This window comes from Candidatus Nitrosotenuis chungbukensis (genome assembly GCF_000685395.1).
Taxonomy (GTDB): Archaea; Thermoproteota; Nitrososphaeria; order Nitrososphaerales; family Nitrosopumilaceae; genus Nitrosotenuis; species Nitrosotenuis chungbukensis.
On sequence record NZ_AVSQ01000002.1, the window covers coordinates 54,433 to 145,899 of the forward strand.

At 43.4% G+C, this 91,467-nt stretch carries 115 protein-coding genes and 8 tRNA genes (1 of these 123 only partly in view); 47 read left to right on the forward strand and 76 right to left on the reverse strand.

The window, feature by feature from the left end; translation table 11 throughout:
- The 10 genes in view from NKMY2_RS00375 to NKMY2_RS00420 are tightly spaced (at most 43 nt apart) and all read right to left on the reverse strand, a layout consistent with a single transcriptional unit that may run on beyond the window.
- Window positions 1-1,272, reverse strand: the 5' portion of a protein-coding gene (locus tag NKMY2_RS00375) for an NADH-quinone oxidoreductase subunit 5 family protein (protein ID WP_042683598.1). The gene continues 801 nt to the left of window position 1, outside the view; only the first 1,272 of its 2,073 coding nucleotides appear in the window; the start codon lies at window positions 1,270-1,272; the stop codon falls past the left edge of the window.
- 1 nt (window position 1,273) lies between these two features.
- The gene (locus tag NKMY2_RS00380) at window positions 1,274-2,848 is read right to left on the reverse strand and encodes a complex I subunit 4 family protein (RefSeq protein WP_042683599.1); all 1,575 of its coding nucleotides are present in this window, start codon (window positions 2,846-2,848) and stop codon (window positions 1,274-1,276) included.
- Window positions 2,848-3,153: an NADH-quinone oxidoreductase subunit NuoK gene (nuoK, locus tag NKMY2_RS00385; RefSeq protein WP_042683600.1), complete on the reverse strand. Its 306-nt coding sequence runs from the start codon at window positions 3,151-3,153 to the stop codon at window positions 2,848-2,850. The genes NKMY2_RS00380 and nuoK overlap by 1 nt, the downstream gene beginning before the upstream one ends.
- A complete protein-coding gene (locus NKMY2_RS00390; RefSeq protein WP_042683601.1) occupies window positions 3,134-3,646 on the reverse strand; it encodes an NADH-quinone oxidoreductase subunit J family protein in 513 nt (170 codons plus the stop codon). Before NKMY2_RS00390 ends, nuoK begins: the two co-directional genes overlap by 20 nt.
- Window positions 3,639-4,136, reverse strand: a complete 498-nt coding sequence (locus NKMY2_RS00395) for an NADH-quinone oxidoreductase subunit I (RefSeq protein ID WP_042683602.1) — start codon at window positions 4,134-4,136, stop codon at window positions 3,639-3,641. Before NKMY2_RS00395 ends, NKMY2_RS00390 begins: the two co-directional genes overlap by 8 nt.
- Entirely contained in the window at window positions 4,137-5,441 is a 1,305-nt protein-coding gene (nuoH, locus tag NKMY2_RS00400; RefSeq protein ID WP_042683603.1) for an NADH-quinone oxidoreductase subunit NuoH, read from the reverse strand.
- On the reverse strand, window positions 5,442-6,575 hold the full coding sequence (locus tag NKMY2_RS00405) for an NADH-quinone oxidoreductase subunit D (protein ID WP_042683604.1): 1,134 nt from the start codon (window positions 6,573-6,575) through the stop codon (window positions 5,442-5,444).
- 2 nt (window positions 6,576-6,577) lie between these two features.
- Entirely contained in the window at window positions 6,578-7,132 is a 555-nt protein-coding gene (locus NKMY2_RS00410) for an NADH-quinone oxidoreductase subunit C (RefSeq protein WP_042683605.1), read from the reverse strand.
- A 9-nt stretch (window positions 7,133-7,141) separates the two neighbouring features.
- Window positions 7,142-7,657: an NADH-quinone oxidoreductase subunit B gene (locus tag NKMY2_RS00415; RefSeq protein ID WP_042683606.1), complete on the reverse strand. Its 516-nt coding sequence runs from the start codon at window positions 7,655-7,657 to the stop codon at window positions 7,142-7,144.
- A gap of 43 nt (window positions 7,658-7,700) precedes the next feature.
- Window positions 7,701-8,033 carry an NADH-quinone oxidoreductase subunit A gene (locus NKMY2_RS00420; RefSeq protein ID WP_042683607.1) on the reverse strand — a complete coding sequence of 111 codons (333 nt, stop codon included), beginning with the start codon at window positions 8,031-8,033 and terminating at the stop codon, window positions 7,701-7,703.
- 159 nt (window positions 8,034-8,192) lie between these two features.
- On the opposite strand from NKMY2_RS00420, the gene NKMY2_RS00425 reads away from it, so the two are divergent.
- The gene (locus NKMY2_RS00425; RefSeq protein WP_042683608.1) at window positions 8,193-8,666 is read left to right on the forward strand and encodes a redoxin domain-containing protein; all 474 of its coding nucleotides are present in this window, start codon (window positions 8,193-8,195) and stop codon (window positions 8,664-8,666) included.
- Window positions 8,667-8,678: 12 nt separating this feature from the next.
- Here NKMY2_RS00425 and NKMY2_RS00430 read toward each other — a convergent pair whose 3' ends face one another.
- The 9 genes from NKMY2_RS00430 to NKMY2_RS00470 all read right to left on the reverse strand — a co-directional run bounded on the left by NKMY2_RS00430 (window position 8,679) and on the right by NKMY2_RS00470 (window position 17,503).
- Complete coding sequence (locus NKMY2_RS00430; protein ID WP_042683609.1) at window positions 8,679-9,191, reverse strand: acyl-CoA carboxylase biotin carboxyl carrier protein subunit; 513 nt, start codon at window positions 9,189-9,191, stop codon at window positions 8,679-8,681.
- Window positions 9,192-9,195: 4 nt separating this feature from the next.
- Window positions 9,196-10,683: an acetyl-CoA carboxylase biotin carboxylase subunit gene (locus tag NKMY2_RS00435; protein WP_042683610.1), complete on the reverse strand. Its 1,488-nt coding sequence runs from the start codon at window positions 10,681-10,683 to the stop codon at window positions 9,196-9,198.
- 5 nt (window positions 10,684-10,688) lie between these two features.
- The gene (locus tag NKMY2_RS00440) at window positions 10,689-12,236 is read right to left on the reverse strand and encodes an acyl-CoA carboxylase subunit beta (protein WP_042683611.1); all 1,548 of its coding nucleotides are present in this window, start codon (window positions 12,234-12,236) and stop codon (window positions 10,689-10,691) included.
- Between the two features lie 50 nt (window positions 12,237-12,286).
- A complete protein-coding gene (locus tag NKMY2_RS00445; RefSeq protein WP_052347418.1) occupies window positions 12,287-12,592 on the reverse strand; it encodes a hypothetical protein in 306 nt (101 codons plus the stop codon).
- A 56-nt stretch (window positions 12,593-12,648) separates the two neighbouring features.
- A complete protein-coding gene (locus NKMY2_RS00450) occupies window positions 12,649-13,680 on the reverse strand; it encodes a sensor histidine kinase (protein ID WP_052347420.1) in 1,032 nt (343 codons plus the stop codon).
- A gap of 120 nt (window positions 13,681-13,800) precedes the next feature.
- Entirely contained in the window at window positions 13,801-14,868 is a 1,068-nt protein-coding gene (locus tag NKMY2_RS00455; protein ID WP_042683702.1) for a zinc-binding dehydrogenase, read from the reverse strand.
- 31 nt (window positions 14,869-14,899) lie between these two features.
- Window positions 14,900-15,223 (reverse strand): hypothetical protein, encoded by a 324-nt coding sequence (locus tag NKMY2_RS00460; protein WP_042683612.1) that lies wholly within the window; start codon window positions 15,221-15,223, stop codon window positions 14,900-14,902.
- The gene (locus tag NKMY2_RS00465; protein ID WP_042683703.1) at window positions 15,220-16,377 is read right to left on the reverse strand and encodes an AAA family ATPase; all 1,158 of its coding nucleotides are present in this window, start codon (window positions 16,375-16,377) and stop codon (window positions 15,220-15,222) included. The genes NKMY2_RS00460 and NKMY2_RS00465 overlap by 4 nt, the downstream gene beginning before the upstream one ends.
- 10 nt (window positions 16,378-16,387) lie before the next feature.
- Window positions 16,388-17,503: a hypothetical protein gene (locus NKMY2_RS00470; protein WP_042683613.1), complete on the reverse strand. Its 1,116-nt coding sequence runs from the start codon at window positions 17,501-17,503 to the stop codon at window positions 16,388-16,390.
- Between the two features lie 76 nt (window positions 17,504-17,579).
- Between NKMY2_RS00470 and NKMY2_RS00475 the strand changes: the two genes are divergently transcribed.
- Complete coding sequence (locus NKMY2_RS00475) at window positions 17,580-18,380, forward strand: inositol monophosphatase family protein (RefSeq protein ID WP_042683614.1); 801 nt, start codon at window positions 17,580-17,582, stop codon at window positions 18,378-18,380.
- A 47-nt stretch (window positions 18,381-18,427) separates the two neighbouring features.
- Here NKMY2_RS00475 and NKMY2_RS00480 read toward each other — a convergent pair.
- Window positions 18,428-18,502: transfer RNA gene (locus tag NKMY2_RS00480), tRNA-Asp, on the reverse strand.
- A 95-nt stretch (window positions 18,503-18,597) separates the two neighbouring features.
- Between NKMY2_RS00480 and NKMY2_RS00485 the strand changes: the two genes are divergently transcribed.
- A tRNA-Lys gene (locus tag NKMY2_RS00485) sits at window positions 18,598-18,671 on the forward strand.
- Between the two features lie 90 nt (window positions 18,672-18,761).
- Here the strand turns inward: NKMY2_RS00485 and argH are convergent.
- A complete protein-coding gene (gene argH, locus NKMY2_RS00490; protein WP_042683615.1) occupies window positions 18,762-20,219 on the reverse strand; it encodes an argininosuccinate lyase in 1,458 nt (485 codons plus the stop codon).
- Between the two features lie 49 nt (window positions 20,220-20,268).
- Here argH and NKMY2_RS00495 point away from each other — a divergent pair, with 49 nt between their 5' ends.
- Window positions 20,269-20,595 (forward strand): metal-sulfur cluster assembly factor, encoded by a 327-nt coding sequence (locus NKMY2_RS00495; RefSeq protein WP_042683616.1) that lies wholly within the window; start codon window positions 20,269-20,271, stop codon window positions 20,593-20,595.
- A 1-nt stretch (window position 20,596) separates the two neighbouring features.
- On the opposite strand, the gene NKMY2_RS00500 is transcribed toward NKMY2_RS00495, so the two are convergent.
- The 4 genes from NKMY2_RS00500 to NKMY2_RS00515 are packed head-to-tail and all read right to left on the reverse strand — an operon-like array spanning window position 20,597 to window position 23,856.
- Entirely contained in the window at window positions 20,597-21,361 is a 765-nt protein-coding gene (locus NKMY2_RS00500) for a succinate dehydrogenase/fumarate reductase iron-sulfur subunit (RefSeq protein ID WP_177316486.1), read from the reverse strand.
- A 1-nt stretch (window position 21,362) separates the two neighbouring features.
- Window positions 21,363-21,710: a succinate dehydrogenase/fumarate reductase transmembrane subunit gene (locus NKMY2_RS00505; protein WP_042683617.1), complete on the reverse strand. Its 348-nt coding sequence runs from the start codon at window positions 21,708-21,710 to the stop codon at window positions 21,363-21,365.
- Window positions 21,711-21,712: 2 nt separating this feature from the next.
- Window positions 21,713-22,144: a succinate dehydrogenase/fumarate reductase transmembrane subunit gene (locus tag NKMY2_RS00510; protein WP_042683618.1), complete on the reverse strand. Its 432-nt coding sequence runs from the start codon at window positions 22,142-22,144 to the stop codon at window positions 21,713-21,715.
- A complete protein-coding gene (locus tag NKMY2_RS00515; RefSeq protein WP_042683619.1) occupies window positions 22,144-23,856 on the reverse strand; it encodes a succinate dehydrogenase/fumarate reductase flavoprotein subunit in 1,713 nt (570 codons plus the stop codon). The genes NKMY2_RS00510 and NKMY2_RS00515 overlap by 1 nt, the downstream gene beginning before the upstream one ends.
- 104 nt (window positions 23,857-23,960) lie before the next feature.
- Here NKMY2_RS00515 and NKMY2_RS00520 point away from each other — a divergent pair, with 104 nt between their 5' ends.
- On the forward strand, window positions 23,961-24,467 hold the full coding sequence (locus tag NKMY2_RS00520) for a PadR family transcriptional regulator (RefSeq protein ID WP_042683620.1): 507 nt from the start codon (window positions 23,961-23,963) through the stop codon (window positions 24,465-24,467).
- Between the two features lie 42 nt (window positions 24,468-24,509).
- On the opposite strand, the gene NKMY2_RS00525 is transcribed toward NKMY2_RS00520, so the two are convergent.
- Window positions 24,510-25,304: a hypothetical protein gene (locus tag NKMY2_RS00525; protein ID WP_042683621.1), complete on the reverse strand. Its 795-nt coding sequence runs from the start codon at window positions 25,302-25,304 to the stop codon at window positions 24,510-24,512.
- 126 nt (window positions 25,305-25,430) lie between these two features.
- On the opposite strand from NKMY2_RS00525, the gene NKMY2_RS00530 reads away from it, so the two are divergent.
- Window positions 25,431-26,294: an isocitrate lyase/PEP mutase family protein gene (locus NKMY2_RS00530; RefSeq protein ID WP_042683622.1), complete on the forward strand. Its 864-nt coding sequence runs from the start codon at window positions 25,431-25,433 to the stop codon at window positions 26,292-26,294.
- Between the two features lie 26 nt (window positions 26,295-26,320).
- Here the strand turns inward: NKMY2_RS00530 and NKMY2_RS00535 are convergent, their stop codons facing one another.
- Window positions 26,321-26,608 (reverse strand): AlbA family DNA/RNA-binding protein, encoded by a 288-nt coding sequence (locus NKMY2_RS00535; protein WP_042683623.1) that lies wholly within the window; start codon window positions 26,606-26,608, stop codon window positions 26,321-26,323.
- A 93-nt stretch (window positions 26,609-26,701) separates the two neighbouring features.
- Here NKMY2_RS00535 and NKMY2_RS00540 point away from each other — a divergent pair, with 93 nt between their 5' ends.
- On the forward strand, window positions 26,702-27,250 hold the full coding sequence (locus NKMY2_RS00540; protein WP_042683624.1) for a HEAT repeat domain-containing protein: 549 nt from the start codon (window positions 26,702-26,704) through the stop codon (window positions 27,248-27,250).
- A 1-nt stretch (window position 27,251) separates the two neighbouring features.
- Here NKMY2_RS00540 and NKMY2_RS00545 read toward each other — a convergent pair.
- Window positions 27,252-27,325 (reverse strand) — tRNA-Ala (locus tag NKMY2_RS00545).
- A gap of 124 nt (window positions 27,326-27,449) precedes the next feature.
- Between NKMY2_RS00545 and NKMY2_RS00550 the strand changes: the two genes are divergently transcribed.
- From NKMY2_RS00550 to NKMY2_RS00580, 7 genes are all read left to right on the forward strand, one after another.
- Window positions 27,450-28,292 (forward strand): FAD-binding oxidoreductase, encoded by an 843-nt coding sequence (locus NKMY2_RS00550; protein ID WP_042683625.1) that lies wholly within the window; start codon window positions 27,450-27,452, stop codon window positions 28,290-28,292.
- A 40-nt stretch (window positions 28,293-28,332) separates the two neighbouring features.
- Window positions 28,333-28,406 (forward strand) — tRNA-Pro (locus tag NKMY2_RS00555).
- Window positions 28,407-28,449: 43 nt separating this feature from the next.
- Window positions 28,450-29,052, forward strand: coding sequence for a nucleotidyl transferase family protein (locus NKMY2_RS00560; protein WP_042683626.1), 603 nt, complete (start codon window positions 28,450-28,452; stop codon window positions 29,050-29,052).
- A gap of 26 nt (window positions 29,053-29,078) precedes the next feature.
- Window positions 29,079-29,996 (forward strand): branched-chain amino acid transaminase, encoded by a 918-nt coding sequence (locus NKMY2_RS00565; RefSeq protein WP_042683627.1) that lies wholly within the window; start codon window positions 29,079-29,081, stop codon window positions 29,994-29,996.
- Window position 29,997: 1 nt separating this feature from the next.
- The gene (locus tag NKMY2_RS00570) at window positions 29,998-30,933 is read left to right on the forward strand and encodes a Gfo/Idh/MocA family protein (protein ID WP_042683628.1); all 936 of its coding nucleotides are present in this window, start codon (window positions 29,998-30,000) and stop codon (window positions 30,931-30,933) included.
- Window positions 30,930-31,199 carry a Trm112 family protein gene (locus NKMY2_RS00575; RefSeq protein ID WP_042683629.1) on the forward strand — a complete coding sequence of 90 codons (270 nt, stop codon included), beginning with the start codon at window positions 30,930-30,932 and terminating at the stop codon, window positions 31,197-31,199. The genes NKMY2_RS00570 and NKMY2_RS00575 overlap by 4 nt, the downstream gene beginning before the upstream one ends.
- A 2-nt stretch (window positions 31,200-31,201) precedes the next feature.
- A complete protein-coding gene (locus NKMY2_RS00580) occupies window positions 31,202-31,675 on the forward strand; it encodes an acyltransferase (protein ID WP_042683630.1) in 474 nt (157 codons plus the stop codon).
- On the opposite strand, the gene NKMY2_RS00585 is transcribed toward NKMY2_RS00580, so the two are convergent.
- Genes NKMY2_RS00585 through NKMY2_RS00605 form a run of 5 tightly spaced genes read right to left on the reverse strand, consistent with a single transcriptional unit; the run spans window position 31,672 to window position 37,632 of the window.
- A complete protein-coding gene (locus NKMY2_RS00585) occupies window positions 31,672-31,908 on the reverse strand; it encodes a hypothetical protein (protein WP_238549722.1) in 237 nt (78 codons plus the stop codon). The two genes, NKMY2_RS00580 and NKMY2_RS00585, sit on opposite strands and share 4 nt — an antisense overlap.
- Window positions 31,905-32,924 (reverse strand): MraY family glycosyltransferase, encoded by a 1,020-nt coding sequence (locus tag NKMY2_RS00590; protein WP_042683632.1) that lies wholly within the window; start codon window positions 32,922-32,924, stop codon window positions 31,905-31,907. The genes NKMY2_RS00585 and NKMY2_RS00590 overlap by 4 nt, the downstream gene beginning before the upstream one ends.
- Window positions 32,925-35,051 (reverse strand): DEAD/DEAH box helicase, encoded by a 2,127-nt coding sequence (locus NKMY2_RS00595; RefSeq protein ID WP_042683633.1) that lies wholly within the window; start codon window positions 35,049-35,051, stop codon window positions 32,925-32,927. It lies immediately after the preceding gene.
- Window positions 35,048-37,123, reverse strand: a complete 2,076-nt coding sequence (locus tag NKMY2_RS00600; RefSeq protein ID WP_042683634.1) for a minichromosome maintenance protein MCM — start codon at window positions 37,121-37,123, stop codon at window positions 35,048-35,050. The genes NKMY2_RS00595 and NKMY2_RS00600 overlap by 4 nt, the downstream gene beginning before the upstream one ends.
- Window positions 37,120-37,632, reverse strand: coding sequence for a DNA replication complex GINS family protein (locus NKMY2_RS00605; RefSeq protein ID WP_042683635.1), 513 nt, complete (start codon window positions 37,630-37,632; stop codon window positions 37,120-37,122). The genes NKMY2_RS00600 and NKMY2_RS00605 overlap by 4 nt, the downstream gene beginning before the upstream one ends.
- A gap of 122 nt (window positions 37,633-37,754) precedes the next feature.
- Between NKMY2_RS00605 and NKMY2_RS00610 the strand changes: the two genes are divergently transcribed.
- On the forward strand, window positions 37,755-38,711 hold the full coding sequence (locus NKMY2_RS00610) for a replication factor C small subunit (protein WP_238549723.1): 957 nt from the start codon (window positions 37,755-37,757) through the stop codon (window positions 38,709-38,711).
- Window position 38,712: 1 nt separating this feature from the next.
- Here the strand turns inward: NKMY2_RS00610 and NKMY2_RS00615 are convergent.
- Together NKMY2_RS00615 and NKMY2_RS00620 are read right to left on the reverse strand one after the other, a co-directional pair.
- Window positions 38,713-38,796: transfer RNA gene (locus NKMY2_RS00615), tRNA-Ser, on the reverse strand.
- 94 nt (window positions 38,797-38,890) lie between these two features.
- The gene (locus tag NKMY2_RS00620) at window positions 38,891-39,424 is read right to left on the reverse strand and encodes a 4Fe-4S dicluster domain-containing protein (RefSeq protein ID WP_042683706.1); all 534 of its coding nucleotides are present in this window, start codon (window positions 39,422-39,424) and stop codon (window positions 38,891-38,893) included.
- A gap of 145 nt (window positions 39,425-39,569) precedes the next feature.
- Between NKMY2_RS00620 and NKMY2_RS00625 the strand changes: the two genes are divergently transcribed.
- Window positions 39,570-40,235, forward strand: a complete 666-nt coding sequence (locus tag NKMY2_RS00625) for a translation initiation factor IF-6 (protein ID WP_042683636.1) — start codon at window positions 39,570-39,572, stop codon at window positions 40,233-40,235.
- On the opposite strand, the gene hisS is transcribed toward NKMY2_RS00625, so the two are convergent.
- A complete protein-coding gene (gene hisS / locus NKMY2_RS00630; protein WP_238549724.1) occupies window positions 40,225-41,481 on the reverse strand; it encodes a histidine--tRNA ligase in 1,257 nt (418 codons plus the stop codon). The two genes, NKMY2_RS00625 and hisS, sit on opposite strands and share 11 nt — an antisense overlap.
- A gap of 98 nt (window positions 41,482-41,579) precedes the next feature.
- Between hisS and NKMY2_RS00635 the strand changes: the two genes are divergently transcribed.
- Window positions 41,580-41,996 (forward strand): archease, encoded by a 417-nt coding sequence (locus NKMY2_RS00635; protein WP_042683638.1) that lies wholly within the window; start codon window positions 41,580-41,582, stop codon window positions 41,994-41,996.
- Between the two features lie 80 nt (window positions 41,997-42,076).
- Complete coding sequence (gene trxA, locus NKMY2_RS00640) at window positions 42,077-42,430, forward strand: thioredoxin (RefSeq protein ID WP_052347431.1); 354 nt, start codon at window positions 42,077-42,079, stop codon at window positions 42,428-42,430.
- Here trxA (NKMY2_RS00640) and infB read toward each other — a convergent pair.
- From infB to NKMY2_RS00675, 7 genes are read right to left on the reverse strand one after another with little or no spacing between them, the layout of a single operon-like run.
- Window positions 42,421-44,205, reverse strand: coding sequence for a translation initiation factor IF-2 (gene infB / locus NKMY2_RS00645; RefSeq protein WP_076613353.1), 1,785 nt, complete (start codon window positions 44,203-44,205; stop codon window positions 42,421-42,423). The two genes, trxA (NKMY2_RS00640) and infB, sit on opposite strands and share 10 nt — an antisense overlap.
- Before the next feature lie 6 nt (window positions 44,206-44,211).
- On the reverse strand, window positions 44,212-44,613 hold the full coding sequence (ndk, locus tag NKMY2_RS00650) for a nucleoside-diphosphate kinase (protein ID WP_042683641.1): 402 nt from the start codon (window positions 44,611-44,613) through the stop codon (window positions 44,212-44,214).
- An 11-nt stretch (window positions 44,614-44,624) separates the two neighbouring features.
- Window positions 44,625-44,825, reverse strand: a complete 201-nt coding sequence (locus NKMY2_RS00655) for a 50S ribosomal protein L24e (RefSeq protein WP_042683642.1) — start codon at window positions 44,823-44,825, stop codon at window positions 44,625-44,627.
- A gap of 7 nt (window positions 44,826-44,832) precedes the next feature.
- Complete coding sequence (locus tag NKMY2_RS00660; RefSeq protein WP_042683643.1) at window positions 44,833-45,048, reverse strand: 30S ribosomal protein S28e; 216 nt, start codon at window positions 45,046-45,048, stop codon at window positions 44,833-44,835.
- Window positions 45,049-45,050: 2 nt separating this feature from the next.
- Window positions 45,051-45,428: a 50S ribosomal protein L7Ae gene (rpl7ae, locus tag NKMY2_RS00665; protein WP_042683644.1), complete on the reverse strand. Its 378-nt coding sequence runs from the start codon at window positions 45,426-45,428 to the stop codon at window positions 45,051-45,053.
- 60 nt (window positions 45,429-45,488) lie between these two features.
- On the reverse strand, window positions 45,489-46,838 hold the full coding sequence (gene glmM / locus NKMY2_RS00670; RefSeq protein WP_042683645.1) for a phosphoglucosamine mutase: 1,350 nt from the start codon (window positions 46,836-46,838) through the stop codon (window positions 45,489-45,491).
- A 34-nt stretch (window positions 46,839-46,872) separates the two neighbouring features.
- On the reverse strand, window positions 46,873-47,469 hold the full coding sequence (locus NKMY2_RS00675; RefSeq protein WP_042683646.1) for a hypothetical protein: 597 nt from the start codon (window positions 47,467-47,469) through the stop codon (window positions 46,873-46,875).
- 131 nt (window positions 47,470-47,600) lie between these two features.
- Between NKMY2_RS00675 and NKMY2_RS00680 the strand changes: the two genes are divergently transcribed.
- From NKMY2_RS00680 to rpiA, 7 genes are all read left to right on the forward strand, one after another.
- A tRNA-Leu gene (locus NKMY2_RS00680) sits at window positions 47,601-47,688 on the forward strand.
- Between the two features lie 71 nt (window positions 47,689-47,759).
- On the forward strand, window positions 47,760-48,602 hold the full coding sequence (locus tag NKMY2_RS00685; protein ID WP_042683647.1) for a formyltetrahydrofolate deformylase: 843 nt from the start codon (window positions 47,760-47,762) through the stop codon (window positions 48,600-48,602).
- Window positions 48,599-49,300: a creatininase family protein gene (locus NKMY2_RS00690; RefSeq protein WP_042683707.1), complete on the forward strand. Its 702-nt coding sequence runs from the start codon at window positions 48,599-48,601 to the stop codon at window positions 49,298-49,300. Before NKMY2_RS00685 ends, NKMY2_RS00690 begins: the two co-directional genes overlap by 4 nt.
- 66 nt (window positions 49,301-49,366) lie before the next feature.
- Window positions 49,367-49,597, forward strand: coding sequence for an LSm family protein (locus tag NKMY2_RS00695; RefSeq protein ID WP_042683648.1), 231 nt, complete (start codon window positions 49,367-49,369; stop codon window positions 49,595-49,597).
- A 6-nt stretch (window positions 49,598-49,603) separates the two neighbouring features.
- A complete protein-coding gene (locus tag NKMY2_RS10445) occupies window positions 49,604-49,771 on the forward strand; it encodes a 50S ribosomal protein L37e (RefSeq protein ID WP_076613354.1) in 168 nt (55 codons plus the stop codon).
- Window positions 49,772-50,722 carry a hypothetical protein gene (locus NKMY2_RS00700; RefSeq protein ID WP_042683649.1) on the forward strand — a complete coding sequence of 317 codons (951 nt, stop codon included), beginning with the start codon at window positions 49,772-49,774 and terminating at the stop codon, window positions 50,720-50,722.
- A complete protein-coding gene (gene rpiA, locus NKMY2_RS00705) occupies window positions 50,723-51,400 on the forward strand; it encodes a ribose-5-phosphate isomerase RpiA (protein ID WP_042683650.1) in 678 nt (225 codons plus the stop codon).
- Here the strand turns inward: rpiA and NKMY2_RS00710 are convergent.
- Entirely contained in the window at window positions 51,392-52,780 is a 1,389-nt protein-coding gene (locus NKMY2_RS00710) for a dihydroorotase (protein ID WP_042683651.1), read from the reverse strand. The genes rpiA and NKMY2_RS00710 overlap by 9 nt on opposite strands.
- A 43-nt stretch (window positions 52,781-52,823) precedes the next feature.
- Entirely contained in the window at window positions 52,824-54,056 is a 1,233-nt protein-coding gene (locus NKMY2_RS00715) for an adenosylhomocysteinase (protein WP_042683708.1), read from the reverse strand.
- 80 nt (window positions 54,057-54,136) lie between these two features.
- Here NKMY2_RS00715 and NKMY2_RS00720 point away from each other — a divergent pair.
- The 4 genes from NKMY2_RS00720 (at window position 54,137) to NKMY2_RS00730 (ending at window position 55,863) form a co-directional block, all read left to right on the forward strand.
- Window positions 54,137-54,211: transfer RNA gene (locus tag NKMY2_RS00720), tRNA-Ala, on the forward strand.
- Window positions 54,212-55,076: 865 nt separating this feature from the next.
- Complete coding sequence (locus tag NKMY2_RS10675; protein ID WP_157832401.1) at window positions 55,077-55,220, forward strand: hypothetical protein; 144 nt, start codon at window positions 55,077-55,079, stop codon at window positions 55,218-55,220.
- A 2-nt stretch (window positions 55,221-55,222) separates the two neighbouring features.
- A complete protein-coding gene (locus NKMY2_RS00725; protein ID WP_042683709.1) occupies window positions 55,223-55,462 on the forward strand; it encodes an Lrp/AsnC ligand binding domain-containing protein in 240 nt (79 codons plus the stop codon).
- Entirely contained in the window at window positions 55,459-55,863 is a 405-nt protein-coding gene (locus NKMY2_RS00730) for a DUF6659 family protein (RefSeq protein ID WP_052347422.1), read from the forward strand. The genes NKMY2_RS00725 and NKMY2_RS00730 overlap by 4 nt, the downstream gene beginning before the upstream one ends.
- Before the next feature lie 81 nt (window positions 55,864-55,944).
- Here the strand turns inward: NKMY2_RS00730 and NKMY2_RS00735 are convergent, their stop codons facing one another.
- On the reverse strand, window positions 55,945-58,344 hold the full coding sequence (locus NKMY2_RS00735) for a heavy metal translocating P-type ATPase (RefSeq protein ID WP_042683652.1): 2,400 nt from the start codon (window positions 58,342-58,344) through the stop codon (window positions 55,945-55,947).
- Window positions 58,345-58,428: 84 nt separating this feature from the next.
- Between NKMY2_RS00735 and NKMY2_RS00740 the strand changes: the two genes are divergently transcribed.
- Window positions 58,429-58,881 (forward strand): AsnC family transcriptional regulator, encoded by a 453-nt coding sequence (locus tag NKMY2_RS00740; RefSeq protein ID WP_042683653.1) that lies wholly within the window; start codon window positions 58,429-58,431, stop codon window positions 58,879-58,881.
- A gap of 44 nt (window positions 58,882-58,925) precedes the next feature.
- Here the strand turns inward: NKMY2_RS00740 and NKMY2_RS00745 are convergent, their stop codons facing one another.
- From NKMY2_RS00745 to trxA (NKMY2_RS00775), 6 genes are all read right to left on the reverse strand, one after another.
- The gene (locus tag NKMY2_RS00745; protein WP_042683654.1) at window positions 58,926-59,138 is read right to left on the reverse strand and encodes a hypothetical protein; all 213 of its coding nucleotides are present in this window, start codon (window positions 59,136-59,138) and stop codon (window positions 58,926-58,928) included.
- An 11-nt stretch (window positions 59,139-59,149) separates the two neighbouring features.
- Entirely contained in the window at window positions 59,150-59,464 is a 315-nt protein-coding gene (locus tag NKMY2_RS00750) for a hypothetical protein (protein WP_042683655.1), read from the reverse strand.
- 330 nt (window positions 59,465-59,794) lie between these two features.
- A complete protein-coding gene (locus NKMY2_RS00760) occupies window positions 59,795-60,157 on the reverse strand; it encodes a zinc ribbon domain-containing protein (RefSeq protein ID WP_042683657.1) in 363 nt (120 codons plus the stop codon).
- A gap of 105 nt (window positions 60,158-60,262) precedes the next feature.
- On the reverse strand, window positions 60,263-61,369 hold the full coding sequence (locus tag NKMY2_RS00765) for a PEFG-CTERM sorting domain-containing protein (protein WP_238549725.1): 1,107 nt from the start codon (window positions 61,367-61,369) through the stop codon (window positions 60,263-60,265).
- 143 nt (window positions 61,370-61,512) lie between these two features.
- Window positions 61,513-62,028 (reverse strand): zinc ribbon domain-containing protein, encoded by a 516-nt coding sequence (locus NKMY2_RS00770; protein ID WP_042683659.1) that lies wholly within the window; start codon window positions 62,026-62,028, stop codon window positions 61,513-61,515.
- A gap of 50 nt (window positions 62,029-62,078) precedes the next feature.
- Window positions 62,079-62,411: a thioredoxin gene (gene trxA, locus NKMY2_RS00775; RefSeq protein WP_042683660.1), complete on the reverse strand. Its 333-nt coding sequence runs from the start codon at window positions 62,409-62,411 to the stop codon at window positions 62,079-62,081.
- A gap of 101 nt (window positions 62,412-62,512) precedes the next feature.
- Between trxA (NKMY2_RS00775) and NKMY2_RS00780 the strand changes: the two genes are divergently transcribed.
- The 3 genes from NKMY2_RS00780 to NKMY2_RS00790 all read left to right on the forward strand — a co-directional run bounded on the left by NKMY2_RS00780 (window position 62,513) and on the right by NKMY2_RS00790 (window position 65,177).
- Complete coding sequence (locus NKMY2_RS00780) at window positions 62,513-63,253, forward strand: PRC-barrel domain-containing protein (RefSeq protein WP_042683661.1); 741 nt, start codon at window positions 62,513-62,515, stop codon at window positions 63,251-63,253.
- 1 nt (window position 63,254) lies between these two features.
- The gene (locus NKMY2_RS00785; protein ID WP_042683662.1) at window positions 63,255-63,956 is read left to right on the forward strand and encodes a signal peptidase I; all 702 of its coding nucleotides are present in this window, start codon (window positions 63,255-63,257) and stop codon (window positions 63,954-63,956) included.
- 69 nt (window positions 63,957-64,025) lie between these two features.
- Window positions 64,026-65,177, forward strand: coding sequence for an NAD(P)-dependent malic enzyme (locus tag NKMY2_RS00790; protein ID WP_042683663.1), 1,152 nt, complete (start codon window positions 64,026-64,028; stop codon window positions 65,175-65,177).
- Between the two features lie 64 nt (window positions 65,178-65,241).
- Here the strand turns inward: NKMY2_RS00790 and NKMY2_RS00795 are convergent, their stop codons facing one another.
- From NKMY2_RS00795 to arsM, 7 genes are all read right to left on the reverse strand, one after another.
- Window positions 65,242-66,747, reverse strand: a complete 1,506-nt coding sequence (locus NKMY2_RS00795) for a 4-hydroxyphenylacetate 3-hydroxylase family protein (protein WP_042683664.1) — start codon at window positions 66,745-66,747, stop codon at window positions 65,242-65,244.
- 79 nt (window positions 66,748-66,826) lie between these two features.
- The gene (locus tag NKMY2_RS00800) at window positions 66,827-67,393 is read right to left on the reverse strand and encodes a DNA-3-methyladenine glycosylase I (protein WP_042683665.1); all 567 of its coding nucleotides are present in this window, start codon (window positions 67,391-67,393) and stop codon (window positions 66,827-66,829) included.
- 45 nt (window positions 67,394-67,438) lie between these two features.
- Window positions 67,439-67,741: a P-II family nitrogen regulator gene (locus NKMY2_RS00805; protein WP_042683666.1), complete on the reverse strand. Its 303-nt coding sequence runs from the start codon at window positions 67,739-67,741 to the stop codon at window positions 67,439-67,441.
- Between the two features lie 39 nt (window positions 67,742-67,780).
- Complete coding sequence (locus NKMY2_RS00810) at window positions 67,781-68,845, reverse strand: sodium-dependent bicarbonate transport family permease (protein WP_052347425.1); 1,065 nt, start codon at window positions 68,843-68,845, stop codon at window positions 67,781-67,783.
- A 136-nt stretch (window positions 68,846-68,981) separates the two neighbouring features.
- A complete protein-coding gene (locus tag NKMY2_RS00815) occupies window positions 68,982-69,644 on the reverse strand; it encodes an MIP/aquaporin family protein (RefSeq protein WP_042683667.1) in 663 nt (220 codons plus the stop codon).
- Window positions 69,641-69,988 (reverse strand): arsenate reductase/protein-tyrosine-phosphatase family protein, encoded by a 348-nt coding sequence (locus NKMY2_RS00820; protein ID WP_042683713.1) that lies wholly within the window; start codon window positions 69,986-69,988, stop codon window positions 69,641-69,643. The genes NKMY2_RS00815 and NKMY2_RS00820 overlap by 4 nt, the downstream gene beginning before the upstream one ends.
- 64 nt (window positions 69,989-70,052) lie before the next feature.
- A complete protein-coding gene (arsM, locus tag NKMY2_RS00825) occupies window positions 70,053-70,805 on the reverse strand; it encodes an arsenite methyltransferase (RefSeq protein ID WP_042683714.1) in 753 nt (250 codons plus the stop codon).
- A gap of 63 nt (window positions 70,806-70,868) precedes the next feature.
- Between arsM and NKMY2_RS00830 the strand changes: the two genes are divergently transcribed.
- The gene (locus NKMY2_RS00830; protein ID WP_042683668.1) at window positions 70,869-71,249 is read left to right on the forward strand and encodes a winged helix-turn-helix transcriptional regulator; all 381 of its coding nucleotides are present in this window, start codon (window positions 70,869-70,871) and stop codon (window positions 71,247-71,249) included.
- A gap of 49 nt (window positions 71,250-71,298) precedes the next feature.
- On the opposite strand, the gene NKMY2_RS00835 is transcribed toward NKMY2_RS00830, so the two are convergent.
- Complete coding sequence (locus tag NKMY2_RS00835) at window positions 71,299-71,706, reverse strand: hypothetical protein (protein WP_042683715.1); 408 nt, start codon at window positions 71,704-71,706, stop codon at window positions 71,299-71,301.
- Window positions 71,707-71,741: 35 nt separating this feature from the next.
- Window positions 71,742-71,882, reverse strand: a complete 141-nt coding sequence (locus tag NKMY2_RS10680; RefSeq protein WP_157832402.1) for a hypothetical protein — start codon at window positions 71,880-71,882, stop codon at window positions 71,742-71,744.
- Window positions 71,883-71,996: 114 nt separating this feature from the next.
- Between NKMY2_RS10680 and NKMY2_RS00840 the strand changes: the two genes are divergently transcribed.
- Together NKMY2_RS00840 and NKMY2_RS10995 are read left to right on the forward strand one after the other, a co-directional pair.
- Complete coding sequence (locus NKMY2_RS00840; protein WP_042683669.1) at window positions 71,997-72,176, forward strand: hypothetical protein; 180 nt, start codon at window positions 71,997-71,999, stop codon at window positions 72,174-72,176.
- Between the two features lie 8 nt (window positions 72,177-72,184).
- The gene (locus NKMY2_RS10995) at window positions 72,185-72,307 is read left to right on the forward strand and encodes a hypothetical protein (protein ID WP_255347478.1); all 123 of its coding nucleotides are present in this window, start codon (window positions 72,185-72,187) and stop codon (window positions 72,305-72,307) included.
- Here NKMY2_RS10995 and NKMY2_RS00845 read toward each other — a convergent pair.
- The 7 genes from NKMY2_RS00845 to NKMY2_RS00875 form a co-directional block, all read right to left on the reverse strand.
- Window positions 72,304-74,400, reverse strand: a complete 2,097-nt coding sequence (locus NKMY2_RS00845) for a 4-hydroxybutyrate--CoA ligase (protein ID WP_042683670.1) — start codon at window positions 74,398-74,400, stop codon at window positions 72,304-72,306. The two genes, NKMY2_RS10995 and NKMY2_RS00845, sit on opposite strands and share 4 nt — an antisense overlap.
- 55 nt (window positions 74,401-74,455) lie before the next feature.
- Window positions 74,456-74,812 carry a reverse transcriptase-like protein gene (locus NKMY2_RS00850; protein ID WP_042683671.1) on the reverse strand — a complete coding sequence of 119 codons (357 nt, stop codon included), beginning with the start codon at window positions 74,810-74,812 and terminating at the stop codon, window positions 74,456-74,458.
- A complete protein-coding gene (locus NKMY2_RS00855) occupies window positions 74,802-75,254 on the reverse strand; it encodes a hypothetical protein (protein WP_042683672.1) in 453 nt (150 codons plus the stop codon). The genes NKMY2_RS00850 and NKMY2_RS00855 overlap by 11 nt, the downstream gene beginning before the upstream one ends.
- 30 nt (window positions 75,255-75,284) lie before the next feature.
- Entirely contained in the window at window positions 75,285-75,569 is a 285-nt protein-coding gene (locus tag NKMY2_RS00860) for a DUF8036 family membrane protein (RefSeq protein WP_042683673.1), read from the reverse strand.
- A 91-nt stretch (window positions 75,570-75,660) separates the two neighbouring features.
- The gene (locus NKMY2_RS00865) at window positions 75,661-76,599 is read right to left on the reverse strand and encodes a deoxyhypusine synthase (RefSeq protein ID WP_042683674.1); all 939 of its coding nucleotides are present in this window, start codon (window positions 76,597-76,599) and stop codon (window positions 75,661-75,663) included.
- 100 nt (window positions 76,600-76,699) lie between these two features.
- Complete coding sequence (locus tag NKMY2_RS00870; RefSeq protein WP_042683675.1) at window positions 76,700-77,770, reverse strand: homospermidine biosynthesis protein; 1,071 nt, start codon at window positions 77,768-77,770, stop codon at window positions 76,700-76,702.
- 191 nt (window positions 77,771-77,961) lie between these two features.
- On the reverse strand, window positions 77,962-78,261 hold the full coding sequence (locus tag NKMY2_RS00875) for an ArsR/SmtB family transcription factor (RefSeq protein ID WP_042683676.1): 300 nt from the start codon (window positions 78,259-78,261) through the stop codon (window positions 77,962-77,964).
- A gap of 87 nt (window positions 78,262-78,348) precedes the next feature.
- Here NKMY2_RS00875 and NKMY2_RS00880 point away from each other — a divergent pair, with 87 nt between their 5' ends.
- Entirely contained in the window at window positions 78,349-79,230 is an 882-nt protein-coding gene (locus NKMY2_RS00880; protein WP_042683677.1) for a radical SAM protein, read from the forward strand.
- Here NKMY2_RS00880 and NKMY2_RS00885 read toward each other — a convergent pair.
- Window positions 79,227-79,976: a sulfite exporter TauE/SafE family protein gene (locus tag NKMY2_RS00885; protein WP_042683678.1), complete on the reverse strand. Its 750-nt coding sequence runs from the start codon at window positions 79,974-79,976 to the stop codon at window positions 79,227-79,229. The two genes, NKMY2_RS00880 and NKMY2_RS00885, sit on opposite strands and share 4 nt — an antisense overlap.
- A 65-nt stretch (window positions 79,977-80,041) precedes the next feature.
- Entirely contained in the window at window positions 80,042-80,293 is a 252-nt protein-coding gene (locus NKMY2_RS00890; protein ID WP_042683679.1) for a hypothetical protein, read from the reverse strand.
- A gap of 123 nt (window positions 80,294-80,416) precedes the next feature.
- Between NKMY2_RS00890 and NKMY2_RS00895 the strand changes: the two genes are divergently transcribed.
- Together NKMY2_RS00895 and NKMY2_RS00900 are read left to right on the forward strand one after the other, a co-directional pair.
- A complete protein-coding gene (locus NKMY2_RS00895) occupies window positions 80,417-80,896 on the forward strand; it encodes an acyl-CoA thioesterase (protein ID WP_042683680.1) in 480 nt (159 codons plus the stop codon).
- A 101-nt stretch (window positions 80,897-80,997) separates the two neighbouring features.
- Window positions 80,998-81,444, forward strand: coding sequence for a GNAT family N-acetyltransferase (locus NKMY2_RS00900; RefSeq protein WP_420887339.1), 447 nt, complete (start codon window positions 80,998-81,000; stop codon window positions 81,442-81,444).
- Between the two features lie 13 nt (window positions 81,445-81,457).
- On the opposite strand, the gene NKMY2_RS00905 is transcribed toward NKMY2_RS00900, so the two are convergent.
- Window positions 81,458-81,850, reverse strand: coding sequence for a nuclear transport factor 2 family protein (locus NKMY2_RS00905; protein WP_042683681.1), 393 nt, complete (start codon window positions 81,848-81,850; stop codon window positions 81,458-81,460).
- Between the two features lie 91 nt (window positions 81,851-81,941).
- Entirely contained in the window at window positions 81,942-82,130 is a 189-nt protein-coding gene (locus NKMY2_RS00910; RefSeq protein WP_042683682.1) for a hypothetical protein, read from the reverse strand.
- 284 nt (window positions 82,131-82,414) lie between these two features.
- Here NKMY2_RS00910 and NKMY2_RS10835 point away from each other — a divergent pair, with 284 nt between their 5' ends.
- Window positions 82,415-82,552, forward strand: a complete 138-nt coding sequence (locus NKMY2_RS10835; protein WP_177316487.1) for a hypothetical protein — start codon at window positions 82,415-82,417, stop codon at window positions 82,550-82,552.
- 203 nt (window positions 82,553-82,755) lie between these two features.
- Entirely contained in the window at window positions 82,756-83,340 is a 585-nt protein-coding gene (locus NKMY2_RS00915; protein WP_042683683.1) for a CBS domain-containing protein, read from the forward strand.
- A 227-nt stretch (window positions 83,341-83,567) separates the two neighbouring features.
- On the opposite strand, the gene NKMY2_RS00920 is transcribed toward NKMY2_RS00915, so the two are convergent.
- Complete coding sequence (locus NKMY2_RS00920; protein ID WP_157832403.1) at window positions 83,568-83,759, reverse strand: hypothetical protein; 192 nt, start codon at window positions 83,757-83,759, stop codon at window positions 83,568-83,570.
- A 331-nt stretch (window positions 83,760-84,090) separates the two neighbouring features.
- A complete protein-coding gene (gene hsp20, locus NKMY2_RS00925) occupies window positions 84,091-84,573 on the reverse strand; it encodes an archaeal heat shock protein Hsp20 (RefSeq protein WP_042683685.1) in 483 nt (160 codons plus the stop codon).
- A 136-nt stretch (window positions 84,574-84,709) separates the two neighbouring features.
- Here hsp20 and thsB point away from each other — a divergent pair, with 136 nt between their 5' ends.
- Entirely contained in the window at window positions 84,710-86,347 is a 1,638-nt protein-coding gene (thsB, locus tag NKMY2_RS00930) for a thermosome subunit beta (protein ID WP_042683686.1), read from the forward strand.
- Window positions 86,348-86,484: 137 nt separating this feature from the next.
- Here the strand turns inward: thsB and NKMY2_RS00935 are convergent.
- Window positions 86,485-86,559: transfer RNA gene (locus NKMY2_RS00935), tRNA-Val, on the reverse strand.
- Between the two features lie 57 nt (window positions 86,560-86,616).
- Between NKMY2_RS00935 and NKMY2_RS00940 the strand changes: the two genes are divergently transcribed.
- Both NKMY2_RS00940 and NKMY2_RS00945 read left to right on the forward strand, forming a co-directional pair.
- Complete coding sequence (locus NKMY2_RS00940; protein WP_238549726.1) at window positions 86,617-87,642, forward strand: glycosyltransferase; 1,026 nt, start codon at window positions 86,617-86,619, stop codon at window positions 87,640-87,642.
- Window positions 87,643-87,686: 44 nt separating this feature from the next.
- Window positions 87,687-89,102 (forward strand): amino acid kinase family protein, encoded by a 1,416-nt coding sequence (locus tag NKMY2_RS00945; protein WP_042683687.1) that lies wholly within the window; start codon window positions 87,687-87,689, stop codon window positions 89,100-89,102.
- A 227-nt stretch (window positions 89,103-89,329) separates the two neighbouring features.
- Here NKMY2_RS00945 and NKMY2_RS00950 read toward each other — a convergent pair whose 3' ends face one another.
- Window positions 89,330-89,545 carry a hypothetical protein gene (locus NKMY2_RS00950; RefSeq protein ID WP_042683688.1) on the reverse strand — a complete coding sequence of 72 codons (216 nt, stop codon included), beginning with the start codon at window positions 89,543-89,545 and terminating at the stop codon, window positions 89,330-89,332.
- 87 nt (window positions 89,546-89,632) lie between these two features.
- On the opposite strand from NKMY2_RS00950, the gene NKMY2_RS00955 reads away from it, so the two are divergent.
- From NKMY2_RS00955 to NKMY2_RS00960, 3 genes are read left to right on the forward strand one after another with little or no spacing between them, the layout of a single operon-like run.
- The gene (locus NKMY2_RS00955) at window positions 89,633-90,547 is read left to right on the forward strand and encodes a branched-chain amino acid transaminase (RefSeq protein ID WP_042683689.1); all 915 of its coding nucleotides are present in this window, start codon (window positions 89,633-89,635) and stop codon (window positions 90,545-90,547) included.
- 37 nt (window positions 90,548-90,584) lie between these two features.
- Window positions 90,585-90,749 carry a hypothetical protein gene (locus NKMY2_RS10840; protein WP_177316488.1) on the forward strand — a complete coding sequence of 55 codons (165 nt, stop codon included), beginning with the start codon at window positions 90,585-90,587 and terminating at the stop codon, window positions 90,747-90,749.
- A 33-nt stretch (window positions 90,750-90,782) separates the two neighbouring features.
- Complete coding sequence (locus NKMY2_RS00960; RefSeq protein ID WP_042683690.1) at window positions 90,783-91,346, forward strand: class I SAM-dependent methyltransferase; 564 nt, start codon at window positions 90,783-90,785, stop codon at window positions 91,344-91,346.
- Window positions 91,347-91,467: the final 121 nt, after the last annotated feature.

A 91,467-nucleotide genomic window follows, 5' to 3' on the forward strand; every position in this document is an offset into this window, starting at 1 on the left:
GCCAAGCCCTGCTGCCCACATGAACGCGTATGTCTTTTTCATGTGCTTTCGCAGGCCGCCCATGTCAGTCATGAACCTAGATCCCACAACGTGTAGAAGAGATCCTGCTGCCATGAACAAGGAGGCCTTGAACATTGCATGTGAAATCAAGTGGAAGAATCCTGCAGTGTATCCGTCAACGAACTGCTTTGAGAGTCCTGCCACGCCAAGTGCCAGCATCATGTAGCCAATTTGAGAGCCAGTCGAATACGCAAGTACCTTTTTGATTTCAGGATTTACCATTCCCTGCGTTGCAAGCAGTATCGCAGTTATTGCTCCAACCCAGGCTATCACCATGAAGAACTGGTCCAGTGCAAATCCGGCTGCTGCCAGCGCAAAGAACAGCGGCCCGATTCTTGCAACCAGGAACACTCCTGCCTTTACCATGGTTGCTGCGTGAATGAGTGCAGATACTGCAGTCGGGCCAGTCATTGCCTCTAGCAGCCACTCGTTTAGCGGGAACTGGGCGGACTTGCCGATTGCTCCGCCAAACAGCAACACTGCTGCAGGTACAAGCAGGCCTTGGGCCTGCATTGAGGTTGCCCATGCGGTGTCATGCATTAATTCCCTAAATCCAAACGTTCCTGCAAATGCAAATATCAAAAACATGCCAGAGAGCATCATGATGTCTCCTACTTTGGTCATGATGAACGCCTTCATTCCGGCGTGTGTAGGGGAGTAGTAGTCCATCAATCCAAGCACCTTCCTTCCTTGAACGCCCACGTGGTCTTTGGCCTTGTCACGATACCAGAACCCGATGAGGGCATATGACGCAAGGCCCACTCCCTCCCATCCAAAGAACATCATTAGCAGGTTGTCTGAGAGCACGATGATTTGCATCGATCCGATAAAGAACATCATCCAGAACCAGAACCTGACAATGTCCTTGTCCCCTTTCATGTATCCTGTGCTGTACACTATAATCAAAAACGCAATCCAGCCGACAACGTTTGCCATTATCACTGCAAGAGGATCAGCTAGGACTCCGGCCTTGATGCCTATTGACGAGATCCAGTTTACCTGGTCATGCACTTCCTGCGCTTCCAGTGCCCCCGGAAGAAGTGACACTGCGCAAAGCGCGCTGGCCAGTGCAAATGCTATTGCCACCCAGCCAGTTGCCCTCTTGGAGGCCTTGCCCACTGCAGGCAGTATCAGAGCTGCGACAAAAGGAAGTATCCATATTGCCCAGGCTTGTAGTCCGAGGTCAAGTGATAATCCAGGTATCAGTTCCATGTTATGCACCCAAAACTCCCTTCATATATGGAATTATGTCGTTAAAGAAAATGTCAGGATACAGGCCAACAACTATGGTAAATCCTGCAAGCACCATCATTGGGGCAGTCATGTACCAGCTTGCCTCCTTGACGTGAGAAAGATTTTCTGGAAGCTTTCCAAAGAACACCCGCTTTAGCATCCACAGCATGTAAGACATTGTAAGTACGGTTGCCACAAGGCCGAGTCCGAACGTGACCATTCTTAGGACAGAGCCGGTTGCCGCGTGATCCTTGATTGCAGTTTCCAGTGCGCCGTAGAACAGTGTCCATTCTCCCATGAAGCCGCTAGTTGGCGGAACTCCTATGATTGTGAGTGCGCCTATAACGCCGCACACTGCGGTGATTGGCATTTTTCCTGCCAGCCCGCCAAGCTTGCTTAGGCTTCTCGATCCCACTTGGACTATCAGTACGCCGGCAGTCATGAAGAGGAGAGCCTTACCAAGTCCGTGGGTCACATACATCATCTCCGCTCCTGCAAGTCCCAAAGTAGAGTAAGAACCGATTCCAAACAAAATGTATCCCATTTGAGATATGCTAGAATATGCCAGCAGCCGCTTCATGTCGTCTTGCATGAGTGCCATCGCTCCGCCGTAAATCATGGTGGCAAGGCCCCATATGTGGAGCCAGAGGGCCATCTCAGCATATTGGTTTGGCAGAAATTCAATGATTAGTCGAAATATTCCGTATGCTCCGATTCCGATCATCGCAGGAGACAAGAGCGCACTGATTGGTGTCGGTGCGGCGCCGTGGACATACGGCAGCCAGATGTGGAAAACAAATGCGGCAAGCTTTACCCCAAGTCCGATTACTATTGCAACTGCGGCAAGCATCACGACATCTGACGGAATCTTTGATTCCTGTATCGCCGTAAAGTCAAAGCTTCCAACGTTAAGTCCGATTGTCAGAAATCCCAGCAGCAGCACCACTGCGCCCGCATGGGTCCAGAATAGGAACATCAGCGAGATTCTTCGTCTCGGCCCGTCTCCCCAGAATGCCACTAGGAAGAAACCGGGGATCAGCATTACCTCAAAAAATATGTAAAATTCTATCAGGTTTGTTGCAAGGACGGTTCCAAGCATTCCCATTGCAAATACGAGATACAGCGCAAAGTACAGTCCTGACTGGTGGTTCACATAGCTTGTCATGGCAGATGATTCCACTAGTGCAGTGGACTGGCCGGCTCCAGATTCGCTGGAATGGTCGTGCGCGTGCTCCTCGAAGAACTCTTTGAACTTGTGTATCATGTATGGCTTTGAGTACAGTGCGAGAATTGTGCTTAGCACGTAGATTATTACTGCAAACGGAATCGCAAGACCATCCAGTTTGAAGCCGAACTCTCCGAAAAGCTTAGTCCAGGTATAGTGTTCCTCGTAGTTTCCGCTCAGTGCGACGCTTATCACAAGGAACGTGCAGTAGAGGAGCAGTCCGAATGTAAACCAGGTTGCCGCAGTCGGGCCTACCTTTCTTCCAAGGATGTATGCTACTGGTGCCAATAACAATGGCAGGAAGACTGCCTGAAGTAATGCAAATTCCATTAGCCCTTCAAGCTCCTAAATTCTGCAATGTCCACGTTCTTGTACATTCTGTATGCTACTATGATCAGTGCGAGCCCGACTGCCACTTCGGCTGCGGCGATCGCGATTGAGAATAATGCAAACGTCTGTCCCTGGCTGTTTGGGATGAATCGTGCAAATGCAACCAAGTTAAGGTTTGCTGCGTTGATTATGATTTCAATTGCAAATAGCATGCGGATTGCATTTCGCTTTACCGACACGCCGTAGATTCCAATTGCAAGCAGTGCAATTGATATAATTACAAAGTCAATTAGTTCGTTGGTCATCTTCCATGTCCTCCCTTCTTGCAAGTGTCAGCGCGCCAACTACAGACGACGCCAGAATTAATGCCATCAGTATCAGTGCAGGCCAGTAATACGTGAGAAAGTCCGCGCCTATTGTTCTAAAGTCAATTGGCGGCGCATCGGTTTGAATTGTCTTTATTCCGGAGCTTAAGATTATTGCTCCAAGTGCCACCATCATTATCAGCATCAGTCCGATTCCAGCGTATCTTCTTCTCGGATCCTCTACTTTGGTGAAGATGAGCTGGCGCCTCACAAGCATAACTGTGAACAGTATCAGAACTGCGATAGAACCGATGTATACTGCGATTTGGAACATTGCGACAAACGGAGAGTCAAGCAGCAAAAAGTATCCTGCGATTCCCCCGAGCGTTCCCATTAGCGAGATAGAGCCGTAAATCAGAGAGCGCACTTCAAGTGCGGCAATTGCAGAGCCGATTGTCAGAACAGATATTGCCAGAAACACCGAGTCAGCCATGTGTCGCACCCCTTGCATCAAATACGATTTCTGCGTCTTGCTGCACGTACGGCTTTACCTGCAGCTGGGCAGGCGTGTAGATTAGCGCCTCTTTTGTAAATGATGATAACTCGTAGTCGTTTGTCATGTATAGCGCATAAAATGGGCATGCGTCAACGCACAGCCCGCAAAAGACGCACTTGCCATAATCGATTTGCGGCATTATTCCCTTTTTGTTTTGTTTCCAGTCCTCTTGCACTTTGACCATGCCGATTGCCTCTGCCACTCCCTCGCATGCAATGGCACACAGCTGGCACCCTGTGCACTTGTCGTGGAACAGCATGTGCCTTCCCTTGTATCCTGCTATTCCGACACCGGTTGTTGGATCAAACTGGTATCCGTCCCCTACAAACTTTAGTTTTTGTTCTGGGTATCTGAGTGTGAATCGCTTTACGGCAAGATGCTTTATTCCAGAGTTTAATGCTTTGATAATTCCAGTAGCTGTTCCCATTTACAATATTCCCCCTGGACCTAGTACTCCTGCATACAGCAAGCCGAGTGCTATAAAGATGTTAACGAAAGACAGGCCGATTAATTTGTACCATCCAATGTGCAGCAGAAGATCAATTCTGATTCTTGGGAACACACCCCTTGGAAGCAGTATGACAAATATGACGCCCATTGTTTTTATCACGAACCAGAGAACGTCGTTGAGCATTTGCTGATCAAACAGGGGCAGTCCTGGCAGGTGCACAGTTATCGGCCCCATAGTTATGCCGTTTGTGATGATTTCTTCTGGGAACGGCGGCCACACCATTGGTCCGTGCCATCCGCCCAGGAACAGCACGACAAACAAGGCTGCAAACGCGTACAGCTTGACGTATGATCCCAGCTGGACCAGCCCGTACATCATTCCTGAAAATTCGGTGAGCCATCCTGCGACGATTTCGCTTTCTGCCTCCGGGAGGTCAAATGGAATTCTTTCAAGTTCTGCTAAAATGGCGATAAAGAACACGATTGCGCCTATCGGCAGGAAGACAATCCACCAGTAGGTATCCTGGCTTTGGACAATTTCTGTCAGGTTCAGCGTGCCGGTAAGAATTACGATTCCAAGGACTGACAGAATTAGCGGGATTTCAAACGAGACCATCTGGTGCAGTGCCCTCAGTCCGCCGATGAACGGGTACTTGCTGTTTGCAGACCAGGCCGACAGGACTGTGATGACGGGGAAGAATCCAATTACTGCAAAGACTGCCAACAGCCCAACATCTACGTCTGCAACGACCCATCCGCCGCTTGCAACCGGGATTAGAGACACAAATGCAGCCGCGGTTGCTACAAAAAGCACCGGCGCTGCCCAAAATATCGGCTTGTCCGCTTTTGCCGGAATGATGATTTCTTTTGATATCAGTTTTAGCCCGTCTCCCATGAGCTGCAATATTCCCTCCACCTTTCCACAGTAGAACGGCCCTACCCTGAGCTGTAGCTTGGCAAGCATTTTTCTTTCGATAAAAATCGTTGCAGCCGCAAGCAGTGCTGCAAATCCAAATCCTGGAAATGCAGTTATTCTAAAAAAGTCAGAGTGGATAATCGATTTTAGCATCGGGATCTGCCTTGACGGATCAGCCAGGGTGGTCAGTGCAAGGTATGGGTCCAGGAGCTTCTTGCCATTGATTACAGGAAGCTCGATGTAGAACAAGAGTATCATTACAAGCGGGATTCCAATTAACGTAAAGAGAGTAACTATCCAAAACACATTATCGAGAATGGACTTTAGGAAATAGCTGAAGCGGAACTTTGGTGCAATGGCGGACATTTATCGGTCAGCCTCCACCGGCCAGTAGTTAAGACTCCAATAAACCGCTGGCATGTTTCCTAATTTTTCTCCCTTTAGCAGGTACGGCATGCAGATCAGATTCCTAAAGGAGCCAACGCTCATCTTGACTCGGTATGGTTCTGGCTTGCTGCGTGAAACGATATAGCATCCAAGTGAGCCGCGTCCCGATTCTACGCGCTTGTAGACTTCGTCGTTTCCTCCCTTTGGATTTGGCTTTAGCTTTACTCTGACGGAGCCGGACTTGGGCATTTTTTGCAGCGCTTGTCTGATGATGTTGCAGCTTTCAAGCATGTCAAGCCATGGGATTTTTGATCGTGCATAGGAATCGCCGTCCTTTAGAACGTTAGAGTGGACATCAAGTTCGCTATATACGTCGTATGGCTCTTTTTTTCTCAGGTCAAAGTCGACGCCGCTTGCGCGCAGAGTAGAGCCCGTTGTTCCAAGGCGTATGGCGTCATCTCGTGACAGAACTCCCGCCCCGCGTGTTCGAGATATCAGGATTGGGTTATCGTAAAATATTGCGGCGTATTCCTTGATTCGTTTTTCAAAATAATTGACGCGCTTGAGACACATGTCCTCAAAGTTTGCAGGAACGTCATTTCTTATTCCGCCTGGGACAAAAAATGCGTGCGTCACTCTGGCACCTGTCATCTTTTCCAGGAGGTCGATGAACAGCTCTCTGTCGCCGGCTGGCCACATGAACATCGTAGAATGCCCAAGAAATATTCCGTATATTGCAAGCCAGTATTGGATGTAAACGCACCTGTTGAGTTCAGACGCTATTACCCTGAGGTATTGCGCTCTTTCTGGCACCTCGACACCGAGAAGCTCTTCTACTCCCAGGCAGTACGGGTACAGCACATTACAGGAATCATGAATTACAGGCCTTTCAAGGTGGGGAATGTTTTGGATATAGTTTCTGTACTCTGCCATCTTCTCCTCCCCCCTGTGGACATAGCCAGGATCTGGATCGCATGATACGATATAGTCGCCGTCGACTTTGATTACAAGCCTCATGTGTCCGGAGCCAGGATGCTGTGGGCCTACGTTGAGCGTCATGATGCGCTCGTTTAGTTTCTCCAATTGCAATCCAGGCGGTAGCTGAGTGGTCATCTCTATCTTCCCTTTATCTTAAAGTCCTTGCGCATTGGTGGTAAGTCTGCCCAGTCTTCAGGCAGGAGCAGTCGTCTATTATCTGGATGATTCTCAAAGTAAACTCCCAACATTTCAAAACACTCCCTTTCGTGAAACTCTACGCTGTAGAATATATCTCTAAGACTTGGCAGGCGGGTGCTGTCGTTTCCAGGGTTCGGGTTTTCCTCGCGGGGAGCTCTTGTTGCCAATGTCAAAACCTGCTTTGACAGCTCGGGATCGGTGTAGGATCCAAGGTGATACACGACCTCGATTTCTTTTTGATCAGGATAGTCAACGCCGGTTACGGATTCTGCATGATCGAAATGGATCTCGTCCCGGAGGAACCTTGCCACGTCAAGCACGTCTTCTTTCTTTACTTTTACTCGAATTCTAGTCGGCTTTACGAATTCAATTGCAACTTTTGAGCTAAACTTACCCTCAAGCTTGTCAGCTATTGATTTTTCAAATTTTGGCAGCTCCTTTTGAGGTTGTGCTGTTGCTACTGGTTTTGTTTCGGGGGATTCTGGTTGGCTCATGAGGATTTTCTACCTAGCCTTCATCCTTTTGATTTTTTCTTGTAGTAGCATACATCCTTGTATGAGGGTCTCAGGTCTAGGGGGGCAGCCTGGGACATACACGTCGACGGGAAGTATTCCGTCGATTCCCGGCAGGACGTTGTACGAGTCAAAGTATAATCCGCCAGTAATGGCACATGCGCCCATAGCGATAACGTATTTCGGCTCTGGCATTTGATCATATACCAGTCTGAGTCGAGGCGCCATCTTTCTCGTGATCGTTCCCTGTACCACGACTAGGTCACATTGTCGAAGGGATCCAAATGCTTCAATGATTCCAAATCTCTCGACGTCGTATCGTGGGCCTGACGCGGCGCCAAACTCCACACTGCAGCACGCAGTCTCGATGTGCACAGGCCAGAGCGACCACAGCCTGCCCCAGTTAATGGCGTAGCCCAGCGGCGCATCTATTGCCTTGACTAGGATGTCTCCCAGCTTGCCGACAAACACGTTTGCGTTCTGCGGGGTTATGAGTTCCTTTAGCAAAGTAATCCCTCGCCTCTGCTACTTTGGATATGAGTAATAAAATTTACCATATGTTTCGCCTCTTTGACTGATAGAGTGCAAATGCCATTGCCGCAAACATGATTCCCAAAAACGCAATAATTGGCAAAGTCGCAGTTTTTGGAAGATTAAGCAACGTGCTTCCCCAAGCATACAGGAAAATCGACATTACGTCAAAAACAACAAACATCAAGACATACGCATAATATTGCATCATAAAGTGAGTTCTTCCTTCGCCTTGAGGTACCTGGCCGCATTCCATCGGAAGGAACTTTACTGGATTGCTTCGCCTCCGTGGCGAAATCATACGTGATAACAAGAGTGCCGGCCCTACTGCAACTATAGCAAATCCAAACATCAGAAGAACATGACTAAAGTTAGCAGCATATTCCCCAACCAAATCAGCTTGACACCCTATTGATAATATAAAAAGCTATGCAAAAAAAATGCACAAAAAAACGCGATCTAAATTATGATCTCATTATGATTGATATATGACAAAACCAAGTTGTAACTCATGGCCGTAAATATTGGCGACAGAGCTCCGGAATTTGAGCTTGTTGATACAGAATTAAAAATGAGAAAACTGAGCGAGTTCAAAGGCAAAAAAGTAGTTTTGTCATTTTTCGTAGCTGCAAGCTCTCCTGTGTGCACCACGGAAATGTGCACGTTCAGAGACAGATGGGGCGAGATATCAAATCTCGGTGCCCAAGTGATTGGAATAAGTAACGATGGTCCATTTGCAAACAAGGCTTTTGCAGAAAAATTCAACCTCAACTATCCAGTTCTTGGAGACTACAAAAGCAAAACAATTAGAGACTATGACATACTGATGCCAGATCTTTTGCACGTCAAGGGATACGATGCAGCAAAGCGCTCTGTTTTCGTATTGGATGAAAACGGAACCGTCAGGTACAAGTGGGTCTCGGAAAGTCCTCTAGTTGAACCAAACTATCAAGAAATAATTGACTTTCTAAAGAAAGGAAATTAATTTTTCTTTATTTTATTCTATTTCCGCCAAGATGTCGTTTTTAGCAACGGACATTCCGCCTTTGACTTTGATCTTTTTGACTACGCCGTCCTTGTGAGATTTGACTGAGACCTGCATCTTCATTGACTCTAAAACGCACACGACGTCGCCTTTTTTGACATTTGTGCCGTCTTCTACATTTACCGAGACAACCTTTCCAGGTATCTGGCTTCGCAGACTTGTTTGCGCATCTCCACTGTCGGCACCGCCGGTATTTTTGTAAACAATTTCAGCAAACTTGGAATTCGTGTTTATTTTCATGGGAATTCCGTCAACTACCAGATTCATCTGGGCAGTCGTGTTTTCAAGATACTTGACTTTGTGGTATTTCTGATCCAAGATGAATTCGATTCCTCGGGAATTCATGCTGAGAACTTTGAGCTGGTGCTCTTGGGAATCTATCTTAATTACGTACTCGTTGTTCCCCAAATTTTTGAGGATTTGGCCCTGAAACGTTCCTGTGACATCTTCTATTTTGTATTCCATGTCATCAATCCAGTTTATTTTTCCATGACGAGCTTCCAGTTGGCGAACTCTTTACCCTGCTTTTGAGATATTCAGAATGCATTATGGCTGCAGCGAGTGCAGACTCTTTATTTTCAAGTTTTTCGTCTTTGATGTCTTGGGTCAGCTTGTCAATGATTCCGTATCTTTTCAGAAAGTCTGTTGAAAGATTGCCTTTTTTGTACTCGTCTGTCTTGAGAATTGTCTTGTAAAGTGGAATCGATGTCTCCACGCCCTGAATGTAGAAATCATTTAGCGCGTTGAGCATTCGAGTTCTTGACTCTTCAAAGTTCTGCCCCCACGCGCAAAGCTTTGCCATGAGCGAGTCGTAGTATGGCGAAACGGTGCATCCAGAATACAGATAAGTGTCACAGCGAACCCCAGGACCTGACGGAATTGTGACATCGGGCACGGGGCCAGTAGACGGGGCAAAGTCCAAAAACGTGTCTTCGGCGTTTATTCTGCACTCAATTGCATAGCCGTTCATTTTGAGATCTTTTTGCTGGAACGGAATCGGCTCCCCGTTTGCAATATCAATTTGCAGTTTTACAAGATCCAGCCCAGAAACAAGTTCTGTGATCGGGTGCTCCACCTGCAACCTGGCATTAATTTCAATAAAGTAAAATTCTCCGTTGTCAGCCCTCAGAAATTCCGCCGTTCCAAGATTCGTGTAATCGACTGCCTCAGCTGCCTTGACTGCCAGCTCCCCGATGCTATCCCTCGTTTTCTGATCAACTACCGGCGACGGCGTTTGCTCGATGAGCTTTTGGTTGCGCCTCTGAATGGAGCACTCCCTTTCAAATATGTGGACTGCGTGACCGTGCTTGTCTCGGGCCAACTGGTATTCAATGTGGCGGATTTTTTCAAGGAACTTTTCAACAAGAATTGCCGATTTTCCAAATGCCGCTATCGACTCGCCAGTTACTGTTTCAAACGCCTCGCGCAATTCCTTGTCAGTGTTTACGAGTCGGATTCCCCTTCCCCCTCCGCCATAAACTGACTTTAGCAGAACTGGGTATCCGATTTTGTTTGCAATGTTTAGTGCCTCCTCGACGTCTTTTACCAGGTCCGGGCTTCCAGGGATGGTTGGGATCTTTGCTTTTAGCATTGCAGACTTGCATCTCATCTTGTCGCCGCAAAGGTCCATGGACGCAGATGACGGGCCGATAAAGTTGATCTTGTTATCCTCACAAAGTTTTGCAAAGTCAGAGTTCTCAGAAAGAAATCCGTATCCCGGATGGACAGCATCTGCACCAGATGCAAGAATCGCTTCCATGATTTTTTCCTGGTTCAGGTAGCTTTCCTTTGGAGCTGCCTTGCCGATATGATACGATTCGTTTGCCTGCTTTACGTGCAACGAGTTGTAGTCCTCATCAGAATAGACCGCGACTGTTTTGATGCCAAGTGCCTTGCACGTCTTGATCACCCGTAGGGCTATTTCCCCCCTGTTTGCGATAAGGACTTTTTTTATCATATTAATCACAAGTTGATGTTTCCGTGTTTTCGCGGAAGCTGTCTGTCTCGTTTGTTTACAAGCATTTCAAGCGCTTTGATCAGCATTGGTCTTGTTTGGGCAGGATCGATGACTGCATCGACTGAGCCGGTGGATGCCGCAACGTAGGGGTTTGCAAATTTCTCATTAAACTCAGCCGTCAGCTGCTTTTTGAGCTCGTCTGGGTTTTTTGCCTTGTCAAGATCCTTTTTGTTCATGATCTTAACTGCGGCCTCCGAGCCAAGCACTGCTATCTGTGCAGTAGGCCACGCATAGTTGACATCGGTTCGAAGGTTTTTGCTGCCCATCGCAATGTAAGCGCCGCCGTATGCCTTTCCAATTACCAGAGTTATTTTTGGAACGGTTGCCTCGCAGTACGAGTAGAGGAGTTTGCTGCCGTGTCGAATTATTCCGTTGTGCTCCTGGTTTGTTCCCGGCATGTATCCTGGAGTATCAACTAGTGTGATTATTGGGATTCCATAGCAGTCGCAGAACCTGATGAATCGTGATGCCTTGTTTGAAGAGTCGATGTCTAGCGCGCCTGCAAGAAAAAGCGGCTGGTTTGCGACAATTCCAACTGTTCTTCCGTTCATTCTTGCAAATCCGACAACTACGTTAGGTGCAAAAAGCTCGTGGATTTCAAAGAAGGTATGATTGTCAACAATAGAGTGGATGATTTCTTTCATGTCGTATGGCTGAAGAGAGTTGTCAGGTATTTTGTTTATCAGATTGTGATCCATCCTGTTTGGATCGTCATCATTTGCAACTATCGGGGGCTCTTCTGCATTGTTTGACGGGATGTATGAGAGCAGGGTTTTGATTTTATCCATGCAGTCGTACTCGTTTTTTGCAACAAAGTGAGCGACTCCGCTTTTTGTTCCGTGCGTCATCGCACCGCCGAGATCCTCAAACGACACTTCCTCCCCAAGGACTGTCTTGACAACTTCGGGCCCGGTGACATACATCGTTCCGGCCTTTTCCACCATGATGACAAAGTCAGTCATTGCAGGAGAGTACACGGCTCCGCCTGCAGACGGCCCGATGCTTGCAGTGATTTGCGGAACCACGCCAGACGCAATCTCGTTGTGGTAAAATATGTCTGCAAATCCGTCCAGACTCAGAATTCCCTCCTGAATTCTCGCGCCGCCAGAGTCGGCGATTCCAATTATCGGGCAGCCGGTTCGGGTTGCATGGTCCATGACCTTTGTTATTTTTTTGGCGCCCATCTGACTTAGCGTGCCACCAAGAACAGTAAAATCATAAGCAAACACAAAGACCTGTCGTCCGGAAATTGTGCCATATCCGGTAATTACGCCGTCAGTGAAGAATTTCTTTTTCTGCATATCGTATTCATAATAATGATGAGTCACAAGGGAGTCAAGCTCGGTAAAGCTGCCCTCATCCAGGAGCAGGTTGATTCGTTCCCGTGCGGTGAGTTTTCCCTTTTCGTGTTGGGCCAGTATCTTGTCCTGTCCGCCACTTGCAAGCGCTGTGTTTTGTTTTTCTAAAAATTTTTCAATCTTATCAGAATGCATGTAGCCCCGCAACAAATGGCGCAACGTAGGCTATATTAATTTTAGAACGGCTATTCTGTAATTTTGTCCCGCCCGCCTTTTGCGGTTCTAAAGACGTTCATTCCAATGTTAAAATTCTCATATAGGCAATCAAGGGTTTTTAGATCCTCTTCGGCCTGGCGAATGTCGGCAGTATTTGCTTCAGGATCGCTTCTTAGCCGATCTAGCCTTTCCATTTTTTCTTTGAGCAGATCCGTTATTCCCACCTCGTAGTTTGAGGTTCCCCTGAATTCCGGACTGAGAATGTGTGCCGGTTTGTAGGGCGGTATCTGGTATGGCATTTCCTGCTCGTTCTTTTTTGGCTCAATCTCAGTCATTGATTTGTTCGATTAGATGGAATAATTTTAAGCTTCTATCAGATGGCGGATTGGTGTTACTGGTGTTGGATTTTTGGAATCGTTATGGTAAATGTGGTAGGGTTGTTTTCTACCCTGATTGAACCGTTGTGCTCATCGATGATCTTCTTGCATATTGACAATCCAAGTCCGGTTCCACCCCTTTTTGTTGTAAACAGTGGCTCGAAGACTTTGTGCATGTACTGGTCTGGGATCCCGGGGCCAGTATCTTTTACTGTGATTACAACGTCGTCATTTTGCTCAAAGGCTTGAATCGAGATCGTTCCGTTGTCGTTCATTGCCTGGATGGAGTTTAGAATTATGTTTGTAAATATTCGCTGCATTCCAATTTTATCACATAGAATGGTGACGTCATTTGTCGGGAGCTCAATTGTTATGTTTTCAGGCTTTTCTATGTAGAAAAGCGACTCTTCCAGTATTTTCAATATGCCAATGTTTTCAATATGCAGTGAGCGCTCCTTAAGAAAATGCAAGACGTCGTCAAGCTGGGTAGTGATTCCGCCTACGGCCCTCTCCATTCTTCCAAGTGAGTCAAGCAGTATCTTGTCCTCCTGTTTTGAGTAGCGCAATTTTAAAAGATCCACCTGCACTTTTATCACAGATAGCGGATTTCTTATGTCGTGTGCCATCTTTGACGAAAACTCTCCAACTATTGAAAACTTGTCAGAGCTGGAGAACTGGCTTGTTTTTCTGTTAAACTCAGTCTGTAGCAGGGATTGTTTTTCCCTTAAGAGCTTTTTTGCCTGGTCCAGGCTTTTTGATTGCTGCTGGATTAGTGTTTGAATATCTTTTATCTGCTTTTCCTCTTCCTTGATTATGTTGTTAATGGTAACAATCCTATCTTGCTTTTTGTCTATATCATCAATTGAAACTTGGTCGTCTGGGCTTTTTGTCAGTTTATCAAATTCCTTATGGTCAGGGCCCTGATCTCTTGGATGACTTTCCAGGTCTGTTTCTGCGTTTTCAGATGGGGATTTTGAAAAATATATCATTCTTCCTTTCTTGTCAGGCAAATCCGTCTCTGTGTTTTTACGAATGAACTTTGTCAACAAGAATTGGGCATTTTAGAACATGATAACCAATAATCTGTTTGAATCAGATAAGCTTGCTTTAAAGACCAACCGGCGTACCGGACACGCCAGTCATGGTTTTAAACAAAAGGGGTTTGGCTATGGCTTCATCAGGATCTTGCCAAAGACGTTCCCTTTGAGCATCTTTGTGTGCGCATCCACCGCGTCCTCAAGCGAGTATACAGAGTCGATTATTGATCTGATTTTTCCCCTTGACATCCAATGCATTGCCTCCTCCAGCTCCGCCCTTGTTCCCTGCGTTGAGCCCAAGACGTTTGTTCCCTTGAAAAAGATGTGCCTTAGATCAGTCTGCACGTCATACCCGGTGGTGGCACCAGTCGTTACCAGCGTGGCGCCGTACTTGAGAAGTGTAAGCTCCTTGTTCCAGTGCGAGCCCCCGATGTGCTCAAAGATGACATCGATTCCCGGCGGCTCGTTTTTCTTTTTTGCCAGTTCCTTTGATATTGAAAATACCTCTTTGTGCCAGTCGTCCTTTCTGTGATCAACTGCATAGTCTGCTCCAAGCTTGAGGCATTTCTCAAGCTTGTCAGAGCTTGCGGTGCTGATAACATCACAGCCGTACAGTTTTGCAATTTGAATTCCAAAGGTTCCCATGCCGGATCCCCCGCCCATTATCAGGACGGTTTGGCCTGGTTTGATTTTTGCGCGGCCCACCAGCATGTGCCAGGAGGTAGTGAGCACCATCGATGCGGCAGCTGCCTCCTCATAGCTGATGTTGTCTGGAATTTTCACCACGTTTACTTCGGGAAGGTGCGTGACTTCGCAGTATCCACCCCACAGGGGCCCGGTCTGAAACCCCCAGACCTTTCTTTGTTTGCAGTCGTATTCCCGGCCACTTGTGCACGCCCTGCAGGTTCGACATGAAATGTTTCCGTGCGACACGACCCTATCTCCTACTTTGATGCCAGTCACGTCTTCTCCTATTGCCACCACCTCGCCTGCCGCGTCCGTGCCCGATATGTGCGGCATCGGGATTTGGATCGGCTTTCCCCTCATGCCCCAGATGTCATCATGGTTAAGGCCGGCAAACCTTACCTTGAACACAACCTCGTTTGATTTCGGCTTTGGTTCTGGAATGTCTTTTATCTTGAGGATTTTCTTGTAATCGTCGTCTGGCGCATATTCTTCGTATACTAGTGCCTTCACAACAGGCATAGTTTAGCAATACAATTTTTGTCTATTGCTTTGTGCTTAGCAGTGCAAAGTTGTTTTTTACGGCACCCTGGTACAGCACAAAAGAGTCCTTCGAGTCGCCGCATTTTTTGCATATGCAAAGCCCGGAAACCAAATCGCGGTCACAGTCGTCCTGAAATTCGCACTGCAGGCAGCCTGCCTGCCCGCCACACACTATGCACTTTAGCTCCTTTACTTCTGTTGATGCGCATCTTTCGTGTTTTACCCCGAGCCCCTTTGCCCAGAGCCCGGTTTCGTTTGCTTCGATTTTCTGGTTGCATACCACGCACGTCCCAGGAAACTTCATCGCAATTTTGCGCCAGCTCATTTTAGCAGTGCCATCTCCTTTTCCAGGATTTCGTTGTATTCTGGATTGATTTCAAGTGCAAGCTTTTTGTTTTTCATGCAAAACAGGATGTACGGAAAGTAAAACGTGGCAATAGCGCTCTGCGAGACATGGAATTTTTTTGCAAGCACCGATGCAAGCGATTTGATTACCTTTCCGTCCCACCTTATCTTGTTGAGGAGCGGCCACGGGAGGTTATACTGCGAAAACTGGACTTGGAGGTTTTCGCCGTGCAGTTTGAGCAAAATGTTGTCAAGGTATCGGAGTAGCCGCCATTCCTGCGTCCTCATTATTTTTCCATACAGGACGTCTGCTTCAGACAGGACGTCGAGCATTTTTGCCAGGTCTTTACTTGGGAGACTGCTTGTTATTATGCTGGAATAAAACGCATTAATTTTTTCTCGCGGATCTATTCTTAGCGAATACAGAACTATTCGCGCCTCTTCTTTTGACTTTGCCTTAAAGAACGCGTTTACCGCAGGCTCCACGTCAAGCGTCTCAAACGACTTGTCTGTCGGAGCGTCAAATCCAGTCACCTGCGCTTGCGTCAGGTTGAGCATTGAGCGAATGTCCCCCCTAGATTCGGTGATCACTTTGATTATGGATCCGGGACTAAGTTTCTCCCCCTCGTCCCTTAGGACTTTTTCAAGGTACAGCCTCAGCAGTCTTGGCGGCACTGGCTTTAGGTAGATTGTCTTTGTCGTCTTTTTGATTGCCTTCATTTTGTCGGATTGATCAGAGTTTGCGGCAAGGATTATCGGGATTGTCGGCTCTTTGAGTATTTTTAGGAGCGCCTCCACGCCGCCAAAATCGGAGCGGCCGTGAATCCCGTCCACCTCGTCTATGAAAATAAGCGATTTGCCAAGAAGCGTTGTGTTTCCCAAAAGAGGGGTCAGAATGTCCTCAATGTTTGTCTTGTTTCTAACGTCGCTTGCGTTTAGTCCCACAATGTCATATCCAAATTCTTTTGCCGTGATCCACGCAAGCGTTGTCTTCCCAATCCCGGGCGGCCCGACTAGGAGAATAGGCTTTGCGCCCTTTTTCCACTTTACAAGCCAGTCCACAAACGAGTTTCTTGCTTCCTCGTTTCCAACCATGTCAGAAATCTTTTGAGGCCTATGCTTTTCAGACCACATCATTTTTTGATCACTTGGGTAGGTTGGCAGAAAATTCTGACCAGAGGTTTACCTTGTTTAGCTGGTTATACCAATACTGGTTGTAATGCTCTACTGTCAAAAACAGAAATTCCAGGAATTCCGTGTGGGCAAATTCCTTTGGCAGGAGTTCAAGCGCAAGTCTTGCATCGCTAAGGTACAGTTCGCTTTTTTTCATCGTAAAATCAAATCCTTTCTTGACGTCGTTTGTCAAAAAGGAATAGTAGAGCGGCCATGACGGCACCTTTACAAACTTGTTTTTTATCGAGTCCTCGATTTCATTTCCACACCCGACAGACTCTGCGGCTCGTGCCATTCCAAGATAAAAGATTTCGCCAAGAGGGTTTTTCCCAAGTGCCATGTTGCGGCCGGCAGTCCCCATTACTGCACGGTACTTTTTGTAGCACTCGTTCATTTTCTCCTCTGTTATTTTTCTTGGGTCTGTCTTTAGTTTGGTATCGATATACTGGCCGACGCGCGCATCCTTGAACCCTTCCTCAAATTCCTCCAATACGTGCGCGCCGCCTTTTGCTATTTTAGAGCGGGCAAGCCTCAGAATGTACGGGTTCATGAGCTTGTAATCGTCAAGGTATTCAAGATCCTCGTCTTTGTCGACTATTCTGTCCATCGGCTCGCTGAGATCAATTGCTATTATGTGGCCGTCAACTAGATCCTGCCGCATTTGCGGATCACTTGTCCCAGAGTAGCTGGCAGACGCATCATATAGCGCATTGAAGACTGGAAACGTCATCTTTACAAAATTAGAGTTCAGTATTCGCAGTACCCTGTCCTTTAGTACGTCGCGGTTTTCAAGCTTTGACTTTATTGGGCCAATCTCGGATTCCTGCAGGATGATTTCCTCAGAGCCGACCTCTGATGCAAATTCTTTTTGCGTGGAGTTTGGGGACGGGTCTGATTTTATCTCCCGGAAGAGGTCGTCTGTGAACCTGTCTGCAAAATTTGGGAATTCTTTTTCTGCCTCCTCTTTGTATTGATTGAATAATCGAAAACCTTTTGATTTGAAAAGACCTTGCTTTATGATTTGTTTTCCAGACTTTGTTGACATTAGCGCTTCTTTGCTAACAACGGACTGGTCCTTGCCACTCACACAAGCACACCATTTTTCTTATTATTTATGCTTTCAAAAATTCTTGACTTAAATTACGAAAAACTCTAGACGTACTGTGCAACCAATCCAGGTACTCAGAGAAGCTTCGAGATTAGTCTATGAAAATGTAAAAAACTTGGCAGGGACCAAAGCTGCCGGAAAAGACCACGGGACTGGCGCAGGTGGAGACATTTCAAGAAAAATAGACATTGTTGCAGAGAAAACAGTTCTTGATTATCTTAAAAAAATAAAATTTGACTGTGTCGTTCTTGGTGAAGAGTGCGGTAGAGTGGAGCTGTCAAAAAAGCCAGAAGGATTTGTCATAATGGATGCAATTGACGGCTCGGCAAACGCAGTCAGAGGGCTTCCTTTCTTTTGTTGCTCGCTTGCGTTTGCGACAGAGGACAGACTCAGCTCAATTACTGCAGGGGTTGTAACTGACTTGTCCTCAGGCGACATGTACTGGGCAACAAAGGGCAAGGGCGCTTACTGCAACAAAAAGAAAATCCAGGTCCACAAGGAAAGACCAGTCTACAAAATAGTAGGAGTTAATGTGTCAGGTGCAAAACCGCAGCTGGTAAAAAGAATCCAGCCACTTTTTGAGAATTCAAACCACACAAGGCACCTTGGCGCAAACGCACTTGAGCTTGCATTTTTTGCGCGAGGCCTAATTGACGTTTATGTTGATTTGAGGGAAAAGATTCGCGTGACAGACATGGCGGCAGGATATCTAATTGCAAAGGAGGCAGGAGGAATAATTTTGGATCAAAAGATGAAGCCACTAGACTCGAATCTTGCTTATGAAACCAGGCTTTCGTTTATAGCTGCGGCAAACAATGAAATTCTCAGAGAAATTTCAAAGCAGCTCAAACTGTAAATCTAGGCAACCATAGATCTGGTCAGGATTAGGTTAAGAAAATAAAGCGCCCTCGGCGGGATTTGAACACGCGTCTCAGCCGTGACAGGGCCGAATTCTAGACCGGGCTATACTACAAGGGCTTGAGTCTTTATGTAAAAATTCCTTTTTTAAAGTTTACATCTGGTGCCAAAGACTACTAAAAGACTAAATTATACACGATTGGCAAAACTGCGAAGGGTTCGTAGCTCAGCCAGGTAGAGTACCGGACTTTTAATCCGGCTGTCCGGGGTCCGAATCCCCGCGAACCCGCTTCAATAGCTTCCTTTTTGGATCGGTTGTGAAATTAGCAGATTATTTGAAAAACATCACATATTGTGTCGGGTTTGCCGCAAAAGATGCCTAGACTAGCGACTTTACTTTTTTAGAAAGAGAGTCAAGTGAGGATATCACTTCGTTGCTTCGCTTTGCGACGCCTGTCTGGTACATGTTGACCTTTGTCTTTCTGTTTGAAACCATTCTTTTTTGCTCGGAGGTTCCTGAGGAGCCCTGAGAGGTCCTGTTTTTCAGCGAGGATTCTGCGTTAATTGACGTGATTATCTTCAGTATCTTCTTAGAGTCGATGTCTTTTTCTTTTAGCGACTTGTTGATTTCCGCCAGAGTTAATTGCGAGAGAGATTTTTTTGATTCGTATGCTGCCTGTACCAGGTGGCCTACGATCTTGTGAGTAGTCCTAAATGGCAGCCCCTCTTTTACTAGCTCCTCGGCCACATCAAGTGCAGTGAGATAGCCGGAATTTGCAACCTTTTTCATCTTTTCCTTGTTGACCTTTAGCGTAGCAAACATTGCGTTTATCACAAGCAGTGCAGATATTGCGATTTTTGATGTAGACCACACCGACGGCTTGATTTCCTGCAAGTCCCTTCCATATCCAGATGCAAGCCCCTTTACGGTAGTCAGAACCGACACGAGGTTCCCTATCACTCGTGCTGTCTTTCCGCGCGTCAGCTCCAAAACGTCTGGATTTTTTTTCTGCGGCATCACGCTTGATGGCGATGAAAACTGATCAGACAGTTCAACAAATGAGAACTCCGAAGTGGACCATATTATCAGATCCTCAGATATGCGGCTAAGATTTGTCATCAGAATAGTGACAGCGCTCACGTATTCTGCAACAACATCGCGGCTGCTTGTCGCATCAATTGAGTTTTCCACCAGTCCCTTAAAGCCAAGCATCCTTGCAGTGCTGTTCCTGTCAATTGGGATGCTGGTCCCACCTATCGGCCCTGCCCCAAGGGGGGATTCGTTTACCCTTCCATAAACGGCATAGAGCCTGTCCAGATCGCGAAACAAAGCGTCAGAATACGCAAGTAGGTAGTGCGAAAAAGTGCCAATCTGTGCCTGTTGGAGGTGCGTATAAAGCGGCACCGGGGTGTCTGTGTGTTTTTCTGAAAGTGTGACCAGTGTTTCTATTGTGTCCAGTATGCATTTGCACAAAATGTTAATGTCGTCGCGAATCTTCATGCGAAGATCAAGTGCCACCTGGTCATTGCGGGATCTGGCAGTGTGCATCTTGCCGCCAACTTTGACTCCAGTTTTTTTTATGACAAGTGTCTCTATTAGTTCGTGAATGTCCTCTGCAGAAGAATTATTCTGAAATTTTTCTTTTTTTAGCTTCTCTAACGCTTGAAGAATTTTTTTTATTTCTAATTTGGTTATGATTTTATTTTCATAGAGCATTATTGCATGAGCTTGACTTCCAATGATGTCATAGAATGCGATTTCCGAATCGTCAGAAATCGAAGAAACATAATCAAGCGTCTGCTTGCCAAGGTTCTGGTCTAGTCGTGACCGATACATCAAACTAGGGATTATAATGGTTATATATAGCATAGACGCTTTGCCGCATATGACTCAGGATTTACAAGAGTTGAGAAGAAAAATTTTTGACGAATTATCTGGAATTGTAGATCCTGAGATAAACACGTCGATTACCGACCTAGAGTTGGTGGATAATGTCGACATTGCAGACTCTGCAGTAAAGGTAGACTTGCACCTGACAAGCCCGTTTTGTCCTGCAGTATTTGGTTTTAAGATTGCGCAGGACGTTCATGACAATCTTCTAAAGATAGACGGTGTCAATGACGTAAAGGTAAACGTCTCAAATCATTTCATGGCAGAGCAGATAAACAATCAAGTAAACAACAGCGCAAACCCAAAAAAGCCAGCGTCTTAGATTATTTTCTAAATCCGAGCAGGTAGCCACGGAGCATTTGTATTCCCATTGCAGGGTCAACTCCTTTTGGACACACTTGGCTACAAGAGCCGGCAAAGTGACATCGCCAGATTCCGTGCGAATCATCAATAATCTTTAGTCTCTCGTTTTTGCCCTTGTCCCTACTGTCTGCAACATATCGGTATGCTTGTGCAAGCGCCTGCGGCCCCAAAAATGACGAGTCAGTAGCCATCGTAGGGCATGCGGAATTGCACAGTCCGCATTTGATACAGTTTGCAAACTGGATGTATTCTTCAACTTGTTCTGGGGTTTGGAGCAATTCCCTTGAATTTGGAGTGATCTCAGTGTCCTCCCTTACCATGAAAGGCTTCATTTCCTTATGAGTGTCAAACATTTTTTCGAGATCAACTACGAGGTCCCTTACTATCGGATAGTTGCTCATCGGTTCTACTGTAACAACATCAGAGTCTAGTTCTGAAATCTTGGTAAAGCATGCAAGTCGCGGCCGCCCGTTGATTTTCATTCCGCAAGATCCGCATGTGGCTTGCCTGCAGGAATAACGTACTGCAACTGAATGATCCAGGTGCTTTTTCACATCCAAAATTGCGTCCAAAACGGTGGTCCATCTCTCGTATGAAACTTGGAAGCTTTCAAACTTGGTTACAGAGTCTTTCTCTGGGTTTGATTTAGCTATTCTTAGTGTAACTATCTTTGACGTGGATGTTTCAGCCGATGACTGGTCTTCTGCAATTTGCGTGTCAGCCATTTTATGTCATCCCCATGCTTGTCATCAATATAGTTCTTGAACCATATGCTATCAATATTGCCATCGATGCAAGGCACCCATAGTTGACTGCCTTTTCGTATGATTTGCCTTGTTTTAGCTCAAGCAAAATAACGCGCAATCCGTTAAACCCGTGAACTGAAAGCAGTACCAAGATAAGCTCAAGCATTATGGCATACGGGATAAACTTGTAGTTTGCAACCACGTTTTCATATTCTAACGAGTCTCCGAAGCTCATCATAGTTATCCTGTACAGAATGTGGACTGCCACTAGAACCACTGCGCCAAGCGCGGTTCCGTAATGAATCTTCATGATTATGCTTTCGCGCATTTTTATTCACCAAACAATACGCTCAGGCCATACATCATTGCGAGAGCTGCTATTCCTATCGAGGCATAAATGCAAAGTTTGTTTTTCATGTTCATTGAATGTGGCAGGTACGGATAATCAGGTCTTGTCGGCTTTCCAATTCCTATCCCTCCATGGGCAAACATCAATCGTATTCCGTTTGCAGTGTGAAACACACACATTCCGATAACCAAGGTCAAGAAGATGTGGCCTTGTGTTGTCTGCGTGAGTTCAAGCATCGAGTCCCATGCGGCTTTTCCGCTAAGTATGGAGCTTGTCTCATAGATGTGGCCGATAAAATATGCAAGCAGCCCAAGTCCGGTTATTCTCATCAGCCAATATGAGACACGTTCTATTCCGTATCTCCCAGGGTTTGCCATCCCCTTGATTCCTTCTTTGTTTTCGTTTCTTTTCATCAGTATTTTCTCTCCACTGGCTGGTATCTTGTTATGGTGACTGGATGCTTTTTCATTATCGGCTCCTTTGGATCATAGTAAGCAAGCGTATGATGTAAAAAGTTTGCATCGTCTCGTTGTGGATAGTCAAGTCTTGAATGAGATCCGCGCGACTCGCGTCTGTTGATTGCTCCAACCAATACGACTTCTGCAACTCGAAACATTGAATCAAGCTCCATAACATTTGTAAAGTTTGTGTTGTATTCCTTTGCTGTATCATCCACATGCTTCCAAGTTCTGGCTTTGATCTCGCGAAGTTTCTTTAGTCCCTCAACCAGATCGGATTCTGTCCTAAATACATACGCCTTGTCAGTCATGATGTCTGTTAATTCCTGCCTTATCTCGTATGGGTTGTATTCTCCCCTGCCCCTGAAAATACCATCATAGATTCTTTTTTCTTCCAAGGCAACCAAATGATGTGGAAATTGCGATGACGGTTTGCTGTTCATTGCGTGCTTTGCGGCAAGTGCTCCTGTGATTTTTCCCCAGACGATGCACTCAGACGTAGAATTTGCTCCAAGCCTGTTTGCTCCGTGTACGCTGTTGCATGCTGCCTCGCCTGCAGCCCAGACGCCTGACAACTCGGTTGCGCCGTCGATGTTGGTGTGTATTCCACCCATCATGTAATGACACACGGGCCTTATGTCTAGCATTTCTTGTGCAGGGTCAATGCCTGAAAACTTGATTGATATTTCACGGATTGCTCCAAGCTTTTCTTTGATAACGGCATCGCCTATGTGTCGCAAGTCAAGCTTCATGCAATCCACTCCCGTTTCATGCTTGAATCCTCGCCCCTCCTTGATTTCAGTCATTATTGACCTTGAGACGATGTCTCTGGGGGCAAGCTCCATTTTGCTTGCAGCATATCTGCTCATGAATCGTTCGCCGTCTTTATTGACAAGATATCCTCCCTCTCCTCTTGCACCTTCTGTAATCAAGATACCAGACGGTAAGATTCCGGTTGGATGGAACTGGACAAACTCCATGTCTTTCAGTGCCAGCCCTGCACGATATGCCATGTCAATACCGTCAGGTGTAGATGATAAGGCATAGGTTGAAAAACTGTAAATTCTTCCTGCGCCGCCGGTTGCGATTATCAACGACTTTGCCTTGATTGCATAAAACGTTCCGCTTGAGATTTGTATTGCGGTTATTCCCATGAACTTCTGCCCATCGTGGATTATGCTTGTGACAAACCACTCGTTTAGGAATTCAATGTTGTCAAATTTTTGGCACGTATCATACAAGGTCTGCATTTCAAAGAATCCTACTTTGTCAGAGGCGTATGTGGCACGCGGAAAACTGTAACCTCCAAAATTTCGCTGTCCTATTCTTCCGTCCTTTCTTCTTGACCAAGGCATTCCCCAGTGGTCCAGTTGATAGACTTCGCCTGGCATTTCCTTGCACAGCAGTTCTGCAACGTCTTGGTCTGCCAAAAAGTCACTTCCCTTTACAGTGTCATAGATGTGCGACTCTATGGTATCCCCTTCATCCTCAAAGAGAACTGCCGCAGTACCCCCCTCGGCAGAAACAGAGTGAGAACGCATGACCTGGACTTTGGAGATCACACCAATCTTAATTGACGGACTTGTTTTTGCAGCCTCGATTGCTGCGCGCAGACCTGCAAGACCAGATCCTACTATTATCAAATCATATTCAATAGAATCCGTCATTTTCTATCATCACCTGCTAAAAATCCGATAAATATGTGTTGTAAATTTGATTTGTGAGGAATTTTCAGTAATGATTATATTTATCGCTAGCGATATTACTAGTGATGGTAGGGGAGTGGCTTCAAAGAGTTGGAAGTTCGATACCAAGAGGGTTCTCAAGATATTTCATTTTAGAGTTGTTGACAACAAAACCATACACCGGAAAAGAGATCATCGATGCTGCAACTCAGCAAAGCGACGGCAAGTGGAAGCCGTCCCCAGGTCTCATCTATCCGCTGCTTGGAAGGCTCCTAGATGAGGGCCTGATCGAGGAATCAAAAGACGGCAAATACCAGATAACAAAAAAGGGGAAAGACACCTCAGATGATTTGCAGACGGTCAACAAAATAATTAAAAATCAGCTAGACGTGCTGCTGAGAATCGGAAACGTAGGACGGTTTGCGACGATGGACGTGCTTGAGAGAATGAACATGTTGGGTTCAAGCCTTAGCTCAAATGTCATTAAAATGACAAAGGAAGAAACTCAGAAATACAGAAAATTCTTAGAATCGGAGCTCAAAAAACTGGACGCAAGTGAAGGCAAGCAGGGCAAAGAAATCAAAATAGACTAGGAATCAGTTTTAAAAATAAAAGAAGTGGTGTAAAGCGCTTTTTTAGTTATCTGCAACCATGTTCCAGTTTCTCAATATTTCTGCAGTGAATGGATATACGCAAGCTGGCGCGCCGGTTACGGAGCGTATGACTAGCTCGAATCCTTCTCTGCATTCAACCTGTTCTGGTTCAACTCCTGCCTTTACTTGTTTTAGTGGGGCAGGAACAATATTTGCTGGTCGTATAGGGGCTTTCTCAACTATTGGATCCCCGTCTGCTCTTACTGCATTGAGAAATACATTGGTTCTTGAACTAAGATTAGCATCCCATGATTCGACAATAATGGCAGATGTTTCAAATGGCCTCATTACCTTAAATGAAAACTCTACTAGTGTGGAGAATTCATTTAGTTCAGTTGCCTTTGCTGTAGCTCCTCCTAGAAAGCCATCATGATCAGTAACGATTGTTGTTTTGGCTCCTAGAAAGCTTTGGTCAAAGGAAACAGTTGCAAGGTCTGAGCGATGTTTATCGTCTGCATAGTCAGATATGGAAAGCGCCGTGTGTCTTAATGCACTGACACCGCTGTTTTCATAGACTACCAGTCTTATTTTTACTGTATCACCGGTGTTAAATGTCGTTGTTGGGATTGATTGGATTTGTCCTTCTACATTTATTGATCTACTATTGATAGTAAGTCCGTTTTCTACCACTCGCAGTCCATCATCTAAAACCCCTAATGTTGGAGCTTCGCAGTCTCTACCGCAGTTTGCGTTTTCAGCGAATGCGTTGACTGTTAATAATGAGACTGAAGATAGTACGCCTACTGCAATTAGTACTTGAAGTAATACCTTTGTCATTAAATTTCAATCAAGTCTGGACATAATTAAATCCTATGTAGAGTTACGATCAATACTTGGTTCAATCCCTCAGATATGGAGCATACATGGGTTAATCATAAATAATTAAAGTCACCATAATTTTTGATGAAAAACCTGAGGAAAATGATCAACGACTCTTCAAAGCCTCTGGTTATTCCCGGCGTGTACGATGCGATAGGTGCAAAGATAGCCCAAAAGGCAGGATTTGAGGCAATGTTCCAGACAGGTTATGGGACATCTGCAACTTTGTTTGGCATGCCAGATTATGGTTTTATTGGATCAACTGAAACAATTGAAAATGCGCGCAGAATCTGCAGGGCAGTTTCGGTTCCAGTAATTGTGGATTCAGATACAGGCTACGGAAATGCACTAAGTGTCTGGAAGATCGTAAACGAATTAGAGTCAGCGGGGGCGGCAGGAATCTTCTTAGAAGATCAGAGATGGCCAAAGAGATGCGGGCACATGAGCGGAAAAGAAGTAATCGAAAAAGAAGAGTACGCTGAAAAACTGCAGGCGGCACTAGACGCTAGAAAAAGCAAAGACTTCATCGTTGTTGCACGCACGGATGCCAGGGCGACAAGAGGCTTAGATGACGCAATTGAGCGCGGCAAGTACTATAGGAAAATAGGCGCAGATGTGATTTTTGTCGAAGCGCCAAAGTCAATCGATGAGATGAAAAAGATAGGAAAATCAATCAATGCGCCGCTTGTGGCAAACATGATTGAGGGCGGTGCGACTCCAGTCATCCCATCTGCCACTTTGCACAAGATGGGCTTTAGGATAATTTTGTATCCGCTTTCAGTTCTTTTCGCGAATGCGTTTGCGTCAATTCAGATCCTAAAGGAGCTAAAGAAATCAGGAACCACGGCAAAACTGAAGAAAAGCGTAGTTAGCTTTGACGAGTTCAACGACTTGGTGGATTTATCAAAATTTAGGAATCTGGAAAATCGCTATAAAAGAAAGTCATAAAATAAAAAAGTTCAAGTAAAGAGCTATTAAGAAGAGTTTCTCTTTACTTCAATCTCTATTGTGGATACGTTTCTTGTTTTGCCATCTTGTGATTCTAGCTGCTCAGAACCTATCTTTATTTCACCGATTGAATATCCAGCATTTTCTGTCTTGCGTGAGATGATTTGCGAAACATCTACTGCACGACCGATGCTGAGTCCTCTGGCTTTGATGCGCACTGATGGTAAGTTTGCCAATTGGATGAGCGTAGAAGTAACATACGCCATCAAAGGTTTCTTACCAATGAAGATTACGTCTCTGTTTTCGGTTGACATGTAATGATGGTTATATATGGATAATTTAAAGCTAAAAATGGAAAACGGCAGATTACAAAATTTCTTATTAACTAGACTCGATTCAAAATCAAAATGATAACCCCTGAGCAGATTGAGAGTGTTATGCACTCTGATTCTAAAGAGGAAAAAATCAAAATCCTAGAACTGACTTGCAAATGCAAAGATTCCGCCGTATTAAACACGGTTATTTCAGCATTGGACGATAATGATATCCAGATTAGGGGGGAGGCGTTTAGTGCGCTAGTACTGAATGAAAACGACATATCAGATGTTTTGATTCAAAAACTAAACAGTCAGAGCAAAAACGTGAGGGGTTATTCCTTACTGGTCCTTGCAAATAGAAGCGACCGGAAGGCAATTCCAAAAATAATTGATCTCATGTCAGATGAAAGTGCGATGGTCAGGTCTTGCGCAGTTGGAGCATTAGGACACCTTAAGGCGTCAGAAGCAATTCTTGCAATCCAAAAATGCATGGAAGACCCCAATTCGGAGGTGAGAAAGAGTGCAATAAAGGCAGCAATAGATATTGGTGACCAGACTGTTTTTTCCAAACTAGATAAAATTTCCAAAGAAGATCCAGAAATTAGAAATTTGCTTGATTATGCCAAAAGTAAGTTATAGATGGACCGGGAGGGATTTGAACCCTCGATCTCACCCATGCCAAGGGCGTATCCTACCAGTCTAGACGACCGGCCCATGTTGTCAGAAAAATTCTGAACACATTAGACTTTATGAATTGAGTATTAACGTTTAACTAAAGTGAAATTTTTTGATAATCATCCAACATAAAATATTTAACCGTGGCACCTAAGATCGTAACGTGGTAGTAGAAAACAAAGCGACACTTACCTATGTTCAATTACTAAAAGAGGATTTGGCAGTTTTCAGGATGGTTCCAAACGACGGAGTGATACCAGAATACAAAGCTGGACAATTCATAACTATAGGCATGCATGTCCCAAGCGAGGGCAAAGTAATCAGAAGGGCGTATTCGATTGCATCGCATCCAGAGAACAAAAAATATGTCGAGCTTGTCATACGTTGGGTCAGAAAGCCGCTCCCAGGCCGTTTAACTACACAGCTTTTCAATGCAAAAGAAGGAGACGAAATAACTTGGATAAAACCAACAGGCGCTGCACTCTTAATTAATGACAAATTACCAAACGGCGAAAAAGACGAGAGAAGAATCGTTTGCCTTGGCGGCGGCACAGGCATTGCGCCTTTTGTAAGCTTCGCACAACACCTGCATGATGTTGGGGACAAGAGGGAGCTGATAGTACTTCACGGAGCAAGCTATGTTGATGAGTTAAGCTACAAGCAATTATTCACAGACTTGGAAATCGAGAGTTTGGATAGAGGTCGAGACCAGTGGAACTTTAGATATCGTGCCGCAATTAGCCGCCCACAGGAATGGTTCAACAGATCGTGGAGCGGTCAAGTCGGAAGAGTCGAGACATTTCTCAGAACAAAGGACGGAGAACCGTCTCCTTTGGAGCAATTAATCGGCGAAAAGATCACGCCTCAAAACACAACGTTCTACATTTGTGGTTGGCAGGGAACAATAGACGGATGTATGGACTATCTTAGCGCGAAAGGATTTGCGACTGAGAGAAACAAACGCCCAGACGGCAGTTTTGAGGTCAAGTACGAGTCATACGGATAAGATACCAAAAATAATATTGAATGACGCAGCCCCAGTTTTTGGGGACGTAGGTTAGCTTGGTATACTGCCAGCCTCGGGCGCTGGAGATCATGGGTTCAAGTCCCATCGTCCCCATATTTTCAAGCATTGAAATATGACAGAAATTTAAGAAAAATGTTTGACTGTTGCAATTTACCTTGCACATCTGAATCCTGTCACAAATGCGCATGTAGAGATTATTGATGAGCTCAAAAAAGAATCCAAGGTGATAGTCATGCCGGTGATTTTCCTAAAGAACGGCACCGAGGTAAACAGTCGTAGTTTTCCTTTTAGTTTTGAAATCAGGAAAAAAATGCTAGAATCGGTATTTGGTGATTCCATTGAGGCATCGTCAAACTATACGTTCCATGCCCCATTTCTGAAGTATTTTCCGCCATTGCTGTCACCATACTCATGGAAGTTAAGAAGCCAAATCCTGCAGGGAGTGAAAAACGACTACTTTACGTACACTGGAGACAAAATAGAGGGCATTATGCTCAAGATGTATAGGCTAAACCCAAAGGTCGGCACCAGAAAGGAAGTTTCTGCATCGTCAGTCAAAAGCAAGATGTATGATGCAGCCAGAGGAAAAGATACGGACTGGAAAAACTATGTCCCCCAACAAGTAATAAAAATCATCGAAGATAATTGGGAAATTGTTAAAAAATTCGCCACCATGGAAGACAGGACTACGAGAATTGCAGGAATGAAATTCCCAAAAGACGGCCTCAAGACAAGATAGATTAATAACGCATTTACAGACTGCTTATGAAACCTGGCATTTCAAAATTTGTTTGGTTTGACGGAAAATATACGACGCTTGAAAAAGCCAAAGTGCCAATTACAACACACGCCATACATTACGGGACATCCATCTTTGAGGGAATACGAGCATACTGGAATTCGGAAAACCTCAATGTCTTCAGGCTTGAGGATCACATCAAGAGATTTCGAAATTCTGGAAGATTTTATTCAATATCATTAAGGTATACAGACGAGGAACTAATTGACGCAGTAATTAATTTGTGCAAAAAAAACAATATCAAAAAGTCATGCTACATTCGCCCGTTTTATTTTGTTGGAGAGTACGGAATTAACCTGCATGTAAACGAAAGCGCCCCAGTCCACGCAGCAATGTTCATGTTTCCATTTGGGGATTTGTTTAACAAAAATGGGATTAGCGCAGGAATTTCTTCATGGAGAAAATTCAGCGATGCTTCTACCCCACCACTTGCAAAGATGGGCGGAAACTATCTCAATTCCATACTTGCCACGCAGGAATGCAAGAGAAACGGCTACGACGAGGCAATCATGCTCGATTTGAAAGGAAATGTGAGTGAGGCGCCAGGGGAGAATATTTTCATGGTAAAAGATGGCAAACTGATGACTCCGCCCCTAAGCTCATCAGCGCTGGAGGGACTAACACGGGATTCTGTGATAAAACTTGCAGAAGACTTTGGATACCAAGTCAAAGAAAGCGAGATCACGCGGGGGCAGATGTATCTTGCAGACGAGGTATTTCTCACAGGCACTGCTGCAGAAATCACGCCAATCACGCACATCGACAACAAAAAAATAGGAACCGGCAAGGCAGGTAAAATCACTCAACAGATCATGTCTGCATATCTTGACGTGGTAATGAATAAGAACGAGAAATATTCCAGTTGGGTAACCTCGGTGTATTAGTTTGAAAATAGCGCAAATAGGAGTTGGCGGATGGGGGAAAAACCATGCCAGAGTCCTTTCCCAGTTTGGAGTTTTAACGGCAGTTTGTGATGCGGACCAAAAAAGGGCAAAAGAGACAGGCGAAAAATACGGTGTCAGTTATTACACCTCAGTTGATTCCATGCTAAAAGAGGCGCAGTTTGATGGGGTGTTCATTTGCACTCCAACGTCGACGCATTTTGACATCGCATCAAAGATAATCCAGCAAAAAAAGAGTGTCTTTATTGAAAAACCGATGACGTATGAATCAAAGCAAGGTGCCACTCTTTTAGAGATGGCTAAAAAAAACGGAGTTCTTTTGACTTGTGGATACATAGAGAGATTCAATCCAGCTGTGGAATCTGTCAAAGAGTTGGTCAAATCGAAAAAATATGGCGACTTGATCATGCTTGAATTTCATCGCGAAAACAGAATGCCTCTTCACATTAAAGACGTCGGCATAATCTATGATACTGCAGTCCATGACATAGATACTGCGATGTGGCTTTTTGACGACACCCCAGAGGTTGTATTTGCAAGGTCAGGTAAAATAAGACATGATCATGAAGACTTTGCTACAATAATGCTCGGTTTTAAGGACAACAAGGTTGCCATCATATCATCTAATTGGATTACCCCTGCAAGGGTAAGGCACTTTAATGCGGTGTGCACGGACGGCATTATCTCGGCTGATTTCATCTCACAAGAGGTCAGAATTGAGAAAGACAGTGGTTCAGAAATACCAAGAAAAGAAAAAGCGGAGCCCTTGACGGTTGAAATTAGAAACTTTCTTGATTCGGTAGAGGGAAAAGAAAGTCTCAGAGTAAGACCGGAAGATGCACTAAACGTAACAAGAATCGCAGAAGCGGCACTTTTATCAAGCCAGAAGGGCGTGCCAATATATCTGGAGCTAAAATGAACAAGAAAATGATGGACATACTCGTGTGTCCAATTGACAAACAGTTTCCACTGGAGATCTTTGAGGCAGAGTCAAAAGACGAAATTGTGGTTGAGGGAGCCCTGTACTGCAACAAATGCTCCAGATTTTATCCAATAATTGAGGAAATACCAATAATGCTGCCCGACGAACTACGCGACAAAAAGCAAGACATGGAATTTCTTGACAAAAATCAAAAAAAACTGCCCGAGAAAATAATTAAGCATGCAAAACCATGGCATGTGTAACCATGGTCACTAATCACATTTCAGAAAAGGCAAAAATTGGGAAAAATGTCAGAATTTGGCATTTTGCGTATGTGGGAGACAATACGGTAATTGGTGACAATGTGAAGATTGGCTCTTTGGCGCACGTAGACTACAACGTGATCATAGGCGACAATACCATGATAGAAGGGCTAGTTTACATCCCGCCACTATCAAGGATTGGAAAAAATGTTTTTGTCGGTCCTGCCGCTTCGTTGACAAACGATCCATACCCTCCAAGTGACAAACTAATCGGCGTTACGATCAAGGACGGGGCAATAATTGGATCTCGCGCCGTAATAAAGGCAGGGGTAACAATAGGTGAGAACAGCGTGGTTGCGATGGGGGCAGTCGTTACAAAGGATGTTCCAGACAACGTCCTCGTAGCTGGGGTTCCTGCAAAGGTAAAGTATTCCAGAGAGGAATACGACAGAAAGCAAAAAGAGTGGAAGTCCTAAGACTCGATCTGTTTTTGAAATATTCTGTTTTTTAGTTTGGAGAGAACAACAATCCATGCAATGACAAACAAAATTGCAATCACAGCTTTGATTATTGATGCAATTAGAAAATCAATTTCGTCCCCATATCCAGATATTGAGATTTTGGAAACTGCAGTAACCAGTATGCCGCCTCCTGCCAATATGAGAAGCCACATTATTCCAATGAAGGCATACATTGAAGCGTGTCTCAAACTCTCACCCCCATGAGAAATGCCGTAATTATTGCCAAGATTCCTGAAAATATTGCAAGCCTAAAAACTGTGAATCCTATCTCTTTTTCAGTGAGCGATCTTCCCGCTACAAGCAGCCTTACAAGCGTAATTGGTGCGTCTTTTTCTTTTGTTGCAATGATCTTGTGATCTTCGGTATGAGTTGTCGGATTTTTTATTTGCCTATGCTCCACTATTTTCTTTACACTTGACAGGAACAAGAACGAGTTAATGACAGCAGGCAAAAGCGCGATTGCTGCAACTACCTCCACGTGGCCTATTATGGCAATGACCCCGTACATTGCTCCAAGAGTTAAGGCGCCGGAATCACCTGGGAAAATCCTACTTGGGAATTTGTGGTATTTGTAAAATGCTAGCGATACAAAACCCAGAGGCAAGCTGATCAGTGCAACATCATAATTCTGCATTATCAAGAGCGCTATGGTGAGAGAGAAACTAGCAATTGTCATAAATCCGCTTGCGATTCCATTCATCACATCTATTGAATTAATGGTGTTTCCAGTGATTGGTATCATCAAGATTATGATTCCAATGTACAGCGCTGGAATCTTGACGGAGCCAAAAATCGGAAAAGTAAGATTTGGATCATAAACGCTGGTTGTATCATAAATGCCAATCAAGACAAGTGGAATTGCGGATGCTGCAAGGGCAAGAGGCTTGAACCATCCTCCCAAAACTCTTCTGTCGTCAATGAACCCAACGACAAAGGCAAGAAATGTGGTTATCATGAGGGCGATGATCTTTAGGTTCCTCATGTCAGATGGAAAGACCAAAAAAAGAACAGCTTCTGAAATCAATATTGCCGCAATTATTGCAGGGCCTCCAGGTCTTGGCACCATCGCACCGCCAACTCGGTTGACGTCTGGCACTGCAAGTTTACGTTTGCCGAGTTCACGTATCAGAAATGGCGTTATTGCATAAACAACAAAAAAAGCGACGACAGACACGACTAGAGCCGCAATTAGTTCTTGTTGCAATTACCTAACTTTTTTCAATTGGGATTTAATATTATCTGCAATTATCGGACCAATTTTGTCTATTTCTGCAAGTTTTTTTGTCGGAATCGCATGTAGATCTTCAAGATTCTTGATACCGTGATCATACAGTTTTCTTGCACGAATTCGCCCAATTCCTTTGATCTGGACAAGCTCGACGAGTTCCTCTTTTATGCCGTATGTGATTCTTTTTCGCAGCGTGGCAATTTGTTCCAATAGATCCGACCGCCCAAGCAGCTTTGCAATCTCATAAAGGCAGTAGACAAGCCAGTCTGCAGTCTCTACCAGCCTATGCATGTCTCCTGACTCAATGTTTAGGCTATCAGATAGATGAACCTCAGACGACTCGTTCAACCATGACTGTATGGCAAGAAGACTTCGCGAGCAGTCGTATTCGGATATCGGCTCTATTAGTTCCGAGGAATGATTTTCAAGCAGTGTGCTAAGAACTTCGTGATCCTTGTTTCTTAGCGAGAATTTTGGGAAAAACTCTTCTGAGCTTGTAACTAGATGTAAAAATCCCAGTGTATGGTTTCTGTTTTCTGATGCTGTCTCTATTCCTCGCTTAAAGTAAATTGCAGTTATCGGATCAATGTACAGCATGGAGACTTTTTTGCCAAATTCTGTTGCGGCAAACCGGTCACCTTTTTGTACTATGAGTTCTTCATTTAGCAAAAACCTTTTGGAGATATCTATTGCAAACTTGAGCGTGTTTTTTCTTGTTTGCAAGCCTGCCAATGTCTTTAGGAAAAAATCAAAAACATCTTCGCTTTTTATTCCAGGATTTGTTACTATGTGGCTAAGGATATGAGTTCGCAGTGCACGATCGTCGGCAAGCTGCGACTTGATTGGCTCAGGTGTTCCATTTATGTAATAATCAATCAGATCAGATGTGTTTGAATTTCCAACAATTATTGCCTCACCATACTTGTCATACTGCGGTCTGCCCGCTCTTCCGCAGAGCTGCTTGTACTCTAAAACACTAATCGGCTTGTTTGTGCCAGACTTTACGTCATATCTTGCAATGTTTGATATTACGACCCTTCTTGCAGGCAGGTTCACTCCGGCTGCAAGTGTTGGAGTTGAGGCAAGCAGTTTGATTTTGCCGTTTCTGAATTCGCTTTCTATTATTTCCCTACAGTTTTGGTTTAACCCGGCATGGTGAAAGCCGACTCCCTTTTTTAAAAGCGCTGCAAGTGTCTTAACCAAGTCCGTCTGTTCGTTTCCAGCAAGTAATTTTGCAGAAATTTTCTCAAGATCCTTTTTTTCAGAGTCGGAAAGAAACTTTGAGACGGCGTCTGCCCCCTTTGTTGCCAATGACGCCGAACGTGTTCGCGTTTCTGCAAAAATAAGCGATTGTCCCCCATTTTTTATGGTATCAAGGGATAGATCCACGGGAGGCCCCCTAATGCTGGATTCAATTTCATACGATTCCCCATTGCTCCACAGAATGGTTCCGCCATCAAAGATGCCTTCAGTCAACGGGACTGGCCTCCACTCGCTTGAAACCAACGTGCAGCCAAGCCACTCAGATATTTCATCAGAATTTGTCACAGTCGCGCTCAGCCCAAGAATCTGAGGCCGGTTTTCAAGCTCCTTTAGTTTTGTGAGAACCACTTCGAGGGTTGGACCCCTGTCAGTATCCCCGATAAGGTGTATTTCGTCTGCCACGATAAGCCCAATTTGATCAAGCCATTCTACCCCATGACGAATCAGTGAGTCCATTTTCTCATTTGTCAACACAACAATGTCTGCATTTTCCGCATCCTTATCCACAGAGTCAAAATCCCCAGTGGAAATTGCAGTCTTTATACTCCTGCCGAGATCCAGCTTTTCTAATTTTTTCAGCTCTGAGAACTTCTCCGACGCAAGCGCCCTCAGCGGAGTAAGGTAAATCACTCTGCCTTTGCTTTTGTACAAATAATTGATAATTCCAAGCATGGCAATCAGTGTTTTTCCGCTTGCAGTTGGTGCAGATACCAAGATACTTTTTCCCTCAAGCAGTCCTGCGTTGATTGCGTCTTCCTGAGGCGGGTATAACTTGGTGATTCCCTGCTGGCTAAGAAACTCTAGGGCAGAATCTGCCAGTGCCAAATCGGTCACTTTCATACACGGTTGTAGTGACCCGGCTTGGATTCATAAATTGATGCTTCGCGGAGCATTCTTCTGATGAAGTTTTTAGCTTCTTCTTCGGTGAATTTCGCTGTTTTTGCAAGTTCCTTTACAAATAATTTTTCCTCGACTGGCGTCTTGTTGTCTCCCTCAAGTGATTTTAGCACGTCCATGAACAATTGCATTTTTGATACCTCGCTGTGCGGCCTTCCCTGCAATACTCCGAGATCAACTTTTCCGGTGTTGACATCAACCCCGGCATCCTCAAGCATGCTCTGAATTAGAAATATCGCTCTGTCCGCATCCTCCGCATCAACTTGGTCTTTCATCAACAGTCGTGCTCTTGCAGTGGCAAGCCTTATCAGTCCTCCAAGCTGTCTTGGGGTCACGGTTATCATTTCCTCAGACTCCACATTTCTCATTTTTAGATAATACTCTAGGATTTTCTCCTCCGCATCTGGCGTGAGCAATGGGTCTGACTTTTTACAATATGCCAAATATTTTGTAAATATGTCAATGTCGATCAAGGATTTGGTTTCAGAAGAAGAGTGCCTGTGCAGTCCTATGATGTGTCGCGCAATGTTTCGGTCTCGTTCTTTTGACGGAATATCACGTACAACGAAAATAAGGTCAAACCTTGTGAGAAGTGGGATTGGCAATGCTACGTTTTCTGTTATGTTTTTGAATGGATCGTATTTTCCATACATTGGGTTGGCTGCTGCCAAAATTGATGTCCTTGCGTTTAGGGTTGCGACGATTCCTCCTTTTGCAATGCTTGCAGACTGCTGTTCCATTACCTCGTGAAGTGCGCTTCGGTCTTCCGGCTTCATCTTGTCAAATTCGTCTATGCAGACTAGTCCTTGGTCCCCAAGTACTACTGCGCCAGCTTCGAGCATCATGATTCCAGTCTTGTCTCTAACCACTGCCGCAGTCAATCCTGCCGCCGTGGAGCCCCTGCCTGATGTGTACAGTCCCCTCGGAGCAATCCTTGCGCAAAACTTTAGCATTTCGCTCTTTGCAGTACCTGGATCTCCAACCAGGAACACGTTGATGTCTCCTCTGACTTTGGTTCCGTCTTGGAGCACTCTTTGAGTTGATCCTACTATTAGCAACAGAATCGCTTCTTTGATTATGGCATGGCCTTGGATGTGCGGCGCAAAGGAGCTTACCAGTCTTTCGTAAATGTCATCGCTTTTAGCAAGGGACTTGATTATTTTTTCTTCCTCTGGGGAAATCTCTTCCCTTTCTGATTTTCTAGAGTTCTTCGTTCCCCTTCCTCCCAAGAATTCTATGTTGTTTCCCTCGATTCGAAGTCGGTGCAGTCCGCTGTTGACACGAGTTCCCGAGATTTGCTCCTGCTCGATTCTCACTATTCCAGTCAGTATGATTCTGTCCCCAGGTCGCGCGTTGTCCACCAGATCCTGCCTTATGGTAACGTCAAGGTAATGCGGGAGCTGCCCAGGTGGAAGATCCTCTGGAAGTTCCTGCAGTCTAACTATTTGAAAGTCGATGAACTTGCTGTGTTCAGGATCAATTCTTAGGTCGCGCTGCGTGCACCGGTCATGGCTGCATTTTGAAGGCGCGTATATGCTCAGGCCCCGCTCAAGCGGAACCTCGGTGATGTGGCCTTCAGGGCACTTGTAAAGAACGTTTTTTGCAAGCGGTTTTACCTCAGATGATCGCACAACCATTCCCGAAACGCTTGCCATCTTGCCAATTACCTCCGCATTGATTTGTCTAAGGCTGCGTTGTATTGGATAGTTTGCTATTCTTACTCGAATGTCATCATCAATTTTGTTTGCATATTCTGGAAATCTTTCTTCAAGAATGTTTTTCACGGCTCGTGCAAACGCGTATAATATTTCATCTGGCTCGTTGTTGAATTTGATTTCGATTTCTCTTTGAGAGACCAGATCGTTGTAGTCAACTACAATATACAGCGCCTGCTTTGCCATCATCTGGTCGATTTCTTCTACATACCTAAACGAGCCCGACTTGTCCTTAAATGACGATAAGAAACCCTGCACCTGATCAATTAGTGCTGCACGGGTCTGTGTTTCCAGAGTCATTTCTCATCACGAAATATTTGATTTATGAAGTCGCTGCTGTTTTTGTGTATTACGTTGTATAGTGCTCTTTCTTCAATTGATAGTTTTTTTGCAATGTCTGCAGTCAGGGTCATGGAGTTTGCCCGTGGAACCAGCTTGCCAAGTCTTTTGCGGATTAGCATCTTGAGTAAGCTTTGTAGTTTGTCGTATTCTTTTTCTGACTGTCTTGCCATGTATCCGGTCATTTTTATGTAAAAGTCCGGCTCTAGGTGAGATAACTCTTCGCCTTGGAAATTTTCTTTCGACAGGGACTGTGTGAGCTCTATTCCCATGTCGGATTCTTGAATTTCAGCATGGCCTTCGGACTCGAGGGTTTGTGCCACCCATCTCGGTATGTTTAGGATCTCTCCTTGTTTTCCGTCTATTGCCACGTTTGAAACATTTATCTTAAAATCATGATTAATGAGGGCCTTTACGTCCTGGGTCCCATAACCGATACTGTAAACTTGGAGCAATTCGTTAATGTTCAACAGTTATGAAAGTGAGTTCAAGGATTTAATGGATACGATCGATCAATTGTGTTTACAAGAAGCTTTGATCATTTGATCCTTAGCCGTAACTTATTAGTAAGACTAGCCGAAGAGTCAACTTAATGCCGGTTTCAAACATGATGTGGGTTGAAAAATACCGCCCCCTGAAAATAGCAGATCTTGTAAACCAAAAAGAAGTAGTCGGCAGCCTTACTTCGCTGCTCAAAAACGTCACAGAGATACCACATCTTTTGTTTTCCGGATCCGCGGGAGTTGGCAAAACCACACTAGCTGTGTGCATTGCAAGGGAGATACTTGGAGAGGGCTGGAAGGATTACACCTTGGAGCTTAACGCCTCAGACGAACGCGGAATCAACATGGTTCGGGAAAGGGTCAAAAAGTTCTCAAAGTTTGCAGGACTTGACACAGATATTCCATTTAAGATTATAATTTTAGACGAGGCAGACGAAATGACCGCTGACGCGCAGACGGCACTGCGTAGAATTATTGAGGACACCTCAAAACACTGCAGATTCATACTGATTGCAAATAACATTTCCAAGATTATCGAGCCAATCCAAAGCAGGTGCGCGGTGTTCAAGTTCACAAGAATTTCTGAAAAAGAGGTAATTGCGCACCTAAAGGAGATTGCGAAAAAGGAAAAGATAAAGGCAGACGAGGACGGCCTAAAGGCAATTTTTGATTATTCCGAGGGAGACATGCGACACGCAATAAACATAATGCAGGCGGCGGCAAGCCTTGGAAGCATCACGGAAGAAAGCGTAAAGGGTGCAGCTGGCCTTACAAAAACAAAGGACGTAGACGAGGTTCTCAAACTGTCTCTGGCAGGCAAGATAGTCGATGCAAGAAACAAGATGATCGAACTTATCAAAGTGTACGGCATGTCAGAGTCGGACTTTCTAAAATACATCAACGAAGCAATCTACAGATCAAAGGTAGAAAACCTAGTTGAGATTTCAGAGGCAATTGCAAAATACGATTACAGGATACTTTCCGGGGCAAACCCTGAAATTCAACTGTCTGCACTTTTGGCAGAACTAAGCAAGTTTGGAAAATAAGCGCAGAGAGAGGGATTTGAACCCCCGGGTGCTTGCGCACACAGGCTCTCAAGGCCCGCGCCCTACCGAGCTAGGCGACCTCTGCGGGATTCGGTGATTAGAACCAGTTAAAATTTGTTTTATTGTTGACTTTGGATATATACTAAAAATTATAAAAGAAAAGAAAAGAAATGTTGTTTCTAGTCGTGTGCGTGTGGGTTTTCTCCACCAGTTAATTTGATGAAGGTTCCAGCTGCTTTCTCGTGTGCTTCCAAGTTTGATTGATCAACCTTGATAGCTTGAGGTGGGCAAACTGATACGCAAGCCATACACCAGATGCAATCATGTTCTCTGATTGGGTCTGCTTTGTCTGTGAGGTCTTTGCGTTCTTCTTTAACTGAAGAGCCTGTACCTGCAAATGTCTTACCAACAACATCTTTTGCTGGAATGTCCATTTCGGTTCTGTACCATTGGAATACTTGTACTGGGCAAGCCTCAATACATGCTCCATCTGCTACACAAGAATCCCAGTCGACTGCAACCATTGTGCCACTGACACCTAATGGAACCTGTGTCTCACCACGTGCCTCGTATGCAGCGATTACATCATGGTTTGAGAAGCATTCTGCGTCGCTTCTGCCTGGTCCCCACATAAAGTGAAAGTGTTCTCCATCGGAGTGCATGATTTTGCCTATTGGTTTTAATCCCTGTGGGAAATGTTCGTCTATTGGCATGTTGAATACTTTCATGGAATGTTATTTAAATCTAAACAAAATTAGTGTAAACTAAACCGCTGATCGATGACATGAGTAAATTATAACACTGTTTTTACGATGATCTGCCCCTACGTTCATATTTTTTGATTCACAAAACTAGTAGTTGAATATTTTCAAATACGATGTATATCGAGGGCCAAACATAGGCATTTACACTAAGGCAAACGACAGTTTTGTTTTCATACCGAATGGTTTTGCGGAGACAAAAGCAAGTACGCTGTCGTCCCATTTGCAAGTAGAGCCTTTGTTCACGTCGGTGGCAAATACGAGACTAATTGGAACCCTAATGGTGGTAAACAATCACGGGATGCTCATTCCAAACATTTCCTTTGAGCACGAGCTGTCGTACTTGAAAAAAGCAACCGGCCTTAACGTCCAAGTACTGGATGTAAAGATGACGGCGCTAGGCAACATGATGTGCGTTAACGACAAGGGCGGAGTTGTATCGCCGAAAATTCCAAAGGAGGCCCTAAAGACAATCCAAGACACGTTAGGAATCGAGGTAATTCAGAAAAAAGTTGCAGGGTATCACCAGGCAGGAGCCATGGCGTACGCAAATAATCACGGCGGCATAATTCATCCAGAAACCGATGACGATGACATCAAGGCAATTTCTGACGTACTGAAAGTAAGGATGGAGCCTGCAACAATAAACGGCGGAATACCGTATGTCGCGTCTGGAATTTTGGCAAACAACAAGGCAATCGTGGTAGGAAACTTGACAAACGGCCCTGAAATAATGATGCTCACGCGCGCATTCACAGATTGAAAATAGATTTTGCGTTTGAGAGCAAAGAGTCAATCGTTTGAATGGTTTCTTTCCCATCAGACATGTTTTTCACAACAATCTGTTTTGTGGAATATTCTTTTGGCGCGACAATTACGGAAAACTTTGATGCTGATGCGTTTTCGATTTGTTTTTTGAACGGCCTTCCGACAAGATCAATGTCAGTTGCAATTCCCATCTGCCTTAGCTGCGATGCAATGTTTACTGCAGGCGCTATCATCTCCTCGTTTACAAAGAGTACTGAAACAGCTGGAGAGGAGTCAATTTTTTTCATCCCCTGTTTTTCAAGTGACAGAATGATTCGCTCTACTCCGCCGGCAACTCCTGTTGCCCCCAGGTCATCACGTCCAAACGCTTTTGGCAGGCTGTCGTATCTGCCACCTCCAACCAATGCGCCGTAATCGGAAGTAGTGTCAAATGCCTCAAAGACCACGCCGGAGTAATAGTCCAGCCCCCTTACAATCCCAAAGTTAATCCGGACGTTCTCGACTTGCCTGTTTTTAAGGGAGGAAAATAGTAATTTTATCTCATTCCAAGCATCCAGCCCTGAAACGTCAAACTGTTTTTCGACTTGTTCAGGCGTGCCCTTTATTTTTGAAAATTCAAGTATTTTTTCCAGTTTATCTGCAGGGTATCCTTTTTGCTCGTATTCTTTTAGAATTTCCTCTTTTTTCTTTTTTTGGATTTTGTCTATTGCGCGCAGTATGTCGGCAATCAGGCCAGAATCGGTCGACTGGAAAATTTTTGCGACGACGGATTCAACCAGTTTTCTATGCGAGATGTCTATTATCACTCCAGATAGGTTTAGCTTTGAAAAGAATTTGGACGTAAACTCGATTATCTCCGCATCGGATTCAAGGCTTGGCTTTCCGTATATTTCCAGATCCCACTGGTGAAAGAATCTGTACCGGCCTTTTTGCGGTTCGTCGTACCTCCACACTCCCCCAAAAGCTGCAATCTTTGCCGGAAGTCTAAGCGACTTTTGTGCTGCCAAGTAACGCGTCAGCCCCACTGTAAAATCAAATCGAAGCGCTATGTCTCGCTCTCCCTTGTCTTTGAAAAAATAAATTTCGTCCCTAATTGTAGGCCCGCTCTTTGCTTCTATCACCGAGACAAGTTCCAGCGGAGACGGATCCATCAGATTGAAGCTAAACGTCTTGCAGATTTCAAGAAATGTTTTCCTTACATATTCAATTTTTGACAGCTCATCAGTTTCAAAATCTTTCATTCCCCTCGGAAGACTCAATTCAAAACAAACTGTGGAATTAATGCATTTAGACGTTGCTGCTTTTTATCTATTAATAATAGAAGTAGTCAAGCACAGTATTGTCCTATAGATATTTGGAGCATGCTACAGACGCAATCATTGAAGTCGAGGCGCCAACACTAGAAGAGGCGTTTGTATTGGCAGGAAAATCTGTTGTAGATACAATTCTTGATTCCAAACTAGTCGAGGAAAAAAAAGAGAGAACGCTCACCGTCACTGGAAAAGACCTCAGCTACTTGCTGTATAATTGGCTTGAGGAGATGATCATACTTACAATCACAGATGGCTTTGCTGCAAAAAAAATCAGCCTTCAAATTGAAAAAAACTCATCTTACAGGATTACGGCCGTGCTAACAGGCGAGGATATCAGCTTTGAAAAGCATCATTTCAAGGTCGAGATAAAATCGCCCACTTTTCATTTGATGGAAATAAAACAGGAAAACGGCGTCATGATGCGTTTTCTTTTGGATCTCTAAATTATAAATAACAAATAGGCGCCCGAGTTTTCGTGGAAGATCCTGAAATTGAAAAAATCAAACAGCGAAAGCTGGCAGAGATGCTAAAGCAACAATCCGATGTAATGGCACAGGCGCAGATAAGCGTAATCGATTTGGATCAGGCAAACTTTGATCAAACCATTTCAGAAGGCCTTGTACTGGTGGATTTTTGGGCGGAGTGGTGCGGCCCATGCAAGTCAATGCATCCGATTTTCGACAGGATGTCAAAAAAATACAGGCACATCAAATTTGCGCGAGTCAATGTTGACAGATGCCAAGACATTGCCATGCGATTTGCTGTTCAGTCAATACCGACATTTATCATGTTCAAAAACGGGCAGCCGGTTGACAGAATGGTGGGAGCAGTAGGCGAGCCTGGCATCCACATGATTGCCAAAAAGTATCAGATGTAGCCGTAGGCAGAATCTTGCTTTCTCTGAATTTCCAAAATTTCGTTTAGTATTGTTTGTTCTTCTGCCGACAGCTTGTGTGAAAACCTTTCAATGAGAAGTTTTGCCTCAGACGATTTTGGTAAGGAGTAAAAAACATCCTCTTCCAAAATTTGCCTTCCAATCGTCACGTCTTGTATGGAACAGGCGACTTCCTGGCCCTTTGTTGCAGTGCTTATCGATTTTTTTCCGTCCTGCAGCTGGTGAACTAGGCCTATTTTTTTGCCCTGCTTGTTCATGATTGGGATTTTTTGCCGCACCTTTCCCACGTCAACACGTATTCCAAACACTGCGGGATTGCTATTTCGAAATATGTAGCCCTTAAGAAAAGTAAATTTGCAAATAGGGGTAATTTCGCCAAATATCGCATCGTCCTCATGTGCAGAGTCCTCGGTGACCCAGTTGGTGTAATTGTCAATTAGGCTGTAGATCACCTTGTCACTGAAGATTTTGATGTGGTTGTTTTCCGCCTCTTCTTGGGCATCAGGAAATATCTTTACGTTAAATGCCAAGACTACGCCCAAATGTCTCTCGTTGTCTTTGACCACTTTGGCCTCCATGACGTCGCGTCTGGTTACTGGCCCAATGTCTGCTTTTGCTACTGGCACCTGCGCACGCCTTAGCATTTCAGTCAGCGCTTCAAGCGAGCCTATGGTATCGCATCTAAGAATAACTCCGTTTGTCTCGGTGCTGACAAATACTGACTTCATCTCGGATTCTATGATTTTCTTAAATTCCTCTATCTTAGATTCGTCACCTGTCACATAGACTGTGCTTCCCGGGAGTACCCCATCTAGGTCAGGTGACGCAATTTTAATTCCTGCTGCGGCCTCGACTTGATTTACGGGTTTGAACTTGTCTCGGGGATCGCGCATTTCGTCAAGTGGTTTTGGCAGCAGCATCGCTTTTGGCTTTGTGACAATCACGGAATCCCTTTTTGCGACAATTACGCTGTCTCCTTTTTTCATCTGACCGTCAATTAAGATCATATTAGCAGTAGTACCAAGTCCAATCTCGTCGTTTACCTCAAGGATGATTCCACGGCTCGGCTTTTCCTCCTGGGTGAGTCTTTTTTGCAGATATTGCTGAGTCAACCCGACAAGCACAGTTAGGAGCTCAGGTATCCCGACACCTGTCCTTGCACTTACTGGAACGATTGCTATTTCTTTTGAAAAGTCCTGTATTCTATAGAATGCCTCCGATTGGTACCCGAGAATCGAGAGCGTGCCGACCACATTGTAGATTTGCTCATCAATTGTCGTCTGCATGAACGGATCCTGTTGCTTTATCGCCTGCGTAATGTACGGAGTGTCGACTTTCCTCCAACCGGGAATCTGATCAACTTTGTTTAATGCTATGACAAATGGGACCTTTCTTGCTTGGAGAATTTTTAGGCTCTCACTTGTTTGCGGTTGGAATCCTCTATTCGTGTCCACTACCAAGATTGCAATGTCAGCTGCAGAGCCCCCCCTCGTTCTGAGATTTGTAAACACTTCGTGCCCAGGCGTGTCAATTACCAAAAGGCCGGGCACTTCGTGCTCTGTTTTTGTTAATTTGTCATATAGTTGTCCGCACATGCCTTTGATTGTCTCAGTTGGGAGAAAGCTTGCGCCTATGTGTTGTGTGATTCCACCTGCCTCTCTTCCCTGAACGCCGGTGCCGCGTATTTTATCAAGTAGGGAGGTTTTACCAGAGTCTACATGGCCCAAGACGGCCACTATGGGTTGTCGAATTCGCAACGCATCTCACTGAAATACTACCCTCGCTTCCTTTTCAAAACTTTCCTTAGAGTCGGACGCGTGAATGATATTGTCTGAGAACCCAAGGCCAAAGTCCCCACGGATTGATCCTGGTGCGGCCTCAAATGATTTTGTTGCGCCAATCATCAGTCTTGTTGTAGCGACTGCATTGTTTCCCTCAATTACTGCAGCAACAACTGGGCCTGATGTGATAAATTCCACCAGCTCGCCAAAAAACGGTTTTGTGTTGTGCACAGAGTAAAAGTCCTCCGCTTGAGCTTTTGTGAATGTAAACATTTTGAGTTTTAAAATTTTGAATCCTTTATTTTCGAATCGGCTGATTATTTGTCCGGTCAATTTTCTCGCTACTGCGTCTGGTTTTGCTATGAAGAGAGTTTGTTCGGCCAATTTTTCCTAGTTTATTTCTTGACGATTCCGCCTTTCTGATATTTTTTCGTCCACTTGAGTGTACGTGGATCGCGTTTTAGTACCAACATGTTCTTTTTGCATTTCGGAGAACAAAACCATAGAACGGTTCCATCGTTTTTTACAAGCATGGTGCCAGATCCTCTTGCGACTGGTCTATTACAAAAACTGCAAGGTTTTACTAGAAGGCTCAAGTTTCAATCACCTTATTTTTTTAGCTTCGCGTTCTGTTTCTCGCAGCATCAAGATGTCAGACATTCGTACTGAGCCTTTTACGTTTCTTGTAAGAATTCTTCCCTTGTCCCTACCGCTTAGGATCTTTACTCTAACTTGGGTTATTTCGCCTGCGATTCCAGTCTTACCAACAAGTTGTATTACTTCGGCAGACACTACGTCTTCTGTCTGGGAAGTGCTCATTGTTACTTGCCACCTTTAATCTTCTTTATTGAAGAAACGACTTCTTCAACAATGTGGTTAGCATCGCCTGCATCAATTATTGCGGCAGCTGCAGAGGTCACGTCGATGCCCAATGCCTTTCCCAAGTCAAGCTTGCTTGGAACAAATGCATATGCGGCGTTTTGCTCTTCACAGATTATCGGGAGATGTGCTACTACCTCTGGAGGCTCTACATCTTCTGCAATAACTATTAGTTTGCTAATTCCTCTTTCGATTGCCTTTGTTGCTTCGTTTGTTCCTTTTCTAACCTTACCACTTTGCGATGCAACTCTAACTGCTTCAAGTATTGGATTTACCAGATCAGCTGGAGTCTCGAATTTTACGTAATAAGCCTTAGCCAATTATATCACCCATAGGGATCATTTCCATTCCTTGAGTTCTTTAACATCGCCTTATTAGTGTTATCTGTCCAGAATCGAGTTTACCTTTTTGGTGTATTTTGACATGAGGTTGCCAAGTTTTTCCTCCGAATCCGCCTCCGCATAGATTCTCGCTATTGGCTCAGTGCCACTTGGCCTAATCATAATCCAATTTTTCTCATCAAAAATTAGTTTGATCCCGTCTGTTGTGTCATAGTTTTTGTGTTCCTTTTTTAGTTGCGAGATTATTTTTTCTGCCTCTTTTTTAGAGCAGGCGACCTTGTCCTTTGTCGTGTATGACGGAGGCAGAGCAGACATTTGTTCAGACATGGCTTTGCCCGAGTCCGCAATGAGGTCCAAGGCCAGTGCAAGAGTCATTGCACCGTCCCGTACTTGGTTGTGCTTTCCATACATAAAGCCGCCATTTTCCTCAAAACCAACAAGTGCTTTTTCTGGAACCATTTTTCTTGAGACCTCAACGCTTCCAACTTTGGTCCTAATCACCTTTGAGTTTGTCTTGGAAGCTATTGCCTCTATAACTGAACTTGAGTTAAGGCACGTTACAATTTTGGATTTTGGGTTTTTCTCCAAAAGATAATTTGTCAAGAGCAGTGCGGATTTGTCGCCAGTTAGAATTTTTCCATGATTGTCGCAGAAAATGCTCCTGTCTCCATCACCATCAAAGGCCACGCCAAAATCTGCTTTTTTTTCTATTACTTTCAGTGATAATTTTTGCAAGTTGCTTGGTGTTGGCTCCGATCCCCTCCCCGGAAATTTTCCATCGACTTTTTCATTGATTAGAAAGACTGTGCAGCCAAGTTCCTTGCAGAGATCAGGCGCTGCCACGGCCTGTGCCCCATTGCCAAGATCTAGCGCCACTTTGAACTTTTTTGATTTGATTTTGTTTGCATTCACCTGCGATTTTATCCCGTCAAGATATGTGCGGACAACTCTTGACTCAGTTCGGGTTTTGCCAAACTTTTTGGAATTTCTTATCCATTTTTTGCCAAAGTAAATGTCTTCTATTATTAATTCGTCTTCCCGTGAAACTTCCACGCCGTCCTTTGCGGCTGGCTTTAGGCCGTTGTACTGAGGCGGGTTGTGAGACGCAGTAATCATTATTCCTCCCGAATACCCAAGTGCTTTTGTGGAGTATTCCAGTGCGGGGGTGGGGACAAGTCCTGCCAGACCACAGTCAAATCCGCAGCAGTTTATGGCAGAACACACTACTTTTGCAACAAGCGGACTGGAGTCCCGACCGTCATAGCCTACGAGAATCGGGCCTTTCTTGAAATATGTTGCAATGGAGGAAACCATATCGGAGATGAATTCCAGGCTAAGTTCGTCTGGGAAAACTCCGCGTATTCCGTTGGTGCCAAATAACTTTCCCATTAATTCTTACTTTTATGAGCTAGATTTGTGCTTTTCAGGTTTCTTGCAGTTTGTGTTCAACGGTACGATTTTTTGTTACGATTCTGGTAATTCCTACAACTGTAACTGCGATTAGTAAGAACGTGATCCAGTCATGCCCTTGAAAAGACACCATCTTGTTGATTACCGGTATAAAGAAAGGAAACGAGGTAGTGCCGCCAAGCAAAATATCAAATGATACATGCGCCAAAACGGCCGAAAAAGAAACGGCTCCAAGCAGATAGTCTTTTTTTCCCACAAAGAACATCATTAATGGTACTGAGATCAGTCCGAACAGAACAGAATGCGACATGCGTGGGACTGCCTCCAAATTTAGGAATTGAATGAGATGATCTGCATCCAAAGCAATTGGGAATAGTCCTGCAATGGCAACATATCGGATACGCATGCTGGCAAGCCCCACAATCATGCCAAGTACCACATGACCTACAACATGCTCTACGGAGATTCCGCTTGCCTCCAACGGGTTTCCAATCACATATGACTTTGGTAAAAGATGCTCAAGTGTTGGAAACAGGCCAGGTATTGAAAACGCTGCTGAAAGTGCAGCATAGAGAATTATCGACTTTAGGATAAATTGTGATGATTTCAATTCGGATGATTTTGACCGGCCCATAATTTTTATCAACTGCTTTGGAATCTGTCACACATGGCTTTTGGCAGTCAGGTGCGATTTTGATTGCAATGGTAACCAATAAGTTTGTGTAAAATTGGAGCATCACTGCGGAGGTCGCCCAGCCCGGTCAAAGGCGTAAGGTTTAGGCCCTTATCTCTTAGGAGTTCGTGGGTTCAAATCCCACCCTCCGCACCATAAACTCTTTTTACAAAAAATATCCAAAATCAGACTAGAGAATTAATAAGGTCAAATTGTGACACAATTCTGTGAAAAAGATCAGAATAGGCATCACAGTTGTAGGAAAAGACAGAGAGGGAATTGTCGCATCATTTACCAATTTCATATTTCAAAGAAACGGCAACATTGAGAAGGTCAATCAAAACGTCATAAAGGGATTGTTTGGAATGCACCTTGAGGCGTCATTCTCAAAGGAAATCGACATCAAAAAATTCGACAAAGATCTCCAAGACCTTGGAAAAAAGATAGGAATGGAGGTAAGCATCTATCATGAAATCAACTCTGACAAAAACATCGCACTGTTTGTTACAAAGGAGCCCCACTGCCTGGAGGCATTGCTCAATGCAAATGCCAGGGGCCAGCTCAAAGGCAAAATAAGCGTAATTGTAGGAACTGAAAAAACGCTAGAACCAACGGCAAAGAAGGCAAAGATCCCATTTGTGATAGTTGACGAAAAGGATCAGCTCGAGGCAGAAAACAGGCTAATTGAAATCGCAAAACAGTATGACATTGACCTTGTGGTGCTTGCACGATACATGAGAATCATGACGCCTAACTTTGTTTGGAGATATCCCCACAGAATAATCAACATTCATCCGTCGCTGTTGCCTGCATTCCCAGGTGCGTTTGCATATGCGCAAGCATTTGAGAGGGGAACAAAAATTGTCGGCGTTACTGCCCATTATGTTACTGAGGAGCTTGATCAGGGTCCAATCATCTTCCAAGACTCCTTTAAGGTAGGTCCAAAAGACACTCTAGAATCCATAAGGCAAAAAGGCCAAAAGCTTGAAGCAAACACTTTGCTTAAAGCAGTAAAGATGCATCTTGAAGGAAAGCTTGAGGTCAGTTGGAGAAAAGTGCATACAAAGTGACTGGCATACAAGACAACTTTGATCCAGACCTTAGGAAAATAATCAGGACAAAAAAACAGATTGCCATAATTCCTGTAGGCTCAATTGAACAGCATGGCCCGCACCTACCAGTATCGACTGATTCAGACATAGTAACGGAGGTTGCAAAGAGGGTTGCAAAAAAGTGCAATCTCTTGCTTTTGCCCACAATAACATACGGGGTTTCCTTTGAGCATGCCCCGTTTTTCAATCTCAGCGTAACTAGGATGACTCTACAAAATCAGCTAGTCGACATTTGCAACTCACTTGTAGAAAACAAGATCAGAAAAATAATAATTCTAAACGGGCATCATGGAAATCAAAAGGCGCTATCAGGAGTGGCAGGCAAGATATCCAGAGGCAAGGGCAAGATCTCTGTGATTTCATACTGGCACCACATGGAGACAGAGTTTGATCATGCAGGGTTTGCAGAAACTTCGCTCATGTTGGCAGTATCAAATAAGGCAAAGATGAGTCGTGCAAAAAAAGGGCTAGTCACAGACAGGATGTCCGCAGAACAAAAATCAAAAGTATCCAAGATCGCATCCACGCACTTTATCAAAGCGACTAAAACAGGAGTTTGGGGAGATCCCACGAAGGCAACCAAGAAAGACGGCATGAGGATTTTATCTGAAATAGTGCAAAACATCGCCAAAAAAGTCTCAAAGTTGCCTTACTGATTAAAACTCATACACCAATGAAATTTTAATATATTACCTCGTTAGGAGAGCCAATAAGTGAATTAAATGTCAGTCGACATGGCAGTAAAAGTACTGGACGAGAGCATCGATAAGGTAGTTTTAATCAAACTCAAAGGCGGCAAGACCATCAGAGGCAATCTTCGTGGTTTTGACCAACACATGAACCTGCTACTTGACAACTCAGAGGAGATCCCTGCTGACGGTCAAGCAAAAAGCATTGGAACCATTGTTGTGAGAGGGGACAACGTAGTTATGATTTCCCCACCACCCGCGTGATGATGTATGACTAGAGGAACTCCTTCGATGGGGTTGATGACAAGAAAGCATCCCCATATACGATGTAGAAGATGTGGAAAGAACTCCTATCACAAGCGTCAGCACAGATGCTCAAGTTGTGGTTTTCCAGATGCAAGAATTCGAAAGTACTCTTGGATCAAATGGTACGCGTAGATGCAAGAAATTGCTCTAGTTATTAGTTCCATTGCAGGTGCATGCACCGCAGCAACAGTTAGCAAATTTCCAAGAAGTAAGATTTCACTTTTAGGCGCAAACGCTCACATCAAAAGTCAAATCGAAACACTTCGAATCGAAAAAGACATTCTGACAAAAACAATATCAAGATTATATCAGGACAGCCCCGATTTAACAAAAATTCAGCGAGACAAGCTACTCTCAAGGTACCAACACCAGCTTGGAATCATTCTAGCCAAAATCGAAAAACTGGAAGCTGCAAGCAAGTATCCGGATCTCGGTCCCATCGGAGACGGCTTGATTACCCTAATGGATCAAAAGCTTTCCGCACTGGACAGAAGACTGACAGAAATATCGTCAAAGATTTCCGTTGCAAGTGTCCAGATTGAAAAGCCAGAGCCCAAAAAAGAAGAGATCAAAGCAGAGACAAAGCAGGTCGAAGTAAAACCAGCCGAAAAGCCAGTGATTCAAAAACAGGAAATCATCACATCGCCAACAATTGAGGAGTTAATCCAGTCATTTGCCAAACCAACTAAGAGACTAGAGATCACAACGCTAACGGAAATTCCAAGAAACTTTACTGCCGCCCCGCAAATCACACCTATGATTGAAATTCCAGCACAGGTGGTTACTCCGCAAATTCAGCCAGAAATCGCACAGCCTCAAATGATCCAGCCAGAGCAAGAGATCGTTGCAGAATCAATTCCACAAGAACTAAAAGTGCAAAGTCCTGTGCTTGAGCCAATCGATATTGAAAAGAAAATAAGAGAAGAGCCTCCGAAGCTTGAATTCAAAGAGGAGAGAAGGAAAAGGCCAACTGTCAACATACCAGAGCCTGAGGAAGTCGAAGATGACGAAGACGACCTTGATTCCATTAAACGCGAAATAATGAAAACGCTGTCAAAGTTAGAGCAAGCTGAGGTAGAATAATTGTCATTTGATGATGCCATTTCGGCATTGTCTAAAGATGCATTAAAATTTGTAAAGAACAACTCCGTGCTCGGGTTAGGCAGTGGAAGGGCTGCAACTGCATTTGTAAAGGAATTGGGAAAATATGTCAAAGAAAAAAACATGACAATAAGGGCAGTTCCAACGTCTCTGCAGATCAAGCTTGTTGCAGAGCAGGGCGGAATTCACATAATTGGGGCAGATCAGATTGACAGAATTGACGCAGTATTCGATGGTGCAGATCAGATTGATTCTCAGGGAAATCTAATCAAGGGAGGGGGAGGTGCATTACTGCGAGAAAACATTCTGATTTCTTCTGCAAAGCGCGTGATAATCATGGCAGACTCGACAAAATTTGTAAAACACCTTAACAGAACTGTTCCAGTCGAGGTTCATCCGTTTGCAAGAAGCACCGCAAAAAAATTTATTGAGAAACTTGGCGGCAAGCCAGACCTTCGAACGATAGACAGGGGATATCCATTCATTACGGAAAACGGCAACATCATCTATGATTGCGATTTTGGCACAATCATGGTTCCAAAACCACTCTCCCAAAAAATAAAACAGATTCCAGGAGTAGTCGAAGTTGGAATATTTACTAGAAAACCAGACGTGATATACAAGGCAAAAGGAAATGGGAAGTTCGATATCCTAGCCTAGTCTTCGCTTGACTAGCTTCCCATATCCTGGCTTTCCTACAACCTGCATGTTTTCTGTGACCAGGCTTCCCCGAACCATAGTGGTTTGAGGCCAGCCCTTTAGGTTCCAGCCCTCATATACGATGTAATCTGAAAAGGCGCCAAAAAAATCCGCGCTCACCTTTTGCTCTTTTTTTAGGTCGATTAATGTGATATCGGCATCTGAATTTTTTTGGAGTGCGCCCTTTTGAGGGAACATTCCAAATATTTTTGCGGCATTTGTGCTAGTCAGTTCAACTAGTTGTGTAAGGTTGATTCTGTTTTTGTTTACGCCTTCTGATAACAAAATTGGAAGCAGTGTGCCAATTCCAGGAAATCCTGCCAAAGATAACCACACGTCATCTCTAACTTTGAGCTTCAATTGGTTTGCAACATGATCCGTTCCAATTGTGTTGATTTGTTTTTGAGATATGGCGTTCCAAATTTTCTCCTTGTCAGACGAAGATCTAATTGGCGGCATTACCTTTGCCAGATATCCAGATTGTTTTTCATAAGACAGTGTCAGATAATGCGGGCATGTCTCAACTAGGACTTTGGTTCCCTTTTTTCTTTCTTGCTCAATTGCATCTAATGCTACAGCTGAACCAATGTGTACAAAATAGACAGTTGTTCCATATTCCCTTGCAATTTCGCAAACCTTTTTGATACTTTTTGCCTCCGAATCAGGCGGCCTGCTTTCAGACCAGGCTGGTAGTCCGTCTTTTTTGTTTTCCTTTGCTTTTTTTATTCCACACTCGCACATTTGATAGTCTTCAGCATGGACAAGAACAGGACAGCCAAGATGTGCCGCATTTGCCAATACCTTTCTTACTGTGTCTGTTTCCAGTTGCACGTGAGATTCAAACAAATCTGACGAGCCAGGATCCATGTCCATGTAAACATGTCCAACTTCGCCTCCAAGATTCATGTACAACTTGAACGACGTGATTCCGTTTTCTGTAATGTACTTCATTTCGTCTGCCTGACTTGCATCAAATATTGTTGCATGTATGGAATAATCCACATAGTGCGACGATTTGGATGCTGCAAGTTGTGCTTGAAGGTGCGTCTTGTACGAGTGGCCAAGTCTTAGCATCCTCATCATTGTGGTAACGCCTCCCAGTGCTGCCGCACGTGACTCTGTCTTTGCAGCCTCCTCGATTGGAGAATAAACACCATAGTGTACGTGTGTGTCTATCAGTCCTGGAATTGCAACCAGTCCCCTTGCATTGATTTTTTTATCGCATTGTGGTATATCGGTAGTAAAATCTACGATTTTTTCATCATCGATTACGATATTTCTTTCCAGGACTCCTTTTGGCGTCATGATATGAGAATCTAGTATGATACAGTCTGCAGTCAATCTGTCTATTATGCAAAAATCCTGCTATTATGCTTTGACAGATTTACCAGCTGGTTTTGTATGCAATTTGTTTTTTTGAGAGCCGGTCTATTTTGACATTCATTGAATTTAATGCGTCCACAGCTACCTGATAGTCGATTTGTTCTGGCACATCATAGACTAGATTCCGCATTTTTTTGTGGTTTTTTAAAATGTACAGAATGGAATACAGTTGGTTTGAAAACGATAACGCCATGATCTCTGGCGGGTGCCCTTCTGACGCAATCAGATTTGCTACTCTTCCCTTGCTGATAAGATGAATTTTTTTCCCGTTTGGCAAAACACACTCATCAAGATTTGGTCTTACTTGTCTCACCTTTTGTTTTAGCAAAAACTTGCTGTCAATTTCTACATCAAAGTGTCCTACGTTTCCAACTATTGCACCGTTTTTCATGGAGAGCAGGTGTTTCTTTTGAATTACATCTCTCATGCCGGTGCAGGTAATGAAAATGTCTCCGATTTTCGCAGCCCGACTCATAGGCATCACATCAAATCCGTCCATGTGTGCTTCTAGTGCCCTTATCGGATCAATCTCGATAACTATTATTCTTGAGCCCATACCCGCGCATTTTTGGGCAACACCCTTGCCAAGCCAGCCATATCCGCACACCACTACTCTTTTTGAGGCAAAAAGGAGATTCATTGCGTGCAAATATCCAGCTATTGTAGATTGGCCGGTTCCGTACTTGTTGTCAAATATCGTTTTTGTTTTTGCATTATTTACTGCAATGATTGGATAGCGTAGTTTTCCTTTCTTTTGCATTGAATTGTATCTTGTGATCCCAGTTGTGGTCTCCTCAGTTGCGCCAAGAATTTTGAGCGGCTGGAATTTTTTATCAAAGTGGGCCTTTGTGTTAAGGTCTCCCCCATCGTCGACTATGATATCCGGTTTGTATGACAGGACTTTATTTTGACACCAATCATATTCAGATTTTGTTTGGTTTGACCATGCAAATATTTCGATTCCATTGGATGCGAGAAAGGCAGCGATGTTGTCTTGAGTGGTAAGTGGGTTTCCACTGCATGCCACTACCTTTGCCCCCAGTTCTTTTGCACCAATCAACAAAACTGACGTTTCCTTCGTTATTTGGAGGCAAAACCCAAGAGTGATTCCCCTAAGCGGTTTTAATTCTTTTAATCTGTCAATAGAATGCGTGAGAATTCGCATGTGGGATTTTGCCCAGTTATGCGAAAGATTTCCTGTATCAGACATGGCAGGATCTTTGATTTTGCCCAATAATGTGGAATGCATTGTCTGTAAAATAACGATTTACCAAGTAAATGAGTAAAATAGAGGTGCAATCTGTTCCAATATACGGGCTGGTGGTTTAGTGGTATAATGCTGCATTCGCAATGCAGAAGTCGAGGGTTCAATTCCCTCCCAGTCCACCACATTTAACAAAAAGCAGGTTTTCTCGCATCACAGATACGTTTTATGTGTTCTAGGCACGCATGACAGTGTTTTCTGGAACCTAATCTACAATTCAAGCTGGCAAAAGAATTCCAGGAAGGTTAAGGCATAGGACATTACATTGCATGTTATATTTGATGCCAGTTTTTGTGCGTAAAATCAAATAATCAGGATTCATAATCATAAAACCCATCCGTATAATCACTGAATCGTTTTTACATCATAGAAAATACTTGTAATTTATCTAGAGATAGTCTGGATCATCCAATTCCGATATCTACTTCAGAACAGGCAGCTTTGTTTTACTTGAATGGTACCCATCCGCCACAAGAGCGACAGATATTGACCCCGTCTTCGTTTTCGTAGCTTTCAGAACCTGGAGGGCACTGACATTGTGGGATTTGATCTTCCATCGGTATGATACGCTGTTGAACCTTTTAAGATTTTCAGTGACGATTTGTGTTTAGAACTAATAATTACACAAAATATTGTAAAATTTGACTGTTAGAACCATTTCCGAGAGATAGGACTGAAGCTGACTCGCTGAAAGGCATCTTTTGCTTTGGGCAGACGGGGAGTGTCTACCGGCAAACTGGTGCCGCAACAACACAGGCCTCTATGTCGTGTCAGCTTCTTGTTGTATAGTACGTTGCCAAAGAAGATAAGGGTGTGTTTGTGCTTTCTGACAATCTGTTCAGGCGCGAATGCGATCACCATCCAAGTGTTCAATTATGTTGGGAATTAATTAAAAATAATGAACATTTGTATGGCATTACATTATTCAAACAAATGAATTAACAGGTTTTTGATAATTCATCATATATATGTAAATGTGCATACTATACCATGAGCTATTGTATAGAATGTGGAGACGAAGCAGAAGTCTGCTTTTGTGACTACGAGAAAAAACCAATGGATGAATACATAAAAGCGCTCAAAGAATGCACAGACCTAAAGTGCTATTGTAAAAAGCACATGCCGGAGAGATGATTTTGTCGTCGGCATATGTTCTGATAAACTGTGATCTTGGAGCTGAGGAAAAAGTAATCACCGAACTAAAGTCAGTCGGAAGGGTAAAGGAAATGCACGGAGTCTTTGGGGCATACGATATCATTGCCAAAGTGGAGGCTCCATCAAGCGAGATGGTACGTGATATCATCACATCAAGAATTCGAAGCATCGACAGAATTCGCTCTACTCTGACTTTGATGGGAATAGAGGGGCAAGAATGAAGCCCCTACTCCACAAAATCCTTTATCCCGGATATGATGAAAAATGCAAACAACTAACAAAAGAAGACGAAATTAGATTTGCCGCAATAATTGACAAGGACGGTAGGATAGTTGCAGGCGGATTCAAAAAAGGAATCATTCCGCTTGAAAAAGACAAACTTAGACTGGAGGAATTTATGGAGTTCGCGTACGAGATTTCGCAGAGAAAGTCCTTTGATGAGTCATTAGGTCCAATAAACTACATTGCTGCAAGGAGGGACAAGATTGTTTTAATCAGCTTCCCATTAACGGATCTGACATTGTTGATTTCAGCGGATCACACACTTGATATTGAAAAGTTGGCAAGCCATGTAGTAAATGTGTTTGACTCCGAGCAGTCGCGATTCTCTGACGGCACGTAATTAGTAATTTTATACCTAAAACAATTCATTTTTTGAGTAGTGAAAAACAAATCTGGCCGTTTGTAGCACAAATTACACGTGTTAAGGACGTCGTTTAGGATTCCATCTTTTCAGCGCCAAGGAGCTTCCGGTTACAGAAACAGAGCTAGCAGCCATTGCCATTCCCGCTATAGTTGGATAAAGCAATCCAAGTCCAGCAACTGGAATCAAGGCCGCATTATACACAAACGCGTAAAAAAGATTCTGCTTTATTTTTTGTATAGTTTTTTTGCTTATCTCAAATGCAGATAAAACGTCATTTAGATTACTTCGTACTAGAATAATTTTTCCTGCCTCTATGGCAATATCGGTTCCACTAGACATGGCAATCCCAATATCAGACACGGTCAAGGCAGCTGCATCGTTTATCCCATCTCCGACCATTGCAACTTTGTTTCCGTTTTCTTGTAGTTTTCTTATTTCATCTGCTTTTTGATCCGGTAAGACGTTTGCGATTACTCTATCAATTCCAATTTCCTTAGCTACAGTATCTGCTGTTTTCTGATTATCTCCCGTCAGCATTATCACTTGAACTTTCATTTTCTTTAATTGGCTCACAACTGCGGCTGCTTCCTTTCGAGGCACATCAAGTATTCCTATGATGCCAATTGGCTTTTTGCCTAGTCCGACTAGGATTCCAGTTTTTCCCTCTTGTTGTAATCGCAGTAGGGGTTGATAGTCAGATTCCAAACTCGCGTCTGAAAAAAACTTGGCACTTCCAACGAAAATCCTAGAGTCACCATGTTCTGCGACAATTCCCTTTCCAGGCATAGCTACAAAGTCAGACGCGTTTGGGATTACAATCTTATCATCCTGTGCTTTTTGCAAAATTGCCTTTCCCAAAGGATGCTCAGAATTCTTTTCAGCAATTGCTGCAAGTTCTAGAATCTTCCTTTCATCAAATGAACTGTCAAGCGATACAACATCAGTTACGTGGGGCTTTCCTGCAGTCAGAGTGCCAGTCTTGTCAAATACAACAGTGTTGATTTTTCCTAGCATTTCTAGCGCCTCACCACTCTTGAACAAGACCCCGTTTTGCGCACCCTTCCCCATTCCCACCATAACGGCAGTAGGCGTAGCAAGTCCCAACGCGCAGGGGCATGCAACTACCAATATTGCAACTGCGGGAATCAGAGATGCTGCAAAGTGGTGTTCGCCATGAGCGGTAAAAAAATACCATGCAAGAAAAGTTCCAAAAGATATCGCCATTACAATAAACGCAAAGTATCCTGCTATTTTGTCAACCATCTTTTGCATGGGGGGCTTTTTGCCCATCGCGTCCTCAACTAGTCTGACAATTTGTGAAAGAATAGTATCGTTTCCAACTTTTTCTGCTCTAATCTGCAATACGCCTTCCTTGTTCACGGTGCTTCCAATAACCAGATCACCGATTTTTTTTTCAATCGGAATTGATTCGCCAGTAATCATAGACTCGTCCACTGCAGAGTGCCCATATAGCACAATACTGTCCACAGGAATCTTTTCGCCCGGCCTTACAACTATGACATCGCCTGGCTTTATCAATTCGATCGGCACTTCGATTTCCTCATCATTTCTTTTCACTCTGGCAGTCTTGGGGGAAAGATCCAGCATTTTTTTAATTGCGGAGGATGTTTTTCCCTTAGTCTTGTTTTCAAGATACTTTCCAAGTATGATGAAGGTTATGACAGCTGCACCCGCATCATAATACAGATTGTGCCAGATAGGTACTGGAAACGTATTGTATACACTAAACAAATAGGCTGCCGTAGTTCCCACAACAACTAGCGTGTCCATGTTTGCAGATCTCAGTTTGGCAATTCTGTATGCGCCAACGTAGAACCTGCTACCTGCAACAAACTGAACTATACTTGCACACAAAAACAAAACATATGCAGAATAGGTAGTTCCAGAAATTGGAATGAATGAAAAAAAGTCAGGCATGCCAAGTAAGACGATCGGAATTGTGAAAACAGACGCTATTACGAACAGTTTTTTGAGTTTTTTTGCCTCTATTTCCTCTGCGGATGCGGACAGATCCTCACTTAGGATCCGGTAACCGCTTTTTGCCAGGAATTGCCGGATATCAGACAGTGAAATCAGTGCCGAATTGTATTGTATTATGATCTGGCTGTTTCCATAGTTTACAGATGCGTCCTTGATTCCGTTCATACTCTGGAGTTTTCTTTCTAAATTATCCGCATCAGAAGAGTCTGTAATTCCACCCACTTTCATTGTGAGCTTTTCGTAAATCACAGAATAGCCAGCTGATCTTACCGCGTTTTCTATTTTTGATAAATCAGATATGCTAGGATCATACTCCAAGAACGCCTTTTGCGATGCTAGGCTTACTTCGCATTTTTGTACGCCGTCAAGCTTGGAAACGTAGTTCTGGATCGAGTTTACACAGCCTGCGCAATGCATGCCGCCGATTTTCAGTACGGTTTGTTTTGTTTCCACCATACCATAGAACAGTCTTATTGCGTACTTAAAATCAGTACTTTACAACTGTAAAGTCTATAAAAGATAATCAGCCATACAGACATTGTGCCGTTTAAGCTAGATGACATTGATTATGCGATACTTGAATCCTTAAATGAGGATGGAAGAAAGTCGTTCAGGCAGATTTCAAGGGAGATCAAGATAAGCACGCCGACAGTGAAAGCACGGTATGAGAGGCTGGTGAACATTGGCTTGATAAAAGCAGTTTTGCCAATCATAGACTTTGGGAAGCTTGAGAACAAAATGGGCACAAAGATAGACGCAATACGCTCAAAGACCATCAGAAATCACGATGTAAAGCTCACAAAGGGCTTACTTGTCAAGATGTCTTGCGATTATTGTGATGGGCCGGTTCCTGAAAAGCCGAGCATTTTGAAATTTGCAAACTTTGAGAGGTTTTTTTGCTGCACATCGTGCAGAAGCCTGTATAAAGAAAAATACAGAGGGCGAATTGAAAAGTTATCAGGCAAAACCAACCATGATTTGAATGTGAGTTAAGACAGTTTTTAATTTTACAAAATCAGTCGGCGTGTGCAGTAGGATTATTTTCTCATTGCGTCAATCTGGCCTGTCACAATCCATTCGAGTAGTTCGTGTGCTGTCGGATTAAGATCTGGTTTGTTATGCATCAGGTTACTAACCCAGATGAAATTAATTTGGTTTAGCAGCGGCTTGTTTTGTTCGTCGCCACTTCTAACTTTGTTACGCAGATCTTCTGGAATTGTATTCCACCACTCCGCAAAGGTTCTTGCCATTTTTTGCTATTTTATTTGCCAAGGAACGATAGAATTGGCATTGCGTCCCATTGATACAGATAGTAATCAAGCACGTTTGAACAGATCTTGTCATAGTTGTCGTAAATTGAGTTTGCCTCTTCGTCTGTAGCCTCAAATATCGCTATTCCCGTCTTGTTGTCGCTTAATGCGCCTGACCACATTATTCGTCCTTGTGACTGCCAAGCGTCAATCAAATTACTTATTTGGGGTCGCACTCTTTCTATATCCTGCTCAGTTGTAGATTCTTTTAGTATGCTTACAAGAATCCATGGTTTTCTTTGAGAAATTAATTCTGTTTGACTCATAATACAAAGAACAAGGCAGAGAGAATTAAGAATAATGCTGATTTCAGTCTGTTGTTCTTTAGTTTTGTACTAGTCTGATGAAATTACACTCTGCAATGTTAAACATTTTTAATAATTACAAATATGCAACCTATTTTGATCTTGCAGTAGACAGCATCGCAATCAAGGTCAAAGAGAGTCACCAGTACGAAAATGTACAGATAATCGTCCAACCAAATCGGGAAAATTGCTATTGGCAGATTTTGATCACTGGACTGGTGACTACTCTTTTACTTAGAGCGAAAAAATATCTCTGACATCAATATCGCAGAACAGTTTCTTGTTAAAATATCAGTCTTGAGTTGCACCGCATTCTGTACAAAACTTGGCAGACAGTGAAATTTTAGAGCCACAGTCTGAGCAAAATTTTGTGTCAGAGCCAGCTACCTTGTTTACATTTCCATACATACTTGTGTTTCTGACAGCGCCTGTTGGCTCATACTTGTCATCGTCGATTATGTTTACTGGTGCAAAGTCTTTTTCCTCAACATACGCCATGATTCTTGGAATGGTGTTGTCTTTGTTCTTTGGATCAGGGATGATATCTGCAAGCCAAAAGGAGTACCTCATAAGCGTGAGTTCAGGCGTGGAAAAGGCAAGTGTGTGAGCAGACATGTAGTCTTCTGCTGCTGCCTTTCCGTTGAAAACCTGCATGAGAAGAATGATCCATATTAGATGTATATTGTTTACTGGAGTTTTGATGGCAATTTGATTTGACTTTGCCTGATAATGTACCGACAGAAATGCACTCTCAAAAACTTACTTTTTGATTAGTTTTGAACCCTTGATTTTGGTTATCGCTATAACCACGCCCAGAATGGATGTCATTGCAATCAAGGCGCCAAATGGAAACTCTGGAACGATTTTTGCAACATCGTTCATCTTGACAAGTATTGCGTCAACCTGCGCGTCTACTTCGGAGGTAGGTGCGCCATTTTTAATCATGTCTCGTAGTTCTTCGCGCATCATAAGTTCAATCTCATCTTTTAGCTCAGGGTTTTGCTGAGCAATTGGCGACTCTAAAAATTCATAGTTATCCAAATATGCCTTTGTAGCAAGGCTCAGTGCCTCATCTGCGTTTCCAGCAGCGTACTCTTCTTTTGTCTCTTTCAACAGGGATCTTATGTTTTCAACATAATCTAAAAGATCGGTATCATCGCTTTCAACGCCCATAACTTCGTCAAGCTCGTGGATTACCCCGTCTGCAAAAACTGCAATGTTTGCCGGGTCTGCTCTGGAATCATATCCAGCCCACAGGTCACCGTAGAATTCTTCAATCTCTTCTGCCTCATGTTCTGGTAATTCTGATTTTATTTCGTCAAAGATTTGCTGGGAGCGCCAGACAAATGCGGAGCCGTCTTGGAATTCTGCCATCATGCTTATCTCGCCGTCTGTTATTGCTTCCTCGTATTCTCCTTTGGAGGTCTCTAGTAATCCCTGCATTAGTTTCATCTTGAAATTCGTATCATGACTAAGTTCGTCTCCGACTATTGCGGTTCTTGCAATTTCGACTACTTCTTTTGCCTCATCGATTGCATCCTGAGCGTCTTGACGGGTCACACCTTGGCCTGTCTTTTTGCCAAGATCCATGAGAATCTGGTTTACTTGAGAATCTAAATCAGGGCTACTTTCTTGTAGTACTGGTTTCATTATGTCGTACAATTCGGCAATTGGATGAGTCGCATGCACTAGTGCTAGTTCTGCATTGTCGTCATCCAAGTTCTGCTCGATTGCCCAGAAATGGCCAAGGGTCTCCTCGAGTGAGCCTGCAAATGCGAGTCTTTCATCATAATCAGTATCTGCAAACGCAATAGAAGTAGAAGATGCAATTACAACAAGTGCAAAAATAGCAAGCAGTGATTTCAACAGAATGAGTAAATTTTGACATACGCTTTAAACCGATGCATGATTCCACACTCTTAAAACAAAATCCCATAACGAATTGTTTTGTGGGAATACACGATTAAGATTTTCATGAAATACGAAAAACCTGAATAAAACACTTCGCGCTAGGTTTTGGTTCCGCACTTGGTGCAGAACTTTGCACCTGCTCTAAGATCTGCGCCACATGACCTGCATCCAGTTTGTGAAGATCGTGGCATCATTGAAGGATCTGGTGAAGGCAGCGTACCTGGTGAGGAAAACGCCTCGCCTGCAGAAACAATCGACGGCGGTCGTCCTGGTGTCTGAGCTGGCATGACTGGCACTCGCCCCATGCCGGGCATCATTCCGCCCCCCATGCCGGGCATCAATCCCGGGGACTGGGTTGTACCAAGGTTTCCTGCGCCAACTTTGTCTATTGCCTTTTTCATCTCAAAGAGCACTTTTACTGCCAAAAATTCTAGCGCAGAATATGCGACGATATAGTCGCCCATCTTTTCAAAAAATTCCTTATCAGATAGTTTTCCATGCTTGTACATTGTGTTTGCATCCAAAAATGACTCGTAGTATCCTTGAGAGTCCTTAAACAAATTATCTAATTTTTCTGCTAAAAGGTTTAGTGTATCTACTTCACCAAGCGACATATCACAAATTTGCTAGACGCTTATTAATTACTTTAGGATAAAAAGAAGATTTAGGTTTTAGAGAGTGCTCTGTCAATCATTCCCTTGTAGGATTCCTTTGATGCCGCGCCAACCTGTTGAGCCAAGACCTGACCCTTGTGCATAAGCATTAGGGTTGGAATGCTAAAGATGTTGTATTTTGCGGCCAGCTCATTTGCCTCATCGACGTTTACTTTGACAAAGTTTACCTTGCCTTCGTAATCTTTGGCAAGCTCTTCTACTACAGGGCCTACCATTCTGCACGGACCGCACCATTCTGCCCAGAAATCTACGAATACCGGGTTTGGAGAATCCACGACTTGTGTTTGCCAGTCCTTTGCATTTGTTATGTGTGCTAAAGCCATCTTAATCAAAATCGTTCTAGTCAAACGTATCTAAATATGTTAAGGCGTAGTTCTGGGCAGATCAACATATACTTAAATGTCCTCTGGCTATTTTTCAAAATATGAGCTCAGAGCTGCGTTTGAAAAAGCTTAGAGGTTCAGGCGGATTTGTCATGGCCCAGGTTTCAGACGATCAGCAAAGAAAGGGCAACTTGGGAGGACCTGACTTGTTTTTAGCCCCAATTGGAAGATTGGATCAGGAAAAAATTTCAAAATATTACTGTAATACGTGTGAGAAGGATTACGAGGGAAGTCCAAAAATCGAATATGAGAGCCCAAATGAAGAAGTCGCGCAAAATTTGATCCTGTTGGAGCGAGGACAGTACATGTGCATCACTTGCGGCTCCACCATAGCAGAATACAGGGAATTCCAAAAACAAAACCAGCAGGCAGATGTAGGTCTTGCAAAGCCGATTTCCCAATCAATTGATCAGCCTACTGTTTCTGAATCAACCATTCAGCCACTTGCCCAGTCAGAAACCCAAACGTTTTCCTCGCCATCAGATCCACAGAACTCGTTTAGCTCAATAGTCGGGATGTCAGTCTATGACTCTGATGCAAAAAAGGTAGGAGTAGCAAAACAAGTTGGAGTGAATTCATCGCACCAAGTAGTCTTGATTGTGACAAAAAACAACGGTTCTGATGAGACCATCGAATGGGGCAAGATCAAAAAAATTGGCGAGATAATCCTGTTGGGAGACGGAACCCAGTCCGGAGCAGATTCAGGACTCAGATGCGCTGGGTGTAGTTTTGAAAATAAGGCAGGCTCCAAGTTTTGCGAGAGTTGCGGAAGCAAGCTTTAGCATGGCTTCAAGCTCAACGGTAAAGACAATCGTAAAGGACGTTATCATAGTTGCAGTGGGAGTTGCCGCAATCTGGTTTGGACTCCAGCTAGCGTTCGGAACGCAGAATCCGTTCTATGTCGTATCTAGCGGAAGCATGATTCCAGTCTTAGAAGTGTATGACGTATTGGTAGTCCAAGGTCATGTGCCGTTTGCAGACATCCAAGTAGGCGACATAATCGTGTTCAACAGGCCAAGCGGTCATGACAGGGTAATTGTCCACCGTGTCGCAGATATTTTGGACGATAATCCAAAGACGATTCGAACAAAGGGCGATGCAAACCCCAGCTCTATTCCTGGAACCGACTACCCGCTCACAGAAGAGGAGTACATCGGCAAAGTCGTCTACGTCGTACCGCAAATAGGATACCTAACAAGGATTCTGACGCCCCCAATCAACTACATCATAATTGCGGTAATAGTCGGCATAATGATTGTAAAGCAGTATTATGGAAAGGGCAAGAAGGAATCACCCAAATTTGAAACTACCCAAGCAGAATCTGCCACGGTGGAAGAATTTACAAAATCGCCAGATACAGAATACAATGATTCTGCCTTGGATTTGCCAAAAGAGGATCTCGTAAAATCACCAGATACAGAACGCGTTGATCCCACAATGGATTCAAGCCACGACGGCAAGGACCAAAACGAGAGTAAAACCTAAAGGCATATCTCTCCGAAACAGAGTCATAAAACATTAAAGCATACGGAAGACCCTTAAACATTCTCAATTATGACCACGGCAAAAAAAGCGCTGGCGCTTCACAGGAGACTAAAAGGCAAGATAACAATTGAAAGTAAAATTCGCAACCTGAAGCAGGACGATATCAAGATAATTTACACGCCCGGCGTAGCTTTTGTTTGCGAGGCAATTTACAAAAAGCCTTCTGAAAAATACAACCTTACTTCAAAGGGCAACAACGTTGCAATAGTAACCGATGGAACGAGGATTCTCGGCTTGGGAAACATCGGCCCTTATGCCGCCCTTCCAGTCATGGAGGGAAAGGCAGTGCTGTACAAAGAATTTGGCAACGTGAATGCATTTCCCATTTGTCTTAACACTACAGACAGGGATCAAATCACAAGTACGATTAAAGCAATTGAGCCAGTCTTTGGCGCGATAAATCTCGAAGACATTGAATCCCCAAAGGCGCTAGAGATTTCTGCCGAGCTTGAAAAAACACTTTCGATTCCTGTGTTTCATGACGATAGACATGGGACTGCAGTTGTAGCACTAGCAGCTCTGTTTAATTCATTAAAGCTTGTAAGAAAACCGCTGTCATCTAGAATCATACTGGCAGGTGCAGGGTCAGCAGGTTATGGAATCTGCAAGCTTCTAAGATTTGCAGGATGCCGGAATTTGGTTGTGGTGGACTCGGAAGGCGCTATTTACAAAGGACGGACAAGGCGCATGAACAAGTACAAAAAAGAGATTGCTGAAATTACAAATCCAAAGAGACAGAAAGGAACACTGGAGAACATCATAAAAAACGCCGACGTTTTCATCGGGGTTTCCGGAATCAAGGGACTTCTTTTGCCCAAGATGATACAAAGCATGAACAGGGATCCGATAATCTTTGCACTCACAAACCCTGATCCAGAAATAGACCCAAAAGTTGCAAAGAAATCAGGGGCAAGAATCATCGCTACTGGCAGTTACATGTATGAAAACAAGATCAACAACGCGCTCGTGTTTCCATACCTGATGAGAGTCATCTTGGATAGAAGGATAAGAAAAATCACCCTTGCCTTGCTGCACGCTGCTGCAAAAGCAGTAGCAGGTACGGTTCCCAGCACACAACTTGCCTACAACCACATAATGCCTGAAATCGGCAATAGGCAAATACAAAATAACATCAGCAGAGCATTAAGGAAATTCAAATAATCCAAGTTCTTACGTGTCTTGACAATAAACAGTACAGAAATGCGCAGTAAATTAGAAAACAGAATTATTTTTGTGGAATCTTGAATACCCGTTTAAAGTAGTCAGAGTTCTCTGGTGTTTCGTCTGCGTTTTCTTTGACGTTTGCAAGGCTCTTTGCTAGATTTTTCTTGTACCCAAGCTGCATTTGTCGCGCAATCTGAATTCTTTGGGCCTGGGGTGAACCTGCGCCGTGCATTGACTCAGTCAGATATCCCACTGCGTTTCGTCCAAGTGTCATGTTTTCAATTAATCGCAAAATACGTACTCTGTTCTCAACATCTATTCCCTTTCTTCCGGCAAGATACTTTTTGAGTAGCGGTCCTGCCACAGGATGCCTAAAGTCCTGCTCAGAAGGCATTGTGACAACAAGCCCGCCAGCTATATCCTGTGCAAGTCTAGAGATTTCGTATGGGAATCTAGTGACGTTGTGCTTGCATACGTTTGCAAGCATGTCATCGTTTAGCCACACGCCTGATTTCATTTCTTGCGCTTGATATGAAGAGGCAATTCCTGCAGCGTAGATGGATTCGTTTAGATGAGTCATCTCGACAAGCTTGTCTCTAATATGGGAAACATCTGGGATGCCATTATAATCAGAAATTGCAGCTGATGCACCAATTAATACATCGCCAAGTCCAGTCTTGCAAACGTAGCTTCTCCTGTGATAGCAGGTGAATCGCTCAACTAGCATTGCCGCGAATTCGTACTCGCCGTCCATGAAAATTTTATCATTTGGAATGAAAACGTCATCAAGGATCATCAAAGCCTCCTGTCCTGCAAATTTCGAGTTTCCTGCATCGATGTCTCCTTCTTCCATGCTTCTTGTGTCACATGACTGGCGGCCATAGATGTAGGTGATTCCCGGAGCGTCTGCCGGAATTGCTCCAACTATGGCATAGTCCTTGTCTTTTTCTGTCAGTCTCATGGTAGGCATTACGATTATCCAATGTGAATTGATGCAGCCAGTCTGGTGCGCCTTTGCGCCCTTGACATATACGCCATCTTTGGTTCTTTTTGTTATTCTAAGAAACAGATCAGGATCTGCCTGCTCGTGCGGAGCCTTGCCTCTATCTCCTTTGACATCAGTCATTGCTCCACCTATGACAAAGTTTTCTTCCTGCATCTGTTTGATAAATTCTAGTAACTTTTTGTGATAACTGGTATGGTGTTTTTCATCTATTTCAAACGTGGTTGAGTGAAGTGAATTCAGCGCATCCATTCCCACACACCTCTGGAAGCAGGTTCCTGTAAGCTGGCCTAGTTTTCTTTGCATCTTGTTTTGCAAAACCAAGTCCTGTGCAGATTCTGCAATATGTAAAAATCGATTCACGTGCTTTCCTGAAATCTTTGACATTGGAGATGCCAGTTGTTCCTCCCTTGCTGCCAGGTCGTATGTTTCGGCAACCGCGTTAATTGAAGGACGAATCATTGGATGATCCACCGGATCCTTTACTAGTTCTCCAAAAAGATAGACTGTAAGTTTTCTGCCCCTTAAGCTTTGGATATACTCCTGCCCAGTTCTTATTGGCATATTCACCCTTGCTCGAACTGTTATAAATATTCAGTATTTTTCGGCGAGATCACAGATAAAATGGGTTAATTTGAGAACATTAGGATAAACTAATTTTGGATTTGTACCTAAAGCAGTTTGTGGTGTGATCATTTGTGATTCCAACTGCCTGCATAAACGCATAACAAATTGTCGAACCAACAAAGTTGAATCCTCTTTTCTTGAGGTCCTTGCTGATTTTATCAGACAAGACTGTGGATGGAGGAATGTTATGTAATTTTTTGTAGTTGTTTTTAATTGGCTTGTTGTTGACAAAACCCCAAATGTACGCATCAAAGGAACCGAATTCCTTTTGGATTGCAATAAATTGTTTTGCGTTGTTTATAGCAGACTGAATTTTCAGCCTGTTTCTGATGATTCCTTCATCATGGAGCAATCTGCTTACATCCTTTTGTGTGTATTTTGAAACCTTGAGCGGGTTAAAATTGGAAAATGCCTTGCGATACGTTTGTCTTCTTTTTAGTACGGTAGACCATGACAGTCCTGCCTGGGCCCCCTCAAGTATTAGCATCTCAAAGAGTCTTTGATCATCGTGCACTGGAATGCCCCATTCGTTGTCATGGTACTGAATCATCAGATCGTCCTTAGCCCACTCGCATCGTTCCATGTTACGAAAACTAACCAAATTAGTAATTTATAGAAACGCCTGTTATCAGGTAAATTTTTCCGAACGGATCACTTTGGCATCTCCGACATACAGAATTATTGCAAAATCAGAGAACATGGTTCTCATTATCTCTTCTACGATACTTTCAAGCTTATCGTTGCTCAAGAGTACTTCGATTTTTACATTCTTGTCAGTTATTCCTTTGCCATGCAGGTTTTTTGATCCGCTGCCTTCTACTTCATAAAAAGTATATCCAGAAACTTGGTGCTTGTCAAGAATATCAAAGATGTTTCTTTGTGCAAGAACCTCACATGTTATTGTAAGTAGTTTGATTTCGTATAACTTCATACATATCTCCAAGAATTTGCGTGAATAAGCTTATCGATTCTACAAATTATGCAGGTATGAAGAGAGGGTAAGCATGATAGGCAACATTACAATTATGTTGTATGGGAATGTTATGCCAAGTGCAGACGTAATGTACAAGCTTGGCTTTGCCTGAGGGATAGCTGTTCTAAGAACTGCAGGAGCTGCAATAAACGAGGCACTGGCAAGCAGCAATCCGAACATAACAGAACCACCTACGCTTAATCCAAGAAAAGTAGACACGGCAACGCCAATGACTCCGTTTATTGTTGGAATAATAATTGAGAATCCCACCAGAAACGGGCCAACGTTTCTGATATCATCTAGTCTTTTTCCAGCGATTATTCCCATCTCTATTAGAAATATCACTATGGCCCCGGCAAAAAGATCCTCAAAGACTAGTTTTATTGGTTGAAATCCCTCCTTCCCAATGGCGTAACCAATCATTATGCTACCAAGTAAAATCACAATTGCTTTTCCGGTGATAGATTCGCGTAAAACATGATAGAATGATCTGTTTTGTTTTATGCTAGCTTCAAGCTCGGCATACGCGGTAGGATCATTTTGATCGTCTTTGGAGTATTTTTGTAATGTTTGCTTTTTCTTTTGCACCATCTTTGATACTGCCATATTGGTAAGAAATATTGCCAAAACAAAGCTTACCGGCTCCAATACTGCCAATATGGCAGCAAGAAATCCTTCTGATGTCACTCCCTGATTTTTTAAAAACGATAGTCCTACTGAGAAGGTTACCGCCCCTACTGCCCCATATGTGGACGCCAGTGCATAAGAGTCAAAAATGTTGAATTTGCCAAGCTTACGCAATATTTGATAGTGATTCAGAGTCATGATTAGAGACAGGGCTATTGCCACAAACATTGGGATGAGCATGCTTTCAAATCCAGTTGTTCTCATCTCTATTCCGCCGTGAAGCCCTATGGCAGCTAGCAGGTATATTGGCAGAAATTCAGATATTGCTTCTGGAATTTTTAGATCAGACTTGATTCTTGCAGCCACAATTCCAAGAATAAAGAACAGTACGACTGGCGTTAGAAGATTAGATTGGATTAGCTCAATTATACCCATTTTTGATCAGCCCAAAATTAACAACGAATAACTAATGCAGTAATTGCAGACATCGCATTTGTAATAGACAGATTATTTTTTGTTTGCATAGGTACAATGTTTTTGAGTTTTCGTTATTGATATAAAGATAAGCGTTTCAATTTTTTGCAAGTTTCTTGTACAATACACCAACGATTCCGGCACTCACGAATGGGGCGGTCCAATACAGCCACAAATCGCCCAACGACCAAGAAAGCAAGGCCGGAGCTAAGGAACGTGCAGGATTCATCGATGCACCAGAGATAAAAGACAAAAAGAAAATGTCAAGGCCAACCATGCCCCCAATCGCAAGACCTGATACACCATACAATCCCTTCGTGTGAATCACAATCAAGATGACTGACAGTAGAAGAGCGGTAGCAAAAATCTCAACGCCAAAAATTACTGGCAGTGCATAGGAGTAGTTAGGAGTATTTGCGCCAAGATTTGCGTCTGTGCCAATCAAAAATTTTACAAACAAGCTTGCCAAGAACGCTCCAATGATTTCAGCTGAAAGATAAATGAATAGTTGATTTTTAGGCATGTGTCTTGTGATTAGAAATGTGATTGTTGTTGCAGGATTAAAGTGAGCCATCGAGACTTTTCCAACTGCATATACCATCAAAGAAACCGCAACAAACGGCGCAAAAGCCTCAAACCAAAGTCCGATTTTCCCCCCATATTGCGCATTGATTACGACAGAGCCAGTTGCAAGTACAACTACTACAAAAGTTCCAGCAAGTTCGGCAAAAAATCTCTTCTGATTTGAAGAAAGTTTCATTCCAGTGCTTTGCAAAGATCAATCACCTTTTTTTCGATTAAATCGCGAATTTTTCGCACCTCGTCAAGTGGCTTTCCCTTTGGATCTGGAATCCCCCAGTCCAAGACATTTTGAACAAATATCGCTGGACATGATTCTTTGTCCATGCAGCCCATGTTCACTATTCTAGCTGACTGCTTAATCATAGAATCAGAGATCACCTTTGACTGATGATTAGAAATGTCAATTCCGATTTCGCTCATTACCGCGATGGCAAGCGGGTTTACCGTGTCAACGGGCCTTGTTCCCGCACTTTGCGGCTCGTATCCAACAGGCGCGTATTTCCGGAAAAATCCTTCTGCCATCTGGCTCCTACCAGCATTTTCTACGCATACAAAGAGGACTTTTTTCTGCATTTTGCTCGTGAAGTTACTCTTTTATTGCTTTGATAACAAGGCTTGTAATTTTTCTGGCGTTATCCTCCATGTAGATCCGCTCATCTAATACGCTGATGTTTTTGAATCCTGCCTTGTTTATTGCGTCAAGATAATTTTCTTTTGTTAGTGCGCCGTCAATGCAGGCGCACCACTGCTCAGAACTAGTCTCGTGCATTTGCAATTCTTTGTTTGTAATGAGATCAGAGATCACCATCCTGCCTCCCTTTTTCAAAATTCTGTAAATTTCCTTAAACGCCTTGGTTTTGTCTATTGTCAGATTAATCACACAGTTGCTGATTACAGTATCTATAGAATAGTCAGGCAGTGGAATATTATCCTCCACGTCGCCTTTTTTAAATTCGACATTGGTGTATTTTCCATCCGTTGCATTTTTTCTTGCCTTTTCTAGCATTTCGTCAGTCATGTCAATGCCGATTACTCTTCCTGACTTTCCAACCGCGTTCGCTGCCAAAAACGCATCAATGCCTGCGCCGGAACCAATATCGACTACCACTTCGCCCTCCTTGAGGTCGGCCAGTTTTATCGGCGCGCCGCACCCAACTCCAAGAATGGAAGACTTGGGAATTGATTCCAGATCTTTTGCATCATATCCAATCAAGCCGGCAGCTTCGATCGGTGAGGCGTCTGTGCCGCACTCGCCAGGCATGCAGCAGCAACTGGAATTTCCGGATAGCGCTATCTTGCCATATCTTTGCTTTATTTCCTTTTTAATTTCTACAGTCATGCTATGGTTTACTAGGTAAACCATTTAAGTTGTCAAGTACAAATTATTGCAGTTAGTGTAAAATTGGAAACTAAAAGAAAACCAATACCAATCGTACAGGATGCCTGCGGTTTTGAGGGTTATGACGCCTCGTCGCTGATGAGCGAGACTGCCAAGCTTAGGAAAATCATAACAAAACGGGGCACGTTAGAGATCCTAATTCCACTTTGTTGCACTGTGGAGCCGGTAAGATACAAGCAGTTCAGGCAAGCCTTGAAAGGCATTAGCAGCAGAACACTATCCACCAGATTAAAAGAGCTTGAGAAAAGCGGAATCTTGGAAAGACAGTCGTTTAATGAGATTCCTCCGCGAGTCGAATACAGGCTAACTAACAAGGGGCAAGAACTCGTTGAATCCATGATCAATCTTTTACAATGGATGAAGAAATGGTCAAAATCAAAGTAGGATTAACTTTACATGAGTTCTTGAAGTGATTTTGAGTTGTTATTTTATGTCATTCTGATTTCAAATGCTTTGAGGCCTTTTTTGCCTTCTGGAATACTTTGAATCCAGACTTTGATGCCTTTAGCGTCTTGACTAAGCTCACAGATATCTTTGCAAATTTGAACGCGGTAAGAAACGGGATTAATGCAAGCATTGCAATGTCGTGCCAGTGCTTTTTCAAAAACAATTTGTAATTATTGATTTCCCTGTACTTGAAATAAAGATCAACGATCAGCAGGGCAAATATTGCCCAGAGTAGAATGTCAAAATAAATTTCGTATTCGTGCGGAATATCAAACAGTGAGTCAACTAGGAAAAGTGACTGTGGATGAAACGACAAAAACCCGATAAAATACACAGCTGTCATGCCAAGCAGTGAAAAATCAAGGACTTTCCCAAGTGCGGTTCTTTGTCCCATTTCCCTTTCCACGGTTTAAAAAAATTAAAGCATTCCTATGCCGTAGCTAGGAATGCCCCGATTCCCGCGCCCACGCCAATGCCAAGAACAAAGAAAAGAGTATCCCAGGCAAGGACCTTTTTGAATGGAGCGCGAACCTCGTAGTTCCAATGAGTTGACTTTTGAGTTTGTTCCATATTCCATATTTCTCCAGGACGTTCATAGAGTGTAGTAAGCTGGCATTATGATTAATCAGCTAGATTGTTGAATCTAGCTAATATCGCCTGATTTCCAACCAATTATGAAGAAAAATGCGAATTGATTTATGCAGAAAATGCGGCTATGAGATGAAAAAATACGAGCAGGTAGAGTCGTGCCAGAGCTGCGGCAAGGACTTTGAGCAGTTTGTCTGCCTCAAGTGCAGTTTTGTCACAGAGCCACAATACCACATACACCAAGTCAAGCTAGAGGCCATGGCCTTAAGACCATAGGAACTGAAATGATTCAAAAAATTATTCATCGCGTGCAGGCAAAGAACGCCAGTCTCCCAAGACACAGACTTGGATTCTATGGCTTTGTCATTGTTGCATCAGCAGTAGCTGTGATTCTTTCAGTATTCTAGAGCCCTATTCTGATATCAAGTATCTTGCAGCCCTTTCCCTGCTCCATTACAAGTACTGGGTTCATGTCAAGCTCTTTTATTTCCTTAAAGTCAGTCACAAGCGCAGAGAGTTTCTGAATCAGCTCTGAGAGTTTTTTTAGATCAGACGGTTTCTCCCCCCTTACCCCCTCTAGCAGTTTTTTTGTCTTGATCGAGTTTATCATGTCGTCTGCCTCCTTGTTTGTCACTGGTGCCAATCTGAATGTGACATCCTTTAGTACCTCGACATAGATTCCGCCCATCCCAAGCATTATGACTGGGCCAAATCCAGGTTCCAGCTTTGAGCCAATGATCAGTTCTTTGCCGCCCTTTACCATCTCTTGCACCAAGATTCCCTTGATTGTGGCTTTCTGGTTGTATTTCTTGGCGTTTTTAATTATGGTGTTAAACGCATCACGTACGTCCTTTTCATTTGACATACCGACCTTTACTCCCCCCGCATCTGATTTGTGAATTATCTGAGGGGATGCAATTTTCATTACAACCGGAAATCCAATTTTCTTTGCTGCCTTTACTGCCTCGTCTTCTGTTTTTGCAAGTATGCTTTGAGGTAGCGGGAACCCATATGCGCGCAAGACCTCCTGGCCCTCCTCCTCTAGCAGATTTGTTCTTCCTTGTTTTTTGACTGCATCAAAAACCTTCTTTACCTTTACCTTGTCTGCCTTGAATTTTGTAATTGTTCCCTCTGTTGACTGTTGCCAGGCAGTAAATTTCAACATTGCACGCAGTGCACGAATTGCTCCCTCTGCATAGGTATAGTATGGAACATCACCTGCAGCCAAAATCTCCCTATTTTTGATTCCCTCGTCTAGTCCCATTAGGCTGGCAAGCATTGTTTTTTTGTATTTTTTTGACATTTTCACTATGACTTCGGCAAGCTTGTCATAGTCCAGAGTGGCAGACGGCGTGCACATTGCAATGACAGAGCCGACGTTTTTGTGCCCAAGGACGTTTTCTAGTACGTTGTTGAATCGATTGTAGTCAGCATCGCCGACTATGTCGACTGGATTTCTTGAGCTTCCCCACGGCGGTATTACGGCATTTATCTTTGGCCTAATATCCTCAATGCTTGCCATCTTGATTCCCATTTTGGAGCAAGCGTCAGTTGAAATGATTGCAGGCCCTCCTGCGTTTGACACTATGACAAGGTCTCCTTTTGATGGCAGCGGTTGCTTTGAAAACGCAGTAGCATAGTCAAATAGTTCTTCCATGGTATCTACTCGAATTGCTCCAGCCTGGTGCAGCACTGCATCATAAATTTCGTCAGAGCCCATCAGTGCGCCAGTATGTGACATTGCAGCCTTTGCGCCCTCGGGACTACGTCCTGATTTTAATACGAGCACTGGCTTTTTGAGCTTCTTTGTTATCTGTTTGCAAATTTTAAGGAACTCTTGGCCATTCCCCATGTCTTCGAGGTACATTACGATCACCTTGGTCTGCTCGTGCTCGGCAAGTATTTTGAGTACATCGACTTCGCTCATCTCCGCCTTGTTTCCAAGGCTGATTACTGCTGAAAATCCAATGCCCTGCGCGCTTGCATCCTCTACAAGCGCCGCACATATTGCTCCACTTTGGGACACCAGCGCAATTTGCCCCGACTTTGGAGTCACCTTGAGAAACGTAGAGTTCATCATTGTCTTTGGATCAAGGTTCATCACTCCGAGGCAGTTTGGCCCGATTAGCTTGATTCCGTATTTTTTGACAATGTCCTTTAGTTTCTGTTCTAGTTTGCGCCCTTCCTCATTTACTTCCTTAAATCCGGCAGTGATTACAATTACTCCTTTGATCTTTTTCTTACCGCATTCTTCTAGTACTGCAGGAACGATATCGTTTTTTGTGACAACCACCGCAAGGTCGATTGGTTCCTTTACATCAAGCACGGTTTTGAATGCAGGCCTGTCAAATACAGTATCACGTGTAGGGCTGATCGGGAAAATTTTTCCCTTGTAGCCCTTCATGATGTTCGATGTGATTGCGCGTCCTACGCTTCCTTCCTTGTCAGATGCGCCAATTATTGCAATAGATTTTGGTGAAAGAAAAACTGACTCTCCCATATCAGATTTGGCGCATTATTTTCCATAATAAAGCTATTCACGAGGGCATTGATCGCTAGCTTCCAAGCATTTTTCCGGCCAAGTTTTGTGCACGCGGAATCCACACCAGTTTCAGATTTGGGATGGTCTTCATCAGGGCCCAGGATTCTCTTGCAAGATCTCGCAACGGTTCACTGTTTATCGCAAACTCGTGGTTCAGCTGAGATACTGTGTTTTTTGAATCAGAGTAAATAGTGATGTCGTCATTTGACTGGGTAAATTTTTTCAAAACAGAGATAATTCCGAGGTATTCTGCCTGATTGTTTGTTATTCCTTGCTTTTTTTCATAAAACGACTCTCCTGTCTCCTTTACAAAATACCCGTATCCTGAGTTCTCCCCGCCAGAGCCGTCAACGTAAATGCTAAGTGTCATCCTTGTACAACCTTGTAAGCCTGACCCCTAGATTAACGATAGCTAGATAGGCAATCGTAGATATCAAGTGCGTGATTATTGAGGCTGCGTACGGCTCATAGTTAATCGTAAGAAGATAGTACTGCAAGTACCATCGCATGGCCATGTACACTATCTCGCCTGCCCCGACTGATGTGACTATCTTTATGAGATCTTTTTTAAGACGCGGCGAATCAACTTTGCCAAGATCTGTTTTGTATTTTTTCCTGTTATCAACATAGAACAACGTCCCAAATATGGAATAAAAAACAACAAGATCTACCAACAGGGTATAAGTGCTATTTAGATAGTCTTCCTGATCTGCCAAGAGCTGGGCGGCAATTGCAGAAATTGTTACTGCTGCAACAATTGCCAGAAACAAGTTTTTGTTTAGCTTTATGTATTCCCTGTAGCTTTGTTTCATAAGTTGCCCAAAATAATATAACAGATAAACCTAGTCCATCGTAATTTTCAAAAAGATCAGAATTCCTGCCAGCTCCGCTATATGCACTCCAAGCAGATATGGAAATATCTCATGCGAAAACAGCTCGTCCATTGAAAAATACGCGTATGCCCCTATGATGTTGTGTAAAAACAGCATGACTGAAAACACAATCATGCCCAAGGGCATCTGTGCCCTTGTCCTAACGTACATCTTGCCAAACATGGACATCAAAATACCAAGTACTACCATGTTAACAATCGAGACGCCTGACAAAACCGCAGAAGTTGACTCCATTTAGAAAAGACCTCTTCTCATAGCTTATTTACTTTTTTCCAGTTTGCCAGTGATTCTGTTGCCATTCCCAGAATCCGTCTACTTTATTTTGCTATTTTATTCTGGCAAGGAGTGCAGAATAGATAAACGGCAAGATGGTGGTTATTTCTGCATGTATCGTAGTTTGTTTCGCACTCTGGGTAACCTTGCCCCACGAAATTGCTTCTCGGACTAGAGCTCCGCTTAGGCTTCCGTCAAATTCCTGCGCCGTGGTAATGTAGACGGCATAATCAAGGCCATCGCGGTATTGGTTCCACCAAAGAGTGTGGTGTTTTGATATGCCGCCGCCCAACATAAGGGCGCCAGACTTTTTCGCTTTAAAGATAAGCGATGACAGAACCTCGCCATCAGATACGACATTAAGTTTGAAATCGCTGTGTTTTTGGGTAAACATCCAGATCTGGCTGCCTACTGCGCCATCCACTATTCCTGGCACTATCACAGGTATGTCGTTCTTGTATGCCCAATACAAAAATGAGCCCTCCCCTAGATTTTCGCCTATCATTCTTGTAATGTCTGCAGTAGACATTTCCCTTTTGCCTGACTTGTAAGCTGCCTCTAAGAACATCTGCATCTTTTCTTCAATTAATGGCCCATAGCTTTCCATAGGGACAAGCACGTTGCCCAGCCTGTGGATGTTCTTTTCCAAAAGCTTCGCATCGTCTAGAGTAAATGAGCCCTCCAGATAATTTGAAAAATATCTTGCAATATCATGATCTAGCGCGCCACATGTAGTAATAACGACATCAAACATTTTTTTCTTAAGCATGTCAGCAATTATTCCCCGAAGGCCGGTAGACGTAATCGCTCCAACAAACGAAAGAAACTTGATACATTCTTTATCATTTACCATTGTCGAGAGAATTTCAAGGCCTTCTGCAAGATTTCTTGATTCAAAACCGCCTGATGTCGATAGCTGTTCAAATATTCTTTGAATGTCATCGCCGTCTTTTATTGAGATATCTTTTACCGCTCTGCTCTGGTCTTCCATTCTGTTCTAATTTAGCCCGTAGTATAAATTTCTTGAAATTCTACTTTGGCCCTAGAAAGATCTCATGTATCGTCTAGTTCCCGATGCCATCAAAAATTAGTTACTTTGATTTCATTTTGTTAAAATAAGTTTTGGATAGATCCTCGTAGTACTCCCCCAATTTCTTGTACAGTCGTTTTGGTTTTCGTGAGCTTTCAGTACTCAGTGCATACAGACACAAGACCGGAAATGCTATGGTGGCGTCCGCATAAACGACAATGACGTCTTCGTGAGAGTCCTTTACTTTTCCCCAGCTCTTACCCTCTTGCAGTGTAGCGCCAGACAAACCTCCAGTATCTGGCCTTGCATCGGTGATTTGGATAATGTAATTTTGTCCCCCGTGACCAAGGCCTAGGATCTGGTCCAATAACGGGCCAGTCTGCTGCGCAGTATTTTTGGGAACGCCGCCACCTATCTCTATAATTCCTGCCTTTTTCGAATTGTACAGAATTGCCGCCTGTTCTATTATCTCCCTTACAAAGTCCAGCGAAAACGGCTTGTTGGCAAGCCTGAGGGGAGCTAGATCAAGGGCAAGCGAAGAATCTTTCAGTGTTGAAATGTAAAGCGGCACGTCATAGTCATATGCAGAAACAACAAAGCTTCTCTCTGGGCGTTTTGAGTATTCTTTAGAGTATTTTCCCATCCAGTTTGCAAATTCCGCAGTAGTGAACGGTTTTTCAAACAAATCATTTTCAAACATTTTTTGTACGATTGTGTCTTGTTTTTTCAGGGTTTCCTCGCCTTTGATATAGACATCTCTTATTCTGACAATGTCCTTCTGATACAGGATCATGTCATCAACCTCAAAATGCCCTTGTTTTACAGGCAGATTCCATGCGAAGTGATCCTCGTGGTACAGATTGGATCCTGTGGATATTATCCAGTCAACAAACCCTTTTTCAATAAGAGCTTTGAACAGACCTCCAAATCCAACTGGAGTCATGGCACCGGCAATGGTAAGGCAGATTGTCGCATCATCATCAATCATCTTACGGAACAGTTTTGCGGCCTCCCCAAGCTGTCTTGCGTTGTAACCGGAGTTTGCATAAATTTCTACAAGATCATCAATTTTCATGTCTGGGTTTATTTCTATGTGAGGAATATTTTTCCCATGAAAATGGTGATAATCCATATCCCATAGTCAAGATTTTACTATAATATATCTAATGCTGCTAACTATTTTGATAGAATCCGAGTTGTGTTTTTTTCAGAAAGCATTGTAAAAGATATTACGAAAACAATTCACACAGCAACTAATTAGATCCACCAAATGAAACTCTCGAATTTTACTTTGTTGTGTTTGGAAAAGGCTCGATCTCCAGATTACTTGCTTTCCAGTTTGCCAGCAATTTCGTCAAACGACTCCATGTTAGCCTCAAGGAAATTTGAGACAAAGTAGGTGACATTGTATTTTTCCCCAACCTTGGTTACGATGTTGTTTTTCTCAAGAACTCGCACATGGTGCTGAATTGCCTTGTAGTCAAGACCCATTTCCTTTGCAAGCTGGTTTGCATTGAGCGGCGTGTTTTTCAGTATAGAGACGAGCCTTAATCGGTTCAGGCCGCCCCTTGAGCCTGCAAATACGAACCACAAGAGCCGCTTTGCGTAGGGGTCGTTTGCCATTATGAATCAAGTTTTTGTGTGACTAGAAAAAGATGTTGTGACTGCAAAAATAATATAGCAAACTGGCCAAGATACGGTGTACAAAACATGATGCTAAACTATTCCTATCCGCTGTATAGGCCTCCATCTGAGGCAGACTCGCTGATATTTCAGGTGACGCTTGGATGCTCGTTTAACGAGTGTTCGTTTTGCGACATGTACAGATCAAAGGAATATTCGGAAAGACCGTGGGACGAGGTGAAGGCTGAAATCGACATCATGTCAAAGACACTTCCAGAGACTCGCAGAATTTTTCTTGCAGACGGCGATGCGCTAAATCTGCAGACAGACTATATGAAAAACATCGTAAAGTACCTGTATGAAAAATTTCCAAATCTGGAGAGAATATCATGCTATGCTATGCCGATGAACGTTCTCAAAAAAACTCCAGAGGAGCTCAAAACGCTAAGAGATGCGGGTTTGAACATGTTTTATTTGGGAATTGAAAGCGGTTCTGACGTAATTCTAAAAAAAGTAACAAAGGGCGCCACCGCTGCAACCATAATTCGGGCCTGCAAAAAGGCAAAGGACGCAGGCTACATTCTTTCATGCATGATAATTTTGGGACTTGGCGGCAAGACACATTCCAAGGAACACATCAAAGGGACCGCAGAGGTGATAAATGCGTCAGCGCCGCACTATGTTGGCGCGCTAACACTATACTTGGAAAATGGAATCAAGGATGAATTTAAGACAAAGTTTGGAGAGCCGTTCATTCCAGTAAGTGATGCCGAATCGCTAGATGAGCTTGAGGACTTGGTAGGGCAGATTGATGTGAAAAGCGATGTGATTTTCAGGGCAAACCACGGCTCCAATGCATACACCATCAAGGGAACGTTCCCACATGACAAGCAGGAAATGCTTGACAAGATATCGTGGATGAAGCAGCATCCGGAAGTAATGAGGCCCACCGGCCTTAGGGGATTCTAAAATCCAAACAGGTTTTGCACGATGCCAATCTGATACACGATATTTGCGCCCATGATTAGGCTAAAGACACCAGCTACATAACGGAAGATTTTGTTTATTCTTGCAGCCTTTGCCGAAAAAACAAACGGCAGTCCCAAGAGTCCAGAAATCAGCGTCATTCCGATAACAGAGCCGACTCCAAAGATGAGAATGAAGCTTAGAACTGCCTCAACATTTGCAAGTGTTGCTGCAGTCAATACTACCAGGCTACCACTGCCTGCAAGTCCGTGGACGCATCCAATTATGTATGACTTGTGGCCGTGCCTATGATCCGAGTCCTTGTGATCGTGTGCATCGTAATGGATTGTCCCGTCCTGATGCGGGTGCGGGTGCCTGTGAATGAGATGTAATTTTTTGTTCAGTATTGTTGTTACTGCCAAAAATACAAGCATCAGTCCGACAATTAACTCAAGGCTTGAAAATACCTGTTGCTCAATTTTTACTGCCAAAACATACACCAAGAGACCCATCAGGACAAGGGTCGTCGTGTGCCCCGCTCCCCAAAACGCCCCGAGAAGTGACGACCTGGCAGTGCCATTTTTTATAACTTGTTTTAGAGATCTCTGTTGCAATCTGCCTTGCGATACTTGGGTGCCAACTGTTGCCATATGATCAGGCTCAAACGCGTGCTCCAATCCTAAAGAAAGCCCAAGTCCCATAATCAGCAAAGGTGATAGATCTCCGATTTGTCCTAGAATTTCTTCCATGCTTCACAATTGCTGTTTTAAGGTTGTTTAAAAAATTTGTTCGCAGACAGAAATTAGAAAAATTTCTAAAGATTGTCTACCAATTGTTTTAGATTATCGGGAAGATCTGGCAGTTCCGTATGACTAGTGTTGTTTTCCAAAACTTCAGGCCCGATTCTTCTCACTCGCTGTGTCCCAATTAGCGTGTCAATGCTTCGCTGTGCGTCTTTTTCCGACAGGACTGCCTTTAGTTTTTCAACTAATATTGCCTCGTTTTCGTATTTTTGGATTGCGTATTGGACCAAGATCATCTTGTCGTTAAATGTCAAGTCAACCATTTCCCTTTGTTCGTTTTTTGGCCGTAAAAAAGATTTTCAGACACGATTCAGGCAAGCAGCAATCTTGCACCTGTCCAGAATCACAGAATAGTAGATATTACTTGGAAGAAACACACATGTTGCTTGAGTGCAAAGAGCGCAACTGAGTCAAAAGTCGAGGTAATCACTCGAATGTTTCCATCTGACGCCAATCCTGCGGGAAACGTGTTTGGTGGCGAAATTCTAAAGCAAATCGACATTGTTGCGGGAATTGTTGCCCAAAGGCACTGCGGTACAAACGCGGTAACGGCAAGTATAGACAGAGTTGATTTTCTCAAGCCGGTTTTTGTCGGGGATTTGCTAATTCTTAATGCAAGATTAAACTGCATCAAGAACTCGTCAATGGAAATCGAGGTCAAAGTTGAATCAGAGAATTTGAGAAGCGGTTTGAGAACCATGACTGGGACTGCCATGGTGACGTCTGTCGCACTTGATGACGGCGGCAAGCCTACGACGGTTCCAAAACTGTTACTTCAGACTGAGGAGGAGAAGAAAAAATTTGCGGAAGGACTAGCCAGAATGGAGCAGAGATCCAAAGAAAGGCGCAGAGAAAAGGCGCGTTAAATTTCAATCAAAACATTCTGCAACAGGCAAAATATGATCCCCGGGAATACACTGCAATCTTTTGGAAACTGGTTTAATACTCTAAATTGCAAATGTGTGATGTGAATAATTTTAAAATCAGAAAGGCAAGCAAAAAAGACACCAATGAAATTTTAGATCTTCTATACCAGCTACAAAGGCCAAGACCAAAAACCAATGCAGAAAGCCTTGCATTTAGAAAACAAATTCACGGATATCTTGATGAAAAAGACGAGATAATCCTAGTAGCCGAGCAGAGCTCAAAGGTAGTCGGTCTTGTAAGCATGATGTTTCTTCCAAGACTAAATCGCACCAAATTGGAATTATACATTCCAGAGCTCGTCGTATCAGAAGATCACAGAAAGTCAGGAATAGGAAAATCCCTCATAGAGTCATGCATCCACATGGCTAAGAAGAAAAAATGTTTCAGGATCAGACTAGAATCCGGAAATCAGAGAAAGGACGCTCATCTATTTTACGAAAAGATTGGCTTTGAACAGTCGGCACTAAGTTATACCATGATGATTTAGTAGAAATAGAAATTTAGCTGCGTACCGCGTTCTGGATTTTCACAGTATCCGTATACTGTCTGAATCGAATTATTTTTTCATTTTTGATTGTGTATACATGGGCAAATGGGGACACGACTGTTTCCCTTGATTTTTTTGTCACTATTTGATATTGTCCAAGAACGACAATCACCTCTCCCGCATCAAGGAATTCTTCTGGCATCGCATGAAACTCGTGAAAATTTGAAAAAAGATGTCGAAAGTATTTCTCAAAGACCGCTGTTTTGCCGATATAGGTGCAGCCGCAAGGCATGTTGTCCATTACTACCCACTCTATGTTATCAGCGCACAGCTGAAGATAGGTTTGCTTATCTTTGGCCTTGAAGGAACTGTAGAATTTTTTTACTAGATCAACATTTGCAGTCATTTCTCAGTATGACATGCGATAAAGAGAATAATTATTTTTCTATGCAATTATAGAAATTTGCGTTAAGAAAAGAATCCTTGGCTGCAAACGATTATTTTGCCAGCTTGCACTGAAATTCTACAATTTCCAGATTCTTTCCGTCGATTTTCTCTTTTGTGACTTTTGCATGAAAGTTTGGCTGATCTTTTGGCTGCACTTTGGAGTCAGTTTCGGCATGCGCATCAGAAATTGCAAATACGGTCATGGCCAACATCACTGCAAGTATCACGTATGCTTTCATGTGGATAACGAGTCACTTTACCATTAAAACAAGATGGAATTATTTTGAAATCGATGCTTCCAATAAGGAAATTTCTGGACAGATTTAGGCCGGCGTGGTAGAATCACTAGGAATATGGGCATGGCAAGTCCGCATAGATCTATTTTACGATCCAGCAACTTCAAGGTTAGAATTAGACCACAGATCTTAGATTGGAACTTTCTTTTGTGTAGAAACCTTCAAAGCCAGTTTTCAGTTTTGATAATGTTCACTGATTTAATAACTCAGGCACGTGTTTTGATATCATGAGTAAAGAGAACGAGAAAGAAAATGAAAAAATGAAGAAAAAAACAGAACAGGTGGAGATGAAAGAAGAAGGCCATCAGCTTGAGCTCAAAGAAGGTTACGAGCAAGACGAAAACTATGAGGAATCAGAAGAATAGTTTTTTTAAAAGCAGTACACTTTCCATTTCATAATTTTGGATTTACGTAGGAGACCATACCGAACAATAAATGTGATAAAACATGTTGTTTTTATGACATTATGCAAGTTGTAAGATTACACTCGTGTGAATAGCAAGACCGCTGACTTTCATTGTTGATAATCGATCTTGGATTTAAAATCAATCCGCAGTGAACCTGATTTATGAGTACGCTTGACAAGCAAATCTCTGATTTCATAGACATGACATTGTCTATTCTGGAGAGCAATCAAACTGTTGCCGAGTCAGTAAAAAAAATGGAGGAACATGGAATAGACAGTTTGCTGATAAGGGATGAAGGGCACATCAAAGGAATTGTCACGTACAGGGATGTTCTTTTCGATGTAGTTTCAAAAGGAAAGGATCCAACAAAAACGAGGTTAAAAGAAATAATGAAGTCCCCTCTTCTTTCCATACAAAAGAATGCAAAAGTCAGAGATGCTATTGCCCTGATGACTAAAAACAATGTAAGAAGATTGATCGTTTTGGATAACACAATTCCAATTGGTGTAATTTCTCAAAAGGTACTAGTTGGAAACATTGCACAGCATGCAATTGCCCTGCCTGAGCTAGAAATGCCAACCTTGATCAAATGCCCATATTGTTCCTCAGCATTTGGTGACAAAACGTTGCTTTCCTCTCACATAGACAACATACATGTCGGAAGGGGGCTTTTTGAGGGGAATATGTCAAGGGCAGAGGATCTTGGCTCGATCAATCCACCAAATGATTTCCCAAAAACAATCTGATTTTACGAGCAGAAGATAAAACAACTTTCTTACAAAATATCATCCCAGACCATATTTTTCAAAAATGTCGATGTTGGTCAAATTCGAACCTGAAAGGGATTCCCCCAGATACGCAATGTATGGGCCCGCAGGTATCCGCAGATACATGATTTTGGAAAACCTAAACCAACGGCAGAAAGCCAGCGGTGGGCTTACAATACACCTGCCTAATTTTTATTGGTAAAGAATTATCCCATCACAGAAACTGAATCAGTTTGATTCACAGTGTGTTTTAGCCCTTCTTCAAGAATCTGATTTACAAGTTCTGAAAAACTGATATTGTTTTGCTCTTTCATCATTTGGTATTGCTTCTCTTTTAGACGTCTGTTTAACTCAATATTCATTGCAATTGTAACTCTAGTCCAATCTCGCATGGTCATATCAAACATCTCCTGAATTCAACAAATAAGAAAAAACAAAAAGTGGCAAATACATAGTGGGAGATAGGGAGAGCACTATGCATTCGCCACGCAGGCATATGGCATTGAAGCTATGCTGTGTGTGCAATAGTGATACACATAGCGGATCATGTTCTCGCAACACTTGCAAATTCTCTCAACTGGGAACTCGCATTGTTTGCAGCTTGAAACTAGTAATTCTCCGCCACATTTTCTACAACTTTCGTTTCGCATTTTGCAACCACCTTACGCTTTGTTGTATTTTTGAGACCAAGTTTTGAGGTAGTTTTGGTGTACTGAACATATTTCTCACCTAATCGATTGTGATGGCTTTTCCTTTTGGCTTTTGCTCGATCAGTCTGAATGAGACTTCGAGTATGCCATTTGCGTATGTTGCTTTGGTGGAATTTTCGTCGACTTTGTATTTGAGTGGTATTTGTGTCTGGTATTTTCGCTCTCCATGTTCTGCACTTATTTTTGCGTACTTGCCTTCGATTGTCACTTTGATGTCTTTTTTGTCAACTCCTGGCATCTCTGCCACAAGTTTGAGCGTGTTACCGCTTTTGTCAACTACCTCGTCAACGAACGGCTCTCTCACATCAGATGTTATCAAGCCAGGAACTGGAGTTCCATACTGCCTGATCAGAGGCCTTCCATTATTTCCCATGATCATTGAATAACCATGGGAATATGGCTGCGTGAATGCATATTTTGCTAATTCAAAGTCGTCATCCATGTTAAAAAATCGGTCTGACAAACTTCGAAACATTTGGTCGAGTTGGTTATCAAACCACATATTTGATCACTTGGTGTGTGTAATAGACATTACATTATTTAATTTTTTCTGTGTTTAAAATGATTAAATTACACGTTTAGTAATTTCTTACAAAAATTTATAAATAATTTTGTTTAATTACAGCACTGGTGATTTTATGACAACACCACAAATAGTTCTTCTCAAGGAAGGAACTACACAAACAAAGGGTAATGATGCCCAGAAAAACAACATCAGCGCTGCAAAACTAATTGGCGAATTGGTCCGCACTAGCCTTGGTCCACGAGGAATGGACAAGATGCTAGTCGACACACTAGGAGACGTAACCATCACAAATGATGGCGCAACCATTCTCAAAGAAATCGACGTGCAGCATCCAGCTGCAAAAATGATGGTCGAGATAAGCAAGGCAACAGATACTGAGGTTGGAGACGGAACGACCTCAACTGTGGTTCTTGCAGGAGCCCTGCTAGAAAAAGCAGAAGAGCTCATAGGCAAAAACGTACATCCAACAGTCGTCGTGGATGGCTTCAAAAAAGCATCCGAAAAAGCAATTGCAGAGCTACAACAAATAGGCATCAAAGTCGATCCACTCGACAAGAAACTCCTCAAAAAAGTTGCAGTGACTACACTGTCATCAAAGCTCGTTTCATCAAACTCTGACGAGCTTGCAGACATCATAGTCGACGCAATCTTGTCCGTAGCAGAAAAAGTCGGTGACAAGTACAAAGTAGACATAGACAATGTCAAACTGGAAAAGAAGGGCAGTTCCTCAATCAAAAACACCGAGCTTATCCACGGAATAGTTTTGGATAAGGAGGTCGTTCACGGAGGAATGCCAAAACGCATAGAAAATGCAAAGATTGCATTGCTCAACGCACCACTTGAAATCGAAAAGACAGAGTTTGATGCAAAGATAAACATCAACTCCCCAGATCAAATGCAGATCTATATAGACGAGGAAAACAAGATGCTCAAAAAGCTTGTAGACAAGATAGTCGCATCTGGCGCAAACATCGTCTTGTGCCAAAAGGGAATAGACGACATGGCGCAGTATTATCTTGCAAAAGCAAACATCCTTGGAGTTAGAAGGATCAAGGAAAGTGATCTAACCAAGCTTTCAAAGGCAACTGGTGCTAGAATTATCACCAACATCAACGAGCTGACAGACAGGGATCTTGGCTCTGCAAAGATTGTCGAGGAAAGACAGGTAGAGTCAGACAAATGGGTCTTCATCGAAGGATGTAAGAATCCAAAAGCCGTCTCAATTTTAGCCAGAGGTGGCTCACAAAGAGTGGTAGATGAAGTAGAACGCTCAATCCACGATGCCTTAATGGCAGTAAAGGATGTGGTGGAATATCCAGTCATCCTAGTTGGTGGAGGGGCTCCAGAAGCCAGAGTAGCAGCAAAACTAAGAGAATGGGCAAACTCGTTAGAGGGACGCCCGCAGCTAGCAGCGCAAAAATTCGCAGAAGGTCTTGAGACCATACCGTTGGTTTTGGCTGAAAATGCCGGAATGGACCCGCTTGATACTCAGGTCCAGCTCAGATCAAAAGCAACGTCAGGAAAAGCAACCTTTGGAATTGACGTAACAAATGCCAAAGTAGCTGACCTTGAGTCCCAGAACGTGATAGAGCCACTTGCAGTAAAGGAGCAGGTGGTAAATGCGGCAACAGAGGCAGCATGCATGATTCTGCGAATTGATGATGTCATTGCGGCATCAAAATCCTCAAGTCATGCTCCAAGTCCTGCCGGCCTACCCGGAATGGGTGGAATGGGCGGAATGGACATGTAACCTCTTTTTTCATTTTTTGTTACTCGTGTTGTAAGACAGACAATACATGATACATAATTTTGATTTCGTGTATCTTACAATGTTGAATGCTCGAATTATGTCTGAAGAGCCCAGACATTTAATGTCCGGGCCCCAAATGGGCCCACAGGGATTTGAACCCTGGATTTTCGCCGTGTAAGGGCGACGTCATAACCGATCTGGACCATGAGCCCAGCAAAATTCCTTCTCAGAAACCATTTAAACTTTGAGAAGTTGGACAAAAAGAATCATTGACTGACAAGATAGACGTCGGCTTTTTCTGTAGTCCCATTGGACTGGGCCACGCAACGCGAGACATCGCAATTGCACAGCATTTTGACGGCATTTTAGCAAAATTTGTAACTGGAAACGGCGCTGCCAAATTATTTTCAGAGTACGGGTTTTCAGTAAACGACTCTTACGTGCCTCCAAAATTCAAAATCAAAAACGGATCGCTTCAGAAATCACTCAAATGGCTTTTTGCATATTACCAATACTACAAAGAATGCATGGGAATTGCAAAGGAATTTGTGAAAAACGAAAAACCCAAAGTAATAGTAAGTGATGAGGACTTTGCATCACTTACAGTAGCACAACAAAACAAAATTCCATCCATTCTAATCACAGACATCTTAGAGACAAGATTCACAAAAGGAATTGGTGCAGTTATCGAGAAGAGGATGAACCAGTCAATGAGAAACATCATACAAAATTGCAGCGTCGTAATAATTCCAGAATTTGGCCAAGATCAGGACAATATCAAAAGGGTGGGGCCGATAGTACGAGCCACAAAACACAGCAGGGATGAATTAAGGGAAAAATTCTCATTTTCCAGAAAAACAATCACGCTAAGTGTAGGTGGAACTGATGCGGGTATGTTTCTAATTGAAAAAACAATCGACGTGTTTTCAAAGCTAAATCTAGACGCGGACTTGGTGGTCGTGTCAGGACCATCTTTGAAGATAGATGCACAAAACGTCAGAAATCTTGGATTTGTCAACAACCTGCACGAGATAATCTACGCATCAGATCTTGTCATTTCACTTGCTGGAAAATCCACCATCGACGAGTCAAAAGCATACGGAACGCCTGGAATTTTTATTCCAATCAAGAACCACTTTGAGCAGGAAGACAATGCAAGACAAATTGGATACCAATACGAGGATGTTTTTCATCTTGACACCCTCATCCCCAGAAAACTAGAATCGTGCAGAGCCCCTGTTGAGACAAACGGCGCAAGCCGTGCCTATGAAATCATCAAGAAACATCTGACATAATCGCTAATGCTTAAAAGAGGATTTAGGTTTTTGAAAACCACGAATTGGAAAAATTAGCTGTTGCAAAATTTGGTGGTAGCGCAAGTGGAATTGATGGCGAGCATGTATTAGACATAATCAATCGCATCAAAGAGCTAAAAAAAGACTCCAAAGTAATTACGGTTTTTTCCGCTCCTCTCACCATACATGACGGAAAGAGAAAATCACTAACTGACTTGGCATTGGCACTTGGAAGAAAAGCTGAGGAGGGAACAATGCCAGATATCAATGAAATGAGAAGACCTTACGAGAAGATTCTCAATTTTGTATCAGAGTCATACAGGACTGAATGCAAAAAAATAATCGATTCGTTTTTGGAAAAAACTCAGCAGGCATACAATGAGGCTATGCAGAGGCGCCTATTTGCAGACGAAGTGCGTTCGAGGGCACTTGCGTTTTCAGGTGAAATTCTCATGTCATACATGATGAACTATATCATGAAAAGCAACGGCATAAAATCAGACGTAGTCTCATACGATATTTGGCCAATCATAACAGACAACAACATTGAATCAACAAACTTTCTTGCCTCAGAGTCCATAAAGAGAATAGAGCCAGTAGAGCAACTTCTAAAGGAAAACGACGTTCTGTCAATTGGCGGTTTCATTGGAAAAACAGTGGATGGTACAGAAACCACGTACGAGCGCGGAGGCTCAGATAGGACTGCGGCAGATCTGGGCATATTGTTTCATAAAAAATACGATACCAGGATTGATTTTGAAAAGGACAGCGCAGTCGTGTCAGCAGATCCAAGGGTCGTATCAGAAGAACTAGAAGACATTTCTCAGCTTTCATACAACGAGGCAAGACTTGCAGGGATGTTTGGAATGAAGATCCTAGACCCGATTGCGATCAAAGAAATTTTGGAAAACGGAGTAGATATGCCAATCATGATAACAAACATGAAAAACCCGCAGAAAATAACAACCATAAAGAGAAGATCAGACAATCAAAACGGTCATCCGCTAAAAATTGTGACAGGGAAAAGAAACTGCGCAATACTCAAAATAGAAAGCGAGTCCGCGAAGAGACTGCTCGAGTCACTTGAAAAAGACAAGAGATACAGCGAGTTTGTCATACTTTCTCCCTTTACAAAAGACGATATCGAGTTTACAAGAATTTTGTTTTTGGATTCTGATTATGTCAAGCGAAACGAGAGATATGTTCTGGGATTTGACTCCCTGGCCACAATCACGTACAATCGCGGAGTCATCACATTAATCGGTGATGAGATGTGGCGAGTCCACCAAATTGTGTCAAAGGCAAGCTCGCGAATAGGCGATGCAGGCCTCAACATCTTGAACATGGACGCGCAGGAAGAGACATCACGGGTCATCATAGTGACTGATGACTCTGATGACAATATCGAAAAAGCAATTCGTGCGGTGCATTCGGAAAGATCAAAAATAATGTTTACTTGAATTTGAAAACAAAATCGCAAATGGCCCTTCAGGGTTGTCCCGTCAGAGCCACGCTGGGTTTGTTCTTGGACCATTTATCTAGATTCAGTCCGGCGTTACCCAAAACACGCACTGTTTAGTATTGATCGAGGCAATATTTAGACCTGATCTATATAGTCTATCAATTTCGTGCCTAGACTCACAATCAGCAGATGCAGATATGGTCAGTTTTCTAGGCTATGCATAATTCATTGGCCGAATTTTCCGCCCGCAGAATACCACAACGCAAGGCCGGCCCCAATCATCACATACCACTTGATGTTTCTCTTGTCAAGGAACACGTTTTTTGGATTTAGTTCTTCTTCGACATTAATCGACTTGCGTATTTTTCTCATCTCAAATCCCTGGCCAACTAGACCTCCGACAAGAAGCGCCACTGCTACAAATGGAATGATTGATTCCATGGTTATGGTTCCATTTTCACATATTTAGTCCTGTGCCTGAACCATTCAAGATAACTCTTTAAATTACGAATGTTTATGCATCGTTCTATGAAAGAAGTGGGCAAGATCTGGATGAACGGTAAGCTTGTACCGTTCAAGGACGCAAAGGTTCACGTACTGACCCATGCATTGCATTATTCAACTGCAGTCTTTGAGGGAATCAGATGTTATAACACACCAAAGGGCTCTGCCATTTTCAGACTTCCAGAACATGTAGACAGATTGTTCAGATCAGCAAAAATGTATTCAATGAAGATGCAGTTTTCAAAAGATCAGATCACAGATGGAATAATTAAAACAGTAAAGGCAAGCAGTCTTAAGGAATGCTACATCAGACCGCTGGCATATTACGGATACGGTACGATGGGACTGACTCCGACTCCAAACAAAGTAGACGTTTCAATAGCATGTTGGGAATGGAAACTTGGCGAGTCAAAGGCAGGAAAACTGACAGGTGCAAGGTGTAAGATTTCAAGCTGGCTTCGAATAGATTCCAGATCGCAGCCAATGCAGGCAAAGGCAGCGTCAAACTATGCAAATGCGGCACTGGCAAGAGTAGAGGCCCTAAACAACGGATACGATGAAGCAATAATGCTAAACTATCACGGGAAAATAACAGAGGGCAGTGCAGAAAATATCTTTGTAATAAGAAATGGCGAAATTTTCACGCCGCCGCTTACATCTGGAATACTGGAGGGAATCACGCGAGACAGTGCCATCCAGATACTTGCCGCAAACGGACAAAACGTAATTGAAAGAGAACTTGACAGGGACGACCTTTATTCTGCAGACGAGATATTCATGACGGGCACCGCTGCGGAAGTAAAGTCAGTATCCCAAGTGGACGACATTGTTATCGGAGATGGAAAAATTGGCATGACCACAAAACAACTGCAGAAATCATTCATGGATGTGGCAATGGGCAAAGATGAGCGATTCGTTCACTGGCTAAAATACATCTAGAACGCAGGTTTTTTAGAGATTTTACTGCACCAAAACCATGGATTCTTGCTCAGTAGGCGGAAAGGGCGATGAAATTTGCTGGTTTTGTAAAAAGGGCAGGCATTCAGAATGCATGAAAGAAATCCCAATTGATGCAAAATCAGAAGGCCCACATGACTGTACATTTGATACCAAGATGATACCGTGCAAGTGTGCCCACTGAAATAACAAATACTACGTTCCTTGAGACCATACCATGAGTTACAATACTGAATATTGGAACAAGTATGTAGAAAATTCTGATTCAAATTATAACGAAGAGATGGCAAAGTTCATCCGAGATCTTGCCGTGTCATTAAGGGTTCAAAATGTGCTCGAGGTTGGTTGTAATTCCGGAAATGACTTGAAATTATTCCCACAAGAGTTTGACGTTTCTGGAATCGATCCTAACGAGTCTGCAATTAGAAAGGCTAGCCAGAGTCTGCCGTACTTCAAGTTCAAAGTGGGCTCGATTACCGAACTGCCGTTTGAAGATTCTTCCTTTGATTTTGTATTTACAAGAAATGTTCTAAACTATATTGGCGATGAAAACATGGAAAAATCAGTAAATGAGTTGTTCAGGGTTTCTCGAAAATACATTTTAAATGTCGAATATTTTTCAGATAATGAAAGTCAGATACCAGACGCTTCCATTTCGACATGGAATAGGAACATGTACAAACGCTGGCTCGATTTTAAGGTAAAGATAATCAGTAATGTTGACATGCATGAAGAGATTGATCCGAAAAAATCCAAATTTACTCTAATAAGAAAAATTTAGTATGTAGCAGTTTTCGTCTTAGTTGCTACTTGTTGGTTTTACAGTTGTCGGCTTTGTCGTTGTCTTTGGTTTTGGTTCTGTCTTCTTTGTCTCTGTCTTCTTTGTCTCTGTCTTCTTTGTC

What these genes read in the sequence shown, in the direction of transcription:
- NKMY2_RS00380 (WP_042683599.1), bottom strand. Translation starts at nt 2,848, where the DNA reads ATGGAATTTGCATTACTTCAGGCAGTCTTCCTGCCATTGTTATTGGCA.
- nuoK (WP_042683600.1), bottom strand. Translation starts at nt 3,153, where the DNA reads ATGACCAACGAACTAATTGACTTTGTAATTATATCAATTGCACTGCTT.
- NKMY2_RS00390 (WP_042683601.1), bottom strand. Translation starts at nt 3,646, where the DNA reads ATGGCTGACTCGGTGTTTCTGGCAATATCTGTTCTGACAATCGGCTCT.
- NKMY2_RS00395 (WP_042683602.1), bottom strand. Translation starts at nt 4,136, where the DNA reads ATGGGAACAGCTACTGGAATTATCAAAGCATTAAACTCTGGAATAAAG.
- nuoH (WP_042683603.1), bottom strand. Translation starts at nt 5,441, where the DNA reads ATGTCCGCCATTGCACCAAAGTTCCGCTTCAGCTATTTCCTAAAGTCC.
- NKMY2_RS00405 (WP_042683604.1), bottom strand. Translation starts at nt 6,575, where the DNA reads ATGACCACTCAGCTACCGCCTGGATTGCAATTGGAGAAACTAAACGAG.
- NKMY2_RS00410 (WP_042683605.1), bottom strand. Translation starts at nt 7,132, where the DNA reads ATGAGCCAACCAGAATCCCCCGAAACAAAACCAGTAGCAACAGCACAA.
- NKMY2_RS00420 (WP_042683607.1), bottom strand. Translation starts at nt 8,033, where the DNA reads ATGTTTGGATTTGCTATAGTTGCAGTAGGGCCGGCACTCTTGTTATCA.
- NKMY2_RS00425 (WP_042683608.1), top strand. Translation starts at nt 8,193, where the DNA reads ATGGCCGTAAATATTGGCGACAGAGCTCCGGAATTTGAGCTTGTTGAT.
- NKMY2_RS00430 (WP_042683609.1), bottom strand. Translation starts at nt 9,191, where the DNA reads ATGGAATACAAAATAGAAGATGTCACAGGAACGTTTCAGGGCCAAATC.
- NKMY2_RS00435 (WP_042683610.1), bottom strand. Translation starts at nt 10,683, where the DNA reads ATGATAAAAAAAGTCCTTATCGCAAACAGGGGGGAAATAGCCCTACGG.
- NKMY2_RS00440 (WP_042683611.1), bottom strand. Translation starts at nt 12,236, where the DNA reads ATGCATTCTGATAAGATTGAAAAATTTTTAGAAAAACAAAACACAGCG.
- NKMY2_RS00445 (WP_052347418.1), bottom strand. Translation starts at nt 12,592, where the DNA reads ATGACTGAGATTGAGCCAAAAAAGAACGAGCAGGAAATGCCATACCAG.
- NKMY2_RS00460 (WP_042683612.1), bottom strand. Translation starts at nt 15,223, where the DNA reads ATGAGCTGGCGCAAAATTGCGATGAAGTTTCCTGGGACGTGCGTGGTA.
- NKMY2_RS00465 (WP_042683703.1), bottom strand. Translation starts at nt 16,377, where the DNA reads ATGTGGTCTGAAAAGCATAGGCCTCAAAAGATTTCTGACATGGTTGGA.
- argH (WP_042683615.1), bottom strand. Translation starts at nt 20,219, where the DNA reads ATGTATCGGTCACGACTAGACCAGAACCTTGGCAAGCAGACGCTTGAT.
- NKMY2_RS00495 (WP_042683616.1), top strand. Translation starts at nt 20,269, where the DNA reads ATGACTCAGGATTTACAAGAGTTGAGAAGAAAAATTTTTGACGAATTA.
- NKMY2_RS00500 (WP_177316486.1), bottom strand. Translation starts at nt 21,361, where the DNA reads ATGGCTGACACGCAAATTGCAGAAGACCAGTCATCGGCTGAAACATCC.
- NKMY2_RS00505 (WP_042683617.1), bottom strand. Translation starts at nt 21,710, where the DNA reads ATGCGCGAAAGCATAATCATGAAGATTCATTACGGAACCGCGCTTGGC.
- NKMY2_RS00510 (WP_042683618.1), bottom strand. Translation starts at nt 22,144, where the DNA reads ATGAAAAGAAACGAAAACAAAGAAGGAATCAAGGGGATGGCAAACCCT.
- NKMY2_RS00515 (WP_042683619.1), bottom strand. Translation starts at nt 23,856, where the DNA reads ATGACGGATTCTATTGAATATGATTTGATAATAGTAGGATCTGGTCTT.
- NKMY2_RS00520 (WP_042683620.1), top strand. Translation starts at nt 23,961, where the DNA reads ATGGTAGGGGAGTGGCTTCAAAGAGTTGGAAGTTCGATACCAAGAGGG.
- NKMY2_RS00525 (WP_042683621.1), bottom strand. Translation starts at nt 25,304, where the DNA reads ATGACAAAGGTATTACTTCAAGTACTAATTGCAGTAGGCGTACTATCT.
- NKMY2_RS00530 (WP_042683622.1), top strand. Translation starts at nt 25,431, where the DNA reads ATGAAAAACCTGAGGAAAATGATCAACGACTCTTCAAAGCCTCTGGTT.
- NKMY2_RS00535 (WP_042683623.1), bottom strand. Translation starts at nt 26,608, where the DNA reads ATGTCAACCGAAAACAGAGACGTAATCTTCATTGGTAAGAAACCTTTG.
- NKMY2_RS00540 (WP_042683624.1), top strand. Translation starts at nt 26,702, where the DNA reads ATGATAACCCCTGAGCAGATTGAGAGTGTTATGCACTCTGATTCTAAA.
- NKMY2_RS00565 (WP_042683627.1), top strand. Translation starts at nt 29,079, where the DNA reads ATGAAACCTGGCATTTCAAAATTTGTTTGGTTTGACGGAAAATATACG.
- NKMY2_RS00575 (WP_042683629.1), top strand. Translation starts at nt 30,930, where the DNA reads ATGAACAAGAAAATGATGGACATACTCGTGTGTCCAATTGACAAACAG.
- NKMY2_RS00580 (WP_042683630.1), top strand. Translation starts at nt 31,202, where the DNA reads ATGGTCACTAATCACATTTCAGAAAAGGCAAAAATTGGGAAAAATGTC.
- NKMY2_RS00595 (WP_042683633.1), bottom strand. Translation starts at nt 35,051, where the DNA reads ATGAAAGTGACCGATTTGGCACTGGCAGATTCTGCCCTAGAGTTTCTT.
- NKMY2_RS00600 (WP_042683634.1), bottom strand. Translation starts at nt 37,123, where the DNA reads ATGACTCTGGAAACACAGACCCGTGCAGCACTAATTGATCAGGTGCAG.
- NKMY2_RS00610 (WP_238549723.1), top strand. Translation starts at nt 37,755, where the DNA reads ATGCCGGTTTCAAACATGATGTGGGTTGAAAAATACCGCCCCCTGAAA.
- NKMY2_RS00620 (WP_042683706.1), bottom strand. Translation starts at nt 39,424, where the DNA reads ATGCCAATAGACGAACATTTCCCACAGGGATTAAAACCAATAGGCAAA.
- hisS (WP_238549724.1), bottom strand. Translation starts at nt 41,481, where the DNA reads ATGAAAGATTTTGAAACTGATGAGCTGTCAAAAATTGAATATGTAAGG.
- trxA (WP_052347431.1), top strand. Translation starts at nt 42,077, where the DNA reads ATGCTAAAGCAACAATCCGATGTAATGGCACAGGCGCAGATAAGCGTA.
- NKMY2_RS00660 (WP_042683643.1), bottom strand. Translation starts at nt 45,048, where the DNA reads ATGAGCACTTCCCAGACAGAAGACGTAGTGTCTGCCGAAGTAATACAA.
- glmM (WP_042683645.1), bottom strand. Translation starts at nt 46,838, where the DNA reads ATGGGAAAGTTATTTGGCACCAACGGAATACGCGGAGTTTTCCCAGAC.
- NKMY2_RS00695 (WP_042683648.1), top strand. Translation starts at nt 49,367, where the DNA reads ATGTCAGTCGACATGGCAGTAAAAGTACTGGACGAGAGCATCGATAAG.
- NKMY2_RS10445 (WP_076613354.1), top strand. Translation starts at nt 49,604, where the DNA reads ATGACTAGAGGAACTCCTTCGATGGGGTTGATGACAAGAAAGCATCCC.
- NKMY2_RS00700 (WP_042683649.1), top strand. Translation starts at nt 49,772, where the DNA reads ATGCAAGAAATTGCTCTAGTTATTAGTTCCATTGCAGGTGCATGCACC.
- NKMY2_RS10675 (WP_157832401.1), top strand. Translation starts at nt 55,077, where the DNA reads ATGAGCTATTGTATAGAATGTGGAGACGAAGCAGAAGTCTGCTTTTGT.
- NKMY2_RS00730 (WP_052347422.1), top strand. Translation starts at nt 55,459, where the DNA reads ATGAAGCCCCTACTCCACAAAATCCTTTATCCCGGATATGATGAAAAA.
- NKMY2_RS00735 (WP_042683652.1), bottom strand. Translation starts at nt 58,344, where the DNA reads ATGGTGGAAACAAAACAAACCGTACTGAAAATCGGCGGCATGCATTGC.
- NKMY2_RS00745 (WP_042683654.1), bottom strand. Translation starts at nt 59,138, where the DNA reads ATGGCAAGAACCTTTGCGGAGTGGTGGAATACAATTCCAGAAGATCTG.
- NKMY2_RS00750 (WP_042683655.1), bottom strand. Translation starts at nt 59,464, where the DNA reads ATGAGTCAAACAGAATTAATTTCTCAAAGAAAACCATGGATTCTTGTA.
- NKMY2_RS00760 (WP_042683657.1), bottom strand. Translation starts at nt 60,157, where the DNA reads ATGCAGGTTTTCAACGGAAAGGCAGCAGCAGAAGACTACATGTCTGCT.
- NKMY2_RS00770 (WP_042683659.1), bottom strand. Translation starts at nt 62,028, where the DNA reads ATGTCGCTTGGTGAAGTAGATACACTAAACCTTTTAGCAGAAAAATTA.
- trxA (WP_042683660.1), bottom strand. Translation starts at nt 62,411, where the DNA reads ATGGCTTTAGCACACATAACAAATGCAAAGGACTGGCAAACACAAGTC.
- NKMY2_RS00780 (WP_042683661.1), top strand. Translation starts at nt 62,513, where the DNA reads ATGAGCTCAGAGCTGCGTTTGAAAAAGCTTAGAGGTTCAGGCGGATTT.
- NKMY2_RS00785 (WP_042683662.1), top strand. Translation starts at nt 63,255, where the DNA reads ATGGCTTCAAGCTCAACGGTAAAGACAATCGTAAAGGACGTTATCATA.
- NKMY2_RS00790 (WP_042683663.1), top strand. Translation starts at nt 64,026, where the DNA reads ATGACCACGGCAAAAAAAGCGCTGGCGCTTCACAGGAGACTAAAAGGC.
- NKMY2_RS00795 (WP_042683664.1), bottom strand. Translation starts at nt 66,747, where the DNA reads ATGCCAATAAGAACTGGGCAGGAGTATATCCAAAGCTTAAGGGGCAGA.
- NKMY2_RS00800 (WP_042683665.1), bottom strand. Translation starts at nt 67,393, where the DNA reads ATGGAACGATGCGAGTGGGCTAAGGACGATCTGATGATTCAGTACCAT.
- NKMY2_RS00805 (WP_042683666.1), bottom strand. Translation starts at nt 67,741, where the DNA reads ATGAAGTTATACGAAATCAAACTACTTACAATAACATGTGAGGTTCTT.
- NKMY2_RS00810 (WP_052347425.1), bottom strand. Translation starts at nt 68,845, where the DNA reads ATGGGTATAATTGAGCTAATCCAATCTAATCTTCTAACGCCAGTCGTA.
- NKMY2_RS00815 (WP_042683667.1), bottom strand. Translation starts at nt 69,644, where the DNA reads ATGAAACTTTCTTCAAATCAGAAGAGATTTTTTGCCGAACTTGCTGGA.
- NKMY2_RS00820 (WP_042683713.1), bottom strand. Translation starts at nt 69,988, where the DNA reads ATGGCAGAAGGATTTTTCCGGAAATACGCGCCTGTTGGATACGAGCCG.
- arsM (WP_042683714.1), bottom strand. Translation starts at nt 70,805, where the DNA reads ATGACTGTAGAAATTAAAAAGGAAATAAAGCAAAGATATGGCAAGATA.
- NKMY2_RS00835 (WP_042683715.1), bottom strand. Translation starts at nt 71,706, where the DNA reads ATGGGACAAAGAACCGCACTTGGGAAAGTCCTTGATTTTTCACTGCTT.
- NKMY2_RS10680 (WP_157832402.1), bottom strand. Translation starts at nt 71,882, where the DNA reads ATGGAACAAACTCAAAAGTCAACTCATTGGAACTACGAGGTTCGCGCT.
- NKMY2_RS00840 (WP_042683669.1), top strand. Translation starts at nt 71,997, where the DNA reads ATGCGAATTGATTTATGCAGAAAATGCGGCTATGAGATGAAAAAATAC.
- NKMY2_RS10995 (WP_255347478.1), top strand. Translation starts at nt 72,185, where the DNA reads ATGATTCAAAAAATTATTCATCGCGTGCAGGCAAAGAACGCCAGTCTC.
- NKMY2_RS00845 (WP_042683670.1), bottom strand. Translation starts at nt 74,400, where the DNA reads ATGGGAGAGTCAGTTTTTCTTTCACCAAAATCTATTGCAATAATTGGC.
- NKMY2_RS00850 (WP_042683671.1), bottom strand. Translation starts at nt 74,812, where the DNA reads ATGACACTTAGCATTTACGTTGACGGCTCTGGCGGGGAGAACTCAGGA.
- NKMY2_RS00855 (WP_042683672.1), bottom strand. Translation starts at nt 75,254, where the DNA reads ATGAAACAAAGCTACAGGGAATACATAAAGCTAAACAAAAACTTGTTT.
- NKMY2_RS00860 (WP_042683673.1), bottom strand. Translation starts at nt 75,569, where the DNA reads ATGGAGTCAACTTCTGCGGTTTTGTCAGGCGTCTCGATTGTTAACATG.
- NKMY2_RS00865 (WP_042683674.1), bottom strand. Translation starts at nt 76,599, where the DNA reads ATGGAAGACCAGAGCAGAGCGGTAAAAGATATCTCAATAAAAGACGGC.
- NKMY2_RS00870 (WP_042683675.1), bottom strand. Translation starts at nt 77,770, where the DNA reads ATGGATTATCACCATTTTCATGGGAAAAATATTCCTCACATAGAAATA.
- NKMY2_RS00875 (WP_042683676.1), bottom strand. Translation starts at nt 78,261, where the DNA reads ATGGCAAACGACCCCTACGCAAAGCGGCTCTTGTGGTTCGTATTTGCA.
- NKMY2_RS00880 (WP_042683677.1), top strand. Translation starts at nt 78,349, where the DNA reads ATGATGCTAAACTATTCCTATCCGCTGTATAGGCCTCCATCTGAGGCA.
- NKMY2_RS00885 (WP_042683678.1), bottom strand. Translation starts at nt 79,976, where the DNA reads ATGGAAGAAATTCTAGGACAAATCGGAGATCTATCACCTTTGCTGATT.
- NKMY2_RS00890 (WP_042683679.1), bottom strand. Translation starts at nt 80,293, where the DNA reads ATGGTTGACTTGACATTTAACGACAAGATGATCTTGGTCCAATACGCA.
- NKMY2_RS00905 (WP_042683681.1), bottom strand. Translation starts at nt 81,850, where the DNA reads ATGACTGCAAATGTTGATCTAGTAAAAAAATTCTACAGTTCCTTCAAG.
- NKMY2_RS00910 (WP_042683682.1), bottom strand. Translation starts at nt 82,130, where the DNA reads ATGAAAGCATACGTGATACTTGCAGTGATGTTGGCCATGACCGTATTT.
- NKMY2_RS10835 (WP_177316487.1), top strand. Translation starts at nt 82,415, where the DNA reads ATGAGTAAAGAGAACGAGAAAGAAAATGAAAAAATGAAGAAAAAAACA.
- NKMY2_RS00915 (WP_042683683.1), top strand. Translation starts at nt 82,756, where the DNA reads ATGAGTACGCTTGACAAGCAAATCTCTGATTTCATAGACATGACATTG.
- NKMY2_RS00920 (WP_157832403.1), bottom strand. Translation starts at nt 83,759, where the DNA reads ATGACCATGCGAGATTGGACTAGAGTTACAATTGCAATGAATATTGAG.
- hsp20 (WP_042683685.1), bottom strand. Translation starts at nt 84,573, where the DNA reads ATGTGGTTTGATAACCAACTCGACCAAATGTTTCGAAGTTTGTCAGAC.
- thsB (WP_042683686.1), top strand. Translation starts at nt 84,710, where the DNA reads ATGACAACACCACAAATAGTTCTTCTCAAGGAAGGAACTACACAAACA.
- NKMY2_RS00950 (WP_042683688.1), bottom strand. Translation starts at nt 89,545, where the DNA reads ATGGAATCAATCATTCCATTTGTAGCAGTGGCGCTTCTTGTCGGAGGT.
- NKMY2_RS00955 (WP_042683689.1), top strand. Translation starts at nt 89,633, where the DNA reads ATGAAAGAAGTGGGCAAGATCTGGATGAACGGTAAGCTTGTACCGTTC.
- NKMY2_RS10840 (WP_177316488.1), top strand. Translation starts at nt 90,585, where the DNA reads ATGGATTCTTGCTCAGTAGGCGGAAAGGGCGATGAAATTTGCTGGTTT.
- NKMY2_RS00960 (WP_042683690.1), top strand. Translation starts at nt 90,783, where the DNA reads ATGAGTTACAATACTGAATATTGGAACAAGTATGTAGAAAATTCTGAT.